This is a genomic window from Variovorax ureilyticus (assembly GCF_050632185.1).
Lineage (GTDB): Bacteria > Pseudomonadota > Gammaproteobacteria > Burkholderiales > Burkholderiaceae_C > Variovorax > Variovorax ureilyticus_A.
In genome coordinates this window covers 3,332,715-3,447,384 of sequence record NZ_CP192579.1, presented here as the reverse complement: position 1 = coordinate 3,447,384, position 114,670 = coordinate 3,332,715, and the positions used below count along the sequence as shown (strand labels likewise).

Here is a 114,670-nt window from a genome sequence, read left to right as displayed (position 1 = left end):
CGGATCGGCATAGCTGGCTTCGAGCAGCAATTCGCGCGGCGTGAAGCGCGCGGTCGGGATCTTGTCGATCGCGAGCTTGCCTGCGCCGTTGCGGTCGAGCGTCAGCGGCAGCTTGTCGGCGACCACGTGCGCGTCGTCGGCGGGCGATTCGCTGTCTTCGGCGTTGCTGGTCGTTGCGCTCTCCCTGCGCGGTGCCGCGAAACTGAAGGTCTCGAAGTCGGGGAACGACAGCGACTTGCCACGCACCAGGGCCGACACACGCACCGGCAGGCTGCCCGCGCCGCCGCCCGACACGTAGTTGATCTGGACTTCGACCGGCACGGACGTTGCCGCGACCAGCGGGTTCTTGTCGCTCGGCGCGATGCGGCCTTCGAACACCGGCAGGCGGAATTCCTCGACGCGGAACTGGCCGGTGCTGTAGCTGCGTTCCGACTCACCCGAACCGGCGCGCAATTCGACCTGGTAGAGGCCGAGCTTGGCAGCGGGCGGAATCTCGAAGGTGCTGTCGGCGCTCTCGCCGCCCGTCGCGGTCTTGCGCCATTGGATCGGCTGGGTGAACTGCTGGCCGCTGCCGACGTGCGTGACGACCATCGTGCCGGGCCAGTTGGAAGGCAGGCCCAGGCCGGCGCGCGTCTGCGTGCGGATCAGGTGCTTCATCGATACCGTCTCGCCGGCGCGCAGCAGCGTGCGGTCGAAGATGGTGTGGGCGACGCGGTCGGGCTCGGCCTCCTGGCTCGTGGGCACGTTGAAACGCCACGGTTCGATGCCGCGCTGCCAGTCGGTCCAGGTGAAGGCGAGGTCCTCGACGCCGTCCGCGTCCTTGGCACGCGCGCTGACGAAGTAGGCGTCGGCGCTGTATTCCTCGTCGGTGGAACAACTCGGCGGATTGGGCGGGATGCCGGCGAAGCGCGCGATGCCGTCCGCATCGGTGGTGCCGGTCGCGATCTCCCTGCCGTCGCAGCCCGACACGCGTACGCTGGCGTTAGGCACCACCTTGCCCTTGTCGAGCGTGGTGACCCAGGCCAGCGCGTTCTCGCGGCCCAGCTTGAAGTGCACCGCGAGATGGGTCGCGAGTGCCGTGGTGCGGACGTACATCGTGCGGCCGCCGCCGTAGCGCTCGTCGAGCAGGGCGTCGCCCAGCTTCTGCGATGCGATCTCGAGCACGTGGAAGCCCGGCGTGAGCGGGATGCCGATCACTTCGAACGGCCGCGGATCGCCGTTTTCGCTCTTGGGCATGTCCAGCGTGCGCACGCCGCCCTGGCCACCGAGCAGCGACAGCATGCGGGTCTGCACGTTGTCGCGCTCGTCCTTGTCGATCACCTTGGGCAACGCGCCCTTCACGTCGCGCGCGGCCGACTTGCGGGAGACCGTGTAGTTCTCGTAGCGGCGCACCTTGCGGAACCACGCAATGATCTCGGCGTCGCTGCGCGGATTGAGGTCGCTCACCTTGCCCGGCGTGAGCGCCTGCACCTGCAGCGCGGGTTCGACGCGGCGCACCGTCACCGGCATCAAGGCCACGCCGCCGGGCTCGGCGAGCCGCTCGACCACGCCGAAGGGTGAGGCCGCGAACTTGGCGAGCGGCGGCATCGCGCCGGTCGCGACCTTCATCGGAAAACTGCCGGGCGAGGCCAGCGCGCGGCCCGAAGAATCCTCGAACTTCGCAGGCAGCTCGATGGTGAACTGTGTCTGCTCGGGGAAGGGCGGGGCGAAGCTCACCCCATCGACGACCGCATCGGCGTCGTTCGCCGTGTTGTCGTCGAGCTTCGGCTTGAACGCCTTGCCGCTGCCCTTGAGCGTGATCTGCGCGGCCAGTTGGCGGGAGACCGGGGCGTTGAAGCGCAGCGCCATAGGCCGCAGCGGCAGGCAGGCCGACTGCGCGTTCTCGCGCTCACAGGTGAAGGAGACGGCGAAGGGCTCGCGCACCTCGAAGGCGAGGCGGCGCTCGACGTTGTTGGCCACGCCCGAAGGCGTCGCAACGCCCTTGCCGTAGACGATCTGCACGCGGCCGCCCGGTGGCAGGGTGCGGTTGCATTGCAGCGTGACGAAGCGGCCGGGCTCCTTCGCGGCGTCGCGGTCGCGGCCCAGGGCCTTGAGCAATGCGTTGCGTTGCTCGCCTTCGACGAGCCTGACGGGAATGCGCTCGCCGATGCCGTCGGCGGCGCACCAGACGTTGTCCTGCAGGCTCTGCGGCGTGGCAGCGCCATTGAGTTCGAGCAGGAAGAGCTGCTCTTCGTCGATCTTTCCGTAGCTCGGCCGCCAGCTGCGGATGAACGGCCCGCCGCTGCTGAACTGGTAGCGTTCCGGCCCGGTCAGCTCCGAGCCACCCGGGGTCCTGAAGCCGGCCACCCGCGTGACGGTGCAGCGCACGCCGGGCGGCAGGTCGCTCTGGAAATCGAAGACCCACTGCTTCTCGCCGGTCCAGCGCCCGGTGCCCTTGCCGGCCTCCGCATCGGTGCAGCTCACCGTGAGCGGCGCCGGCGCCCTCGGGTCGCCGAAGTTCACGGTGGCCTGGTCGAAGCGGGCGACGACCTGCCGGATGCGTGCGACCTCGCCTTGCGGCGTGAGGCTGGTGATCTGCAGGGCGTGCGCGCTCAGCGCGCCCAAGGCCAGCGCAAGGGCGGCGAAACAGCGTGATGTCGTTCTTGTGGTCAACGAGCTTCTCCTTCGGCCGGAAGGGTAGCGCATGGCTGTGTTGCGTCACTGGCACGCGATGTGCCTCCACTATCATCGATCGATATGAAACTGCTGTTGAGCCACCCTGCCGGCAACCAGAACGTTCGTGCCATGCTCGATGGTCTGCAGCGGGCAGACATGCTGGCGCGCTTCGCCACCACCTTCGCCGCACGGGAAGGCAGTCTGCTGCTCAAGCTGACGCCGGAAAAGCTCGGCAAGGATCTGCTGCGGCGGCGTTTCGATGTTCCCGGCGAGAAGATCCTGCAGCATCCCTGGCGCGAGCTCGCGCGCATGATCTGCGGCAAGCTCGGCTGGACCCACTGGGTGCGCCACGAGGAGGGCTTCGCGTCGATCGACGGCGTGTTGCAGGACTTCGACCGCTTCGTGGCTCGCAAGCTGCCGGGTGTTCGGCGCGAGCAAGGCGCGAAGGCCGTCTACAGCTACGAGGATTCCGCGCTCGACACGTTCAGGGAGGCGAAGTCGCTCGGCATGCGTTGCGTCTACGACCTGCCGATCTCCTACTGGGAAGTGGGCCGCCGCCTGATGGAGGAAGAGGCGCAGCGCCTCCCCGAGTGGGTTGGCGCACTCGGCGGTGGCATGAGCGACACGGACGCGAAGCTGGAGCGCAAGGTGCACGAGCTCGAGCTCGCGGATCTCGTCGTCGTCCCGAGCAAGTTCGTCGCCGATTCGCTGCCGGATTGGGCCTCGGGCAAGGCCCGGGTGCTGTCGCCCTTCGGCTCGCCGAGTTCTTCGGGCACCTGGTCGCGTACGGCGGAAGACCCGTCGCGGCCGCTGCGCGTGCTGTTCGCGGGCTCCATGGGGCAGCGCAAGGGCCTGGCCGATCTGCTGCGGGCGATGCACCTGCTGGGCGGCGAGAACATCGAGCTGGTGGTGATGGGCGGGCCGCTCGAATCGCTCGACTTCTACCGCCGCCAGTACGCCGGCTTCACCTACGAGCCGGGCAGGCCGCATGCCGAGGTGCTCAAGCTCATGAACAGTTGCGACGTCTTCTGCCTGCCGTCGCTGTACGAGGGCCGTGCGCTCGTGATGCAGGAGGCCATGAGCCAGGGCCTGCCGCTGGTGATCACGCCGAATACCGGCGGGGAGGACCTCGTGATCGAGGACAGGACCGGGTTCCTTGTGCCGATCCGCTCGCCCGAGAAGATCGCCGAGAAGCTCGCCTGGTTCAACCAGAACCGGCAGGCGCTCATGGCGATGAAGGAGCAGGCGATCCGGCATGCCGCCAGCTACACATGGAGCAACTACAGCGCCACCGTGATCGACGCGATCCGCGAACTGGCCTAGCTGGGCGCAAGGACCTGACCATGCGGCCCCCGCGGCTGGCATGCCGACGATGAAACGCTACTGGGAAATCGATGCGCTGCGGGGGCTGATGCTCCTGCTGATGACCCTCACGCATCTGCCGACGCGCCTCACCGACCCGCTCGGGCAGCCCTTCGGCTTCGTTTCGGCGGCCGAAGGCTTCGTGCTGCTGTCGGCCTTCGTGTCCGGGCTGGTCTACAGCCGCATCAGCTACAACCAGGGCGTGGATTCGATGCGGCGGGCCTTCTGGCGGCGGGCGCTCAAGGTCTACCTGAGCCAGGCCGCGACGCTGCTGTTCCTGTTCACGATCATCTCGGCGGTGGGCCTGCGCATCGACCAGCCGGCGGTGAAGAACCTGCTGTCGTTCTATCTCGCCAACCCGCGCGAGGGATTCCTGTATTCGCTGTTGCTGATCTACGAGCCGGCGCTGCTCGACATCCTGCCGATGTACATCTTCTTCATGCTGATCAGCCCCTGGGTGCTGGCGTTCGCGCTGCGCCACGGCTGGGCCGGCCTGATGATGGCCAGCGCGGTGCTGTGGGGGCTCGCGCAATTCGGGTTGAGCGAATGGCTGTACGGGCTGGTGGTGCGCTTCACCGGGCTCGACGTCCCGTTCCACGAGATGGGCGCCTTCAACGCCTTCGCCTGGCAGCTCCTGTGGTTTGCAGGGCTATGGATGGGGGCCAGTCGCAACTCGCCCGATGTGCGGCCTTTCACGTTCCCGAAATGGGTGCTTGCGATCGCGGCGGGGTTGGCGCTCTACGGCCTTTATTGGCGGCACCACGGCATCCATGGCCAGGCGCCCTTCGGCGGCGACGTGGAGCTGAACCTTCTGTTCGACAAGTGGCAGCTCGGTCCGCTGCGCCTGGTGAATCTCGTGGTGCTCGGCATCGTCGCGATCCAGTGGGGGCCGGCGTTCATGCGGCGCATTCCGCGCCTGCACTGGCTCGAAGCGATGGGACGCGCCTCGCTGCCGGTGTTCTGTGCGCACCTCGTCGCGGTGCTGCTGGTCCTCGCGATCTACGGCGACAGCCAGACCGCCAGGCCCTGGTGGGGCGATGGGCTGTTGCTCTCGGTGGTGTTCTCGGGGCTTTATGCGGTTGCGCGCGTCAGCCAGTGGCTGGACGCGCGCAAGAAGAAGCCGCCGAGACCGTCAGTGCAGCCCCTGCGTGACTGAGGCGTCCACGCGCGTCGCCGGTTCCGCGAGGTGCGATGCGATCACCGACTGCCAGAGGCGATAGCCCTCGTCGGTCATGTGGAGCTGGTCCGCGCGGAACAGTTCGGGGCGCGGGCGTCCGTCGTTGCCCAGCATTGGCGTGTAGACGTCGATGAATTCGGTGTTGGGCATGCGGCGCAGGTAGGCGGCGATCGCGTTGTTGGCCTCGCGCATCTGCGCCGTCAGCTTCTCGCGCGACGGGCTGGGCTTGATCGAGATGTAGGCGATGCGCGTGTCCGGCAGCTCGCCGCGCACCGTGTTGGCAAAGCGCGCGAAGCTTTCGAGCACCTGCATCGGCGTGCGGTTTTCGGCGAGATCGTTGTCGCCCGCATACACCAGTACGAGCCGTGGCTTGTAGCGCACGACGAGGTCCCGCGCGAAAAGGCTCGCGTCTTCCATCGTCGAGCCGCCGAAGCCGCGGTTGATGACCACCGGTTGCTGCGGGAAGTCCTGCGCGATATGGGGCCACATCCGGATCGTGGAGCTGCCGACGAACAGCACGCCGCCGGCGGCTGGCAGCCGCTCCCTGTCGGCCGCGTCGAAGGCGTTGAGTTCCTTCTGCCACTTGGCCCTGGCTGCAACGTAGGCCGGCGTCTGCTGCTGCGTCGCGGCATCGGTTGACGCACTCTGGGCGTGCGACGCCAGCGCGGTCGCCAGCGCGAGCGAGCAAAGAACGAGGCGGACGGCGCTCATCAGCGGCTGTTGCGCCCGATGCCCTGGTAGACGATGCCGGCTTCGCGCATCGCGGCGGGCTCGTAGAGATTGCGGCCGTCGAAGATCACCGGCGACTTCATCAACGCCTTGAGCCTCGTCAGGTTCGGGCTGCGATAGGCCTTCCACTCGGTGACGATGACCAGCGCGTCCGCGCCGTCCAGGGCGCTCATCGGGTCCTTGGGCGCGCAGTAGCTGATCCGCTCGAGCAGTTCGGGCGCATCGGCGAAATCCAGAGTCAATACGCGGCGCGTCTCCTCGACCGCGATCGGGTCGTGCGCCACCACGCGCGCGCCGGCGCGCACCAGGGTGTCGATCACCACGCGGCTGGGCGCCTCGCGCATGTCGTCGGTGTTCGGCTTGAAGGCCAGCCCCCAGAGCGCGAACGTGCGCCCTTTCAGATCGGAGCCGAAGTGGGCCAGCACCTTGTTGCTCAGCGCGTGCTTCTGGTCGTTGTTGACGTCCTCGACCGCTTCGAGCACGCGGAGTTGCTGGCCGTACTCCTGCGCGATGCGGTTCAGCGCCTTGATGTCCTTGGGGAAGCAGCTCCCGCCATAGCCCGTGCCCGCGTACAGGAAGCTGTAGCCGATGCGCGGGTCGGAGCCGATGCCCTGGCGTACCGCCTCGATGTCCGCGCCCACGCGGTCGGCGAGGTTCGCCAGCTCGTTCATGAAGCTGATGCGCGTCGCGAGCATCGCGTTGGCCGCGTACTTGGTGAACTCGGCCGAGCGCACGTCCATCACGCGCGTGCGCTCGTGGTTGCGGTTGAAGGGTGCGTAGAGCTTGCGCATCTGCGCCAGCGCCTCCTGGCCGTCCTCGTCGTCGGAACAGCCGATGACGATGCGGTCCGGCCGCATGAAGTCTTCGACCGCGGCGCCTTCCTTGAGGAACTCGGGATTGCTCACCACCGAGAAGCGCAGGTCCGAGCGCCCGCGCTTGTCGAGCTCTTCCTGGATCGCCGCCCGGACGCGGTCGGCCGTGCCCACCGGCACCGTGGACTTGTCGACCACGACCTTGAAGCCGTTCATGTACCGGCCGATGTTGCGGGCCGCGGCCAGCACGTACTGCATGTCGGCGCTGCCGTCCTCGTCGGGCGGGGTGCCGACGGCGATGAACTGGATGTCGCCGTGCGCGACCGAGGCTTCGACGTCCGTCGAGAAGTCGAGCCGCCCGGCATCGACGTTCGAGGCCACGAGGTCTTCGAGACCCGGCTCGTAGATGGGAATGCCGCCCGCGTTGAGCGTGGCGATCTTGCGTTCGTCCACGTCCAGACAGAAGACGTGGTTGCCGAGGTCCGCGAGGCAGGTGCCGGTGACGAGGCCGACGTAGCCGGTGCCGATGATCGTGATATTCATGAATTCAGGTTGCGCTGGGTTCCGACAGGAGTTTGTCGAAGTATGCAATGGTCTTCTTCAGCCCTTCGTCGAGCTGCGTGCGCGGCGCCCAGCCGCCGAGCTCCTTCTGCGCCACCGTGATGTCGGGGCGGCGCTGTTTCGGGTCGTCGGCCGGAAGCGGCATGCGCACGAGTTTGCTCCTGGAGCCGGTCAGTTCGATGACCTTGTTGGCCAGATCCAGCATCGAGAACTCGCCCGGGTTGCCGATGTTGATCGGCCCGGGCACTTCGTCGCCGGTGGCCATCATGCGCAGCATCGCTTCCACGAGATCGTCCACGTAACAGAAGCTGCGGGTCTGCTGGCCATCGCCGTAGAGGGTGATGTCCTGGCCCCGCAGGGCCTGCACGATGAAGTTCGACACCACGCGGCCGTCGTTCATGTGCATGCGCGGACCGTAGGTGTTGAAGATGCGCACCACCTTGATGCGCAGCTTGTGCTGGCGGTGGTAGTCGAAGAACAGCGTCTCGGCACATCGCTTGCCTTCGTCGTAGCAGCTTCGGATGCCGATCGGGTTCACGCGGCCCCAGTATTCCTCGACCTGCGGGTGGATCTCGGGGTCGCCGTAGACCTCGCTGGTCGAGGCCTGCAGGATCTTGGCGCGCACCCGCTTGGCCGAGGCCGAGCATGTTGATCGCGCCATGCACGCTGGTCTTGGTGGTCTGCACCGGATCGTGCTGGTAGTGGATCGGCGAGGCGGGGCAGGCGAGGTTGAAGATCTCGTCGACCTCCACATAGAGCGGAAAGGTCACGTCGTGGCGCATCAGCTCGAAGCGCGGATGGCCGTGCAGGTGCTCGACGTTGCGCTTGGTGCCGGTGAAGAAGTTGTCCACGCACAGCACGTCGTGTCCCTGCTCCAGCAGGCGGTCGCACAGGTGGCTGCCGAGGAAACCGGCGCCGCCGGTGACGAGGATTCGCTTCGAGGCGTTGTATTGCCGCATGGCCTGGGTCACTCCGTAGATCAATTCTGGGGTTGCTGGAGGCGCTTCTCGTACATCTTCGCGTCCACCAGCATGCGGAACCACAGGGCCTGGAAGAAAGCGAAGTAGAAGCCGGTCTTCCCATCGAGGAAGCCGAGCCGGAACACGTACCGGTAGACGAAATAGCCGAGCGAGCGCAGGCCCGTCGGCAGCTTGTAGTAGATCTCCTTGATGAAGCGCGTGCGCTCGCGCGCGTCGCCCATCAGCTTCGGCTGAAGCACGCCGTCGGATGCGGACCGGGGGCCGAGCTTTTCCTTGGCCTCGGCGTCGCTCCAGCGGTTGTGGCTGGCGATCCAGTCGGTGAGCTTGGCCGAGTTCTTGTCGTGCATGAGGCCGCGCAGCCGGCCGGCCTTGGCGGTGCTGATGAAATGCTGGTCGTAGAGCCGTGCCTCGCAGCGCCCGACGCCCGAGCGGAACAGCCGCAGATGCCACGGGTTCACGCCGCTGAAGCGCAGCCGCTTGCCCATGAAGTAGTCGCAGCGGCGGATCAGGTAGGCATCGAACCCGGGCTTTCCCGAAAGCAGTGCGCCGATCTCGGCTACCGCCCGATCGTCGAGGACTTCGTCGGCATCGAGGTGCAGCTGCCAGTCGTAGTCCCGTTCGATCTGCGAGATCGCCCAGTTGCGCTGGTCGCTGTAATTGGAGAACGGGCGCTGCACGACAGTGCAGCCCAGCTCTTCGAGGATGGTGGGTGTTCCGTCCGAGGAGTGAGAGTCCACCACGTACACGTGAGGGCTCACCTTCTTCGCCTGTGCAACCGTTTCGCGAATGATCGAAGCGGAGTTGAAGGTCAGGATGACAACGACGCAGCGGGGCTTTTCCATAGGCTTGGCTTGTTTGCAGCTTCGAAGGAAGCGCAAATCGTGCCAAACTTTAGCACTACATTTTTACATTTGGGAACACCTCCGACGGATGGTGTTCCCCCGCCCTATGGCGTATTGCTCACTTGAGGCGGGCGCGATGCCGGGCGATCTGCTGGTGGACCTGTGCGGGCGCGGTGCCGCCCAGGATGTTGCGCGCCGTGAGCGAGCCGCGCAGCGACAGGACATCGTAGACATCCTTGTCGATCGTCGGGTTGAAGCCCTTGAGCACGGTCAGCGGCAGTTCCGACAGGTCGACCTTGTGCGAGATCGCAGCCTTAACCGCGTGCGCCACGGTTTCGTGCGCGTCGCGGAAGGGCAGGCCCTTCTTGACCAGGTAGTCGGCCAGGTCGGTCGCCGTCGCGTAGCCGCGCAGGGCGGCGGCTTCCATGGCCTCGGGCTTGACCGTGATGCCGCCGACCATCTCCGAGAAGATGCGCAGGGTGTCCTTGAGCGTGTCGACGGTGTCGAACAAGGGCTCCTTGTCTTCCTGGTTGTCCTTGTTGTAGGCGAGCGGCTGGCCCTTCATGAGGGTGATCAGCGCCATCAGGTGGCCGACCACGCGGCCGGTCTTGCCGCGCGCGAGTTCGGGAACGTCAGGGTTCTTCTTCTGCGGCATGATCGAACTGCCGGTGCAGAAGCGGTCCGCGATGTCGATGAAGCCGAAGGACTGGCTCATCCAGAGCACCAGCTCTTCGCTCAGGCGGCTGATGTGCACCATCGCCAGCGAGGCGGCCGAGGCGAATTCGATCGCAAAGTCGCGGTCGCTCACCGCGTCGAGGCTGTTCTGGCAGACGCCTTCCATGCCCAGCGCCTTGGCCACGGCTTCGCGGTCCAGCGGGTAGCTGGTGCCGGCCAGGGCGGCGGCGCCCAGCGGCAGGCGGTTGACGCGCCGGCGCACGTCGGCCATGCGTTCTGCGTCGCGCGCGAACATCTCCACGTAGGCCAGCATGTGGTGGCCGAAGCTCACCGGCTGCGCCACCTGCAGGTGCGTGAAGCCGGGGAGGATCACCTCGACGTTCTTCTCGGCGAGGTCGAGCAGCGATTTCTGCAGGTCCACGAGCAGGCCGCCGATCAGGTCGATCTCGCCGCGCAGCCAGAGGCGCACGTCGGTCGCGACCTGGTCGTTTCGGCTGCGGCCGGTGTGCAGGCGTTTGCCGGCATCGCCCACGAGCTGCGTGAGGCGAGCCTCGATGTTGAGGTGCACGTCCTCCAGGTCCAGCTTCCACTCGAAGCGCCCGGATTCGATTTCCTCGCGAATCTGCTTCATCCCGCTTTCGATCGCGGCGTGGTCCTGCGCGCTGATGACCCCCTGCGCTGTCAACATGCCTGCATGCGCCAGCGAGCCCTCGATGTCGGCCTGCCACAACCGCTTGTCGAAGAACACGCTGGCGGTGTAGCGCTTGACCAGGTCGCTCATGGGTTCGGAGAACAGGGCGGACCAGGCTTCGGATTTCTTGTCGAGTTGGTTTTGGGTCATTGGAGGCGGCCGGGAGGCAATAATGGGTTGGTCACCCAGTGTTTCATTGATGCGCAACCCGTCGATTTTATCGGCCACCCCTTCGCCATCGTCCAGGACGAAGCCGGCTTCGGTCCCGGCCGCCACGGCACCCGCGCCTGGGGGCTCGGTGGTGTTCGACGCCTGCCAGATCGGCGTGGTGCTGCGCGCGGTGCTCTTTGTCGAGGTGGTGGTGGCGGTCGCCACGCTGTTTCTGGCGGCCTCGCCGTCCGAATGGCTGCTGCTGGCCGCCACCGTGACCGGCGGCGCGCTGCCGGCGACCCTGCTCTGGCTGCTGGTCGGATGCGCCCTGAAGAAGCCTCTGGGCCGACTGCCGCTGCGGGCCCAGTACGCAGCCGGTGCGCTGCTCGGCGCGGTGGCAGGGCTCTATGGGTGCGGCCTCCTGCGCCTGACCGGCGTGATCGCGGCCTCGGCATGGGTTGCGAGCGCCCTGGCGGGCGCGCTGTTCGCGAGCCTCATCGTCGCGGCGCTCGTGCTGCGCGCGCGGGGGCGAACACCGGCGGCGACCACCGCGAGGCTGGAAGAGCTGCAGTCGCGCATCCGACCGCACTTCCTCTTCAACACGCTCAACAGTGCGATTGCGCTGGTGCGCCACGAGCCGGCCAGGGCCGAAGCGCTGCTGGAGGACCTGAGCGAGCTGTTCCGGCAGGCGCTGGCGGACCCCGGCGAATCGGTCACGCTGGCCGACGAGATCGCGCTCGCGCAGCGCTACCTCGCCATCGAGCAGGTGCGCTTCGGCGACCGGATTCGCGTGCGCTGGGACATCGACCCGGAAGCCAACAGCGCACGGCTGCCGCCGCTGCTGCTGCAGCCGCTGGTGGAAAACGCAGTCAAGCATGGCGTAGAGCCGAGCCCCGAGGGCGCCAGGCTGCGCATCCGCACCGAACGCCGCGGCAGCATGGTGCTGATCGAGGTCATCAACAGCCTGCCGCCGCTGCGCTGGGCCGACGAGCCCCTGCCGCGCGGCCATGGCATCGCGCTCGGCAACGTGCGCGACCGCCTGCATCTCCTGCACGACATGCGGGCGCAGTTCAGCGCCGGCATGGACCAGAAGCACTACCGCGTACGCATTGCCATTCCCGGTGAACCATGACCCCTCTTCGCACCTTGATCGTCGATGACGAACCCCTGGCGCGCTCCCGGATGCGCACCCTTCTGGCGGACTGCCAATCGCCGGCCGTCGATCTCGTGGCGGAGGCCGCGAACGGCGAGGCTGCGCTGGAGCAACTGGCGACGCAGCCGCTCGACCTCGTGCTTCTGGACATCCACATGCCCGGCGTCGACGGGCTCGAACTCGCACGCACGCTGCGCAGCCGGCCGGACGCGCCGGCGGTGATCTTCGTCACGGCCTACGCCGCGCATGCGGTGACGGCCTTCGAGCTCGAGGCGGTCGACTACCTCACGAAGCCGGTGCGCGTCGAGCGGCTCCAGCAGGCGCTGCAGAAGGTCGTGCGGCATCTGCACGAGCGCCGTCCGACGGCCGCGCAGCAGCCGCAGGACGTGCTGCTGATCCTCGATCGCGGCCGCACCGAGCGCGTGCCGCTGTCGGAGGTGCTCTACCTCAAGTCCGAGTTCAAATACCTCACCGTGCGGACGGCGCAGCGCAGCCACATCTTCGATGGCTCGCTCTCCGATCTGGAAGAGCGCTATCCGAAGCGCTTCGTGCGCGTGCATCGCAACGCGCTGGTCGCGCGGTCCGCGATCCGCGCCCTCGAGAAATACGACGACGGAGAGGATGCGGAGGGCTGGGCCCTGCGGATCGACGGCATTCCCGAGCCGATCGTGGTGTCGCGCCGGCAGCTTCCAGCCGTTCGCGAGGTGCTGAAGGAGCCACGATGAGCGACAGCGCCGACACGAAGAGCGAGGCGCCCGATGAATCCGCCCCACCCGAGCGCGTGCTGCTGCACATGCCGGTGGACGTGCGCAGCGCGTCGCTGCTGGTGCTCGCGGTGCTCGCAAGCGTGTTCGCGCTGCACTGGGCGGCGGCGGTGTTCGTCCCGCTGATGGTGAGCCTGATGCTGACCTACGCCCTGTCGCCGCTGGTCGACCTGCTCGAACGCTGGAAGGTCTCGCGCTGGATCGGTTCGGCGGTGATCCTGCTCGCCCTCGGCGGTGCGATGGGCTGGACCGGCTATTCGCTGTCCGGCAGCGCGCAGGATCTCGTCGATGCGCTGCCCCTCGCCGCGCAGAAGCTGCGGCTCGCGGTCCGCGGCGACGGCCGGGTCAAGGACCCGAGCACCCTCGACACCGTGCAGAAGGCCGCGACGCAGATCGAGCAGGCGGCCGAGGAGAACTCGGCCAAGGTCGCAGCGCGCAAGGGCGTCTCGCGCGTGGTCATCGAGCGGCCGGCCTTCAATGTCAGGGACTACCTCTGGAGCGGCACCGTCGGTCTGATCGCGGCGGCGGCGCAGCTCACGCTGATCGCCTTCCTGACCTTCTTCGCGCTCGGGTCGGGCGACACCTTCCGCCGCAAGCTGGTCAAGATCACGGGCACCAGCCTGCAGAAGAAAAAGATCACGTTGTACGTGCTGGACGACATCACGAAGCACATCGAGCGCTACCTGCTGGTGCAGATCCTGACCAGTGCACTCGTCGGCGTCGCGACCGGGTTGGCGTTCTGGGCGATCGGCCTGGAAAGCGCCGCCGTCTGGGGCATCGTGGCCGGCGTGACGAACCTGATTCCCTACATCGGCTCGGTCATCGTGATGGCGACGGCGGCGCTGGTGGCTTTCCTGCAGTTCAACAGCGTTCAGATGGCGCTGCTGGTGGGCGGCAGTTCGCTCCTGATCCACACGCTGGTCGGCAACCTGCTGCTGCCGTTCCTCACCAGCCGGACGAGCCGCATGAACCCGGTGGCGGTCTTCGTCGGCGTGATCTTCTGGGGCTGGCTCTGGGGCATCTGGGGGCTGCTGCTGGGCATCCCGATCATGATGGTCGCCAAGGCCATCTGTGATCACGTGGAAGACCTGCAGCCCATCGGCGAGCTGTTGGGCGAGTAGTAGAGACCACCCCCAGCCTTGCCCACTTCGTGTGGCTCTGCACCCCCTCGAGGGGGCGCACCCAGCGGCCCGGCGGAGCCGGTTTCCGCGGGTGCCCTGGCACGGTTCTTCAGCCCGTATTCCTCAATCCGGCGGCCACGCCGTTGATCGACATGTGGATGCCGCTCCGGAGTCGTTCGTCGATCTGGCCCGCGCGATAGCGCCGCATCAGCTCCACCTGCAGGTGGTGCAGCGGATCGATGTACGGGAAGCGGTGGCGGATCGAGCGCTGCATCTCCGCGTTGCCCTCGAGGCGTTGCTTCTCGCCCGTGATGAGCGTCAGCGCCTCCGAGGTGCGATGCCATTCGGCGTCGATCATCGAGAACACCTTCTGCCGCAGCTTGCGGTCGGCGACCAGTTCGGAATAGCGCGAGGCCAGCGCGAGGTCGCTCTTGGCGAGCACCATGTCCATGTTCGACAGCAGGGTACGGAAGAAGGGCCACTGCGCGTACATGCGCTGCAGCAGCGCCTGCCGCTCCTTGCGCGCGGCGGGGCTGCCGGCGCTGGCCAAGAACTTCTCGATCGCCGAGCCGAAGCCGTACCAGCCCGGCAGCGTCAGCCGGCACTGGCCCCAGCTGAAGCTCCACGGCACCGCGCGCAGGTCCTCGATGCTTCGGCTCGGGTTGCGCGATGCGGGCCGGGAGCCGATGTTGAGTTCGGCGATCTCGCGGATCGGCGTCGCGCTGAAGAAGTAGTCGCCGAAATTGGGGGTCTCGTACACCAGCGCGCGGTAGGCCGCCATGCTCGCCGCCGACAGTTCCGCGGCGGCGGCCATGAAGGTGCCCGGAGCGGCCTTCGCGCTCGGCAGCAGGGTCGCCTCCAGCGTGGCCGCGACCAGCGTTTCGAGATTGCGCCGGCCGATCTCGGGATTGGCGTACTTCGAGCCGATCACCTCGCCCTGTTCGGTCAGCCGGATCTGTCCGCGCACCGTGCCCGGCGGCTGCGCGAGGATCGCCTGGTAGCTCGGTCCGCCGCCCCGGCCCACCGTGCCGCCGCGGCCATGGAACATGCGCAGGCGGATGGGGGCCCCCGCGCTCGGCGCTGACGCGTCCTCGCTGCCCCCCGAGGGGTGCTCGCCCGCTTGGGGCGGCCCTGCGCGGGACTCGGCACGCGGCTCTCGGCATTGAGCTCGTCGAACAGCGCCACCAGCGCGAGGCCTGCGCGATAGAGCTCCCAGTTGCTGGTGAAGATGCCGCCGTCCTTGTTGCTGTCGCTGTAGCCGAGCATCACGTCCTGCTCGGCACCCGAGCGTTGGATGAGCGCGTGGATGCCCGGCAGTGCGTAGAAGGCGCGCACGATCGGCGCGGCATTGCGCAAGTCCTCGATGGTTTCGAACAGCGGCACGACGATCAGGTCGCAGGTCGCGTTCTCGGCGAGCGTACCGCGCAGCAGGCCGACTTCCTTCTGCAGCAGCAGCGCTTCGAGCAGATCGCTCACCGTTTTGGTGTGGCTGATGATGTAGTGCCGGATCGCGGCCGCGCCGAAGCGCGCACGCGCGCTGCGTGCGGCGGCGAAGATGGCGAGTTCGCTCTTCGCCAATGGAGAGTAGTCCGCATCGGGCACGCGCAGCGGGCGCGCGTCGTCGAGAAGGCGCAGCAGCAGCGTCTGCTTGGCCTCTTCGGCGAGCGAGGCGTAGTCGGGCTCGATGCGCGCGGTCGCGAGCAGCTCCGCCACCACGGCTTCGTGCTTGTCGGAGCTCTGGCGCAGGTCCACCGTCGCGAGATGGAAGCCGAACACTTCCACTGCGCGGATCAGCGGATGCAGCCGCTGCGCCGCGAGCACCGCCCCGTGCTGGTCGACCAGCGATTCCTCGATGGTGTGCAGATCGGCGAGGAATTCCTCGGCGTGCAGATAGGGGTTCTGCGGCGGTACCGCATGGCGCGCGGCCTGGCCGCCGGTGAGATCGCGCAGCGTGGCCGCGAGTCGCGAATACATGCCCGTGAGTGCGAGGCGATAGGGTTCGTCCGCGCGATGCTCGTTCTTGTCGGGCGAACGTTCGGCCAGCGCCTGCATTTCCACCGACACGTCGACCAGCGTGGCCGAAAGCGAGAGCTCGCCGCCGAGGTAGTGCACTTCGGTCAGGTAGTGGCGCAGCGCCAGTTCGGCCTGGCGGCGCAGCGCGTATTCGAGCGTCTCGGCGGTGACGTTGGGATTGCCGTCGCGATCGCCGCCGATCCACTGGCCCATGCGCAGGAATGGCGCCACCGCGGGGACGTTGCCGCCCTCGGCAAGGGACTTTTCCAGTGCCGCATAGACCCGCGGAATCTCGCGCAGGAAAGTGGCTTCGTAGTAGCTCAGCGCGTTTTCGATCTCGTCGGCGACGGTGAGCTTGGAGAAGCGCAGCAGCCGCGTCTGCCAGAGCTGCGTGACGCGGGTGCGCAGTTGCTTTTCGTTCTCCTCGTATTCGACCGGCGTCAGCGCGTCCTTCCTGCCCGCGAAGGCGAGCTGGTGCAGCGCGATCTCGTCGCGCGCCGCGAGCAGCTGGGCGATCGCGCGCTCCGCATCGAGGATGCTCTTGCGCTGCACTTCGGTCGGATGCGCGGTGAGTACCGGCGAGAGATAGCTGTGCGCGAGCGATTCCACGACGGCCTCCGGCTTGATGCCCGCCTTGCGGATGCGCGCGAGCGCGGTCTCCAGGCTGCCTTCGGCGCTGACGCCGGCGCGCTCGGCCTCTGTGTGGCGGCGGATCTGGTGCCGGTCCTCGGCCAGGTTGGCCAGATGGCTGAAGTAGGTGAAGGCGCGGATCACGCTCACCGTCTCGGCCGCGCTCAGGCCCTTGAGCAGGTTCTTGAGCGCGCGGTCGGCGGCATGGTCGGCATCGCGGCGGAATGACACCGAGAGCGTGCGGATCTTTTCCACCAGCGCGTACGCTGCCTCGCCCTCCTGTTCTCGGATCACGTCGCCGAGGATGCGCCCGAGCAGGCGGATGTCGGCAATCAGTGGCAGGTCTTCGTCGTTGGCTTTGCGCCTGGGGGCGGCCGGGGCGGGGCTCGTCTTCATCTCGAATCTTCTCCTCGTCGAATAGGCCTGCGGCGAACGTTGCTGCGGCGCAACATGCTAGCATTCTGGCGGTACTTCATTCTCAATGGAACGGTCTTGAGCAACATCGTGATCGCCACTCGCGAAAGCCGTCTTGCGATGTGGCAAGCGGAGCACGTGCAGGCCCTGCTGCAAAAGCGGGGCCATGCGGTCCGCCTTCTGGGCATGACGACGCGCGGCGACCAGATTCTGGACCGCTCCCTCAGCAAGGTCGGCGGCAAGGGGCTCTTTGTCAAGGAGCTCGAACTCGCGCTCGAGGAGGGCCGCGCCGACATCGCGGTGCATTCGCTCAAGGATGTTCCGATGGATCTGCCCGAGGGCTTCGCGCTGGCTTGTGTGCTGGAGCGCGAAGACCCGCGCGATGCGCTCGTCTCGGCGCGCTTCCACTCGCTCGACGCCTTGCCGCAGGGCGCGGTGGTCGGCACCTCCAGCCTGCGGCGCGTGGTACTGCTGCGCTCGCTGCGGCCCGACCTGCGCATCGAACCGCTGCGCGGCAATCTCGACACCCGTCTGCGCAAGCTCGACGAAGGCCAATACGACGCCATCGTGCTGGCCGCGGCGGGCCTCAAGCGGCTCGGCCTGGGAGACCGCATCCGCCAGGTCTTCGAACCCGATGCGATGCTGCCCGCGGCCGGGCAGGGCGCGTTGGGCATCGAGGTGCGCGCGGACCGCACGGACCTGCTCGAACTCCTCGCGCCATTGACGAACCGATCCGACTGGCTCGCCACGGCCGCCGAGCGCGCGGTGAGCCGCGCCATGGGCGGCAGTTGCTCGATGCCGCTGGCCGCGCACGCGCGGTGGCGACCGGAAGGTGGTCTGCGCATCGATGCCGCATGGGGCGACCCGGAAGGCGCCTCGCCGCTGGTGCGGGTGCATGTGCAGATGAGCGTGGCGGACTTCGCGCAGGCCGGTGCATTGGGTGACAGCGCCGCCGGCCTGTTGCGCGCGGGCGGTGCGCGCTGAGATGGCGCCACGGCGCGTGATCGTCACTCGTCCCGCGCGCGAGGCCTCACGGTGGGTGGACGATCTGCGTCACGCGGGACTCGATGCGATCGCATTGCCGTTGATCGAGATCGCACCGCTCGAGGACCGGAAGCCCATCGAAGCAGCGTGGCAGCGGATCTCCGACTACGACGCCCTGATGTTCGTGAGCGCGGCGGCGGCTGCGCATTTCTTCTTTCCTGGCGCGAACGTCGAAGCCGCCGCGCATGGCCGCTTCTGGGCGACCGGCCCTGGCACCGTGCGGGGGCTGCGCGAGGCCGGTGTGCCCGCATCGTCGATCGACGCGCCCGCGGCCGATGCGGCCCGGTTCGACTCCGAGGCGCTCTGGGCGCTGGTCCGCACGCAGGTGCGTCCCGGCGTTCGAGTCCTGATCGTTCGGGGCGGCGATGCATGCGGTCGGGCCACGGGGCGCGAGTGGCTGGCGCGCGAGATCGCCGACGCAGGGGAGCTTGCGATGCGGTGGCGGTCTACCGGCGCCTCGTGCCCACCTTCGGCAATGAAGAGCGGCGCATGATTTCCAAAGCCGCCGACGGCTCTGCCGTCTGGCTGTTCAGCAGCTCGGAAGCCGTCGCGAATCTGCGCGCGCTGGCGCCCGCGATCGATTGGCATGCCGCAGCCGCGGTCGCCACGCACGAGCGCATCGCGCAAGCCGCCCGCACAGCGGGTTTCGGCCGCGTGCGTGTGTCGCCACCGTCCCTGTCGTCGTTGGTGGCGTCGATAGAATCCTTCGCATGAGCGACGCTTCCGTCTTGATCGAGCCTGCGCCGGATTCCGCGGGGCGCGCTGCAGCGCCTGCCGCCGCGATGGCCGGCCCTGCCGCCGCGGCCGCCTTGCTGTCCAGGTTGCTGATCGGGGTCCTGGCGATCGTCGCGCTCGTTGCGCTCGTGATCTCGATCGCGCTGTGGCAGAAGGTCAGCGGCATGCAGGAGCAACTCGCGCGGCAGAGCGCGGATGCCCTCGCGCAATCGCTCGAAGCCCGCACCCTCGCGCGCCAGGCGCAGGAAGTCGTGCGCAACACCGACGCCCGGCTTGCGCTGGCCGAAACGCGCGTCAACGAAGTCGTGCTCCAGCGGTCGCAGCTCGAAGAACTCATGCAAAGCCTCTCGCGATCGCGCGACGAGAACCTCGTGGTCGACATCGAAGCCGCCGTGCGCACCGCGTTGCAGCAGGCACAGGTGACGGGCAATGTCCAGCCGCTTCTGGCGACGCTGAAGGCCGGCGAGCAGCGTATCGCGCGCGCCTCGCAGCCGAGGCTGGCGCCCTTGCAGCGCGCCATGCTGCACGACGCCGACCGGCTGCGCGCGTCCGCCAGTGCAGATGTGGGCGAGGCGCTGCAGAAGATCGACGAACTGATTCGCGGCCTCGATGAGCTGCCCGTGGTCAACGCGGTCGCGATGCGTGGAAGCGGCAATTCGCTCCAGGCCGAGCCCGTGCCGCCCGGTGCGCCGTGGTGGGAGCGCTTCCTGCTGATGGTGCGTGGCGAGGCGCGCTCGCTGCTGCGCGTGGGCCGCATCGATCGGCCCGAGGCGGTGCTGCTCACGCCGGACCAGACCTTCTTCCTGCGCGAGAACCTGAAGCTCAAGCTGCTCAACGCGCGCCTGTCGATCCTCTCGCGCCAGGTCGAAACCGCGCGCGGCGAACTCGCGTCGGTGTCGGCATCGCTCAATCGCTACTTCGACCCGGCCTCGCGCCGCGTGCAGGCCGCGGCCACGCTGCTCCAGCAGATCCAGGCGCAGGTGAAGTCCACCGAGCCGCCGCGGATCGACGAAACCCTCGCGGCCCTGGCGACGGCCGCGGCCGGGCGCTAGCGACCATGCGCGCGGCCCTCTGGTTACTCGCACTGTTCGGCATCGCGGCCGCCGTTGCGCTGTTCGCGGGCAACAACCAGGGGACGATCACCGTCTTCTGGCCGCCGTGGCGGGTCGATCTGTCGCTGAATCTCGCGCTGCTCCTGCTGTTCGCGGCGTTCGTATTCCTGCACCTGGCGCTGCGTGGCCTGTCGGCCCTGTTCTCGCTGCCGAAGCAGGCGCGGCAATGGCGGCTCCAGCAGAAGGAGCGCGCCCTGCATGCGTCGCTCCTCGATGCCGCGGTGCAATTGCTCGCGGGACGTTTCTCGCGTGCCCGCAAGGCGGCGCTCGCTGCGCTGGTGCAGGAGAGAGCGCTGGCCGCGCTCGATGCCCGTCTCCCGGCGGCGCCGCAGGTCCGCGTGATGGCGCATCTGCTGGCGGCGGAGAGCGCGCAAGCGCTGCAGGACAAGCCCGCGCGCGATGCACATCTGCAGCAGGCGCTCAATGAGAGCGCGGAGCGCGGCGCCATGGCGACGCCTGAAACCCGCGAGGGCGTGCAGTTGCGAGCTGCGCGCTGGGCGCTTGACGATCGCGATGCGCCGGGCGCGCTCGCCCGTCTCGAGGAATTGCCGCAGGGCGCGCAGCGGCGCACGTTGGCCCTGCGCATCCGCCTGAAGGCTGCCCGGCAGGACCATCGGACGCTGGAGGCGCTGGAAACCGCGCGTCTTCTCGCGAAGCACCGTGCATTCTCGGAATCGGGCGCGCGGAGCATCGTGCGCGGCCTCGCGACCGACTTGCTGTCGGGAGCGCACGACCCGGCACAGCTTCTGAGGGCGTGGAACGAGTTCGAGGCGTCGGAACGCGAAATTCCGGAGGTCGCGATTCATGCTGCCCAACGCATGGTCACGCTGCGCGGCGATCTGTCGGTCGCACGTGCGTGGTTGCTGCCGGTCTGGGAGCGGATGATCCAGCAGCCCCAAAGTCTCGGCGAGTCGCTGCGCGTCAAGCTGGTGCGCGCACTCGAAGCAGGGCTCGATTCGGTGGATGCGGACTGGCTTTCCCGCATCGAGTCCGCTCAACGCAACAACCCGCGCGACGCCAATCTGCAGTACCTCGCAGGCATGGCCTGCATGAAGCGCCAGTTGTGGGGCAAGGCGCAACAGTTGCTCACACAGGCAGGGCTTGGCTTACAGGACGCCGACTTGCACCGGCGGGCACTGGCAGGCGCTCGCCCAACTCGCCGAAGCGCGCGATGATGCCGATCAGGCGTCCGCCGCGTGGAAGCGCGCCGCGCAGACCGAGAGTCCCTGAATCGCCCATGTTGGGCACGACCTGGATGCTCCTGAATTTGTAGCATCGGATCGAAGGGCAGGCTTCGGGCAACGGTTGGGTGTTGGCAAATTCCTCCTTTTTGTGAAGTCTTTGGGCGTAGTGTCTCGTAGGTCTTGATCCACCTTACGCTCTAAGCCAAGAAAGGGTTTGAGTCGCTACGTTTCCTGAGGTACAGTCGTAACTGTTTGCAAAAGTATTCATTTCGGGGTCACGATGCGGGGTCGGTTTTGAAACGTTATCTCCTTCATGCCACTTGCCTGGCGGCGGCCGCTTTGCTGGTCCAAGGCTGCGCGCCGCTCGGGCCGGGCTTCACCTCGGCGAGCGGTGACGCCGCCAAGGCTGTTTCGCCCTCGGGTTTCTCCACGAGCGAGATCGATCCGCCGCCGGCGGGCGCGATCACCGAGATCACGCCCGAACTGATTCACGCACAGCGCGCCGCGACGGCGCAATCGACCGTCGGCCCCGAGGTGAGAAAGTTGATCGGCGAGATCGGCCCGTACCGGATCGGCCCGGGTGACGTGCTGGGCATCCTGGTGCTGGAACACCCTGAAATCGTTTACAGCACGCCGCCCTCCACCGGAGGCGGCGATATCGGCAGCGTGTCCGCGGCGCCCGGCTACATCGTGTCTTCGACCGGGCAGTTGAGTTTTCCGTATGCGGGCACGCTGAACGTGAGCGGCCTGACGATCGACGAAGTGGAGCAGGCGCTCATCAAGCGTCTTTCGCGTGTCTTCCGTGATCCGCAGCTCAGCGTGCGCGTCAACTCGTTCCGCAGCAAGCGCGCGTATCTGGAAGGCGAAGTGCGTACGCCCGGCGTGATCGTGTTCAGCGACATCCCGATGACGCTGGCGGAGGCGATCAACAGGGCCGGGGGCTTGACCACCAACGGCGATCGGTCCGCCATCGACCTCACGCGAGACGGCAAGACGATGCAACTGAACCTGATCGCGATGGCAGATGCGGGCATCGATCCCAGTCGGGTCCCTCTCAAGCCGGGCGACCTGCTGTATTTCCGGGGTCGCGACGAGAACAAGGTCGCCGTCTTCGGCGAAGTGAATCAGCAGCTCGGCGTGCCGATGCGCAACGGCCGTCTCAGCCTGAGCGATGCGCTGGTGGAGGCGGGCGGTGTGAACCTCAACACCGCCAATCCGCTGCAGATCTTCGTGATCCGCAACGAGCCGACGGGCGGCCAATCGATCTTCCATCTCGATGCGAAGACGCCAACGGCCATTGCGATGGCGGATGGATTTGCGCTGCGTGCCAAGGACGTGGTCTACGTCGATCCGGTGCAACTGGTTCGTTGGAACCGCGTGCTCAACCTGATCCTGCCGACCGCGACGACCTGGACCTCCTACCGCGGGGTCGTCAGGCCGGGTACCAACCAATAACCGTCTGATCGTGACCATCCGCAACGTCCTCGTCGTCTGTCTGGGGAACATCTGCCGAAGCCCGATGGCGGCAGGGCTGTTCGGTGCCGCGCTGCCTCATGCGCAAGTCACTTCCGCCGGGCTCGAGGCCCTCGTCGGCAAGCCGGCCGACCCCATTGCCCGTGAGCTGATGGAAGAGCGCGGCATCGACATCGCCGATCACCAGGCGCGGCAACTCGACGCGGAGATGTGCCAGCACGCGGATCTGATCCTGGTCATGGACCGTGAGCAGCGCCGCGCGGTCGAGCAGCGCTATCAGTTCGCGATCGGCAAGGTCTTCCGTCTCGGCGAGTTCGGCGATCACGACGTGTTTGATCCATACCGCGCCGGCCGGGACTCGTTCAAGCGGTCGCTGGCCCTCATCGAGGAGGGCGCCCAGCAGTGGGCCAAACGCATTTCCAGAGTATCCAGTTAATGAACTCCACGCTCACCCCCAAGCCCAGTTCCAGCGCATTCGAAACGCCGGAGGAAGAGGAATTCGACATCGGTCGATACCTCGAGGTGCTGCAGGCCAACAAATGGTTGATCGCCGGGATCACGCTGATGGTCTTCGTGGCCGGGTTCATCTATGCGTTACTCGAAAGGCCCGTGTACGAGGCTGGCATGGTCATCCAGGTCGAGAGCCCGGAGGGCGGCGCCGGCAAGGGCGCCCTGGCCGAAGCGAGCGGGCTGGTCGACGTGAAAGCGCCCGCCAGCGCGGAAATCGAAATTCTCCGCTCGCGGATGATCGCGGCGCAGGCGGCCGAGGCGGCCAACCTTTTCGTCACCGCCACGCCCCGGTACATCCCCTATATCGGCGGCTGGCTCGCGCGGCGCTCGACCGGTCTTTCGGATCCGGGCTTCCTCGGCCAAGGCGGCTACGTGTCCGGCCAGGAACGCATCGAGGTCACGAAGTTCAACGTGCCGGAGTCGCTCGAGGGCGCGGGATTCATCATCACCGCGAAGGACGGCGGGCGCTATGCGCTGTCAGGGCCTGGCCTGACCGAACCGCTGACCGGGACGGTCGGCACGACGCTGAAAGCCACCAGCACCCGGGGTCCCATCGAGCTGATGGTCTCCGAGCTCGCGGGCAAGTCCGGTGCTGAATTCAATCTTCAGGCGCAGCCCAAGCTGCCAGCCATCATCGGGCTCCAGAACAGCCTGAACGTGTACGAGCGCGGCAAGGCGTCGGGGATCATCAACGTGTCGCGGCAGGACACCGACCCGCACAAGCTCGTGCGCGTGCTGAATGCGGTGGGCGCGGAGTACGTGCAGCAGAACATCGAACGCAAGGCGGCGGAAGCGCAGAAGACGCTCGCGTTCCTCGACGTGCAGTTGCCGCAGTTCAAGAAGCAGCTCGAAGCCTCCGAAGATGCCTACAACCGCTACCGCAACCAGAAAGGCACGGTGGACTTCAGCCAGGCCGCCACGATCGCGCTGGCGCAATCGGTGGATCGCCAGACCAAGCTGCTCGACGCCCAGCAGCGCCGGCGCGAGCTCGAGGCGCGCTTCACCTCCAACCACCCGCTGGTCCAAACGTTGGATGCGCAGATCGCCGCGCTCAAGAGCGATCTGGCCGAAACCCAGCAGCGCATCAAGCAGCTGCCCGAGGTGCAGCAGGAAGCGGTGCGCATGGAGCGCGACGTGAAGGTGAACACCGAGCTGTACCAGTCGCTGCTCAACAACGCGCTGCAGCTGCGGCTGGTGAAGGAGGGCAAGGTGGGCAACGTCCGCGTGCTCGACGAGGCCGTCTTGCCGCTCTATCCGATCAAGCCGAACCGGAAGGTCATCATCGGCGCCGCGTTGGCGCTGGGTCTGTTCCTCGGCGTGGTCGCGGCTTTCCTGCGCAATGCGTTCGTCGAACGCCGCATCCGCGATCCGCACGAGGTCGAGGTCAACAGCGGCCTCCCGGTGTTCTCGTCCATTCCGGTGAGCTCGAACCAGGATGCGATCGCCAAGCGGCGTCTGAGCGGCGCCACCGGCGTGCGCCTGCTGGCGATCGAGAACCCCGACGATCCCTCGGTGGAAAGCCTGCGAAGTCTTCGTACGGCGATGCAGTTCGCGATGCTCGAGTCGCCCAACAACCGCGTGCTGATCACCGGCCCCACGCCGGGTGTCGGCAAGAGCTTCGTGTCGGCGAACTTCGCCGCGCTGATGGCGGCGGCCGGGCGCCGTACGCTGCTGATCGATGCGGACCTGCGCCGCGGGCACACGCACCAGTACCTGGGGCTGCAGCGGCACGGCGGTCTTTCCGAACTGATCGCGGGCAGCCTGACCATCCAGCAGACCGTGCACCGCCAGGTGGTCCAGAACCTGGACTTCCTCGCGACCGGCCAGTTGCCGCCGAACCCGGCCGAACTGCTGGTGTCGGATTCGTTCAAGACCGCGCTCGAGCGCCTGTCGGAGCAGTACGACCTCGTGGTGATCGATACGCCGCCGGTGCTCGTCGCTGCGGACACGAGCACCGTGGCTGCGCATGCGGGCACGGTGCTGCTCGTGGCGCGGGCCGACCTGACGACCATGGGCGAGATCAAGGAAAGCACGCGCCGTCTCGCGATGAGCGGCAAGTCAGCGACCGGCGTGCTGCTGAATGCGATGAATCTCGGCCGCCGGTCGTTGGCAGCGACGAAGTACGGCCGCTATCGCTACACCCACTACAACTACGAAAGCATCCTGCCCGAAGAGCAGTGATCCCAGTGATCGGGTGGCGGCGCGGCCGCCGTCGCTCGCGCCCCGAGCTGGTTCAGCGGCGCGTTTCTGCCACGCAGGCCTGCAGATCGCGCTCGAATTGCCTGAGCACCGCGTCGCGGTCGAAGTTCTCTTCCGCATAGGTACGCGCGTGGATGCCGAGTTCGCGCCGGCGTTCCGGTTGCGAGGCAAGCAAGCGCACCGCGTCGGCAAAGGCCTTCGGGTCGTCCGGCGGCACCGCGATGCCGCATTTCGCCGTGACCTGGCCCAGTTCGGTCTCGGGCCCGGCACCCGCCACCACGGGCCTGCCGCTGCTCAGCATGCCGGTGAGCTTGGATGGCATCACGAGGTCGGCCGCGTCGGCGCGCTGCGGCAGCAGATGGATGTCCGCGAGGCCCAGAAGATCGCCCAGCCGCTCCATCGGCTGCAAGTCGAGGAAGCACACGTTGGGGAGCTTTTCGCAGCGCTTCATGAGGTCGGCGCGACCGGCGCCGTTGCCGCAGAACACGAACCGGAGATCGGGGTGGTCGGCGAGCAGCGATGCCGTTTCGGCCAGAAGCTCGAGCCCCTGCTTGGCGCCCATGTTGCCCGAATAGAGCGCGACGACCGCATCGGAAGGGATGCCCAGCTCGGCGCGATAGGGGCTTTCGCCGGAGAGCGGCCGGATGCCCGATACGTCGGCCCAGTTGGGCAGCGAGACCAGCCGTGCGCTGTCGGTCCCCTTGCCGCTCGCGCGCTCCATCATCCGCATCGAGATGGTTGAGATGCGGTCGAAGCCGCGCATGAGCCGGCGCTCCATCGATGCGACGATCGATCGCACGCGCTCGCCCTTGAGCAGACCGAGTTCGAAGGCGGCATCCACTTCGTAGTCCTGGATGTGCAGCCACGCCTTGGCCGAACGCAGCCGCGCGAAGGCCAGCGCCGCCGGCGAGCAGAAGAGCGGCGGTTCCGTGACCCACACCACATCGGGCTTCCAGTGCCATTGCGCGAGCAGCGCGGGAATGCTGGAGAGCGCGAAGCTCGCGAGATGCAGAAGGCGGCGCGTGCCCGTGACCTTGCGCGGTACCCACAGCGGCGTGCGGACGACCGTCGCGCCGTTCCAGTTCTCCGTGACGTAGCGTGCCGCGTTGTAGCCGGGCCAGACCGCCCAGTCGGGGTAGTACGGCGGCGCGGTCACGACGCGTACGTCATGCCCCTGGGCCGCAAGCCAGGCGACCATTTCGCCTGTGTACTTGCCGATGCCGGTCAGTTCGGGTGCGAAGTTGATGCCGTAGACGAGAAGCTTCATTGACTCTCAGGCGGCGTTTCGAGGTTGATTCGAGGCGTGTTCGAGAGGGCCGAAATGCGACGCGCCGGGCGAGTGGTCGCTGATGATGCGCGCCAGCGTCTCCGCGACCTGCCCGATCTGGAAGCGTTCCTGGAAGCACCGCAGCGCGGCGATGCGCATGGTCGCGACGTCCGTGCGCGACAGCGAGAGCCACCGGCGCAAGGTCTGGGCGGTGCCGGCCAGCGTGTCGGGGCCGACCAGCCCTGCGCTGTCCTGCTCGATCTCGCGCCAGATGTTCACCTTGTCGCTGATGAGCACCGGCTTGCCGCAGGCGAGCGCCTCCACCACCGCGATGCCGAAGTTCTCCTGGTGCGAGGGCAGGCAGAACACGTCGGATGCGTAGAACGCGCCCCACTTGAGGTCGCCCGACAGCATGCCGGTCCAGGTGATGTTGGGCGCGATGCCGAGCTCTTCGGCGCGGCGCTTCAGCGGGTTCACGATGTCGTCGTCGCCGGGCCCGGCCATCACGAGGTGCAGGTCCGGCGTGTCGCCGAGCACCTGCGCGAAGGCTTCGATGAGCAGGTCGCCGCCTTTTTTCTCGTGGATGCGGCCGAGGTAGAGCAGCGACCGCTTGCCCTGGACTTCAGGGAATGAGGCGGTGAATGCGGCGGTCAGTTCGCGCGCGTTCGTCGGCGGCGGCGAGGTGCCGTAGGAGCCGACCACCTCGCGGGCGCGATAGAGCCAGAAAGACTGGCGCGCAAGAAGGCGTTCCTCTTCGCAGGTGAAGATCACCGCGGCCGCGTCGCGCAGCACTCGGTACTCCGCCCAGGGCCAGTACAGCCATTTCTTCAGGTGCTTGAGCGGATAGCGCCGCTTGAACCACGGGTCCAGCATGCCGTGCGTGTAGACGAAGTAGGGCGTTGCCGAACGGCCGAGTGCCCGCCAGGTCGCGAAGCCGGTGTATTGCCAGAGCCCGTTGACGATCACCGCGTCGTAGTCCGCCGCGTGCGCTTCCAGCCAAGGAACCGCCCGGTCGTTGTAGAAGTAGCCGCGCGAGGACGGACCCAGCGCGGTCACCTGTCCGGGGAAGCCGGTCACGAAGTCGGCGTCGGGGCTGTCCAGGCACAGGATGTCGCCTGGATGCCCGATGGCCGCCAGAGCGTCCCGAAGTCGCCTGACGCCTTCGATGGGGCCGCCGCCTTGTGGATCAACCGATGGAACGAAGTGGAGCAGTCTCACGTTTTCGAGGCACGTCCAGGAAAGATCTCAAGCCTCGGAAACCGGAACAGCAAGAGGGCGAACGCAAAAATGATCCCGAGCAGCCCGTGGGCGGTCAACTGGCCGCTGGAGGGCCAGGTGATGATCGCCAGCGCGGCAGTGAGCCACACGAGCACCGGGAAGGGCGAATGGGTCTTCATTGATAGCCTGAAGCTCTTGAAGAGGCCGATGGCGATCACGATGAGCTTGAGACCCACGTAGAGGAATCCGAGCAGTCCGCCTTCCAGCAGAATGCGGCCGCCTTCGGATTCGGCGAGCGCGAAATAGCCGGACGAACCGGTGCGCACGAAGTTGGCGAGGTTGGAACCGAAGCCGATACCCCCGCCCAGCCAGTTGACGGTCTCGAACACATGCGGTTCGCCCACCAGGATGACCTGCACGCGGCTCCAGAAATCTTCCGCCTCCGACGCCTGCTCGAAGCGTGTCTGCGTCACGTCGATCGCATCGCGGAAAAAGACGGCGAAGATGCCGACCAGCACCAGCGCCATGACGACCCCGACAGCGGCCGCCGGCTTCTGCTGCATCCTGGAGAACAGCAGACGGCCGAGCAGGTACGCCATGAACATGAGCCCCGACGAGATCACGGCTGTTCTGGACCCGCTCACCAGCGCGCCGGTCAGGAAGGCGATGAAGACCATGGTTGCGAACAGGTAGTGCCTGCTGCGTGGCTTTCGCGCCGACAGCAGGCCGAAGACAGCGGGTGCCACCAGCGCCATGAACGTGGCGTAGCCGGAAGTGAAGCTGAAGGTGCCGGTGGTGCGGACCACGCCGACCACCGCGACGAAGATGCCTTCCTCGTCGTCACTGTCGAGCTGCGCGTTGATCCGCGCCCCGGGCGGCGAGTAGTGCTGCAGCACTGCGAGCGGCGCCATGATGATCATCATCCACGCCGCTGTGAGAAGAGCGGCTCGGTAGTCCGCTTCGTTCATCGATGCCGCCGCCGCGATGGCGAACCAGGTGTAGAGCAGCCAGAAGCGCAGCCCGATGATGAAGATGAGGGGTGAACTCTCGCCCGCGGCGAGCTGCAGCAGCCCCCAACCGAACACCAGCAGTGACCAGGCGAACATGGCGGCCGTGATTCTTATGTGCTGTCGCAGGTAGCCGCGCCTCCAGGCGTAGAAGACCAGCCCGGCGGCGCAGAGATCGCGCAGGCCGACCAGCGGCAGCGATGCCGCGGAGGTCAGCCATTTGCGCACGGCTCCTTCGTAAACGACGATGACGAACACCGCCAGAAAGAGCTGCCCGGCGCGGCTCAGCGTTTGAGGCCTGCTCGCGGCGCGTGGCGGAGCGGATGACAGGACAGCGCTCATTGCGTGGGCTTCTCGTGGCCCATCGGCGTCGTGTCGCGCGATGGCATGGCGTCAGCCGACGTGACGAGGGCGCCCTTGCTGCGGCCCACCCAGGCTTCGAATGGCGCAAGAAAGATGACCGGGTCGTAGTCGAGGTCGCGAGGGCGGACGTCGAGGCGCACGGTCGCGGGATTGCCGGTCGCGACCGCCAGCGGCGGAACGTCTTTGGTCACGACCGCACCGGCGCCGACCACCGCCCCGTAGCCGATCGTGACGCCCGGCAGGATCGTGGCACCGACGGCGATCCACGCATAGTCCTCGATGCGCACGGGCTTCCTGAACTGGCGCCATGTCGGATCGCCGACGTGGTGGCTGCCCGTGAGGACGGTCACCCGGTCGTTGATGACCACGCGCGAGCCGATGGTGATCTTCTCGAGCGCGACAAGCTCGGCGTTGTGCGCGATGAAAGTCCGCTCGCCGATGCTGAAGTTGGAGCCGGGGCCTTTCAGATCGTCCGAATCGATCACCGACAGCGTCCCGATTTCCATGCCGCGCGCGCGCAGCTTCCGCCGGTGCAGCGTGAGACTCATCAGTGGCCGGAACTGAAGCGCCCGCTTGGCCCACACCACCAACCAGCGCTTCGATCCGAACGGCGGACGTTCGCGCGAATTCCAGAGGAACCGGAGGTCGCTGTTCATTTTTGCACCTCAGCGGCCATGGCCTGCAGCGCCGCGACATGCGCGTCGACACGATGCGGCTCGTACCACTTGCGCGCTTCACGCCCAATGGCCCGAACGCTGGATACCGATGCATCCAGCGCCTCGAAGCCCGGGACGTAGTGCACATGCGGCAAAAGGCCGTCGTGCGAACCGTATTCCTTGGCCAGCAGCACGGGGCAGATGCCGTGCGCGCAATAGGCCGCGAACACGCCACTCTTCGAGACGTAATCGGTCGGGTAGGCCAGGGCGCCGCATGCCGCGGCGGACAGCTGCGCGCTCACCTCTTCGACGGAGAGCTTTCCGTGCGTCACGACGCCTTCCTGCTCAAAGCGCTGGAGCAGCGACGGATCCTGTTGCGGCGGACCGATGTCGTGGATCTCGAGCCCTGCCTTTCGCGCCCGGCGGAAGATATCGCCGTCGGCCCATTGATAGACATTGGCCCGCACGCCCGAACTGCCGAACACGACCATGCGCGGCAAGCGCTCGGTCTCGATGCTGTCGGGTTCGCCCACGTTCGAGAACACCGGCAGCACGCGATGCGGCGTATCGTGGCGCTGGTCGAGCAGCCAGCGAGCGGATTCCTCCCGGTTCGTGAGCCAGAAGTCGGAGAGCGCGAGGAGCTCCCGTGCAATCTGCTTCTGAATCCCGTTGAGCCAGAACGCCGAGCCCCATGGCGGTCCGAAAGCGAAGAGCTCGTGAAAGACCACGCCGAAGGATCTGAATTGCTTGCGCAGGCTGCCGACCTTCTTGACGAGCCACAGCGGCACCCCACGCTTCTGGAAGCCGTACCCGCTGAAATGCAGCAGCAGCAAGTCGCCGGACCACGATGAGGAATCGGTGGTTGGGCGAAGTTCCATCGGCGGCGCATGAAGTGGCCCTCCGACGACGACCGCGTAATCCTTGACGCCACCGCTGCCCGGAGGGATGAGCGAGATCGAGGGGCCTTGCATCACTCGAATCGTATCGGGAGATCCCCGCTCAGGCGACCAGTTCTTCGCTGCGGAAATCTTCGTACGCCTTGGCAATGCCTTCGCGCAGAGGCACTCTGGGCATCCAGCCGAGCTGGCGGATGCGGGAGATGTCGAGCAGCTTGCGCGGCGTGCCGTCGGGCTTGCTCGTGTCGTATTGGATCGCGCCGCGATAACCCACGACCTCGCTCACCAGTTCGGCGAGCTCGGCGATCGACTGGTCCTCGCCCGAGCCGATGTTGATGTGGCTGCTCATGACCTCGGTGTGCGCGGCGTAGACCTCGCGCGGGAGGTCCATGATGTGCACGCATGCGCTGGCCAGGTCGTCGACGTAGAGAAACTCCCGCTTGGGCGTGCCGGTGCCCCAGATCACGACCGAAGGCGCATCCGCCATCTTGGCCTCGTGGAAACGGCGGATCATCGCGGGCAGCACATGGCTGTTCTGCGGGTGGTAGTTGTCGCCGGGGCCGTAGAGGTTGGTTGGCATCACGCTGCGGTAGTCGCAGCCGTACTGGCGGTTGTAGCTCTCGCAAAGCTTGATGCCTGCGATCTTCGCGATCGCATACGGCTCGTTGGTCGGTTCGAGCTTGCCGGTCAGCAGCACGTCTTCCGACATGGGCTGGGGCGCGAGGCGCGGATAGATGCAGCTCGATCCGAGGAAGAGCAGCTTGGTAACGCCGGTGCGCCACGATTCGTGCACCACGTTCGCCTCGACCATCAGGTTCGAATAGATGAACTCGGCCGGGTAGGTGTTGTTGGCGTGGATGCCGCCGACCAAGGCCGCCGCCACGTACACCTCCTGCGGCCTCTCCTTGGCGAAGAAGGCTCTGACCTGAGCCTGGTCGGTCAGGTCGAGCTCCGCGCGGCTGCGGGTGACGATGTTCGTGTAGCCCCTGCTTGCAAGGCCGCGCACGATCGCGCTCCCGACCATGCCACGATGACCCGCCACGAAAATCGGTTTCTGGAACTCGTTCATTCAGTATCGCCTTGAGGTTCAAGGATCAGTTCACGCAAGCTTGCGTTGACTGGTGTCGGAGCCCATACCGTCTTCGTCGTCGAAACGAACGATGTCGTCATCGCCCAGGTAGCCGCCCGTTTGAACTTCGATCACTTCGAGCGTGGTCTTTCCGGCGTTCTCCAGGCGGTAAACCGCGCCCACGGGGATGTAGATCGACTCGTTTTCCTTCACGAGCTTGGCATTGCCGTCGCAGATCACCCGGGCCGCGCCCTTGACGACGACCCAGTGCTCGGCCCGGTGATGGTGCATCCTGAGCGCGAGTCGGGCACCCGGCTTCACGGTGAGGCGCTTGACTGCGAATCGGTCGCCGTCGTCGATGCTGTCGTAGGCACCCCAGGGCCTCGGGATGCGGCGATGGCGAACCGCCTGGCTCTGACCCTTTGCTGTCAGCAGGGCGACGACGTCCTTGACCTGTTCGACGCAGTCGTTGTGCACCACCAGCAATGCGTCCGGCGTGTCGACCACCAGCAGATCCTTGGTGCCCAGCGCCACGACGGGACGAATGGGCGCATGGATGAAGGTGTTGGCAGAACTCATCGCAAAGCCATTGCCGCTGATGCGGTTGCCGTTCGCGTCCAGATCGTGCAATTCGGCCACCGCATTCCAGCTGCCGACGTCGGTCCAGCGTCCGCGGAAGGGGATGACCGCGACCCGATCGGATTTTTCGAGAACCGCGTAATCGATGCTCTGGCTGCGGCAGCGCTCGAACGCCGACCGGTCCATGCGCAGGAAGTCGCCGTCGACTTCGACCGCCGCAGTGGCAGCCCTGCAAGATTCGAGAATGTCCGGCGCATGCGCTTCCAGCGCCTTGACAAGCACCTTGGCCTGCACGAGCAGAATCCCGGCGTTCCAGAAGTTCCCGCCCTCGAGCAGCAACTGCTCGGCGCGGGCGGCCGCGGGTTTTTCGATGAACGACGCCACCGTATGGCCTGCTTCTTCGGCCAACGGTCCGTCGAGCTTCGCGCCCTGGCGGATGTAGCCGTAAGCGGTGCTGGGGAAGGTGGGCTCGACGCCGAAAGTCACCAGATGGCCGTGCAGCGCGGCCGGGATGCCTTTCCGTATCGTCTCGGCAAAGCCGTCGACATCGGGAATGTGATGGTCCGCAGGCGCGAAGAGCAGCAACTGGTCCGGCTTGCTCAGCAGTGCCACCGCGGCCATCGCGGCGGCAGTGCTCCGGGCAACCGGTTCGAGCAGTTGACGCCCCGTCACCTGGGCCGCGTCCACGCATTCCTGGACGAGAAAACGATGCTCTTCCGAGGCCACGCACGTCACCTCGGTGTTGAGCTTTCGAAGGCGCTCGAGCGTGAGCACCAGCAGGCTCTTGTCGCCGACGAGCGGAACGAACTGCTTCGGGAGCGTCTTGCGCGAGAGCGGCCACAGCCGCGTGCCGCTACCCCCGCAAAGCACGACGGGGTGGATGGCTGTCACCGCGAGCCCTCCCCGCTGACGACGGCGCGGACCGTCTTCAGCAGGATCTTGATGTCCAGCCAGAGCGACCAGTTGCTCACGTATTCGACGTCGAGTTCCACCCGGCGTGCATAGGAAAGCCTGTTGCGGCCGCTCACCTGCCACAGGCCGGTGATGCCCGGGCGCACTGCGCAGTAGTGCTCCCACCCCTTGCCGTAGAGGCTGCGTTGGCGCTCCATGCAGGGGCGGGGGCCGACGAGGCTCATGTCACCCTTCAGGACGTTCCAGAACTGGGGAAGCTCGTCCAGGCTGAGCTTGCGGATGATCATGCCGATCGGCGTAATCCGTGGATCCTTCTCCAGCTTCTGGAAGGTGTCCCATTCGGTGCGCGCCATGTCGTTGCGGCTCAGGAACTCATCCAGCACGTCCTCCGAATTCCGCACCATCGAACGGAACTTGTAGAAGCGGAAGCGTTGTCCGTTCTCGCCGAGTCGGTTCTGCCAGAAGTGGACCGGGCGGCCCATGCTGATGGCGACGCTCAAGGCGACGATCAGATAGAGCGGGCCGAACAGCACGAAAAACGTGAGCGCGCCCACGATATCGATGGTCCGCTTGGCGATGCGCTCAAAGTAAGTCAGTCGGCGCGGCTGTGCATACGTCGCCGGTGCCGAGGACCCCCCGTCGGGAGAAAAGCGTCGGACCACGTTGCCGTTTGCGGTCGAGTCAGAACGAAACATTTGAAATTCTCCCGTCACGGGTGCTGCTTCAATCAGAGGGCGTTCGAGTGTAACGCTTTACTACTATTCGCAAGAATTTGAACATATGCTGCTGCCGCTGTCGTGTCAACAAAAGCAGTACATCTTCCGCCAAACGGTCTAGGCTTTACCTCTGTACGGCGCATGGGCATGGCGATTGGTGCGTTGCAACATGTGTTGGCTAAGTGTAGTCCTTTTGTTTAACAAGATGTTAATGCCGATCGATCTCGATCTGTTGTTTACATACGCCGTTTGGCGAAACGTGACTTTGTGCAGTCTTTGCTTGTTGTGCGGCGCAGCATCACAAGTCGCATCGACCGCGAAATCTCGATACAGAAGCTGAGGCGCAGCGATCGGCGTGGCGGCCCGGCAGCGGGCGCTCACCCATGAAAAAGCCCGGTGCACAGGCACCGGGCTCTTATTGGGAATCGGGAAGAGGGGGCTGAAGAGCCCCTTCGACCTCAGGGCTGGGGGCTCGCGTCCTGCGCCGCCTGTTCGAAGGGCAGCACGATGCCCGCGAGATCCCGGCGGGTTTCGACCAGCACCAGCGGACCGTCGTCGAGCACGATGGCGGGCGGCCGTTCGCGAGGAACGTGGACCGGTCTGGGCTCCGCCTCGATCGTGGCGCGGACCTGTGCCACCCGATCGGAATCGGAATTCACCCACTGCAGCCCCGAGCCTTCGGCGATCTGGGCAAGTTCGTCCAGTGGTAGCACGAAGGGCTGGATCTTGGGCATCGTGCGCTTGGACGCGGCGCTCGGCGGAACCACGATCTGTTCTGCCTGAGGCGCGGCGATCGCTTCTGCCACGGTCGGTGCCGCAGGCAGCCGTGCTGTGCGCTCCTCGCCAACCGGGCCCTCTGCGGGCGTCGATGCGGCCATGGCGACATCGCCTTCTTCACGCGGCGCCCGCTCGCGACGATCACGGCCATAGCGGTCGCGCGAACGGCCTCGTCGCTCTTCGCCTTCGCGGCGCGGGGCGGTCTCGGCGCCTTGTTCTTCGACCGGCGCTCCGCCGGCTTCTACCGCGGCTTGCTCCGTCGGAGAGACTTCGGGCCGCGCAGCGCCATCGTTGCGGCGCTCGCGGCGGCCTTCGCCTCGTTCACCGCGCGGTGTGCGTTCCTCTCGGCCGCTGCGGCCGCGCTCGCCGGATGCGCCGCCTTGGGGGCCTCTGTGCCGGCCTCGCGCGCAGCGTCGCCGCTGCGGTCGCGTGCCGTCTCGGCGCCGCGTTCGCCACGATCGCGACGTTCGCCGCGGCCGCGCGGCGCGCGCTCGGCCTGTACGGCCGAGTCATTGGCTGCACCGGTGGCGGCAAGTGTCTGGGCTTCGAGCTGGGTGTCCACCGCTTCCATGGGTTGCTGGCGGACCTCGCCTTCGCGCCGTTCGCCACGACCGCGCCGCTCGCCTTCGCGGCCCTGGCGGGCTTCGCGGGGCTGGCTCTCCGCGCGGGCTTCGTTGCGACCCTCGCCGCGACGTTCGCCCTCGCGGCGCTCGCCGTTGCGACCGCCACGACGTTCGCCGTCGCGGCCCGTGCGGCCTTCGGTACGTCCACGGCGCTGATCACCATCGCGCGGGGCGCGTTGCGCTTCGCCGTCGCGGCCGCCTGCGCGGCCGTCGCGGCGCGGCTTTGGTGGTTCGACGGGAATAGGCGCAGGCTCAGGTGCGGCGACGGGGGCAGCGCCGAAGACCCGCTTGATCCAGCCGAAGAAGCCCGTCTCGGTTGCCTTGGCCTGCGCGGCGGAGGCGGCGGCAGTCGTCGTCGCAGCCGGTGCGGCGACAGGCGCCTGCGCGGTTTCGGGCTTCGGTGCCACCACGGGCGCGGGTGCGTCCGGCAGCACGCCCTTGATCACCGGCGTCTGCTTGTTCGTCGGCTCTTGCGAGCGGCGCGTCACCGAAGTCGGGTCCTCGAACTCATCGGCCATCTTGTAGCTGGCGTCGATGTGGTCGAGGCGCGGATCGTCGTGCTTCAGGCGTTCGAGCCTGTAATTGGGCGTCTCGAGCGTCTTGTTCGGCACCATCAGCACGCTGACGCGCTGCTTGAGCTCGATCTTTGCGATCTCGGTGCGCTTTTCATTGAGAAGGAAGGAGGCCACCTCGACCGGCACTTGCACGTGCACGGCGGCGGTGTTGTCCTTCATGGACTCTTCCTGAATGATGCGCAGGATCTGCAGCGCGCTCGATTCGGTGTCGCGGATGTGGCCCGAGCCGCCGCAGCGCGGGCAGGGGATCGATGAGCCTTCGGACAGCGCCGGCTTCAGGCGCTGGCGGCTCATTTCCATCAGGCCGAACTTGCTGATCGAACCGAACTGCACGCGGGCGCGGTCCTGGCGAAGCGCTTCGCGCAGCCGGCTTTCGACTTCGCGGCGGTTCTTCGACTCGTCCATGTCGATGAAGTCGATCACGATCAGGCCGCCCAGGTCGCGCAGGCGCATCTGGCGGGCCACTTCGTCGGCCGCTTCGAGGTTGGTGCGGGTGGCGGTTTCCTCGATGTCGCCGCCCTTGATGGCGCGCGCCGAGTTGACGTCGACCGAGACCAGCGCCTCGGTGTGGTCGATCACGATGGCGCCGCCGCTCGGCAGCTGCACCGTGCGGGCGTAGGCTGATTCGATCTGGTGCTCGATCTGGAAGCGGCTGAACAGCGCCGCGTCGTCGCGGTAACGCTTCACACGCGCCGCATGCTCCGGCATCACGTGCGCCATGAACTGCTGCGCCTGGTCGTAAATGTCGTCGGTGTCGATCAGGATGTCGCCGATGTCGTGATTGAAATAGTCACGGATCGCGCGGATGACCAGCGATGACTCCTGGTAGATCAGGAAGGCGCCCTTGCCGCCCTTGGCGGCGCCGTCGATGGCGGCCCAGAGCTTGAGCAGGTAGTTGAGGTCCCATTGCAGCTCGGGGGCCGAGCGGCCGATGCCGGCGGTGCGCGCGATGATGCTCATGCCCTTCGGGTATTCGAGCTGGTCCATCGCTTCCTTGAGCTCGGCCCGGTCGTCGCCTTCGATGCGCCGGCTCACGCCGCCGCCGCGCGGGTTGTTGGGCATCAGCACGACGTAGCGGCCGGCCAGCGAGATGAAGGTCGTCAGCGCCGCCCCCTTGTTGCCGCGCTCTTCCTTCTCGACCTGGACGACCAGCTCCTGGCCTTCCTTGATGACGTCCTGGATGCGGGCCTGGCTGGCCGAAACGCCCTCGGCGAAGTATTGCTTGGAGATTTCCTTGAACGGCAGGAAGCCGTGGCGGTCTTCGCCGTAGTCGACGAAGCAGGCTTCCAGCGAGGGCTCGACGCGCGTTACCACGGCCTTGTAAATGTTGCCCTTGCGCTGCTCGCGGCCCTCGATCTCGATCTCGTAATCGAGGAGCTTTTGCCCGTCGACGATGGCCAGGCGCCGTTCTTCGGCCTGCGTGGCATTGATCAGCATCCGTTTCATGATGCGTTGTCCTTCTCTATGTTTCGTCTCGTCTGACCGGTCCATGACGGACCTAACGATGCACGGACGACGCGCCGCGAAACGAAGGAATTGCCGCTGGGCCTTGGCCTGGACTGCCGCGCGGATGCCGGCAGCCGCATGGAGCATCAGCTCAATGCGGGCCAGGGCGGGGGCGCGTGGATGGGTGCGAGCCCGATCGGGTGCTGACTTGCCGTCTTTTCGACAGCGACTGGCGCAATGGTGATGCGCACGGCTGGCGGCTCCATGCCCGTGCTCGCCGGCATCAGCCAGCGCAGGACAAGTTGAACCAGTAGCATCAGCACGAGGTACTCGCTTCGATCCGCCGACAGCCTGAAGCTGCCGACTGGGTATTCCGTATGGTGTTTCGTGGGCGTCGGCTTGACTCGGATGAAGCACCTGCCGCCTTGCGCATTTGCGCGTGGCCTGCGGGTTCGACATCAAAGCGGCATCGACCTCACAGCGCCTCTTGCAGTGCTCTAAACTTCTGATTAATCAAGCACTTACATGACCGCGCTGGTGAAAAATATTATAGGTGCGAAGCCAGGCCCCGGGGCGGCGGAAGTTCGCTTTCTCAGGGTTGACGAGGATTCGGCCGGGCAGCGACTGGACAATTTCCTGTTCCGTCAACTGAAGGGCGTGCCGAAAACGCATGTGTACCGGATCATCCGTTCGGGCGAGGTTCGTATCAATAAAGGCAGAGCGCAGGCGGAGACCCGCCTGTGCGAAGGCGACGTGCTGCGCGTGCCCCCGGTGAGGGTCGCGGCGCGTGCGGAAGAGGGGCATCGTCGCCCGCGCCACCTCGGGAATTCCCCGTGTTGCACGAAGACGACGCACTGATCGCTCTCAACAAGCCGGCCGGCGTCGCGGTGCACGGCGGCAGCGGCGTGAGCTTCGGCGTGATCGAGCAGCTGCGGCGGGCGCGGCCCGCTGCCCGTTTTCTCGAGCTGGTGCACCGGCTCGACCGGGAAACGTCCGGCATCCTCCTGGTCGCGAAGAAGCGTTCGGCACTGACAGCATTGCAGGACCAGTTCCGCGACCGCGAGACCGGCAAGACCTATCTCGCGCTGGTCGACGGCAGTTGGCCCGCGAACAAGAAGGTGCTCGACGCACCGCTCGCGAAATACCTGCTGCCGGGTGCAGCGGGCGGGGCCGAGGCCGGCGAGCGGCGCGTGCGCGTGGTGGCCAAGGATCACCCGGACGCCATGCGCGCCGTGACGCTGGTCAAGGTGCTCGCCCGGTTCAATCTGCCGGGGGACGCTGCACCGGTGTCGCTGCTCGCCGTCACCATCAAGACCGGCAGGACGCATCAGATCCGCGTTCACCTCGCTTCGGCCGGCCACGCCATCGCCGGCGACGACAAGTACGGCGACTTCGAGCGCAACCGGGTGCTGCAGAAGATCGGCCTCAAGCGCATGTTCCTGCACGCCTGGCGCCTGCAGTTCACCCATCCCGCGAGCCACGAGCGCATGGCGCTCCAGGCCGACCTGCCGCCGGAGCTGAATGCCCTGATGCCGCCGGAGGCGCTCGATGTGCTCGCTGCCCATTCATCGACAGCCCCTCATGACTGACACACGCTCCCGCCGCTTCGACCTGATCGCCTTCGATTGGGACGGAACGCTCTACGACTCGACCCGGTTGATCGTCCGCTGCATCCAGGCCGCGGTGGTCGACGTCGGCGGTGCCAGTGCCCAGCGAGAGCGACGCTGCCTGGGTGATCGGCCTGGGCCTGGCCGAAGCGCTTGCCAAGGCGGCTCCGGACGTTCCGCGGGAAAAGTATCCGGAGCTCGGCGCGCGTTACCGCTACCACTACCTTCAGCACCAGGACGACGTCGTGCTGTTCGACGGCGTGCTGCCGATGCTGGATGCGCTGCGCGCGCGCGGCCATCTGCTGGCCGTCGCCACCGGCAAGTCGCGCCGGGGGCTGAACGAGGCGCTCGCCACGGTCGCGCTGCGCGACCGCTTCGATGCCTCCCGCACGGCCGACGAGACCTTCGGCAAGCCGCATCCGCGCATGCTGCTGGAGCTCATGGAAGAGCTCGACGTGCCGCCGGAACGCACCTTGATGATCGGGGACACCACGCACGATCTCCAGCTCGCCATCAACGCCGGCTGCGCCAGCGTCGGCGTGAGTTACGGGGCGCACGAGCCCGATGGCTTCGAGCCGCTTTCGCCGCTGCACGTCGCGCATTCGGTGTCCAGCCTCATGGAATGGCTGCTCGGGAACGCATGACAATCCGGGCATGAGCGAGTGCGTTCCTCTTTGCAATGGCGCTGATCTGGTCGAGGGAGGCCGTGCCGTCCCGTTCGACGTGGTGCATGCGGGGCAGGCCTGCCGCGCGTTCGCAGTCAGGTTCGAGGGCGTAGCGCACGCCTACCTGAATCGATGCAGCCACGTCGCGATGGAGTTGGACTTCCAGCCCGACCGCTTCTTCGACGACAGCGGCCAGTGGCTCCTCTGCGCGACGCACGGCGCGGTCTACAAACCCGACACCGGCGAATGCGTCGGCGGCCCGTGCCGCGGAGGGTTGGTGAAGATCGCTCTCAGCGAGCGTGACGGCGTCGTGCACTGGCATACTGCCTGGAACCTCCAACCTCTCGCTTTCTGACATGACAGATTCAAACCGCACGGAGCCCGAAGGTTTCGAACCCTTCGACCGCACCGCGCCTTCACCAACCGTCCAGGGGGTTCGAGAAACATGTCGAAAAACGACCCGACCCAGCAGTCCGGCTGGGAGCGCGCGACGCTGGAGAAGCTCGCCTTTGCCGCGCTGAAGGAACAAAGGGCCGCGCGCCGGTGGAGGAACTTCACCCGTCTGGCCTGGCTGGCCTTTTTCGTCGCGCTGGCGTGGTTCGTGATCTCGCGCGGCTCGCAGACGGCAGCAAAGACGACGGCGCACACTGCCGTGATCGAGATCAAGGGCGAAATCGCGGACGGCGCCGAGGCGAGCGCGGAGTTCGTCGTCGCGGCAATGAAGACCGCGTTCGAGGACGAGGGCGCCAAGGGCGTGATCCTGCTCATCAACTCGCCGGGCGGCAGCCCGGTGCAGGCCGGGATCATCAACGACGAGATCAAGCGCATGCGGGCCAAGTACGACAAGCCGATCTATGCGGTGGTCGAGGAGACTTGCGCGTCGGCTGCCTACTACATCGCGGCCGCGACCGACAAGATCTTCGTCGACAAGGCCAGCATCGTCGGCAGCATCGGCGTGCTGATGGACGGCTTCGGGTTCACGGGAATCATGGAGAAGGTCGGCGTGGAGCGCAGGCTGCTGACGGCCGGGGAGAACAAGGGATTTCTCGATCCGTTCAGCCCCATGAGCGACTCCCAGCGTGCGCATGCGCAGCAGATGCTCGACCAGATCCACACGCAGTTCATCGATGTGGTGAAGAGCGGCCGTGGCGATCGGCTCAAGGTCAATTCGCCGGGCCTCTTCAGCGGCCTCTTCTGGAGTGGTCAGCAGGCCATCGAGCTCGGCCTGGCGGATCAACTCGGCAATGTCGACTACGTTGCGCGCGAAGTCGTCAAGGCCGAAGAGCTCATCGACTACACCCGCCGCGACAACGTGGCCGAGAGGCTCGCCAAGAGGTTCGGCGCGGCGCTGGGCGATGCATCGGTGCGCGCGCTGCGTGCCGCGCCGGCGCTGCGTTGAATCAGGCCGGGCCCGTGTAGCGCGCCGAAGCCGCAAGCGCCGCGGCAAAGGCAACCACCACGTACAGAGCGGCGGTCAGCGAGCTGATCTGCGCCAGGAAGCCGATCACTGGCGGCCCGGCCATGAAGCCGAGGTAGGCCGCCGCCGAGACCGCTGCGATGCCCTGCGCGGGCTCGACGCCCGGCGCACGCGCCGATGCTGCGAAGAGAACCGGCACCACGTTGGCGAACCCGACCCCGACACCGGCGAATCCGGCCAGCGCGACCCAGGGGTTGCTCGTGATCAGTACGACCGTCATCGAGGCGGCACCCAGCAGCGCGCTCCCCCGCAGCAACTCGGCGGGCGCGAATCGGGCCCGCATCGCGTCGCCGCCGAATCGCGCCAATGCCATGGCCGCAGAGAAGCTTCCGTAGGCCAGCGCCGCCTGCTGTTGGGCGCTGCCGAGCTCCTGCTGGAGGTACAGCACGCTCCAGTCGTAGATCGCGCCTTCGGCGATCAGTCCGAGCGCGGCCAGCAGCCCGAGCACGGCCAGGGTGCCGCGCGGCAAGCGAAAGCCTTCGTCGGAACGCGGAAACGCCGTGGCTTCCTTCGGCAGCATCCATTGCGAGGACAGAGCGATCGTGAGCGCCATCGCGGCCGCGACGAGCGTCAGGTGATGCTGAGCGGCCATGCCTGCAGCGATCGCCGCGCCGCCGCTCGTTGCGCCGACCATCCCGCCGAGGCTGAACATGCCGTGCATGCCGCTCATCAGCGGCGCCCCGTTGCGCAGTTCGAGCTGCGCCGCTTCGGTGTTGATCGCCACGTCGAACACGCTCGTCGCGACGCCGAACGCGGCGAGGAGCGCGAGCACGGCGACGAAGCCGGGTGTGAGCAGCAGGCAGGAAAGAAGGAGCGCGTAGGTGCAACCGCAGACCGCCGCCATGCGGCGGGCGCCGTGCCGACCGATCCAGCGGCTTGCCTGGGTCAGGCCCAGCAATGCGCCGAAGCCCGCGACTAGCATCGCAAAACCGAGCTCCGCCTCATTGACGTGGTAGTGCGCCTTCACCGTGGGAATGTGCACGCCCCAAGTGGCAAAGACGAAACCGGAGCAGAAGAATTGCGCGCGCGAGGCCCAGCGCATCCGTGTGGAAGTGAGCGTCATCGTCGGAAGCGGGCCTAGCGGCCGATCGCGAACACCGCCGGCATGCGCTCGTCCTGCAGGCCCGGCATCGCGCGCCATGTCTTCACGGTATGACTTCGAATCTGGGATGACGAGAGCGTCAGGCCGCTGGCGACCGCCAGCCGGGTGTTGTGCTGCAGTGTCTGCGTCAGCGCCTGCAGCAGCGCGGCGTTCCGGTACGGTGTCTCGATGAAGAGCTGGGTCTGGCCTGTCTTGAGTGCCAGCGCCTCGAGTTCCCGGATGCGGCGGATTCGCGCTTCCGCGTCCTGCGGGAGGTAGCCCACGAAGGCGAAATTCTGCCCGTTGAGTCCGCTGGCGGCGAGCGTCAGCAGCAGCGACACGGGGCCGACGAGCGGCACGACCACAATGCCGAGGTCATGCGCGGCTTTTGCCACCGATGAGCCGGGGTCGGCGATGGCCGGCATGCCGGCTTCGCTGAGCAATCCGACGTCATGGCCCTCGAGCGCCGCGGCAAGGAGCGGCCGGGCGTCGAACTGTCCGCCGTGATCGCCTTTCTTGTGAACTTCGCGTGGAAGCTCGCGGATCTGCAACTCCTGCAGCGGCGCGGCAAGCGGCGCAACCGCATCGACGCGCTTCAGGTAGGCGCGCGCCGACTTGGCGTTCTCGCAGATCCAATGGGTGATCCGTGCTGCCGCCCGGAGCGTGCCGAGCGGCAGGGCGTCCTGGATGTCCGGCTGCTCGTCGCACCCGAAGTCCAGCGGAGCGGGCACGAGATACAGCTTGCCGCGGGCACTGGCTGTTCACAGCAGGTCGACTCCGGCGGCACGGAGCATCCGGGCCGTGCGAATCAGTGGCAGGCCGACGAGCGCTGTCGGATCGTCGCTGTCGATGGCGTCGAGCAGCGCAATGCCCAATCCCTCGCTCTTGGCGCTTCCCGCGCAGTCGTAGGGTTGCTCGGCTTGGAGATAGTGCTCGATTGCCGCGTCGCTGAGGTCGCGGAAGACCACGCGCACCGGCGCGAGGTCGGCTTGCTCGAACGCGGTGGCCTGGCAGACGACGGCGACGGCGGTCTGGAAGATCAGCGTCTGGCCGCGCATGCGGCGCAACTGGGCCGTGGCGCGCGCATGGTCCCCCGGCTTGCCCAGGGCCTCGCCGGCCAGATCGGCGACCTGGTCCGAGCCGATCACCACGGCCTCCGGAAAGCGGCGCGCGACCGCGCGGGCCTTCTCGAGCGCCAGCCGCTCGGCCAGCGCGCGCGGCGCTTCGCCCTCCTGCGGCGTTTCGTCCACATCCGGCGCATGCACCTCGAAGGGCACGCGAAGTCGGCGCATGAGTTCCCGGCGGTATCGCGAGGTCGAGGCAAGGATCACTTGACGTTGCATGGCCGCGATTGTGCGCGAGCGGTTTAGACTGAATGAATGACGAGAGAATTTGTCCCCGGCCGACTCGACGTGAATGGCTTTACCGAAGCAGGTGCCGCCATTTCAGGAGACGAGCCCGTGCGGGAAGTATCAGCGCCTGCACGCCGAGTTGGTCGACCCGTCCGACGATCTCATGGTGCAGTGGAAGGCCGAGGGGCAGCGTAGAAGCGGCGCGGATGGTGCGCCGGTGCCGTGGCTGAATCTGACTGCACACACGCGGGTCCCCATGGTTTGTCAGCGCTGCCTTTCGCCAGTCGACGTGGCGCTCGATGTCGATCGCTGGTTTCGCTTCGTCGCAGACGAGACGACCGCCGCCTCGGAAGATGAAGAAGCCGAGGAGGACGTGCTGGTGGCGAGCAGGGACTTCGATCTGCATGCGCTCATCGAGGACGAACTGCTGATGGAAATCCCGGTCACGCCGCGGCACGAGGTGTGCCCCGCGCCTGCGCGGTTTTCTGCGGTCGACCCCGATTTCGACGCTTCGGAAAATGCCAAGCCGAATCCGTTCGCGGTGCTCAAGCAATTGAAGCCGAATGAGGACAAGTAGCCGTGCGAGCAGCCGGACTGGCGCTCCTTGGCCTCTTTGGGCTATAATTTTTGGCTTCGCGCGCGTCGCCGCTGGTGCTTGGTAAGAAGTGTCTTATTGAGCGTTATCGCCGCCTCGCATGCCCACCCACCCACCCGAATACATCCAGGAGCCATCATGGCCGTCCAGCAAAACAAGAAGTCGCCGTCGAAGCGCGGCATGCACCGCTCGCACAATGCGCTCGGCGTGCCCGGTATCGCCGTCGAGCCCACGACCGGTGAAACCCACCTGCGTCACCACATCAGCCCGAACGGTTTCTACCGCGGTCGCAAGGTTCTCAAGACCAAGTCCGAAGCCTGAACCCGTTTCAAGGTCGAGGCCCGAGGCTACTTCTGCCGTAGCGTCGGGCCTTTGTTTTGATGGCTACGCCGTCTGCATCTGCACCCGCGCCGTCCGTGATCACGCTTGCCGTTGATTGCATGGGCGGAGACCATGGCCCGCGCGTCACGCTCGCGGCCTGCCGTGCCTTTCTTGAGCGTCACCCCCAGGCGTCGCTTCTTCTCGTCGGTATCCCCGACGCGCTTTCCGGTTTTGCTCATCCGAGGGCCACGCTCGTCGCGGCGACCGAGGTCGTCGGCATGGACGATCCCATCGAGATCGCACTTCGCAAGAAGAAGGACTCGTCCATGCGGATTGCGATTCAGCAAGTGAAGGATGGGGCTGCCCAGGCTGCGGTCTCCGCCGGCAACACCGGCGCGCTGATGGCGATTGCACGGTATCTCCTCAAGACCCTGGATGGCATCGATCGGCCGGCGATTGCGCCTCAGCTGCCCAACAGCAAGGGCGGTGCGACGACGGTCCTGGATCTCGGCGCGAACGTGGATTGCGACGCCGAAGACCTCTTGCAGTTCGCGGTGCTCGGTTCGGCGCTGGTCTCGGCGCTGACGGGCAACGAGTCCCCCAGCGTCGGCCTGCTGAACGTCGGGGAAGAAGCGATCAAAGGCAGTGAAACGATCAAAAGAGCGAGCCAACTGCTGCGAAAAGCGGCGGATTCGCAAGATCTCAACTTCTACGGCAACGTCGAGGGCAACGATATCTTCAAGGGAACGACGGATATCGTCGTGTGCGACGGCTTCGTCGGCAATGTGACGCTGAAGGCCACGGAAGGTGTCGCCTCGATGATCGTCGACTTCCTGCGAATCGAGTATTCGAGAGGTTTTTTCAGCAAGCTTGCGGCTATCGTCTCTTATCCGGTTCTAAAAGCGCTTAAAAAGAGGCTTGATCACCGGAGATACAACGGCGCCGCCTTGCTTGGCCTGCGCGGACTGGTGTTCAAGAGCCATGGCTCCGCGGACGAAGTGGCCTTCGGCCATGCTCTGGATCGCGCTTATGATGCCGCTCGCAACAACCTGCTCGATCGCGTGCGGGCCCGCATCGCCCATGCCGCACCTTTGCTTGCGCGGCAAGACCCGGCGGCGGCCGACGCGGCGGCGCTTCACGTTTGATGACATCTTTCTCTCGCATTACCGGCACCGGCAGCTACCTGCCGCCTCGCCGCGTGACCAACGACGATCTGGCCCGGGATCTTGCTGCACGTGGCATCGAGACCTCTGATCAATGGATCATCGAGCGCACCGGCATCAGGGCCAGGCATTTCGCCGACCCCGATGTGACGAGCAGCGATCTGGCGCTCGAGGCTGCCGGGCACGCACTTGAAGCTTCCGGCCGAAGCGCGGACGACGTCGATCTCATCATCGTCGCGACCTCGACGCCGGACATGGTGTTTCCGTCCGCGGCGACCATTCTCCAGAACAAGCTCGGCATTGCCGGTTGTCCTGCGTTCGACGTGCAGGCCGTCTGCAGCGGCTTCGTGTACGCGTTGACGGTGGCCGACGCGATGATCCGCACGGGCAGCGCCAAGTGCGCCCTCGTGGTCGGGGCCGAAGTGTTCTCGCGGATCCTGGATTTCAACGATCGCACCACTTGCGTGCTTTTCGGCGACGGCGCCGGCGCGGTCGTCCTTGAGGCCAGCAACGAGCCCGGAATCCTGGCGAGCGATCTGCATGCCGATGGCAAGCACGTCGGCATCCTTTGCGTGCCGGGCCACGTGTCGGGCGGCTCCGTGAGCGGGACTCCCCTCCTGCATATGGACGGACAGGCGGTGTTCAAGCTCGCCGTTCGCGTGCTCGAAGACGCTGCGCGCGCCACGCTGGCAAAGGCCGGCAAGACCGATCAGGACATCGACTGGCTGATTCCGCATCAGGCCAACATCCGGATCATGGAAGGCACGGCCAAGAAGCTGAAGCTCCCGCGCGAAAAACTGATCGTGACCGTCGACGAACACGGCAACACCTCGGCTGCCTCGATCCCTCTGGCGCTCGACCACGCGGTGCGATCCGGCAAGGTCAAGAAGGGCGACACCCTGATGCTCGAAGGCGTCGGCGGCGGGTTCACCTGGGGCGCGGTGCTGTTGAACTATTGAAGAGAAGAGCGCAGCGTCCAGGCGGCGGCTGCGCATATGGAGCCAAGAACAATGAAGTCTTTCGCGTTTGTCTTTCCGGGACAAGGCTCGCAGGCGGTCGGGATGCTCGATGCCTGGGGCGATCATCCCGCCGTTGCCGAGACGCTCCGCGAGGCGTCGGATGCGCTCGACGAGGACGTTGCCCGCCTGATCCACGAGGGGCCGAAGGACGTTCTCTCCCTGACCACCAATACCCAGCCCGTGATGCTCGTCGCCGGTGTCGCTGCGTGGCGCGCGTGGTTGGCTGAGGGCGGCGATCGCCCGTCCGTTGTGGCCGGGCATTCACTGGGCGAGTATTCCGCGCTGGTCGCTTCCGGCGTGCTGACGCTCGCTCAGGCCGCTCCGTTGGTGCGCTTCCGCGCTCAGGCCATGCAGCAGGCCGTGCCTGTGGGCGCGGGTGCGATGGCGGCCATCCTGGGCATGGATGCGGAGAAGGTGAAGGCCGGCTGCGGCGAGGCAATGGCCAGCTTTGGCCCGGGCAGTGCCGAGGTCGTCGAGGCTGTCAATTTCAACGACCCGATGCAGACGGTGATTGCCGGCAGCAAGGCTGCCGTCGAGAAGGCCTGCGAGGTCCTGAAGGCGAATGGCGCCAAGCGCGCGCTGCCGCTGCCGGTTTCCGCGCCATTCCATTCCAGCCTGATGAAGCCTGCGGCGGAAGCGCTGCGTGAGCGCCTCGCTTCGGTGACTTTCCTGGCGCCGCAGATTCCGGTAATCAACAACATCGATGTGGCGGTCGTGACCGATCCGGCGTCGATCCGCGACGCGCTCGTGCGCCGGGCTGCGGGCCCTGTGCGCTGGGTCGAAACCGTTCAGGCATTGAAGGCGCGCGGCGTCGAAGCCGTGATCGAATGCGGCCCTGGAAAGGTTCTGGCCGGCATGGCGAAGCGGATCATCCCCGAACTGGTCGCGGCGTCGGTCTATGACCCGGCAACGCTGGCCGAGACCCGACAACTGCTCGCTGCCTGAGCGTCGACCTCCAGGGTTAATTCATGAGCACTCTCAAATTTGAAGGACAGGTCGCCTTGGTGACCGGGGCGTCTCGCGGCATCGGCTCCGCGATCGCGCTCGAGTTGGCCCAGCGTGGCCTCAAGGTCATCGGAACCGGCACGACCGACGAAGGTGCAGCAAAGATCACCGCGGCCCTGAGTGCCTACGGTGGCCGTGGCTGCACGCTGGATGTCAATGACGGCGCCGCGGTCGAAGCGCTGGTTGACGAGATCGTGAAGGTCTATGGCGCCATCCATGTGCTCGTCAACAATGCGGGCATCACGCGCGACACCCTGGCGATGCGCCTCAAGGATTCCGATTGGGACGCCGTTCTCGACACCAACCTGAAGGCGGTCTTCCGACTGTCGCGCGCGGTGATCCGGCCCATGATGAAGCAGCGCTACGGGCGCATCATCAACATCACCAGCGTGGTCGGCGCGTCTGGCAATGCGGGTCAGGCCAACTACGCCGCCGCCAAGGCCGGCGTGGCCGGCATGACGCGCGCGTTGGCGCGCGAACTCGGCAGTCGCAGCATCACCGTCAATTGCGTGGCGCCGGGATTCATCGAGACCGACATGACGGCCAGCCTGCCCGAGGCGCAGCAGCAGGCACTGCTGGCCCAGATCCCTCTGGGCCATCTGGGCAAGCCTGCCGACATCGCCCATGCCGTTGCGTTCCTTGCTTCTCCCCAGGCGGCTTACGTCACCGGGCAGGAACTGCACGTCAATGGCGGCATGCACATGTAGCGCGCGGACGCAATACCTTCACCCACGGCCGAGCGGCAAATGCCACAATCCGGCCGGCTAAAATCCACCGGTTACTTACAACCCTCAGAGGGAACCAAATGAGCGATATCGAAGCACGTGTCAAGAAAATCATTGCCGAACAACTCGGCGTTGAAGAGTCCCAGGTCACCAACGAAAAGGCTTTCGTCGCCGACCTCGGTGCAGACTCGCTCGACACGGTCGAACTCGTGATGGCGCTCGAAGACGAGTTCGGCATCGAGATTCCGGACGAAGACGCCGAGAAGATCACCACGGTGCAAAACGCCGTCGACTACGCCACCAAGAATCAAAAGGCCTGATCGGCCACGCTGAGACACCGTTTCCCCGGCCCGCGGTCCTGACGTCTGCGAGCGCCGTACAACGGTCTCAGTGCTTCCAGAAAGGTTTGCCGGCATGACCAAACGCCGCGTCGTCGTGACCGGACTCGGTTGCCTCGCTCCTGTCGGAAACACGGTAGCCGAATCCTGGGCCAATTTGCTGGCCGGGAAATCGGGTATCGACACCATCACCAAGTTCGACGCGAGCGGTTTCGCCTGCAAGTTTGCGGGCGAAGTGAAGGATTTCGACATCAAGCAATACATCCCCGAGAAGGAAGCGCGCCACATGGATCGCTTCATTCATCTCGGGCTTGCCGCCGCGATCCAGGCGGTGCAGGACAGTGGTCTTCCCACGGGCGACGCACTGTCGGAAGAAGAAGCCGTGCGTATCGGATGCAACATCGGCTCCGGTATCGGTGGTCTTCCTCTCATCGAGGACACGCATTCCGAACTGGTGAATCGCGGTCCACGCCGTGTGTCGCCGTTCTTCGTGCCGGCTTCGATCATCAACATGATCTCGGGCCATGTCTCGATCCGGTTCGGCTTCAAGGGCCCCAACATTGCGGTGGTGACCGCGTGCACCACCGGGTTGCACGCGATCGGCACGTCCGCGCGCATGATCGAATATGGCGACGCAGACGTCATGATCGCCGGCGGTGCGGAATCCACGGTTTCTCCGCTCGGGTTGGGCGGATTTGCCGCGGCGCGGGCCTTGTCCACGCGCAATGACGATCCGAAGACCGCGTCCCGGCCATGGGACAAGGATCGCGACGGCTTCGTCCTGGGCGAGGGTGCAGGCGTGCTGGTGCTCGAGGAATACGAACGCGCGAAGGCGCGCGGCGCCAAGATCTATGCCGAGGTCGTCGGATTCGGGATGAGCGGAGACGCCTATCACATGACCGCGCCAAACGTGGATGGGCCTCGCCGGTCCATGCAGATGGCGCTGGCCAATGCGGGCGTCAACCCCGACCAGATCCAGTACATCAACGCGCACGGGACGTCGACGCCGCTGGGCGATCTGAACGAGACCAATGCGATCAAGAACGCGTTCGGCGACCATGCCGGAAAGCTCGTGGTCAACTCGACCAAGTCGATGACGGGGCACCTGCTGGGTGGGGCCGGGGGCATCGAGTCGGTGTTTACCGTTCTGGCCATTCACCATCAGAAGAGCCCGCCGACGATCAACATCTTCAATCAAGACCCGGAGTGCGATCTCGACTATTGCGCCAATGAGGCGCGCGATCTGAAGATCGACGTCGCGGTCAAGAACAACTTCGGGTTTGGCGGCACCAACGGAACGCTGGTGTTCAAGCGCGTTTGATCCTCCCTTCCTCAAATGCATAGCGCCCCATCGGTGAGTTATCCGGTGGGGCGCTCGCGCTATGCGGAGCGTCTTTTGCTCGCGCTGTGGGCGCTTGGCGTCTGCGCCGTCACGCTTGCCTGCGTTCAATCGGCAAGAATCGATTGGCGGGACGGCGTACTGCTGCTCTGCGCGGTTGTGGCGAGCGTGGCCGCGTGGACGGGCGTGCTCCGCGCTTCGGGCCCCGCGAACCTGGTCTTCGATGGTCAATACTGGTCGATGTCGGGTGGCGTCAGCCTGCGGACCGCCCAGGCCGCGGTGATGCTGGACTTGCAGTGGCTGTTGCTCGTGCGGATCAAGGCTCCGTTCGGCGCTGCGCGGTGGATCTGGGTCGACCGAACGGCCGTGCCCCACCGGTGGGGAGACTTGCGCCGTGCGCTATATTCGCGCGCCACTCCGACGGAAGCGGCGGTCAGATCGCCGGAGTCGGGCTCGGCCAACGTGCATCATTCCTCGCCATGACAGTCTCGCCACCTCCCGTTCCACCGGATGCCGGGCCGGCAGGTGCGCCTGCCGAGGCGACCAAGCCGGGCGAGGTCGATTTCCAGCTGGTCCAGCGGACCGTGGCGGGCGACCAGAAGGCGTTCGAGCTGCTCGTCATCAAGTACCAGCGCCGGATCGAGAGGTTGATCGGCCGCATGGTGCGGGATGTGAACCTGATCGAGGACATCGCCCAGGAAACCTTCATCCGAGCCTACCGGGCACTGCATCAGTTCCGCGGCGAGGCCCAGTTCTACACCTGGCTCTATCGGATCGCCGTGAATACCGCCAAGAAGGCGCTGGTCGACATGAAGCGGGATCCGACCGTCACCGAGAGTGCCCTGCGTTCGTCTTCGGAAGACGAGGATGAAACTTACAGGCCCGGAAACGAACCAATCAGCGACGAGACCCCCGAGTCGGTGATGGCCGCCAATGAGATTGCAGCGGCTGTCGAGGCGGCCATGGAAGCGTTGCCGGCCGAACTGCGGCAAGCGGTGACGCTGCGGGAAATCGAGGGGATGAGTTACGAAGAAATCGCCGAGGTCATGAACTGTCCGATCGGCACGGTGCGGTCACGGATTTTCCGGGCCCGCGAGGCGATTTCTGCCAGGGTCAAGCCCTTGCTGGACAACCAATCCGGCAAGCGATGGTAAGCAGGTGAATGAAATGAAGCACACAAACACAGTTCGTGAGCAGGTGTCCGCGCTTGCTGATGGTCATTTGCGAGGCGAAGAGTTTGCCAGCGTGATCGGCCGCATCGGCTTCGACGAGGAGCTGCGGACCACCTGGCAGACCTATCACTTGGTCGGCGATGTTCTGCGTTCGGGCGTTCACGCGCCGTGCAGCGACACGACGACTTTCCTTTCGCGATTCCAGGATCGCCTCGCTTCAGAGCCCCCGCTGCAAACCGTGGTGGCGCTGCCTGAGTCGCAGCCGGTCCGGCGCTCGCGGGCGGAGGCGGCCAACGAGCCCGTCTTCCGCTGGAAGCTCGTCGCAGGGGCGGCATCGCTGGCAGCGGCCGCAGCCATCGGCTGGAACTGGGTCGGCACCGAAGGCCCCCGTGCTTCCGGTGCGCAACTGGCCCAGCAACAGGCGGCCCCGGCTGCGGTGGTGGCGACGGCCAATATTGCCCCTCCGCCGCGCCAGACCCTCACCCCCACGCGCGTTCTGGTCGGAAACGGCAATCCACAGGTCATGTTGCGTGATCCGCGACTCGACCAACTGCTCGAGGCCCACCAGCAGGTCAGTGGGGCGTCGCAGCTTCCGTCCGGCTTCCTGCGCAACGCCACATTCGAAAGGCCTTCGCGCTGAGCGCTTGCATCTGCGATGACTGTTTCGATCCCCATCCCCGAACGTAGATACGTGCTCCTCACGGCTGCACTGTGCGTGGCGCAGGTGGCCACGGCACAGACGCGGGTCAGCCCGCCGCCGGCAAAAGTGAGCCCTGGCGAAACGCCAACCCTCGGGGTGGTCGAATGGCTGCAGCGCATGCACGCCGCGTCGAAGCAGCGCAGCTACGCTGGCACCTTTGTCGTATCGGCGGAGACGGGCGATCTCTCCAGCGCGCGCATCTGGCACGTTTGCGAAGGCGATCTCCAGATGGAACGCATCGAGGCGCTCTCGGGGCCACCCCGTTCGACGTTTCGGCGCAATGACCGCGTCGTCACCTTCCTGCCTGAGTCGAAGGTGGTCAAGAGCGAGAAGCGGGAAAACCTCGAGCTGTTTCCGAACCTCCTCGGTGCGCCGGATTCGTCCATCGCCGATTTCTACGGTGTGCGGGTCGTGGGCAAGGGGCGCGTCGCCGGCTTCGATGCCGATGTGATTGTCCTGGAGCCGCGTGACGATTTCCGGTTCGGCTATCGGGTGTGGAGCGAGCGACGCTCCGGCCTGGTCGTGAAGCTGCAGACGCTCGATCACGACAACAAGGTCATCGAGCAATCCGCTTTCTCCGAGCTGCAACTCGATGCGCCGATCAAGGTTCACGCCTTGAACCAGATGATGACCAGCACCTCGGGCTATCGAGTCGAGAAATCGGAGCTTGAACGCACGACCGCCGAGCGCGAGGGCTGGATGCTGAGGAAGCCCGTCGCCGGGTTCAAACCGGTGAATTGCTATCGGCGTCCGGCCGGCGGCGAGTCGCCAGGACACACGATGCAGTGGACCTTCTCGGATGGCCTCGCTTCGGTGTCGCTTTTCCTGGAGCCTTACGATTCCCAGCGTCAAGCCAAGGAAGTCCTTCTCGCGCTCGGCGCCACCTATACGATGACGCGCCGACTGACCGACAAGGACGGCGATTGGTGGCTGACGGCGGTGGGCGAAGTGCCGCCGCAGACGTTGGACGCATTTGCCCAAAGCCTTGCGCGTGCACGCTGAGTCGTGGGCTTGCGGATATCGTTGGGTCCAAGCTGTTAGACGAAAGAAATTGATGATGCTCAACTTCGAGAGGAACAAGCTCCGCGCATGCGTGCTGGCTTGCGCGCTGGCCGTCGTGTCGACCACGGCGCTGTTGCCGCCGTCGCCGGCATTCGCGCAGACGCGTGTCCTTCCCGATTTCACCGACCTGGTCGACCAGGTCGGGCCGGCCGTGGTGAACATCCGCACTGTCGAGAAGGTCGCCCAGGGCGGCGGCAACCCGGAGATGGATGAAGACATGCAGGAGTTCTTCCGGCGCTTCTTCGGCCAGCCGATGCCGGGCATTCCGCGCCAGGGGCGTCCCAACCGCCCGGCCCCTCAGGAGGAAGAACGTCCGCGCGGCGTCGGTTCCGGTTTCATCCTTTCCTCGGACGGCTTCGTGATGACCAACGCGCATGTGGTCGATGGCGCCTCCGAAGTCCTGGTGACTCTGCCGGACAAGCGCGAGTTCAAGGCGAGGATCGTCGGCGCGGACAAGCGCACCGACGTCGCCGTGGTGAAGATCGATGCAACCGGCCTTCCTGCCGTCAAGGTCGGCGATGTCTCGAAGCTGCGCGTCGGCGAATGGGTGATGGCGATCGGCTCGCCCTTCGGCCTCGAGAACACCGTGACCGCCGGCATCGTGAGCGCGAAGCAGCGCGACACCGGCGACTACCTGCCGTTCATCCAGACCGACGTTGCCATCAATCCCGGCAACTCCGGCGGCCCGCTGATCAACATGCGTGGCGAGGTGGTCGGTATCAACAGCCAGATCTATTCGCGCTCCGGCGGCTTCATGGGGATCTCGTTCTCGATCCCGATCGATGAGGCGATCCGTGTGAGCGACCAACTGCGCGCGTTCGGCCGCGTGTCGCGTGGGCGGATCGGCGTGCAGATCGATCAAGTCACGAAGGATGTGGCCGAATCGATCGGCCTGGGCAAGGCGCAGGGCGCGCTCGTTCGAGGCGTCGAAGCCGGTTCGCCGGGCGAGAAGGCGGGGATCGAGCCCGGCGACATCATTACCAGGTTCGATGGCAAGTCGATCGAGAAGCCGAGCGATCTGCCGCGTCTCGTGGGGAACACCAAGCCAGGGACCAAGAGTTCGGTGACTGTGTTCCGTCGCGGTAGCCTGCGCGATCTGAACGTGACCATCGCGGAGATCGAGCCCGACAAACCCGCCAAGCGTGCGTCGGATCGGGACGAGTCTTCGGGCAAGGCGCCCGCGTCGGCGGCCGCAAGATCGATGGGCCTCGCGCTGAGCGATCTCCCCGACGCGCAAAGGAGAGAGCTGAAACTCAAGGGCGGCGTGAAGGTCGATGCCGCCACCGACGCGGCCGCGCGGGCAGGCCTGCGCGAAGGAGATGTCATCCTGGCCGTCAGCAACACGGAAGTGTCGAGCGTCAAGGAGTTCGAAGCTGCGCTGGCGAAGGCGGACCGGAGCAAGCCCATCAGCCTGCTTTTCCGTCGAGGCGACTGGGCGCAGTACGCGCTGGTTCGCCCCGCGCGCTGATCAGATCCAAGGCGTCAAGTGGCCCCACCCCGCAGTCGGGTTTGGGGCCGTTTTTTCGACGTTGTCGCGCCACGGCCGCACCGCGGCGAAAAATTTTTGAGACTGGAAGGGCCCCTTGTTTTGTTAGTAATTGCTAACTTCATGGGGTTCTAATGATGGTTTTCGGTAGAATAGGGTCCCCGCAGCCCGGGGTCATCGCATAAGCGGGGGCAGGTTCTTCACGATGCGAGATGCCTGCCGTCCGTCCACCGACGGTCCACAGTTCGCCCACAAGTTGTTAAGGAATTGCTCCACCGATACTGTTGATAAGTTGTTTATAAGTGGGCTGTTGCTGACCTGCAACGACCGCCCGAGGGCCTTGGCCCGACTGTACGCGCCCCCTTTTTGCCTACAATGAAGTTCCAACTACTGCAGTTGCCATTGCTTGTTGGTTCAGGGCGCGTCTCTTGTGGACGCGCCCTTTTTTCTTGTCCGTTGCCTGCTGCGCCCGAGCCAATTCAAGTACTTAAGCGTTCCCGTTGATGAATCACATCAGAAATTTTTCGATCATTGCGCACATCGATCACGGCAAGTCGACGCTTGCGGATCGCTTGATCCAACGTTGCGGTGGTCTCGCTGAACGCGAGATGGAAGCGCAGGTGCTCGACTCGATGGACATCGAGAAGGAGCGTGGGATAACCATCAAGGCACAGACCGCTGCGTTGCACTACAAGGCGAACGACGGACAGATCTACAACCTCAATCTGATCGACACGCCGGGCCATGTCGACTTCTCTTACGAAGTGAGTCGCTCGCTCTCCGCATGCGAAGGTGCGTTGCTCGTCGTCGATGCGAGCCAGGGTGTTGAAGCGCAGACGGTGGCGAACTGCTACACCGCACTCGACCTCGGCGTTGAAGTGGTGCCTGTGCTCAACAAGATGGATCTGCCGCAGGCGGACCCCGAGAACGCGAAGGCCGAGATCGAAGACGTGATCGGCATCGATGCATCCGAAGCCATTCCGTGCTCGGCGAAGACGGGCATGGGGATCGACGAGATTCTCGAGGCGATCGTTGCGAAGGTGCCGCCGCCGCGAGGGAATCCCGACGGACCTCTGCGCGCCATGATCATCGACAGCTGGTTCGATGCCTACGTGGGCGTCGTGATGCTGGTGCGCGTGGTGGATGGCCGTCTCGCGAAGGGCGATCGCATCAAGATGATGGCTTCGGGCGCCAGCTACAACGCCGACAACCTCGGCGTGTTCACGCCCGCCAACGAGGCGCGCCAGTCGCTCGAGGCGGGCGAGGTCGGATACATCATCGCCGGCATCAAGGAGCTGCAGGCCGCCAAGGTGGGTGACACGGTCACGCAGATCAAGACCGGCACCGGCGGCGCGGCGGCCACTGCGACCGAGCCGCTCCCTGGCTTCAAGGAAATCCAGCCGCAGGTCTTCGCCGGCCTCTATCCGACCGAGGCGAGCGAGTACGACTCGCTTCGCGATGCGCTCGAGAAGCTCAAGCTCAATGATTCCTCGCTGCATTACGAGCCCGAGGTCTCGCAGGCGCTCGGCTTCGGATTCCGCTGCGGCTTCCTGGGGCTCCTGCATATGGAGATCGTGCAGGAACGCCTGGAGCGCGAATTCGACCAGGACCTGATCACGACCGCCCCGAGCGTGGTCTACCAGGTCTTGAAGAGTGACGGCGAAGTCATCATGGTCGAGAACCCGTCCAAGATGCCCGACGTCGGCCGCATGGCGGAGATCCGCGAGCCGATCGTCACGGTTCACATCTACATGCCGCAAGAGTATGTGGGCGCGGTCATGACGCTCGCCAACCAGAAGCGCGGTATCCAGATGAACATGGCCTATCACGGCCGGCAGGTCATGTTGACCTACGAGATGCCGCTCGGCGAGATCGTGCTCGATTTCTTCGACAAGCTGAAATCGGTCAGTCGCGGCTATGCATCGATGGACTACGAGTTCAAGGAATACCGCGCGTCGGACGTTGTCAAGGTCGACATCCTGCTCAACGGCGACAAGGTCGACGCGCTGTCGATCATCGTTCACCGCAGCCAGAGCCAGTACCGCGCGCGTGCGGTCGTGAGCAAGATGCGCGAGATCATTTCCCGCCAGATGTTCGACGTCGCCATCCAGGCGGCCATCGGGGCCAACATCATTGCGCGTGAGACAATCAAGGCGCTGCGCAAGAACGTGCTCGCCAAATGCTACGGCGGCGATATCACCCGCAAGCGCAAGCTGCTCGAAAAGCAAAAGGCGGGCAAGAAAAGAATGAAGCAGATCGGCTCGGTCGAGGTCCCTCAAGAGGCCTTTCTCGCCATCCTGCAAGTCGAAGACTAAAAGATGGCATTTATCACCTCATTGATTCTGGCGGCCTTTGTCGGCTATATCGGCACCTGGTATTTCGGTGCGGTCGAAGGCAACTTTGCCCTGCTGCTGTTCCTCGCCACCGTCGTCACCGGCATTTACTGGCTGGCCGAGCGCTTCTATTTCCTTCCCAGGCGCCGGCGCGCTGCGGCTGCGCTCGAGTCATCGCTCGCGAACCGGCGCGAGGAGCTCGCCCGCCAGGGCATCACCCAGGTCGACACCGTCGACGCCAAGGCGAGCGAACGGCTGCTCATGCAGCCCTGGTGGCTGGACTGGACCGCGGGGCTGTTCCCCGTGATCCTGGTGGTGTTCCTGCTGCGCTCGTTCGTGGCCGAGCCCTTCAAGATCCCCTCCGGCTCGATGATGCCGACACTGCTCGTCGGCGACCTCATCCTGGTCAACAAGTTCGTCTACGGTCTGCGCCTGCCGGTCATCAACACCAAGATCACCGAGGGCCGGCCGCCGGCCCGCGGGGAAGTGATGGTGTTCCGCTATCCGCCCAAGCCGAGCATGGACTACATCAAGCGAGTCGTCGGCGTGCCGGGCGACGAGGTGGCCTACCTGAACAAGAAACTGACGATCAACGGCCAGCCGGTCAGCAAGGACGCCATTCCGGACTATTTCGACGAGGAGACGATGCGCTACCTCAAGCAGTACGCCGAGAACCTCAATGGCACGCAGCACGACATCCTCAATGACGACGCCCGCCGTGCCGGCCTCTCCGAAGCGGAAATCATGCCGTTCCCTTTCCAGGAGAATTGCCGCTACAGTGTTGAAGGCGTGGTGTGCAAGGTGCCTCCGGGGTATTACTTCATGATGGGCGACAACCGCGACAATTCTCTGGATTCGCGCTATTGGGGATTTGTCCCGGACCAGAACATCGTCGGCAGGGCGTTCCTGATCTGGATGAATTTCAGCGACTGGCGGCGCATCGGCACGTTCCAATAATTAATCGGTGACTACATAGGGAAGAGGGCATGAAGTCTTTAGTGGCAAGTCAGAAGCAGCGCGGGATTTCGTTCATCGGGCTGCTGTTCGTGGCGATCGTGCTGGCCTGTTTCGGGGTGGTGGTGGCGCAGGTGATCCCGACGCTGATCGAGTACCAGGCCATCACGAAGGCCGCCAACAAGGCAAAGGAAGGCACGACCGTGCCCGAAGTCCGCGCCATCTTCGATCGCGCCCAGGCGATCGACGACTTCACCTCCGTCACCGGCAAGGATCTCGAAGTGCGCAAGGACGGCGACAAGGTCGTCGTCTCCTTCGCCTATGACCGCGAGATCCATCTCTTCGGTCCCGCCTACCTCTTGCTGAAGTACCGCGGCCGTTCGAGCTGATGGCCTCCACTTCCAGGCCGGCCGTACGGTGAACGAAGGCGGCCTCGCCGCGCTCCAGGCGCGGCTCCAATATTCGTTTGCAGACCTCCGGCTCCTGCAGCGCGCGCTGACGCATCGCAGTTTCTCGGCCGATCACAACGAGCGCCTCGAGTTCCTGGGGGATTCGGTGCTCAGCCTCGCCGTTTCGCACCTGCTGTACACGCGGCTGAGCGCGATGCCGGAGGGCGACCTTTCCCGTGTCCGCGCCAATCTGGTCAAGCAGGACACGCTGCACCAGCTCGCGCTCCGGCTCGCCCTCTCTCCGCTTTTGCGACTTGGCGAAGGCGAAGCGCGCTCGGGTGGCCAGAACCGGCCGTCCATCCTCGCCGACGCACTCGAGGCGGTCATTGGCGCCGTCTATCTCGATGCCGGGTTCGGTGCCGCGCAGGCGCTGGTCCAGCGCCTCTACGAATCCGTGGAAATCAATCCGCGCATGGAAGCGGCCGCCAAGGACCCGAAGACCGAATTGCAGGAATGGCTTCAGGGCCACAAAATGAAGCTGCCGGTCTATCGCGTGGTCGGAACGCTCGGCGCTGCGCACAAGCAGACCTTCGAAGTCGAATGCGAGGCGTCCGAGCTGGGACTGCATGAGCACGGCATCGGCGGCTCGCGCCGCGCCGCCGAGCAGGCCGCCGCGGCAGCGATGCTGATCCGGCTCAAGGCGCGCGGCGCGAAGGCATCCCCATGAACGAACCCATCGACTCCGCCACCACCACCACTTCTCCCGAATCGCAGCGCTGCGGGCTGGTGGCCATCGTCGGCAAGCCCAACGTCGGCAAGTCGACGCTGCTCAATGCGCTGGTCGGCCAGAAGATCAGCATCACCTCGCGCAAGGCGCAGACCACGCGGCACCGCATCACCGGCATGCGCACGCTGGGCGCGACCCAGTTCGTGTTCGTCGACACGCCGGGTTTCCAGACGCTGCACGCCAACGCACTGAACCGATCGCTCAACAAGACGGTGGTCGGTGCCGTATCCGACGTCGACCTGATCCTGTTCGTGGTCGAGGCCGGCAGCTTCACCGCCGCGGACGAACGGGTACTGAGGCTGCTCGGTACCGGCATTCCCACGGTGCTGATCGCCAACAAGCTGGACCACGTGCATCGCCGCGCCGACATCGCGCCCTGGCTGCAGGACATGCAGAAAAAGCACGCCTTCGCCGAGTTCGTGCCGATGTCCGCCAAGAATCCGAAGGATGTCGAGCGCCTGTTCGGCATCTGCGAGAAGTACCTGCCGGAGCAGGCGTGGTGGTATGACGAAGACGAACTCACCGACCGCAGCGAGCAGTTCCTGGCCAGCGAGATGGTGCGCGAGAAGTTGTTCCGCCTGACCGGCGACGAGCTGCCCTACACCTCGACCGTGGTCATCGACAAGTTCACCGAGGAGCCCCCGGCGCGCAAGGGCCAGAAGCGACTGGTCAAGATCGCCGCCACGATCGTCGTGGAGCGCGAAGGCCACAAGGCGATGGTCATCGGCGACAAGGGCGAGCGCATCAAGCGCATCGGCACCGAGACACGGCAGGAGCTCGAAAAGCTCATGGATGCCAAGGTCTTCATCGAACTCTGGGTCAAAGTGCGATCGGGCTGGGCCGACGACGAGGCCCGCGTACGTTCGTTCGGGTATGAGTGAGTGGCGGTCAAGCGCGTCTCGCACGAGCCGGCCTATGTGCTCCACCACTACGACTGGAGCGAGTCCAGCCTGATCCTGGAGATCTTCGCTCGCCACCACGGCCGCATCGCGCTCGTGGCCAAGGGGGCGAAACGGCCGAGCTCCAATTTCCGGCCGGTGCTGCTGCCGCTGCAGCCGCTTCAGCTCGGCTTTTCGGGCGATGCCGAGATCCGCACGCTCAAGAGTGCCGAATGGATGGGCGGCCACGTGATGCCGACCGGCGAGGCGCTGCTCTCGGGCTACTACGTCAACGAATTGCTGCTGCGCCTGCTGGCGCGCGACGATCCGCACGAAGCGCTTTTCGATGCCTATGCCGGCGTGGTGCAGGTGCTCGCCGGCGACCATGCGGCCGCGCAGGCCGCGACGCAGTCCGCCGCCTTGCGCGCCTTCGAGCTGCTGTTGCTGCGGGAGATCGGTTTGCTGCCGGCGCTCGATGCGCAGACACTCACGCTCGCGCCGCTCGATGCCGCGACCCGCTACACCCTCGTGCCGGAAGCAGGCCTTCGCGAGGCCTTCGAAGGCGAGCCTTCGCTGCGGGGCGCCGACTGGCAGGCGCTGCAGGCCGCGCTCGACGATCACGCACCGTTCATCGCCACGCTCCGCGCATGCGCCGGGGTCAATGGCGCCCTGCGCACCCAATTGCGTACTTTGCTCAACTACCATTGCGGCGTTGCAACGCTGCGTACGCGGCAGATGATGCGGGACCTGCAAGCCCTATGAGCTCCTCCAATTCCACCGCCCTGTCGGTCAATCTCAACAAGGTCGCGCTGGTGCGCAACACGCGCCAGCTCGGCATTCCGAGCGTGTTGTTCGCAGCGTCGATGTGCCTCGACGCCGGTGCGCACGGCATCACCGTGCATCCGCGGCCCGACCAGCGGCACATCCGACCGCAGGACGTGCGCGACCTCTCGGCGCTGCTTCGCACGGAGTGGCCGAAAGCCGAGTTCAACATCGAAGGCAATCCCTTCCACAACCTGATGGAGTTCGTGCGCGAGTTGCGTCCGCAGCAGGCGACCTTCGTGCCGGACAGCGAGACGCAGTCGACCAGCGATCACGGATGGAGCTTTCCGGAAGATGCCGAGCGCCTGCGTCCGGTCATCGCGGAGGCCAGGGCCCTGGGCGTGCGCGTGAGTCTGTTCATGGACCCGAATCCCGACATGATGGCGGGGGCCAAGGCGGTCGGAGCCGACCGCGTCGAGCTCTACACCGAGGGCTATGCGGCGTCGCGTGACACGTCGAACGCGGATTCTGTACTGCGGCTCTACGCCGAGGCGGCGCGTGCCGCGCAGGCGGCCGGTCTCGAAGTCAATGCCGGCCACGACCTGAGCCGCGACAACCTGACCGAATTTCTGCGCGCGGTGCCCGGCGTGCGCGAAGTGTCGATCGGCCACGCCTTCGTCTCCGATGCGCTGGAGTTGGGCTACGCCGCCGCCACGCGCGAATACCTGCAGCGCATCGAAGACGCCCGCGAGCAGGCCCTGAGGTGATCTACGGCATCGGCACGGACATCTGCGATGTCCGGCGCATCTCGGCGACCCTGGAACGCCAGGGCGAGCGCTTCGCGCGCAAGGTCCTGGGCGACGCCGAGTTCGCGGTCTGGCAGGCGCGCAGTGCCCGATGGCCGAAGCGCGGCTTGCGTTATCTCGCCACGCGCTTTTCCGCCAAGGAAGCTTTCAGCAAGGCCATCGGCCTTGGCATGCGGATTCCGATGAGCTGGCGCCTGTGCGAGATCGTCAACCAGAAGAGCGGCAAGCCGGTGATCGTGTTGCACGGCGAACTCAAGAGCTGGTTCGAAGCGCAGGGCCTGACGGCCCACGTTACCGTGACCGATGAAACCGACTATGCGGCGAGCTTCGTCGTGGTCGAACGCATCACAGACCCCCACGCTCGGCACGCCGTGTCCTCGCTGCCCCCCGAGGGGGCGCATTTCGTCTTGGGGCGGCCCGGCGACAAAACATGACCGACACTGCCCTGCATGCCCCGCTGATTATCGATGTCGCGGGAACCGAACTGGATGCGGCTGACCGCCGAAGGCTGGCCGATCCGCTGGTGGGCGGCGTGATTCATTTCGCCCGCAACTGGCGGGACCGCGCGCAGATGGTCGCCCTCAACGCCGAGATCAAGGCGATCCGTCCCGACATCCTGATCTGCGTCGACCATGAGGGCGGCCGCGTGCAGCGATTCCGTACCGACGGGTTCACGCGGCTGCCGTCGATGCGCACGCTGGGCGAGCTGTGGATGAAGGACGCGTTGCGGGCGACGCAGGCGGCGGTCGCCTGCGGTCACGTGCTGGCGGCCGAGCTGCGCGCATGCGGGGTCGACTTCAGCTTCGCGCCGGTGCTCGATCTCGACTACGGCGAAAGCAGCGTGATCGGCGATCGCAGCTTTCATCGCGATCCGCGCGTTGTCGCAGTGCTCGCGCGCAGCCTGATGCATGGCCTGCTGCAGGCCGGAATGGCCAATTGCGGCAAGCACTTTCCGGGGCACGGCTTCGTCAAGGCCGATTCGCACGTGGCGATCCCGGTCGACCGCCGCAGCCTCAGGGCGATCCTGGCGGACGATGCGCGGCCCTATGACTGGCTCGTCGGCTCGCTGGCCGCGGTGATGCCGGCGCACGTGATCTATCCCAAGGTCGATGCGCGCCCCGCAGGCTTCTCCGCGAAATGGCTGCAGGAGATCCTGCGGGGCAGGCTCGGCTTCGATGGCGCAGTGTTCAGCGACGACCTCAGCATGGAGGCGGCACGGCGGATCGATGGCGAGTCCCTCAGCTACGTCGATGCCGCGCTGGCCGCCTTGCATGCGGGCTGCGATCTGGCGCTGCTGTGCAACCAGAGCATCGGCGACGGCGCAGTGCTGGATGCGCTGCTGGACGGCTTCGCCGCCGCGGCCCGCGACGGCCGGTGGAGGCCGGACCCGACGAGCGAAGCGCGCCGCAGAAGCCTCCTGCCCGCCACGCCGGCCGTGGGCTGGGATGCCCTGATGCAATCCGCCGCGTATTGCAGCGCCGCCCGGATGCTGCCCAAGCCTTGACTACGGGCTTCCGGGCGCGGCGGTCGCGGACCAGAGCCGCTCGCCGCCGCCATCGAGGTGCGTCAGGTACAGCCGCAGATCGAACTCGTACTGGTGGTAGCCCGGTTCCATGTGCGCGCAGAGCTGGTAGAAGGCCTTGTCATGCTCCCGCACCTTGATGTGCGCCAGTTCGTGCACGACGATCATGCGTAGCCATTCGAGCGGGACTTCCTTGAACAGGCTCGCGACGCGGATCTCGCGCTTGGACTTCAGCCGGCTCCCCTGCACGCGCGAGACGGTCGTGTGCGTGCCGAGCGCGTTGCGGATCACATGGAGCTTGCTGTCGAAGGCCACCTTCGACAGCGGCTCGGCGTTGCGCAGGAATTCGTTCTTGAGTTCGCCCACGTAGTCATAGAGCGCGCGATCCGTGCGGATGTCGTGCGCGTCGCCGTAGCGTCCGCGCAGCAGATCGGCGAGCCGGCCTTGCGCGATGACCTGCTCGACCTGGGTCCGCAGCGCCGCAGGGTACGCGGCGAGGTACTTCATGCCGGCTGGGCCGCCCGCGTGCCGGCGGCCGTGTAGGCGAGGCCGGCTGCCACGCCGCAGAAGAAATCGCCCTCGATGATCTTCGCGCCGGGGAATGCAGAGCCCAGCGCCTGCTGGAACGGGCGCAGCGCCGACGAGCCGCCGGTCAGGTAGATCGCATCCAGCGCATCGTTGCCGAGCGCGGCCAGACGCACGCACTCGCGGGCAGAGGCGATCACGCGCGCCAGCAGCGGGCCGAGGTGCCGTGCCATGCCTTCGGCAGTGAGGGCGACGGCAAGATCGCGCTCGCCGCACGAGAGATCGATCGAGACATCGGCATTCGTCGTCGAGGCACGGATCTTCGCGGCTTCGACTTCGCTGGCCACCCGATGCCCTTCGCGGTTCAGGAGCACATTCATCAGCCGATCGTGCAGTCGGGTGTCCGCGTAGCTGGTGCGCAGCTCCTGCACCTGCCGGACCGCCTTGGGCGCGTACAGCCAGTTGATCAGGTGCCACGACGAGAGGTCGAAGAAGGTCCGGCTCGGCACCTCGCGCCCCTCTCGGCCGATATGGCGGAATCCGAACTCGGGCATCGCGCATTCGAGGCTGAGGCGCTGGTCGTAGTCAGTGCCGCCGATGTGCACGCCGGTCGTGGCCAGGACTTGAGCGGCACGATCGGCGTTCGACATGCGTGCCGGGTCGAGCCGCACCACCGTGAAGTCCGAGGTGCCGCCGCCGATGTCGACGATGAGTACGAGCGACTCCTTCTCGACGCGCCGCTCGTAGTCGAACGCAGCGGCAAGAGGTTCGTACTGGAAGCTGACTTCGCCAAAGCCCGCGCTCCTGGCGGCACTGCGCAGCGTGTCTTCGGCCTGCCGGTCGCGCGCTTCGTCATCGTCGACGAAGTGGACCGGTCGGCCGATCACGACACGGCCCGGCTGGGCCCCGAGCTGTGCGCGCGCACGGCGGCCGAGTTCGGCCAGGAAGAGGGTGATGATGTCCTCGAAGCCGATCCGTCCTCCGAAAACCTCCGTCTGTTCCTGCATCAACGAGCTGCCGAGCAGGCTCTTGAGCGAGCGCATCAGCCGGCCCTCGACGCCGGCCAGATAGAGCGCGACCGCCTCGCGACCGAAGTGGGTGGTGCGGTCTTCGGCGTTGAAGAAGATCGCCGTCGGAATGGTGGTCGCGGCGCCTTCGAGCGGCAGGGCCCGTGCGAGCCCGTCGTCGGCCACGAAGGCGACGGCGGAATTCGAGGTGCCGAAGTCGATGCCGATCGCCGGCGCGCTCGCGCTCAAGATTCGCGCCGCAGGGCCGGGAAGAGGATCACGTCGCGGATGCTCGGCGAGTCGGTCAAGAGCATCATGAGCCGGTCGATGCCGATCCCGCAGCCGCCGGTGGGCGGCATGCCGTATTCGAGCGCGCGCACGAAGTCGTGGTCGAAGAACATGGCTTCGTCGTCGCCGCTGTCCTTGGCGGCGACCTGCGCGTTGAATCGGGCGGCCTGGTCCTCGGCGTCGTTGAGCTCGCTGAAGCCGTTGCCGAATTCGCGGCCGGTGATGTAGAGCTCGAAGCGTTCCGTGACCTCGGGGCGCTCGTCGTTGGCGCGCGCCAGCGGCGAGATCTCGGTGGGGTGCTCCATGATGAAGGTCGGCTGCCAGAGCTTCTCTTCGACGGTCTCTTCGAAATACATCACCTGCAGCGAGGCGAGGCTGCGCTGCGAGAGCTTGTCCTTCTCTTCGCTCAGGCCCAGCTTGCGCAGCGCATTGGTGAGCCAGGTGGCGTCGTCGACATTCGAGCCCGCGTCGGTGTACTTGAGGATCGCTTCGCGGATCGTGAGCCGCTCGAAAGGCTGGCTCAGGTCGACCGGCTTGCCCTGGTAGCTGAGCTGCTGGGTGCCCACGGCCTTGTCGGCGATCGTGCGGATCAGCGTCTCGGTGAAGTCCATCAGGTCGCGGTAGTTCCAGTACGCCGCGTAGAACTCCATCATCGTGAACTCGGGGTTGTGCCGCACGGAGATGCCTTCGTTGCGGTAGCTCCGGTTGATTTCGAACACGCGCTCGAAGCCGCCGACGATCAGGCGCTTGAGGTACAGCTCGGGCGCGATGCGCAGGAACATCTCCTGGTCCAGCGCGTTGTGGTGCGTCTTGAAGGGCTTCGCGTTGGCGCCGCCCGGGATCGGGTGGAGCATCGGCGTCTCGACCTCGAGGAAACCGTTGCCCACCATGAAGTCGCGCAGGGCGCTCACCGCGCGGCTGCGGGCCGCGAAGCGTTCGCGCGCGGCCTGGTCGGTGATGAGGTCCACGTACCGCTGGCGGTACTTCTGTTCCTGGTCGGCCATGCCATGGAACTTGTCCGGCAGCGGACGCAGGCTCTTGGTCAGCAGGCGCAGGGAGGTCACCTTCACGGAGAGCTCACCGGTCTTGGTCTTCATCAGCGTGCCTTCGGCGCCGACGATGTCGCCGAGGTCCCAGTGCTTGAATTCGGCATAGGCGTCCTCGCCGATCGCGTCGCGCGTGACATAGAGCTGGATGCGGCCGGTGGCATCCTGCACGGTCGCGAAGCTGGCCTTGCCCATGACCCGCTTGAGCATCATGCGACCGGCGACGCTGGCTGCGATCGGCGTCGCGTCGAGCACGTCGGCCGGCGTTTCGCCGTGCGCGGCGATCAGCGCTGCCGCGCGGTCGGCGGGCTTGAAGTCGTTGGGGAACGCGACCCCCTTGCCCTCGGCCTGCGCTTGACGCAGTGCCTTCAGTTTTTCGCGCCGTTCGGCGATGAGCTGGTTGTCGTCGATGGCGGCGGCCGACGCGGCAGGCGCCGCCGCAGGGGTGGGGACGGAGGGAATCAGGTGGTCGGACATGGCTGGATGTGGGTGCGGTCGGAGGCGAGCGCAACCGGCCATTTTAACCGTGCTGGCCTTTGGAAAGGCCCGCTTGCCCAGCCCGCCAGCGCTTGGTGTGCTGCTATCGAATTCGTAGCGCTCTACTTGGCGATCCCGGTGCGTGCCAGCAGATCGCCGACGAGTTCGAGACGCATGAGCGGGCTGTCGAGCTCCATCAGGCGCTGCTTGAGCTCAGGCTGCGCCGGCAGCAGTTCGCACCAGCGGTTGGCCACCCAGCCGCAATCCTCGAACTCATAGGGCTCGAGCATGGGCAGGCGAAGGCCCGGCGTACCCTGCTGGCTGCGACGCTCTTCCAGTGTGTCGACCACGCGACGCAATGCCTCGGCCACGTGCCGCAGGTCCGTGGGGATCTCCAGCCGCACATCGTTGGCGATGGTGTTGACTTCGGCCGTCCACAGGCCGTTTTTCTGCAATTCGCTCGACTGAATGCGAAAGCGCTGCGTGCCGACGCATTCGATCTGCATCAATCCGGCCTGGGGCGATTCGAGCTCGCGAATGACCGCGAGCGTGCCGATGGTCGCGAAGGCTTCGGCTTCAGCGCCCGCCTTGCGCACCTCCGAACCCTGGGTGAGGCCGACGACACCGAAGGGTTCGCCGGTCTTGTGGCGCCTGCCGATCATGTCGAGATAGCGCACCTCGAAGATCCGCAGCGGCAGAAAGCCGCCGGGAAACAGCACCGTCCCGAGCGGGAACAAGGGGATCGGCCTCAGAGGGGTTTGTGTCGTCATCGTTGAACCTCGGCGTGGCTATCATCGCATTCCGCTCACGACCTCGCGCCCATGTTCTATCAGATCCCATCGTTCCTGCTCGACGTGATCGTCGGCCTTCTGGGTGGCGCCTGCCTGTTGCGCCTCTACATGCAGTACCACCGGGTGCCGTTCGGCAATCCGCTCGGGCGCTTCGTGTTCGCGGTCACCGACTGGATCGTGTTGCCTCTGCGCCGGATCGTGCCCTCGGTCAAACGGTGGGACCTTGCAAGCGGTGTGGCGGCTTGGCTGCTCGTGCTCGCCAAGTTCGTGCTGCTGGCGCTGCTCCTGGGCGGGCTCGGCCGCTGGACGATCCTGCCGCTCGTCTCGCTGATCGGGCTGCTCCAGCTCGCGGTGTCGGGGCTCACCGCGCTCTTGATCGTCTATGCAATTCTTTCCTGGGTGCCGAGCGCATCGTCGATGCTGCACGACCTGATCGCGCGCTTGGCGGAGCCGCTGGTGCGGCCGCTGCGCCGCGTCATCCCGCCGGTGGGCGGCGTCGACCTGTCGGCACTCGTCGCGATCGTGCTGCTTCAGGTCGGCGCCATCGTCCTCGGCAGCGTGATGGGCTCCGTCTTCACGCTCGGCCGTTAGACGCCGTCAGAGCACCGCATCCGCGGGCTGGCGCAGCAGCATCGCGAGCGTGTTCGCGATGGTCTTGCGCAGCTCGCGTCGATCGCAGATGAAATCGACCCCGCCTTTCGTCTGCAGGAACTCGGCGCGCTGGAAGCCCTCCGGCAGCGTCACACGCACCGTCGATTCGATCACGCGCGGACCCGCAAAGCCGATGAGCGCCTTGGGCTCGGCGATCACCACGTCGCCCACGAACGCGAAGCCCGCGCTCACACCACCCATGGTCGGGTCGGTCAGCACGCTGATGTAGGGCAGGCCCTTCTTCGCCAGATGCGTGAGCGCCGCGTTGGTCTTCGCCATCTGCATCAGCGACAGCAGGCCTTCCTGCATGCGCGCACCGCCGGTGGCGGTGAAGCAGATGAAAGGCACCTTCTGTTCGATCGCGGTTTCGACGCCGCGCACGAAGCGCTCGCCGACCACGCTGCCCATGCTGCCGCCCATGAAGTCGAACTCGAAGCAGGCGACCACCGCGTTGATGCTGTGGACCGAACCGCCCATCACCACGAGCGCGTCGGTCTCGCCGGTGTTCTCGAGCGCTTCCTTCAGACGCTCGGGGTACTTGCGACTGTCCTTGAACTTGAGGGCATCGACGGGAAGGACTTCCTGGCCGATTTCGTAACGGCCTTCCGGGTCGAGGAAAGCGTCCAGGCGCGCACGTGCGCTGATGCGGTGATGGTGACCGCAGCTCGGGCAGACGTTCTGGTTGTGCTCGAGGTCGGTCTTGTAGAGCACCGTGTCGCAGCTCGGGCACTTGATCCAGAGGCCTTCGGGCATCTGGCGGCGTTCGCTCGGGTCGGTGGGTGCAATCTTGGGAGGAAGAAGTTTTTCAAGCCAGCTCATGGGGGCTCCTAGTCGTGGCGGCGATTATCGGCCAGCCGGGCGTCCGGCGGTCGCGCCGGGCAGGGCGTCGAGCGCCTGCCGGATGCCGGCCAGGAATTCGCGTACCGCGGGCACGACCTTGTCGCGGGGTTGCTCTTCGATCAGCTGGATGATGCGGGTGCCGATCACGACCGCGTCCGCTGAGGCGCCGATCGCCTGGGCGGTCTGCGCATCGCGGATGCCGAAGCCGACACCAACGGGCAGCTGCATATGCTCGCGGATGCGCGGAATCATCCGGCTGACCGCTTCGGTATCGAGATGCCCGGCACCGGTCACGCCCTTCAGCGAGACGTAGTAGACGTAGCCGGTGGCGATGCGGCCGACCTGTGCCATGCGCTCGCTGGTGCTGGTCGGCGCCAGCAGGAAGATGAGGTCGATGCCGTTGGACTTGAGCTCAGCCGCGAACGCTTCGCATTCTTCCGGCGGGTAGTCGACGACGAGCAGGCCGTCCACGCCCGCTGCAGCCGCATCGCGGATGAAGCTGCCAGCGCCATGGACGAGGTCGTAGCGTTCGACGGGATTCGCATAGCCCATCAGGACCACCGGCGTGCGCTGGTCCCGCTGGCGGAATGCGGCCACGATGGCCAGCACCTGCTTCATGCCGATGCCCAGCGCCAGCGCCGCCTCGCCGGCGCGCTGGATCACCGGGCCGTCGGCCATCGGATCGGAGAAGGGCACTCCGAGCTCGATCACGTCGGCACCGGCTTCGACCATGCCGTGCATCAGCTCGGGCGTGATATCGGCGTAAGGGAAGCCGGCGGTGACGTAGGGAATCAGCGCCTTGCGGCCGGCTTTCTGCAGCGCTTCGAAGGTGGCGGCGATGCGGCTCATTCCTTGCCTCCCTTCACCTTGAGGCCGCGCATCGACGGCCGGTCGTAGAAGTCGACGCCGGAGAGGTCGGCGACCGTGCCGATGTCCTTGTCGCCGCGGCCCGAGAGGTTCACGAGGATGGATTGGTCCGGTCGCATGGTCTTGGCGAGCTTCATGGCATAGGCCACCGCGTGGCTGGATTCGAGCGCAGGGATGATGCCTTCGGTGCGGCAAAGGTAGTGGAAGGCTTCGAGTGCTTCCGAGTCGGTGATGCCGACGTACTCGGCGCGGCCGATGTCGGCAAGGTACGCATGCTCGGGCCCGACGCCCGGATAGTCCAGGCCCGCGCTGATGCTGTGCGTTTCGGTCACCTGGCCGTCTTCGTTCTGGAGCAGATAGGTGCGATTGCCGTGCAGCACGCCAGGGCTGCCGCGAAGGATCGAGGCCGAGTGCCTGCCGCTGTCGAGCCCCTCGCCGGCCGCTTCCACGCCGATCAGGCGCGTGCCGGCGAACGGGATGTACGGATGGAAGATGCCCATGGCGTTGCTGCCGCCGCCCACGCAGGCGACGACGACGTCGGGTTGCCTGCCGGTGATGCCCTGTGCGGCGAGCATGGAGGGCATCTGCTCGATGCACTCGTTGCCGATCACGCTCTGGAAGTCGCGCACCATGGTCGGGTAGGGATGCGGCCCCGCGACCGTGCCGATGATGTAGAAGGTGTTCTCGACGTTCGTGACCCAGTCGCGCATGGCCTCGTTGAGCGCGTCCTTGAGCGTCTTGCTGCCCGATTCGACCGGGACGACCGTCGCTCCGAGCAGATTCATGCGGTACACGTTGGGGCTCTGGCGCTTGACGTCCTCGCTGCCCATGTAGACCACGCATTCGAGGCCGTAGCGCGCGCAGATGGTGGCGGTCGCCACGCCGTGCTGGCCGGCGCCGGTTTCGGCGATCACGCGGGGCTTGCCCATGCGCCCGGCAAGCATCGCCTGCCCGATGGTGTTGTTCACCTTGTGGGCGCCGGTGTGGTTGAGGTCCTCGCGCTTGAGGTAGATCTGCGCGCCGCCCATTTCGCGGCTGGTGCGTGCGGCGTGGTAGACCGGCGAGGGACGGCCCACGAAGTGCGCAAGTTCATAGCGGAATTCGGCGAGGAACTCCGGGTCGTCCTTGTACTTCGCGTAGGCGTCGCGCAGCTCGGCGATCGCATGCGTGAGCGTCTCGCTGGCGAAGGTGCCGCCGTAGATGCCGAAATGGCCGCTGGCGTCGGGTTGCTGGTAGGTGTTCATGGTCTCGATCGGTAGGCCGGCGCCCGGTCGATCGAGGCGGGCTGCCGGCTGCAAACTAGGAGGAGGCATCGGCCGCTCGCACAGCGGCCACGAAGTCGCGAATCCTGGCGGCGTCCTTGATGCCCTTGGCGGCCTCGACGCCCGAACTCACGTCAACGGACAGCGACTTGCATCGCGTCCGGAGCTGACGAATGCCATCGTCCACGTTTGCAGGTGTGAGCCCACCACTCAAGACGAGGTGAGCGTCGACGGCGGGTGGTAGGAGTGACCAATCGAATGCCTTGCCGCCACCGCCATACGCTTCGACATGGGCGTCGAGCAGGATGGCCTGGGCGCGGGAGTAATCGGAAGCGTATTTTACGAGGTCGAAGCCCGCGCCGGCTGCGCCGAGCGGAATCCGCGCCGCGCGCATGAAGCGGAACGTGCCTTTGCCAGCGCCTGCCCAGCACTGCTGCGGCGACTCATCGCCGTGGAACTGGGCCATTGACCCCGCCACGGAAGAGAGCGCCGCCATGCTGCCGACAGCATCCTCGTTGACGAACAGCAGCACCGGTGTGACGAAGGGTGGAAGGCGCGAGGCGAGCTCGGCCGCGCGGTCCACGGTGACCGCGCGCGGGCTGGCCGGGTACAGGACGAAGCCGATCGCGTCCGCGCCGGCGTCGACCGCGGCATCAACGTCCTGTTCGCGCGTGAGCCCGCAGATCTTGATCCGGGTCCGGGCTGCGAGCGGTGCGGTGGCATTCATGGCGGGCCATCATACGCAGCGCCCCTGCCTTCGATGGTGGCCTCGGGCGGTAGACCCCACCCGGCGGCGTACAACGGCCCGAGGAAGTACAGGCCGTTCGGCGAAAAGGTCGGCGCGGCTGCCAGCCGGCTGCGTGCTTCGAGGACTTCGCGCATCCATTCCGGCCGTTCCTTGCCCTGTCCGACGCGGACGAGGCAACCCATGATGTTGCGGATCATGTGATGCAGGAAGGCATCCGCTTCGAATTCGACGTGCCAGCGGCAACGGTCGGTGTCGTCGTGGCGGTTGATCGCGATGCGCCGCATCTCCTTGACCGGCGAGAGTGCACGGCAGGCCGAGGCGCGGAAGGAGCTGAAGTCATGCCGGCCGAGCAGCATGGCCGCGGCGGCACGCATGGCGTCGCCGTCGAGCACATGCATCGACCAGCCCACCCGGCCTGCTTCGAGGCTTGGGCGGACTGGTGACTGCGAAAGAACGTAGACGTAGCGGCGGGTGAGCGCGCTCGCGCGGCAATGGAACTGATCGGGCACCGGATGCGCCCATTGCACCGCGATATCGTCGGGAAGGAAGCTGTTGGTGCCGCGCACCCAGGAGAACGGCGCGCGGACCGCGGTGGTGTCGAAGTGCACCACCTGCATCAGCGCATGGACGCGGGCATCGGTGCGGCCGGCACAGAGCGTGGAAATCGGCTGGTCGGCGAACTGCGACAAGGCCGCTTCGAGCTTGTCCTGGACAGTCCGGCCGGAGGGCTGGCTTTGCCAGCCGTCGTAAGCCTGACCGTTGTAGCGGATGCCGAGGGCCAGCCTCACGACAGCATGGCAGCCCGACGACTGCTCAGCGCAGCTGGCCGAGCATCTGCTTTGCTTCGGCCTTCACGTCGCCGGAGCTTTCGGCGGCAACTTCCTCGACCAGCGAGCGGGCGCCTTCGACGTCGCCCAGCGCCTTGAGTTCGCGGGCCAGGGACAGCTTGATGACGTGCGGGTTGTCGCCGCCTTCATCCACAGGCTCGAGGCGTCCGCGCTCGGTGTCGGCGGGGGAGCGGTTCGACAGACCGGCCAGCGAGCTCATGTCGAACTCGATGAAACCCGAATCCGTCGGCAGGCCCGCGCGCAGAGGTGCCGGTTGCGTGCGCTCCTCGTCGCGAACCGACGCGTTGCTCGTCGTCGGTTCGAGCGCGCCGGGGGCGGTATCGAAGTCGTTTTCGAGCTCGATCCTGGGCGCCTGGGCTGATGCAGCGCTGCCGTTGAGGCCGCCGGGAACCGCGATGGGGCGGGGAATGTCGCGGACGGGCACCTGAATCGGGGCAGCCGCGGTCGGCAAGGCGACGCTGATGGGGGCGGGGGCCGTCGCAGCCGTTGCAGGCGGACTGGCGAGATCGAGATCGAAATCCAGCGGGGCGACGGACGGCACGAAGGCCGGGGGAGCTTCTGCCTCGGGCTGCACAACCGGGCTCGGCGCCGGGGGCGCGGCCGAGCCCGCTGCCGTAGCGGCCGCCAGCGTGCCTGCGAATGCCGCGGCCTCCGCGGCCGAGACGCCCTTGCCATCGGCTTCGTACAGCGGATTGCCCGGATCGAGATCCTTGCCGAGCTCGACGACGCGGTTCCATTCGGCGCCCGTGCCGCCAGTCAGCTTGTGGACCTCGGAAGCCAGTGCTTCGTAGGCGCGCAGATCGCGGCGCTTGGCGTGGATTTCGAGCAGTTTGAGGTGGATGGCGGTGCGCTCGGGATTGACGCGTAGTGCTTCACGCAGGATTTCCTCGGCCTGAAGGTCGCGGCCGTAGGCCAAGTACACGTCGGCTTCTGCCACCGGATCGACGTCGCCGGCATCGAGCTGGCTCGGCGAATACGAGAGCGACGAAACCACGGAATTGCCGCGATTCTTGGTGTCCACGGATTCACCGCCGCTGGCGCCGAAGAAGGAGTCCTTGGGGATGCGGCTTTCGATGAACACGCTGTCGCCGGCATCGCGGCGCTTGCGGCCGAGCACGCGATACAGCAGGAAGCTGATCAGCACGGCGACCAAGGCGGCGGCGGCGACCATCAGCGGGTTTTCCATCAGCTCCGAGAAGAAGCTCTGCTCCTGCGGCGCAGGCGCCGGTGCGACGGCCTTGACCGGGGGCTTCGCGGCAGGCGCGGGTGCGGCGGCGGGTGCGGGCGCCGGAGACGGGGCAGAGGGCGCAGCAGCGGTATCCGACGATGCCTTGGGCGTGGGCGATGCGCCTGCAGTGACGGCTGCGGGCGCGGTCGGCGCTGCCGGGGCCGCCGCCGGAGCTTGCGCTGATCCGGGAGCGGCTGCTGCGGCCGGTGCGGTCGATGTCGGTGCAGGCGGGGGCTCGCCGCCGTGGCAGCCGAGCCACCTGCGGCGGCCTTGAGCTGGTTGAGCTCCTGGAGGTTCTTGGTCAGCTCCTTCTCGCGTTCCTGGCGCGCCTTGGTTTCGGCGGCCTGCGCGAGTTGCTCGTCGGTCGGACGGCCAGGGGCGATGCCTTGGGAGATCTTGAGTTTGTCGGTCGACGTGTTCGCAGCGTTGCGATCCTCGACATTGGTCTGCACCTTGCCGGAGGCCTGGCGGCCAGCGTCGGCCACCGGCGTTTCGGGCGCGTTCTCGGCCAGGCGGCGGCGATACTGGCTGAAATCCTGGCTCTGCGCGGTGACCGTGCGCTTCGCTTCGGCTGCCGGAACGGCCTCGGCTTGCGACGAGCCCGGAATGTCGAGCACGGCACCGGCCTTCATCCGGTTGACGTTGCCGCCGACAAACGCATTCGGATTGGCGCGCAGGAGCGCCACCAGCATCTGATCGAGCGACACATCGGCCGGTTTGTACGCCGACGCGATCTTGCCGGCCGTATCGCCGGCCTTCACGGTGACCTGCTGGTCCCCGGTACCCGCGCCCGTGCCGGTACGGACGGTACTCGATTCACCCGATACCGCCGGCGCGGCAGCGGCACGCTGGCGACGTGTCTGGGGCGCCTCGACCGCCGCCGGTGCGGCAGCAGCGCGGGGCGCGGCGGCAGCGATCTGCGGTGCGGCCGGCGCGACCGGTGCGGCCGCCTGCCGGCTGGTCGGCGGGTCGAGCAACACCGTGTAGTCGCGAACGACGCGGCCCGAGTTCCAGTTGGCCTCGAGGAGCAGATCGATGAAGGGCTCGCTCACCAGGCGATTGCTCGAGAGCCGCACCACGTAGCGTCCGTCGGCCCGCCGCTGAACGCCCACACGGACGTCGGCCAGCGCCGGGTTGTAGGGCACGCCCGCCGCCTTGAAGGCGTCGACCGAGGCGATGCTGACCTTCAGACCATCCGCCTCGGCGGGCGTGATCTCGGCCACTTCGATTTCTGCGCGCAGCGGCTCACCGAGTGCCGACTGAACATTGAGCCGTCCGAGCGCGAGCGCACCGGCATCGGCGCTGAAGGCACCGAGCGCCACGGCGACTGCAGCACCGATTACGGATAGCTGACCCCGACCCATGGATGCGGGGGCAGGGCTGATGGCCGAGAGACGGGCCGCGGGCGATGATGGTCGTGTCATGCTGGAGGGGGCAGCGCGGCCCAGAAATGTAAGAGGACGTTAACATCATCACCCTGGACTGACAAGGCGACAGGCCTTATCTACCCAGTGCGTGCAAACTTCGTCATGCATGTGCCGTTGCGGTACAACAACGGCGCGCGCCCCAAAGGACGCGCGTGTAACGCTTCAGACCTCGAGCAGGATGCGCAGCATGCGGCGCAGCGGCTCGGCCGCGCCCCACAGCAGCTGATCGCCGATCGTGAAGGCGCCGACGTACTCGGGGCCCATGGCCAGCTTGCGGATGCGGCCGACCGGGATCGACATCGTGCCGGTCACCGCGACGGGCGTGAGGTCCTTGACCGTGGCTTCGCGCGTGTTCGGCACGACCTTGGCCCACTCGTTGTCCGCCGCGATCAATGCCTCGATATCGGCAAGCGGAACGTCCTTCTTGAGCTTGAAGGTGAGTGCCTGGCTGTGGCAGCGCATCGCGCCGATCCGAACGCAGAAGCCGTCGACCGGCGTCGCGGCCGTGCCGAACCCGGCGCCCTGGCCGAGGATCTTGTTGGTTTCGGCGCCGCCCTTCCCACTCTTCCCGGCTCATGCCGTCGCCCAGATCCTTGTCGATCCAGGGGATCAGGCTGCCGCCCAGCGGAACGCCGAAATTGGCGGTTTCGAGCGCGGTCAGCGATTGCTGCTTGGCGAGAACCTTGCGGTCGATTTCGAGGATGGCGGACTTCGGGTCGTCGAGCAGAGCCCGCACTTCGGCGTTCAGCGTGCCGAACTGGGTCAGCAGTTCGCGCATGTGCTGGGCGCCGCCGCCCGATGCGGCCTGGTAGGTCATGCTGGTCATCCATTCGACCAGACCGGCCTTGTACAGGGCGCCGACGCCCATCAGCATGCAGCTGACGGTGCAGTTGCCGCCGATCCAGTTCTTGCCGCCCTTGGCGAGCGCGTTCTGGATCACGGGCAGGTTGACCGGGTCGAGCACGATGATCGCGTCATCGTTCATGCGCAGGGTGGAGGCCGCGTCGATCCAGTGGCCCTTCCAGCCGGCTGCGCGAAGCTTGGGGAACACCTCCGTGGTGTAGTCGCCGCCCTGGGCCGTGACGATGATGTCGCACTTCTTCAGTGCGTCGATGTCGTGCGCGTCCTTGAGCGTGGTCTCGTTCTTGGCCATGGCGGGGGCCTTGCCACCCGCATTGGAGGTCGAGAAGAAGACCGGCTCGATCAGTCCGAAGTCACCTTCGGCCTGCATGCGGTCCATGAGGACCGAGCCGACCATGCCGCGCCAGCCTACGAGGCCGACCAGAGGTTGATTTGCGTTCGCCATTTCAGTTTGCCCTTGTGAAAAAAGAAATCAGTCTTTTGGGACTTACGCAAAGAAGGATGCGCAACGTGTGTGCCGTGGGGGCGTACGTCTTGCTCTAGCCCATTTTGCGTAAGTCGCTCTCTCTTTTTCGCCCGGCTCGTCAGAGCCGGTCGAGGGCGCGTGACGAATCGGGCTGCGGTTAGCCGGTAATCGTCTTTTTGGTGATGGCAGCCACCACGGCATCGCCCATCTCGCGGGTTCCGACCTTGGTGGTACCAGCGGACCAGATATCTGCCGTGCGCAGACCCTGAGCGAGCACGTGCTTGACCGCCGACTCGATCCGGTCGGCGGCTTCGGGCTGGTTCAGGGAGAAACGGAGCATCATGGCAGCAGACAGGATTGTAGCCAAAGGGTTGGCAACCCCTTTGCCCGCAATGTCCGGCGCGCTGCCGTGGCTGGGCTCGTAGAGGCCCTGGTTGCTCGAATTGAGCGACGCCGAGGGCAGCATGCCGATCGAGCCGGTGAGCATGGCCGCCTCGTCGGAGAGGATGTCGCCGAACATGTTGCCGGTGACCACCACGTCGAACTTCTTCGGCGCCTTGACCAGTTGCATCGCCGCGTTGTCGACGTACATGTGGTCGAGTTCCACGTCGGGGTATTCCTTGCCGACCTCGGTGACGATGTCCTTCCAGAACTGGAAGGTCTCGAGCACGTTCGCCTTGTCGACGCTGGTCACGCGCTTGCTGCGCTTGCGCGCGGCCTGGAAGGCCACGTGGGCGATGCGTTCGACCTCCGGGCGCGAGTAGCGCATGGTGTCGAAGGCCTCGTCGGCACCCGGGAAGTGGCCGTCGACCGCGGTGCGGCGTCCGCGCGGCTGGCCAAAGTAGATGTCGCCGGTCAGCTCGCGGATGATCAGGATGTCGAGGCCGGCGATCAGTTCGGGCTTCAGGCTCGATGCGTCGACGAGCTGCTCGTAGCAGATCGCCGGGCGGAAGTTGGCGAACAGGCCCAGGTTTTTGCGCAGGCCGAGGATGGCCTGCTCGGGCCGCAGCGAGCGCTCGAGCTTGTCGTATTTCCAGTCGCCGACGGCACCGAACAGCACCGCGTCCGCTTCCTTCGCAAGCTTGAGCGTCGATTCGGGCAGCGGATGGCCGTGAGCCTCGTAGGCCGCGCCGCCGACCAGCGCGGATTCGGTTTCGAAGGAGAGGTCGAGCGCCTCGAGGACGCGCAAGGCCTCGGCCACGATTTCCGTGCCGATGCCGTCACCGGGCAGTACTGCGATCTTCATGAGTGTCTTTTCGAAAGTTGAAAGAAGGAACGATCAGCCAACGAGCTGGTGCGCGAGCCAGGGCTTCTTCGCCAGCCGCTCGGCTTCGAAGGCCTGGATTTTGTCCTTGTGGCGCAAGGTCAGGCCGATGTCGTCAAACCCGTTGAGCAGGCAGTACTTGCGGAACGGCTGGATGTCGAAGGCGATCTCGCCGCCGTCCGGTTTGATGATGACCTGCCGATCGAGATCGACCGTCAGGCTGTAACCCGGGAAGGCGAAGGTTTCGTCGAACAGCTGCGCGACCTTCGATTCGGCAAGCACGATCGGCAGCAGGCCGTTCTTGAAGCAGTTGTTGAAGAAGATGTCGGCGAAGCTCGGCGCGATGATCGCGCGGAAGCCGTACTGGTCAAGCGCCCACGGCGCATGCTCGCGCGACGAGCCGCAGCCGAAGTTCTTGCGCGCGAGCAGGACCGACGCACCGGCGTAGCGCGGCTGGTTCAGCACGAAGTCCGGGTTGGGCTTGCGCGACTTCGGGTCCTGCCCCGGCTGGCCCGGGTCGAGGTAGCGCCATTCGTCGAAGAGGTTCGGGCCGAAGCCGGTCTTCTTGATCGACTTCAGGAACTGCTTGGGGATGATCGCGTCGGTGTCGACGTTCTCCCGGTCCATCGGCGCCACGAGGCCCTTGTGCACGGTGAATTTCTGCATGGTGTGTGGCTCCTCTGTTCAGGCGAATTGGCGGACGTCGACGAAGTGGCCGTTGATGGCTGCAGCGGCGGCCATCGCGGGGCTCACGAGGTGGGTGCGGCCGCCGGCGCCCTGGCGTCCTTCGAAGTTGCGGTTGCTGGTGGATGCACAGCGCTCGCCGGGCTCCAGCCGGTCGGCGTTCATCGCGAGGCACATCGAGCAGCCGGGCTCGCGCCATTCGAAGCCCGCGGCCTTGAAGATCTGGTCCAGGCCTTCGCGTTCGGCCTGCTCCTTCACCACGCCGGAGCCGGGCACGACCATCGCGAGCTTGACGTTCTTCGCGACCTTCTGGCCCAGCTTCTTGACCATGGCCGCGGCTTCGCGCATGTCCTCGATGCGGCTGTTGGTGCACGAGCCGATGAACACCTTGTCGATGAAGATGTCGTTCATCGGCTTGTTCGGCTCAAGGCCCATGTAGGTGAGCGCGCGTTCGATCGCGTCACGCTTGTTGGCGTCCTTTTCCTTGTCGGGATCGGGCACGCGGCCGTCGATCGGCACGACCATCTCGGGCGATGTGCCCCAGGTGACCTGCGGATGGATCTGCGACGCGTCGAGTTCGACCACGGCATCGAAATGCGCACCCGGGTCGGAATGCAGCGTCTTCCAGTATTCGACCGCCTGGTCCCACTCGACCCCGGTCGGCGAAAGCGGGCGCCCCTTCACGTAGGCGAGCGTCTTCTCGTCGACCGCGACGAGGCCGGCACGCGCGCCGGCCTCGATCGCCATGTTGCAGACAGTCATGCGGCCTTCCATGCTGAGGTCGCGGATCGCTGAACCTGCGAATTCGATCGTGTAGCCCGTGCCGCCTGCGGTGCCGATCCTGCCGATGATCGCAAGCACGATGTCCTTCGCGGTGCAGCCCGCGGGCAGCTTGCCCTCGACCTTCACGAGCATGTTCTTCGCCTTCTTGGCGAGCAGCGTCTGCGTGGCCATCACGTGTTCGACCTCGCTGGTGCCGATGCCGTGCGCGAGCGCGCCGAAGGCACCGTGCGTCGAGGTGTGCGAATCGCCGCAGACCACCGTCATGCCGGGCAGCGTGGCGCCGGATTCGGGGCCGATGACGTGCACGATCCCCTGCCGCTTGCTCAGGAACGGGAAGAAGGCCGCCGCGCCGAATTCCTTGATGTTGGCGTCGAGCGTGGTGATCTGCTCCCTGCTGATCGGATCTTCGATGCCGTCGTAGCCGCGCTCCCAGTGGGTGGTCGGCGTGTTGTGGTCGGCCGTGGCGACCACCGAGCTGATGCGCCACAGCTTGCGGCCCGCTTCGCGCAGGCCTTCGAAGGCTTGCGGACTGGTGACTTCGTGGACCAGGTGCCGGTCGATGTAGAGGATCGCGGTGCCGTCCTCCTCGGTGTGGACGACGTGATCGTCCCAGAGCTTGTCGTAGAGCGTGCGTGCCATGGTGGTTTCTTTCGTGGGGAAAACTTGAGCGCCTTACGCAGCGAGCTGTTCGTCTGTCGCGGAAGGGGTGTGCAGGTGCTTCACCAGCAGCCGGGCGGCAACCGGAAGCGAAGAAAAATCGCGCGCGACGAGGCGGATCTCGCGATCGGCCCATGCGTCCTTGATGGCGATGCTCTTGAGCCCGCGGCCGATACCGCCTTGCATGAGTTCGAAGGCGCGCAGCGGCATCACGCCGATGCCCAGGCCGTTGTCGATCATGCGGCACATCGCGTCGAGGCCGGTGACGTGGATGCGCAGCTTGATCGAGCGGTTCTGGGCCAGCGCGGCCTGGTGCATGGCCACGTAGATCGAGCTGTTGGTGTGCAGGCCCACGTGGTCGAATTCGAGCGACTCGGAGAAGTCGATGGCCTGGCGCTTCGCAAGCACATGCCGCACCGGGACGACCAGGACCAGCGCGTCGTGGCGATAGGGCAGGCTTTGCAGTTCCGCCGTGCCCTCGGGCACGTGGCAGACACCGAGGTCGGCCGCGCCTTCGTGCACGGCGCGCACGATTTCGCTGCTGAGGTGCTCTTCGAGGTCGATCTTGATCGCGTCGTGCTCGCGGGTGAAGGCGCCGAGATCCTCGGGCAGGAATTGCACGATCGCCGAAATATTGGCGTGGACGCGGACGTGCCCGCGAACCCCGTCGGCGTACTCGCTGAGTTCGCCCTGCATCTTCTCGAGGCTGTAGAGCACGGACCGGGCGTGATGCAGCAGGCTCTCGCCCGCCGGAGTCAGATCGACCCCTCTTGCGTGGCGATAGAGAAGCGGCGTGCCGAGCGTCGCTTCCAGATCCGACAAGCGCTTGCTGATGGCCGATGCCGCGATGAACTCGCGCTCGGCGGCCCGTCCGATGCTGCCCAGCTCGCAGACAGCCACGAACAACTGCAACGACGTCAGGTCGATGCGGCGGGCAAAACTGCGTTCAGAGGCGATCATGGGAGTTTGTCATCTCGTTCGGAGATGGAGTCCGCTATTTTCCCCTCGTTTTCCCCTTCAGTCATCGTGATCCACGATGGACTTGCTGCTTTGGCACGATGGGCGCCGGGCCTCGAAACGCAAGAAAGCCGCCCGAAGGCGGCTTTCCTGGGCGATCGCAAAGCGGAAATCAGCGCTGCGAGATGGGCTTGACGTCGCGCTTGGCCGAGCCTTCGAACAGCTGGCGCGGGCGGCCGATCTTGTAGTCGGGGTCGCCGATCATTTCGTTCAGCTGGGCGATCCAGCCGACGGTGCGGGCCAGCGCGAAGATGGCCGTGAAGAGCGGCACCGGGATGCCGATCGCGCGCTGCACGATGCCCGAGTAGAAGTCCACGTTCGGGTAGAGCTTGCGGGAGACGAAGTATTCGTCTTCCAGAGCGATCTTCTCGAGCGCCATGGCGAGCTTGAACAGCGGGTCGTTCTCGAGGCCGAGCTCGCCGAGCACTTCACGGCAGGTTTCCTGCATGAGCTTGGCGCGCGGGTCGTAGTTCTTGTACACGCGGTGGCCGAAGCCCATCAGCTTGACGTTGGAGTTCTTGTCCTTGACCTGCTTGATGAACTCGCCGATCTTCTCCACGCCACCGGCTTTCTGGATGTCGTAGAGCATGTTCAGCGCCGCTTCGTTGGCGCCGCCGTGCGCGGGGCCCCAGAGGCAGGCGACACCGGCCGCGATCGCCGCGAACGGGTTGGTGCCCGACGAGCCGCACAGGCGTACGGTCGAGGTCGACGCGTTCTGCTCGTGGTCGGCGTGCAGGATGAAGATGCGGTCGAGCGCGCGCTCGAGCACCGGGCTCACCTTGTACTCCTCGCAAGGCGTCGCGAACATCATGTGCAGGAAGTTGCCTGCGTAGCTGAGTTCGTTCTTCGGGTACATGTAGGGCTGGCCCACGGTGTACTTGTAGGCCATGGCGACCAGCGTCGGCATCTTGGCGATCAGGCGGATCGCGGCGATCTCGCGGTGCTTCGGATTGTTGATGTCCGTGCTGTCGTGATAGAAGGCCGACATCGCGCCGACCAGGCCGGTCATGATCGCCATCGGGTGGGCGTCACGGCGGAAGCCGCGCAGGAAGAACTGCATCTGCTCGTTGACCATCGTGTGGTTGGTCACGAGCTTGGTGAAGTTCTTCTTCTGGTCCCCGTTGGGCAGTTCCCCGTAGAGCAGCAGGTGGCAGGTCTCGAGGAAGTCGCAGTTCGTCGCGAGCTGCTCGATCGGATAGCCGCGGTACAGCAGCTCACCCTTGTCGCCGTCGATGTAGGTGATGGCCGATTCGCACGACGCGGTGGACATGAAGCCCGGGTCGTAGGTGAACATGCCCGTCTGAGCGTAGAGCTTGCGGATGTCGATCACGTCCGGGCCCATGGTGCCCTTGTAGATCGGTAGTTCGACGTTCTGCCCGCCGTTGCTGAAGGACAGTGTGGCCTTGGTCTCGGATGCTTTCATTTCGGGGTCTTTCAATGGATTTCAGGAAGATAGGGATCGCGCACCATCGGTGCGCATCAGCTGCAGCAGTTCGATCACCCCGGCCCCGGCCCATGCGGGCTCGGGCTCCTTTCGCGCAAGCAGAAGGTCGAGCAGATCGTTGTCCGACAGGTCCATCAATGTCTCCAGTGCCTGTGCCTGCCTCACGGTCAGGTTTTCTTCGTGCCGTTCGAAAAAACGGGCAATGAACAGGTCGTTTTCGAGCAGGCCCCGACGACAGCGCCATTTCAGCTTGCTCAGCGCGCGGGCGCCGATCGGCTGGTCGAGGTCGTCTGGGGCTTGCATGGGGTCCAAAACCGCTCAGATGGCGCGACGCACCATCAATTCCTTGATCTTGCCGATCGCCTTGGTGGGGTTCAGGCCCTTCGGGCACACGTCCACGCAGTTCATGATCGTGTGGCAGCGGAACAGGCGGTACGGGTCTTCGAGGTTGTCCAGGCGCTCGCCGGTGGCTTCGTCGCGGCTGTCGGCGATGAATCGGTAGGCCTGCAGCAGGCCGGCCGGGCCGACGAACTTGTCGGGGTTCCACCAGAAGCTCGGGCAGCTGGTCGAGCAGCTCGCACACAGGATGCACTCGTAGAGGCCGTTGAGCTCATCGCGCTCTTCGGGCGACTGCAGGCGCTCCTTCTCGGGCGGCACCGTGTCGTTCTGCAAATACGGCTTGATCGAGTTGTACTGCTTGAAGAACTGCGTCATGTCCACGATCAGGTCGCGGATCACCGGCAGGCCGGGCAGCGGCTTGAGCACGATCGTGCCCTTCAGCGTGCGCATGTTGGTCAGGCAGGCAAGGCCGTTCTTGCCGTTGATGTTCATCGCGTCCGAGCCGCAGACGCCTTCGCGGCAGGAGCGGCGGAACGAGATCGTGGGATCCTGCGCCTTGAGCTTGATCAGGGCGTCGAGCAGCATGCGCTCGTGGCCGTCGAGCTCGACCTCGACGGTCTGCATGTACGGCTTGGCGTCCTTGTCGGGGTCGTAGCGGTAGATCTGGAAAGTGCGCTTCATCGTGAAAACCTTGTTGTGTACTCAGAACGTGCGGACCTTGGGCGGCACGGTGTCGACCGTCAGCGGCTTCAGGCGGACGGGCTTGTACGAAAGGCGGTTGCCTTCGCTGTACCAGAGCGTGTGCTTCATCCAGTTGGCGTCGTCGCGGCCGAGCGGTGCGACCGGATCGTCCGCCGGGCGCTCGTAGTCCTCGACCGTGTGGGCGCCGCGGCATTCCTTGCGCGCCGCCGCCGAGACCATCGTGGCCTGCGCGACTTCGATCAGGTTGTCGACTTCCAGCGCTTCGATGCGCGCGGTGTTGAACACGCGCGACTTGTCCTTGAGCGTGACCTTCGCGACGCGCTCGCGCACCGCGGCGATCTTCTTGACGCCCTCGTCCATCGTGGCCTGCTTGCGGAACACGGCGGCGTGCCCCTGCATCACCGAGCGGATCTCGTTGGCCACGTCCTGCGCGTATTCGCCGCCCGTCGACTTCTCGAGCGCGTTGAGGCGCTCCAGCGTGCGGTCGGCGGCATCGGCCGGCAGCGGCTTGTGCTCCTTCTGCTTGTCGTTGAACGCGACGATGTGGTTGCCGGCCGCACGGCCGAACACCAGAAGGTCGAGCAGGGAGTTGGTGCCGAGGCGGTTGGCGCCGTGCACGCTCACGCACGAGCATTCGCCGACGGCGTAGAGGCCGTTCACGACCGAGTTGTGCTCGTCGCCCTGCTGCACCACGACCTGCCCGTTGATGTTGGTCGGGATGCCGCCCATCTGGTAGTGGATGGTCGGCACGACGGGGATGGGTTCCTTGGTGATGTCGACGTTCGCGAAGTTGATGCCGATCTCGTACACCGAGGGGAGGCGCTTGTGGATGGTGTCGGCGCCGAGGTGGTCGAGCTTGAGCAGCACGTAATCCTTGTTCGGACCGCAGCCGCGGCCTTCCTTGATCTCCTGATCCATCGAGCGCGAGACGAAGTCGCGCGGTGCCGAGTCCTTCAGCGTCGGTGCGTAGCGCTCCATGAAGCGCTCGCCGTTGCTGTTCAAGAGGATCGCGCCTTCGCCGCGGCAGCCTTCGGTCAGCAGCACGCCGGCACCAGCCACGCCGGTCGGGTGGAACTGCCAGAACTCCATGTCCTGCAGCGGGATGCCGGCGCGCGCGGCCATGCCGAGGCCGTCACCGGTATTGATGAAGGCATTGGTCGACGCCGCGAAGATGCGGCCCGCGCCGCCGGTGGCCAGCAGCACGGTCTTGGCCTGCAGGATGTGCAGGTCGCCGGTTTCCATTTCGAGGGCGGTCACGCCGACCACGTCGCCGTCGGCGTCGCGGATCAGGTCGAGCGCCATCCACTCGACGAAGAACTGGGTGCGAGCCTCGACGTTCTTCTGATAGAGCGTGTGCAGCATCGCGTGGCCGGTGCGGTCAGCTGCGGCGCATGCGCGTTGAACAGGCTTCTCGCCGTAGTTGGCGGTGTGGCCGCCGAACGGGCGCTGGTAGATGGTGCCGTCCGGGTTGCGGTCGAAGGGCATGCCGAAGTGCTCGAGCTCGTACACGACCTTGGGCGCTTCACGGCACATGAACTCGATCGCGTCCTGGTCGCCGAGCCAGTCGGAGCCCTTGACGGTGTCGTAGAAGTGATAGTGCCAGTTGTCCTCGCTCATGTTGCCCAGCGATGCACCCACGCCGCCTTGCGCCGCGACCGTGTGCGAGCGGGTCGGGAACACCTTGGACAGCACGGCCACGTTGAGGCCGGCCCGCGAGAGTTGCAGCGATGCGCGCATGCCGGAGCCGCCGGCGCCGATGATGACGACGTCGAACTTGCGCTTGGTGATTTGTTCTTTGGTGTAGGTCATTGTTCAAACTCTCCAGAGCACTTGAATGGCCCAACCTGCGCACGCGAGTAGCCAGACGATGGTGAAAACCTGCAGTACGAGGCGGATGCCGACAGGCTGGACGTAGTCCATCCACACGTCGCGCATGCCCACCCAGACGTGATAGAGCAGCGAAGCGATGACGACGAAGGTCAGCACCTTCATCCACTGCGCGGCGAAGATGCCGGCCCAGAGGTCGTAGCCGATCGGGCCGCGGGTGAAGATGACCTGCACCAGCAGGACCACCGTGAAGAGCGCCATGAGGGCGCCCGTGATGCGCTGGCTGAGCCAATCGCGAAGACCATAGTGCGCGCCGACGACGGTACGCTTGGAGCCGTAGTTCACAGACATCGATTGCTCCTTATCAGTACAGGCCGAACAGCTTGGCGCCGAGGATCAGCGTCAGCAGGATGCTGATGGCGAGCGTTGCGATCGCCGAGCTCTTGCCGAACTCCTTGCTCACGGCGGCATGGCTCACATCCATCCACAGATGGCGCAGACCGGCGGTGATGTGATGCAGGTAGGCCCAGATCAATGCGAGCGCCACGAGCTTGATCAACCAGCCCGGAACGAAACCAAGGCCGCTGTTGAAGGCGGCCTTGAAACGCGCAAACGAAATTTCGGAGGAGACCGACGTGTCGAACATCCAGATGATGAACGGCAGCAGCAGGAACATCAGCACGCCGCTCACGCGGTGGAGGATCGACACGATGCCCGCCGGAGGAAGCCGGTAGGTTCTCAGGTCGGTGATTGCGTTGATGTTGCGGAACTCGCGCCGCGGCGGTCGGGGTGGGGTGGCCAGCTCTGTCATGTGGGCTTTCAGTATTTTTTGATGGGCGGCTTGATCTGTAGCAGAAATGCAAACAACTCAAAATTCTATTGCAACGCAGCAACCTGTTGCTCGCCCCCAGGCTTGCTCACTGCGTGTAGCCCCCACCCCCGGCCGGGGGCGCTGCCGGTGGCTCGGCAAAGCCGGTTCCACGGCAGCCCCCGAGCGGGCGCGCTGCGCGCTGCCGTTGAAGACCCCGGCTCGCTTCTTGGCCGGCGCAGCCGGGCCCGTTGGTGGAACACCGTGGAACCGGCTTTGCCGGGCCGCTGGTGTTGCCCCCTGGAAGGGGGTGTCAGAGCCACACGAAGTGGGCGAGGCTGGGGGGTCATCCCAATTCATTTCTGTAGTGGTGGGTGTCGGTGCGATAGAGGCCGCGGCGCAGCTCCATCGGGGTGTCGTGGTAGGTGTGGGCCACGCGCTCGACGCTCAGGAGTGGGGTTGCGGTGGTGACGCCGAGCAGGGCAGCCTGCGCAGCGTCAGGCAGGACGGCGCGGATCTTTTCTTCGGCGCGCACCATGCGCACGCCGAATTCGGTTTCGAACATTTCATACATCGGACCGTGCCACTCGGCGAGGCGCTCGGCGGTCAGGCCCTTGAACGGCACACCCGGCAGCCAGAGGTCCTCGAGGATGGTGGGCGTGCCGCGGTAGGAGAGCACGCGCCGCACCTGTAGCACGGCGTCGCCGGTGCGCAACGCCAGTGCGCGCGAGACGTCGGCCGTTGCGCGCAGGCGGCGGCAGTCCACGATCCGGCGTTCGGCGGGACCCTCGCTGTCGATGTCGCCGGTGTCCGGCACCAGTTTGAGAAAGCGGTACTGGACATGCTGCTCCGCATGCGTTGCGACGAAGGTGCCCTTGCCCTGCCGCCGCACCACGAGGTTCTCGGCGGCGAGTTCGTCGATCGCCTTGCGCACCGTTCCCTGGCTTACGCGGAACCGCGCGGCGAGGTCGATCTCGCTCGGGATCGGCTCGCCCGGTTTCCATTCGCCGGCATGCAGGCTCTGCAGGATCAGCGACTTGATCTGCTGATAGAGCGGGCTGAACGACGGCGTCGGCAGTTCGGCGGCGGGCGTGGGGATGGTGCTCATGGGTTCGTTCGGCGCTCCGTTCGGATGCCTGCGGGCGATATCTTATATAAGACATAAGACTTGCGCCATTGAAAAACCAAATCGGCATAGAATTGCAGACGGCCTGAAGTCGCAGCGACGCGCTTCCGCCGACCCTCGCGGCCGCACCCGGCGGCCTTGCACCGTTTACATCTTTTCCTGGAGTTTTCCCATGAGCAAAAAGCCCGTTCGCGTTGCCGTCACCGGCGCCGCTGGCCAAATCGGTTACGCCCTGCTGTTCCGAATCGCCTCAGGCGAAATGCTCGGCAAGGACCAGCCGGTCATCCTGCAACTGCTCGAGATCCCCGACGAGAAGGCCCAGAAGGCGCTCAAGGGCGTGATCATGGAACTCGAAGACTGCGCGTTTCCGTTGCTCGCCGGCGTGATCCCAACCGGCGACCCGCTTGTGGCTTTCAAGGACGCCGACTACGCGCTGCTGGTCGGTGCCCGTCCGCGCGGCCCCGGCATGGAGCGTGCCGACCTGCTGGCCGCCAACGCCCAGATCTTCACCGCGCAGGGCAAGGCCCTCGACAAGGTCGCGAGCCGCAACGTCAAGGTGCTGGTCGTCGGCAACCCTGCCAACACCAACGCCTACATCGCGATGAAGAGCGCCCCGAGCCTGCCGCGCAAGAACTTCACGGCCATGCTGCGCCTCGACCACAACCGCGCCGCCAGCCAGATCGCCGCCAAGACCGGCACCGCCGTGGGCGACATCGAGAAGCTCACCGTCTGGGGCAACCACTCGCCCACGATGTACGCCGACTACCGCTTCGCCACCGTCGGCGGCAAGAGCGTCAAGGACCTGATCAACGACCAGGTCTGGAACGCCGACGTGTTCCTGCCGACCGTCGGCAAGCGCGGCGCCGCGATCATCGACGCGCGTGGCCTGTCGTCGGCCGCTTCGGCCGCCAACGCCGCCATCGACCACATGCGCGACTGGGCCCTCGGCTCAAACGGCAAGTGGGTCACGATGGGTATCCCCTCGGACGGCCAGTACGGTATTCCGAAGGACGTGATCTTCGGCTTCCCGGTCACTACCGAGAACGGCGAGTACAAGCTCGTCGAGGGCCTCGAGATCGACGCCTTCAGCCAGGAGCGCATCAACAAGACGCTCAAGGAACTGCAGGACGAGCAAGCAGGCGTGGCCCACCTGCTCTGATCCTTCATCGCCAGACATGCTCGACTGGAATCCCGCGCTCTATCGTCGCTATGAAGACGAGCGCACGCGCCCTGCGCAGGAGTTGCTGGCCCGGGTCTCGCTCACCGAGGCGGCCCGTGTCTTCGATCTCGGTTGCGGGCCGGGCAATTCCACCGAGCTGCTGGTTCACCGGTTCCCCGGCGCGCAAGTCGTCGGGACCGACAACTCCGAAGCGATGCTGGTCAGTGCGCGCGAGCGCCTGCCCGAGGCCCGCTTCGAGTTCAGCGACATTTCCATCTGGCGACCCGAGACGCCGCCGGACCTCATCTACGCCAATGCCGCCCTTCAGTGGGTGCCTGACCACGAGGCCTTGATCCCCAGGCTCTTCGCGGCCCTCGCGCCCGGCGGCGTGCTGGCGATCCAGATGCCGGACAACCGGCAGGAACCCACCCACCGCCTCATGCGCGAGGTCGCGTCCGAGGCGCCGTGGGCCAACGCCATCGGCGATGCCGACAAGATCCGCACCGAGTTGCTTGGCATCGAGGACTACTACGACCTGCTCGCAGCCGATGCGGCCCAGGTCGATGTCTGGCGCACCGCCTATCAGCACCCCATGGCCTCCGCCGCCGCGATCGTCGAATGGGTTCGCGGCACGGGCCTGAAGCCCTTCGTCGACCGCCTGACGCCGGAACTGCAGTCCAGCTATCTCGCCGAGTACGAGCGCCGCATCGATGGCGCCTATCCGCCTCGCGCCGACGGACGCCGCTTGCTGGCTTTCCCGCGCATGTTCATCGTCGCGCAGCGAAAGGCATGAGGCGCACATGCTGAGCACAGCACCTTCTTCCTCAGTTCATCCGCGCGCCGTGCTGCTGGGTGCGCAAGCGGGCGCCGTGGTGTTGCCCGTCTGCGACCACTACAGCGGCGTGGAAGCACGCATGCGCAAGAGCCTCGCGCTGCAGGCCGAGATGGCCGACGAGTTCGGCGCCTGCGTGTTCGACGTCACGCTCGATTGCGAAGACGGTGCGCCCGTCGGCGGCGAGGCCGAACATGCGGCGCTGGTCACCGAGCTCGCATTGGCTGCCGCGCCCGACATGCGGGTCGGCGTGCGGGTGCATCCGGTCGACCATCCGTCGTTCGCAGGCGACGTGATCACGATCGCGGGTCGTGCGGGCCATCGCCTGAGCCATCTGATGGTTCCCAAGGTGGAATCCGCCCTGGACGTGCAGGTGGCCGTCGAGGCCCTCGAGGCGGCCGGTGCCGAGGCATTGCCGCTGCACGTGCTGATCGAGTCGCCGCTCGCGGTCCACCATGCATTCGAGATCGCGGCGCATCCGCGCGTGCAGTCCCTGAGCTTCGGGCTGATGGACTTCGTTTCGGCGCACGGCGGCGCGATCCCGGCCGACGGCATGGGCGCGAAAGGGCAGTTCACGCACCCGCTCGTGGTGCGTGCGAAGCTGGAGATCGCCTCCGCGGCCCATGCGCACGGCAAGGTGCCGTCGCACTGCGTGGTCACCGAATTCAGCGACGTCGACGCGATGCGCGCCGCCGCGAAGCGGGCCGCGAGCGAGTTCGGCTACACGCGGATGTGGAGCATCCATCCCAGCCAGATCCGCCCGATTCTCGAAGCCTTCGCGCCCGACGAGGCCCAGATTCAAATCGCAACAAAAATAATCGCTGCCGCGGCCACCGCCGCGTGGGCGCCGGTCAGTATCGATGGCACATTGCATGACCGCGCCAGTTACCGCCATTTCTGGCAGGTCCTGGAAAGGGCGTACACCACCGGCCGTTCCCTGCCCTCCGAGGCGCAGGCCTGGTTTGCCTCTTCTTCATCCTGAAACCTTATCCGCGAGAGAGAGAACCTACTCATGAAGACTATTGCGTTGATCGCCGCTGCCGCGTTGGCGTTGCCGTTGGCATCGATGGCCCAGAGCAACTCGGCGAGCTCTACTGCGAAGCCTGCCGCAAATACGACCACCAAGAAGGTCGTGCAGAAGGTGGTGCCCAAGCGCATCATCAAGAAGCTCGAAGAGGCAAAGCCCATCACCGAAGAGACCGATGTCACCTTGTCCGAGCAGGATCTGAAGGTGGCCGACACCGTGCTCACCGGCAAGATCAAGTGTGAGCTCGGCGCCAGCGTGGACATCGAAGCCGATTCCAAGAAGCCGGGCTTCTTCACGCTGACGCATGCCGGCGTGCGCTATCGCCTGCATCCGGTCGAAAGTCGCACCGGAGCGGTCCGCCTCGAAGATCCCAGCCGAGGCGCGATGTGGCTGCAGCTCGGCAACAAGTCGATGCTGATGAGCCAGAAGCAGGGTCTGCGTCTGGCCGACGAATGCCAGGCCGCCAAGCAAGTCGAAGTGGCCGAGGAAATGAAGAAGAACCCGCCCAAGAGCCTGTTCGAAGGCGCGGACGCACCCAAACAGTAAGTCCCCCGAGGCGCGGCTCTTGCTAGATCGCGGGAGCCGCCGCCAATTTGTGTTTCCGGAGAAAAGAAGATGTTGCAAGCCTACGCTGACCACGTTGCCGAGCGCGCCGCGCTCGGTATCCCGCCCCTGCCGCTGACCGCGAAGCAGACCGCCGAGCTGATCGAGCTCATGAAGGCGCCGGCCCCGGCCAACGCCGAACAACTGCTCGACCTGCTGACGAACCGCGTGCCCGCCGGCGTGGACGACGCGGCCAAGGTGAAGGCGAGCTACCTCGGCCGCCGTGGCGCATGGCACCGAGAAGAGCGCGCTGCTGTCGCGTGCCCGTGCGACCGAGCTGCTCGGCACCATGCTCGGCGGCTACAACATCGGACCGCTGGTCGATCTGTTGGACGACGCCGAAGTCGGTGCCGTCGCTGCGGACGGCCTGAAGAAGACGCTCCTGATGTTCGACCAGTTCCATGACGTCAAGGAAAAGGCCGACAAGGGCAACGCCAACGCCAAGGCCGTGCTGCAAAGCTGGGCTGATGCCGAGTGGTTCACCAGCCGCCCCGAAGTGCCGAAGAGCCTGACGATCACCGTCTTCAAGGTGCCCGGCGAAACCAATACCGACGACCTGTCGCCCGCTCCCGATGCGACGACCCGTCCCGACATCCCGATGCATGCGCTCGCGATGCTCAAGAACAAGCGCGACGGCGCACCGTTCCAGCCCGAGGAAGACGGCAAGCGCGGCCCGGTCAAGTTCATCGAATCGCTGAAGGCCAAGGGCCATCAGGTGGCCTACGTCGGCGACGTGGTCGGCACCGGCTCCAGCCGCAAGTCGGCCACCAACTCGGTGCTGTGGTTCACCGGTGAAGACATCCCCTTCATTCCCAACAAGCGCTTCGGCGGCGTGTGCCTGGGCAACAAGATCGCGCCGATCTTCTACAACACGATGGAAGACGCGGGCGCGCTGCCGATCGAGCTCGACGTGAGCCAGATGGACATGGGCGACGTGGTCGAGCTGCGCCCCTACGAAGGCAAGGCGCTCAAGGACGGCAAGGTCATCGCCGAATTCAAGGTCAAGAGCGAGGTGCTCTTCGACGAAGTGCGCGCCGGCGGCCGCATTCCCCTCATCATCGGCCGCGGTCTGACCACCAAGGCGCGCGAAGCGCTGGGGCTGCCGGTGTCGACGCTGTTCCGCCTGCCCGTGAGCCCGGTCGACACGAAGAAGGGCTTCTCGCTCGCGCAGAAGATGGTCGGCCGCGCCTGCGGCCTGCCGGAAGGCCAGGGCGTTCGCCCCGGCACCTACTGCGAGCCGAAGATGACCTCGGTCGGCAGCCAGGACACCACCGGCCCGATGACCCGCGACGAGCTCAAGGACCTCGCCTGCCTCGGCTTCAGCGCCGACCTCGTGATGCAGTCGTTCTGCCACACCGCGGCCTATCCGAAGAAGGTCGACGTGAAGATGCACCACGAGCTGCCGGACTTCATCTCCACGCGCGGCGGCGTCTCGCTGCGCCCGGGCGACGGCGTGATCCACAGCTGGCTCAACCGCCTGCTGACACCCGACACCGTGGGCACCGGCGGCGACAGCCACACCCGCTTCCCCATCGGCATCAGCTTTCCGGCCGGCTCGGGTCTCGTGGCCTTCGCGGCCGCGACCGGCGTGATGCCGCTGGACATGCCTGAATCGGTGCTCGTGCGCTTCAAGGGCAAGATGCAGCCGGGCGTGACCCTGCGCGACCTCGTCAACGCGATCCCGCTGTACGCGATCAAGCAAGGCCTGCTGACGGTCGAGAAGAAGGGCAAGAAGAACATCTTCTCGGGCCGCATCCTCGAGATCGAAGGCCTGCCGGATCTGAAGGTCGAACAGGCTTTCGAACTCAGCGACGCTTCGGCCGAGCGCTCCGCCGCCGGCTGCACGGTTCATCTGAACAAGGAACCGATCATCGAGTACATCAACAGCAACATCACGCTGATGAAGTGGATGATCGCCGAGGGCTATGCCGACGCTCGCACGCTGTCTCGCCGCATCGCCGCTCAGGAAGCCTGGCTCAAGAACCCGCAGCTGCTCAAGGGCGACGACGACGCGGAATACGCCGCCGTGATCGAGATCGACCTGGCCGACATCCACGAGCCGATCGTGGCCTGCCCGAACGATCCGGACGACGTGAAGACGCTGTCCGATGTCGCCGGCGCGAAGATCGACGAAGTGTTCATCGGTTCGTGCATGACCAACATCGGTCACTTCCGCGCGGCTTCCAAGCTGCTCGAAGGAAAGCGCGACATCCCGGTCAAGCTGTGGATCGCACCGCCGACCAAGATGGATGCCCACCAGCTCACCGAAGAAGGCCACTACGGCGTCTTCGGCAACGCGGGCGCGCGTACCGAAATGCCGGGCTGCTCGCTGTGCATGGGCAACCAGGCGCAGGTGCGCGAAGGCGCGACGGTGATGTCGACCAGCACGCGGAACTTCCCGAATCGCCTCGGCAAGAACACCAACGTGTATCTGGGCAGCGCCGAACTGGCCGCGATCTGCTCGCGCCTCGGCCGCATCCCGACGAAGGAAGAGTACATGGCCAGCGCCGGTGTGCTCGACGCCGCAAGCGGCCAGATCTACCAGTACCTGAACTTCGACCGCCTCGAGGAATACAAGGAAGTGGCGGCCGGCGTCACGGCCTGATCGCTTCGATCTGTCTCTTCGAGGAACCCCGCTTCGGCGGGGTTTTTGTGGCTGCGGCGTCAGGTGCCTGGGGAGCCGGCCCATGCCGCGAGTGCCCTTGCCGTCTCCGCGTCGGCCGGGAAGAACGATTCCACGGCGAGTTCCTGCAAGGTCACGTCAACCGGTGTGCCGAAGATCGTGGTCGTGCTGATGAAGCTCAGGATGCCGCCGGCCGTCACGAGCTGGAAGGGCACGACCACATTGGCGAGCTCGCCGCCGGCCGTGGGGGCGTCGTGGCCGACGTTCGGCAACGGATAGCCCGCAAGCTCGTCGTGCAGCGCCGACAGTGCAACGTCGCCGGTGGCCGCGATCTGCTGCTGGAGCCGCTCCAGCAGGTGCGCGCGCCATTGCTGCAGATTGGCGATGCGCGGCGCGAGGCCGTCGGGATGCAGGCTCAGCCGCAGCACGTTGACCGGCGGCTCGAGCAGTCCAGGCGCTGCATCGGCCATCAGCAGCGGAACGAGCGCGTTGTGAGCCACCAGATTCCAGTGGCGATCGATCGCCAGCGCCGGAAAAGGCTCGTGACCCTTCAGCACCAGGTCGACCGCTCGCCGTGCCGAGGCCAGCGCCGGATCGTCGAGCGAGCGCTGCCGGTACATCGGCGCGTAGCCGGCCGCGACGAGCAGCGCATTGCGCTCGCGCAGCGGCACCTCCAGCCGCTCGGCGAGGCGCAGCACCATCTCGCGGCTGGGCTCGGCGCGGCCGGTCTCGACATAGCTCAGGTGCCGCGTCGAGACCTGCGCCTCGTTCGCCAGGTCCAGCTGGCTCAGCCGGCGGTGGCGCCGCCAATGCCTCAGGTGCATGCCGAAGGGGTCGGCGGCGGTCGGCGGTGTGCTGTGAGGGGCCATGGACGCCATCGTAGTGATCCCGTGCGCGATCGCCATGACCCCGGAGGTCATGGCGCGCTTGCGTCGCGGGACTGCTGCCGACGTCATCGAAGCCTGCTATCTTTGCGAGGCTTCCACGAATCACAGGAGTTTCCCAATGGCCAAAGAACCGGCGCACGCCTTTGCCCCCATGTTGAAAACCTTCAAGACCGCATCGGGGAAGGCCGGGAAATACTGGTCGCTCAAGGAGCTCGCCAAACAGTACCCGAACGTCGACAAGCTGCCGGTTTCGATCCGCATCGTTCTCGAATCCGTGCTTCGCAACTGCGACGGGCAGAAGGTCACGGCGGAACACGTCGAGCAGCTCGCCAACTGGGCACCCAATGCCGAACGCACCGAGGAAATCCCCTTCGTCGTGACGCGCGTGGTGCTGCAGGACTTCACCGGCGTGCCGCTCCTGGCGGACCTGGCCGCGATGCGCAGCGTGGCCTCATCGCTCGGCAAGTCGCCCAAGACCATCGAGCCGCTGGTGCCGGTGGATCTGGTGGTCGATCACTCGGTGATGGTGGACTACTACGGCACGCCGAAGGCGCTCGACCTCAACATGAAGCTGGAATTCCAGCGCAACAACGAGCGCTACCAGTTCATGAAGTGGGGCATGCAGGCCTTCGATACCTTCGGCGTCGTGCCGCCGGGCTTCGGCATCGTGCATCAGGTCAACCTCGAGTACTTCGCGCGCGGCGTCTACAAGAGCGCGAACGACCGGGGCGACCCGCCGGTCTACTACCCCGATTCATTGGTCGGCACCGACAGCCACACGACCATGATCAACGGCATCGGCGTGGTCGGCTGGGGTGTCGGCGGCATCGAGGCCGAGGCGGCGATGCTGGGACAGCCGGTGTATTTCCTCACGCCCGACGTGGTGGGTTTCGAGCTCACCGGCCAGCTGCGTGAAGGCGTGACGGCCACCGACCTCGTGCTGTATGTGACCTCGATCCTGCGCAGCGAGAAGGTGGTGGGCAAGTTCGTCGAGTTCTTCGGCCCCGGCGCAGCCTCGATCGCGGTGCCGGACCGCGCCACCATCGGCAACATGGCGCCCGAGTACGGCGCGACCATGGGCTTCTTCCCGGTCGACGAGATGACGGTGGACTACTTCAAGGGCACCGGCCGTACCGACGCGGAAGTGGAGCGCTTCGAGGCGTATTACAAGGCGCAGGGTCTCTTCGGCATGCCGGCGCCTGGCGAGCTCAATTACACCAAGGTCGTCAGGCTCGACCTCGGCACGGTCACGCCGAGCCTTGCCGGCCCGAAGCGCCCGCAGGACCGCATCAATCTCGGCGATCTCGCAACGAAGTTCTCCGAGCTCTACAGCAAGCCGATCGAAGCGAATGGCTTCAACCTTCCGGGCGACACGCTGAGGCAGCGCCACGCGCTGCCCGGTTCGGACGACGTGGCCATCGGCAATGGCGACGTGCTGATTGCCGCGATCACCTCGTGCACCAACACCTCGAATCCGAGCGTGCTGCTCGCTGCCGGCCTTCTTGCCAAGAAAGCGGTGAAGGCGGGGCTCTCGGTCAAGCCGCACGTCAAGACCTCGCTGGCGCCTGGTTCGCGCATCGTGACCGAGTACCTCGAGAAAGCGGGCCTGTTGCCGTATCTGGAAAAGCTCGGCTTCTACCTGGCCGGCTATGGCTGCACCACCTGCATCGGCAACGCCGGCGATCTCGCACCCGAGATCAACGAGGTGATCACGAAGAACAACCTCGTCGGTGCTGCGGTGCTCTCCGGCAACCGCAATTTCGAGGCGCGGATTCATCCGAACCTCAAGGCCAACTTCCTGGCATCGCCGCCGCTGGTGGTGGCCTATGCGATCGCCGGCAACGTGATGGTCGACCTCATGACCCAGCCGATCGGCAAGGGCAAGAAGGGGCAGGACGTCTACCTCGGCGACATCTGGCCGAGCGCGAAGGAGATCGACGAGAACCTGCGCTACGCGATGAATGCCAAGGCCTTCCGCAAGAACTACGAGCAGATCAAGGACAAGCCCGGCAAGCTCTGGAGCAGCATCAAGGGGACGGCCGGGCAGGTGTACGACTGGCCCGAATCCACCTACATCGCCAAGCCGCCGTTCTTCGAGGGCTTCAAGATGGAGCCGCATGCGGCCGACGCGGGCTTCACCGGCGCACGGATCATGGCGCTGTTCGGCGATTCGATCACCACCGACCACATCTCGCCGGCTGGCTCCATCAAGGAGAGCTCGCCCGCAGGCCTCTGGCTGAAGGCGAACGGCGTTCAGAAGGCCGATTTCAACAGCTATGGCTCGCGCCGCGGCAACCATGAAGTGATGATGCGCGGCACCTTTGCCAACGTGCGCATCAAGAACCTCATGATCCCGGCCGCGGCAGATGGCTCGCGCGAGGAGGGCGGCGTGACGCTCTTCCAGCCGGGCGGCGAAAAGATGCCGATCTACGACGCGGCGATGAAGTACATCCAGCAGGGCGTGCCGACCATCGTCTTCGGCGGCGAGGAATACGGCACCGGCTCATCGCGCGACTGGGCGGCCAAGGGCACGCAGTTGCTCGGCATCAAGGCCGTGGTCGCGCGCAGCTTCGAGCGCATCCACCGTGCGAACCTCGTCGGCATGGGCGTGCTGCCGCTGCAGTTCCGCGGCGCCGACTCATGGGAGAGCCTGGGCCTTGCCGGCGACGAGAAGATCGACGTCGTGATCGGCGGCGAACTCAGGCCGCAGATGGACGTCAAGCTGGTCGTCCATCGTGCCGACGGCAGCCACCAGGAAGTGACGGTTCGGCTGCGTATCGACACGCCGATCGAGGTCGACTACTACAAGCACGGTGGCATCCTGCCGTTCGTGCTGCGGCAGTTGTTGGCGGCTTGACCTCCGCCTGATGTTCGCCTGACTTGCCGCCGGTTTCACTGTTCCCCGGAAGGATTCTTCAGCGCCGCGCCCCAAGTGCGCCGTTTTCGAGAATAATTCTCATTTTGAAGACTCCTGGAATCTGCGGGTGACGAATTCGACCGGTGCGGCCCTGGCCGCCATCAGCCTCCACCAACTTCCCAACCGTCAGTGGGCGACGGTGCTCGACGTCGCGCGGCCGGATTCGCCCGAGGACCGCGATCTGGCACTGCGCCTCACCGAGATCGGATTCGTTCCCGGCGAGGCGGTCTGCATCGTCGCCAACGGGGTGCCGGGACGCGAGCCGCTGGCAGTGCGAGTGGGCCATACGACGTTTGCACTGCGCCGTCATGAGGCAGCGCTGATCCGCGTCACCCCGGGAGCGGCCGGCCATGGTTGAGGCAGCGCTCACGTTCAAGCCCGGCGCCGCGTCATCGTCGAGTCCGCCGGAGCGCATCGCGCTGCTGGGCAACCCCAACTGCGGCAAGACGGCGCTGTTCAACCTGCTCACCGGCAGCCGGCAGAAGGTCGCGAACTACGCGGGCGTGACCGTCGAGCGCAAGGAAGGCCTGCTCCGCACCGCATCCGGCCGGCGCGTCTTCGTGCTCGACCTGCCCGGCGCCTACAGTCTCAACGCGCTGTCGGCCGACGAGGCGGTCACGCGCGACGTGGTCACCGGCAAGAGCAGCGAGGCGCCGCCCGACCTGCTGGTGTGCGTCACCGATGCCACCAACCTGCGCCTCAATCTGCGGCTCGTGCTCGACGCCAAGCGCCTCGGACTGCCGATGGTGGTGGCGCTGAACATGACCGACATGGCGAGGAAGCAGGGCATCCAGGTCGACACGGCTGCGCTGTCGCGCGAACTCGGCGTGCCGGTGATCGAGACCGTCGGCGTCCAGAGCGACGGCGCGCGCGCCTTGATCGAAACCCTGGACCTCCCGGTTGCCGCTGCCGCGCCGCGCGCGTGGCACGCACCGGGCTTCGACGAGGTGCTCGACACCCAGCGCGAAGTGCGACGCATCCTCGCCGCGACCGTGAAGGAGCCCGTCGGCAGCCTGGCGACCAGCGACCGCATCGATCGCGTCGTGATGCATCCGGTGTGGGGCATGCTGGTGCTGGCGATCACGATGTTCCTGATGTTCCAGGCGGTCTTCAGCTGGGCCGCCGTGCCGATGGAGGCCATCAAGGAAGCGACCGCTGCCTTCGGTGGATTCGTGAAGCACGTGCTGCCCGAAGGCATGCTGCAAAGCCTGCTGGTCGACGGTATCGTCGCCGGGGCGGGCGGCGTGATCGTGTTCCTGCCGCAGATCCTGATCCTGTTCCTGTTCATCCTGGCGCTGGAGGATTCGGGCTACCTGCCGCGTGCGGCCTTCCTGCTCGACCGCGTCATGGGCACGGTGGGGTTGTCGGGCCGCTCCTTCATTCCGCTGCTGTCGAGCTTCGCCTGCGCCATTCCCGGCGTGATGGCGACGCGCACCATCACCAACTGGCGCGACCGGATCACGACGATCATGATCGCGCCGCTCATGACCTGCTCGGCGCGCTTGCCGGTCTATGCGCTGCTGATCGCCGCCTTCATTCCGTCGCGCACTTTGGGTGGCGTGTTCAATCTCCAGGGCGCGGTGCTGTTCGCGCTGTACGCCTTCGGCATCGTCTCGGCGATGGCGGTGGCGTGGGTCATGAAGCGCTTCCGCGACAGCAAGGCGCATTCGCCGCTGATGATGGAGCTGCCGGCCTATCGCTGGCCCAATCTGCGCAATCTCGCGCTCGGGCTCTACGAGCGCGCCTGGATCTTCCTGCAGCGCGTGGGCACGATCATCCTGACGCTCACGATCCTGCTGTGGTTTCTCTCGACCTTCCCCTCGCCGCCGGAAGGCGCGACCGGGCCGGCGATCCAGTACAGCCTGGCCGGCATCATCGGCCGCGGGCTCGAGCACATCTTCGCGCCCATCGGCTTCAACTGGCAGATTTCGATCGCGCTCGTGCCCGGCATGGCCGCGCGCGAGGTGGCGGTGGGCGCGCTCGGTACCGTCTATGCGCTCTCGGCCACCGGTGACGACGTCGCGGGCCAACTGGCACCGCTGCTCGCGGGGAGCTGGTCGCTGGCGACGGCACTCTCGCTGCTGGTGTGGTACGTTTTCGCGCCGCAGTGCATCTCGACGCTCGCCACGGTCAAGCGCGAGACCGGCTCGTGGCGCTACGTGTCGATCATGGCTGGCTATTTGTTCGGACTCGCCTACATTGCGTGCTGGATCACTTATCGGGTGGCCCTGGCTCTCACAGGAGGATGAGATGGCACAACAAATCGTCGTCGCGCTGATCGTCGCGCTGGCCGCGGTCTATGCGGTCTGGCGCTGGATGCCTGGCAACTGGCGCCGGACCATGGCCGCCAAGGTGGCGGCCGGCTCGCATCGCGCCGGGCTGGTCGATGAAGAACGCGCCGGCCGGCTTGCCGAATCGCTGGGCAAGACCTCGGGCTGCGGTTCGTGCGACAGCTGCGGCAGCTGTTCGACCCCGCCGGCCGGACGGCCGAAGCAGGCAAGACATCCGTGCGGCGCTCCCACTGAGCGCGCGGTCGATGGCGGCACACGTCCTGATCGCGGGAGGTGGCATCGCGGGTCTCGCGAGTGCGCTGGCGCTCGCGCGCCGACGCCACCGCATCGACCTGCTGGAGCAGGCGGTGGCTTTCGGCGAAGTCGGCGCCGGCATCCAGCTCGGGCCGAACGTCACGCGGCGGCTGCAGGCGCTCGGCCTTTCCGAGGGCCTCATGCGCGTTGCTGCACGGCCGGAGGCGCTGGTGGTCCGCAGCGCGACGGTGGGCAAGGAGATCGCGCGGCTGCCGCTCGGCAACGCGATGCTGCACAGTTACGCAGCGCCCTACCTTTGCGTTCACCGCGCGGATCTCCACGCACTGTTGCTTGCGGCGGTTCGCGGCACTGGCGCGGCCACGCTCACCACGGGCGCGCGGGTGACGCAGGTCACTGCGCGCGGCGACTCCGTCTGCGCGGCGAGCGCCGATTCGCGCGTCTGGGAAGCCGATGCGCTGATCGGCGCCGACGGCCTCTGGAGCACGGTGCGCCCCAGCGTCATCGAGGATGCGTCGCCGCCGCGCGCCACGGGGCATACCGCGTGGCGCGCGATGGTCGACCAGTCGGCCCTGCCGGCGGCGCTGCGCAGCACGCGCGTCGACGTCTGGCTCGGGCCGCGGCTGCATGCGGTGTCCTATCCGGTGCGCCGGGGCGATGCGCTCAATGTGGTGGTGCTGGCCGAGGCCGCGCCCGAAGGCGATGCGCGCGACTGGGACCGTCGGACGAGCCTCGCCGCGTTGCAGCAGGCCACCGGCCGCACCTGCGGTGAACTCAAGGCCTTGCTTGAAGCCGTGCCTTCATGGCGCGCGTGGACGCTCAATGACCGGCCGCCGCTCACGGGCCCGCACCAGATGGCGGGCGAGCGCATCGCGTTGGTCGGCGATGCGGCGCATCCCATGCTGCCGTATCTCGCGCAGGGTGCGGGCATGGCGATCGAGGATGCGGTCGCGCTCGCGGATGCCCTCGATGGCGGTTCGGCCGCGCAGGTGCCGGCGGCCTTCGCGCGCTATGCCGACGAGCGCTGGGAGCGCAACGCCAACGTGCAGGCGCGCGCGCGGCGCAACGGCGAGATCTTTCATGCGACCGGCCTCGTGCGCATGGGCCGCGATGCGGCGCTGCGCTTGCTCGGCGCGAAGTTGCTCGACGTGCCCTGGCTCTACGACGCCTGAATCAGAGGCTGAAGCTGCGCAGGTGATCCGCGCGCCGGGTCAGGCCGGCCAGTCCCAGGTAGTGCGTCAGGCGGCCCTCGCGAACTTCGACCAGCGAGGACTCGAGCTCGGCGAGCATCTCGTCCCGCGCGGCCGCGTAGGCGGTCGCGAGGTCATCGTGCGACTGCGCGTAGGCGCCGGCGATGACCCGCGCCGCAGCGGGTGCGCCGCAGGCCACGCATTCGGCGATGGCGGTGGGGCTGGGTTGCGCGCCGTGGGTGAGCAGCAGGTCGGCGAGCTCGGGGGAGATCGGGTTGTCGATCTCGTCCAGCGCGTCGGGCGCGACCGGCGCACCCGCGCGCACCAGCGCGGCGGCGGCGGCATGCGCGCCATGGCTGATCGCGAGATCGGTCGCGATCGCGCTACCGCTCAAGGGGCCTTCGAGCGAAACGCCCGCGACGTGCAGCTTCGCCACCAGCTCGGCGTCGTCGGTGGCGACCGCATGGCGCAGCGCGATGCGCGACAGCGGCCCGTTGTCGCCCAGCGTGCCGTCTGCGAGCGCTGCGCGCCAGTCCACCATGGCCTGGCGGTAGAAGGCGATGACCTTGTCCATCAGCTCGATCGGCAATCCGTCTTCCTGATGACGATCATCGAGGTATTCGAGCAACGCCTGCCCGGTGAAGTACTCGCCTGCGGGCTCGAGCGGGTCTTCGTCGAGGCGTAGCGCCTCGAAGGCGGCATAGAGGTCGTGTGCGACGGTCGTCATGCCGTCTTCGTGCATCTCGTGCGCCCAGGCTTGGGGCAGGCCCTGCTTCCATGCGAGGACGTGCCCGTAGTCGGCGCCGGACTCCACCACTGCGTAGACGCGATCGCAATACTCGAAGCCGCCGAAAGGCAGCAGCGTGAGCTTGCCGTCCCAGGCCTCGGCGCTCTCGGCGGCGGCGTCCTTTGCGCCCTGGAGCTCGTTCTCGATCCATCCCTGCAGGTCGTGGTAGGCATCGCTGCCGTTCCAGAAGAGCTCGTTCCAGCTGAACGACTCCTCGTTGCCGTTCATGCGAAGGTGCAGGTCATAGTCCAGCCGCCCGCCGGCGGTGACGCGCCAGAGAGAAAGAAGATCCGGCGGAATAGGCCCTGCGCAGACGGCCTGCACGGCCGCGATCTGCTCGGCGGACATCGGTGGCTGCGCGTCGAAGATCACGCGCTTGGCGAAGAGCACGACGCCATGCGTGCGCAACTGGGCGAGTTCGTCGTCACTGAACATCGGTCATCTCCGTTTCCTGCCTTCGATGGTGGGTATCTGCGCGAATAGCTTACGCCCCCGATCCCGGTCGCGCCAGTTCGCGCAGCACTGCGCGCACCGGCGACGCATCCGCGTCCACAAGCTTCAGCGGCAGCGCGATGAGCTCGTAGTCACCTTCGGGTACGTCGTCGAGCACGAGGTTCTCGAGCACCCGCAACCCGAGTCTGCGGATGGTCTGGTGGCTGTCGAGCGTCTTGCTGTCGGCCGGATCGATGCTGGCGGTGTCGATGCCGATCAGGCTCACGCCGAGGGCCGCCGAGGCGTTCGATCGTGGCGGGCGCGAAGGCCGCAAGCTCGGCATCCCACCGATCGATGGGTGCGCGTTCGTAGGTGCGAACCAGGACGCGTGGAGGCAGTGCATCGATCGCGTGCGCGATGTGCGCCCATTCGATCAGCGGGCCGCAGGCGATCGCATGAATCACACGGCAAGGACCGAGGTACGGCGAGAGATCGACCCTGCCGATGGTCGCGCCGTCGGGATCGTAGTGAATCGGCGCATCGGCATGCGCCCCGATGTGCGGCGACAGCGCGATCTCGCTGACGTTGACGGGGCAGTCCGGGGCGATGGTCGTGACCCAGCGCTGCCGGTACGGCGAGTCGCCGGGGAACACCGGTGCACCTTCATGCACCGGGGGAGAGATGTCCCAGAGTCTTGCGTTCATGGCGCGAAGTTAGCGCGACGAACGGGACCGCGGTGTCGGTACTTTCCAATGATGCCGGCTCAGGCCAGCCGGCCCAGCAGGAGGTACTCCATGAGCGCCTTCTGCACGTGCATCCGGTTCTCGGCCTCGTCCCAGACCACCGATTGCGGCCCGTCGATGACCTCGGCCTCGACTTCCTCGCCGCGGTGCGCGGGCAGGCAGTGCATGAAGAGGGCGTCCGGTTGCGCCACGCGCATCATGTCGGTGTCGACGCACCACTCGGCGAAGGCGGTGCGGCGGGTCTCGTTCTCGGCCTCGTAGCCCATGCTGGTCCACACGTCGGTGGTGACCAGGTCGGCGCCGCGGCAGGCTTCCATCGGGTCCTTGAACACCTTGTAGCTGTCGCTGGAGCGGATGCCGGCGATCGACTGGTCGACCTCGTAGCCGCTCGGCGTACTGACATGCACCGTGAAGCCCAGGATTTCGCTCGCCTGCAGCCAGGTGTTGGCCATGTTGTTGCCGTCGCCGACCCACGCGACCGTCTTGCCGGCGATCGAGCCGCGGTGCTCGATGTAGGTGAAGATGTCCGCGAGGATCTGGCAAGGGTGGAACTCGTTGGTCAGCCCGTTGATCACCGGCACGCGCGAGTGCGCGGCGAAGGCTTCGATCTTGGTCTGCTCGAAGGTCCGGATCATCACGAGGTCCACCATGCGGCTGATGACCTTGGCGCTGTCCTCGATCGGCTCGGCACGTCCGAGCTGGCTGTCGCCGGTGGTGAGGTGCACCACGCTGCCCCCGAGCTGGTACATGCCCGCCTCGAAGCTCACCCGCGTACGGGTCGAGGCCTTCTCGAAGATCATCGCCAGCGTCCGGTCGACCAGCGGCTGGTGCTTTTCGTAGGCCTTGAACCTTTTCTTGATCAGTGCGGCGCGCGTGAGCAGGTACGCATAGTCGTCCGCGGTGAGATCCGAAAACTGCAGGTAATGCTTGATGGCAGGCGTCTGGCTCATGGCTGAGGTTCCGCGAGGAAGGCTTTCACGATCGGGGCGAGGATCGCCACGATTTCATCCGCTTCGGCGATGCTCAGGATCAATGGTGGCACGAGTCGGATCACGCTGTCGGCGGTCACGCTCAGCAACAGGCCGGCTTCGCAGGCGCGGTTGAGGATCACGCCGCACGGCCGGTCGAGCTCGATGCCGAGCATCAGCCCTTGGCCGCGGACTTCCTTCACGCCGGCGACGCCGCCGAGTTCGCGCTCCAGCGCGGCCTTCAGGTGGGCACCGACGTTCGCGGCGTTTTCGAGCAGCTTCTGCTCTTCCATGATCCGGATCGTCTCGATGCCGGCGCGCATGGCGAGCGGGTTGCCGCCGAAGGTCGTGCCGTGGTTGCCCGGCCCGAAGATGTTGGCAGCGCGCGGGCCCGCCACCACCGCGCCGACCGGCACGCCCGAACCGAGGCCCTTGGCCAGCGGCATCACGTCCGGCGTGATGCCGGCCCACTGGTGCGCAAACCACTTGCCGGTGCGACCCATGCCGCACTGCACCTCGTCGATCATCATGAGCCAGTCGCGCTCGTCGCAGAGCTGGCGCACCTGGCGCAGGTATTCCCAGCGCATCGGGTGGATGCCGCCTTCGCCCTGGATGGTCTCGAACATCACGGCGACCACGTTCGGATTGCCTTCGGTGGCCTTCTTGAGCGCGTCGAAGTCGTTGAGCGGCACCCGGATGAAGCCTTCGACCAGCGGCTCGAAGCCCTTCTGGATCTTCGGGTTGCCGGTGGCCGACAGCGTGGCGATGCTGCGGCCGTGGAAGGCGGCCTCGTAGACCACGATCTCGGGCCGCTGGATGCCCTTGTCGTGGCCGAACTTGCGCGCGAGCTTGAGTGCCGCCTCGTTGGCTTCCAGTCCGGTGGAGCAGAAGAAGACGTTGGTCATGCCGGCGAGCTCGGTCAGCTTGGCCGCGAGCTTCTCCTGGCCGGGGACGTGGTAGTAGTTGGAGCTGTGGATCAGCTTGGAAATCTGGTCCTGCAGCGCCGGCACCAGCTCCGGGTGGTTGTGGCCGAGCGTGTTGACGGCGATGCCGCCCAGGCCGTCCACGTACGCACGGCCTTCGGTGTCCCAGACTCGGCAGCCCTGGCCGTGCGACAGCGCGATCGGCAGGCGGCCGTAAGTGTTCATGACATGGGGCGAAGAGGGGGCGGCAGTGGCGCTCATGCGTATCTCCGGAAAAGGGAAGGCGGATTCTAGGCGTCCGCTTTGAAGCCTTCATTGAGGATTGCGCATCACACCAATGCCCCTGCGCATGTCGCGCGCGGGACCCCCGGATAGAATCGGTTGTGCGGCGCAGCACGAGCCCGTGCATTCATCCCGCCAACCGACCGATGGTCTCTCCCAACGCCAAAGAAATCTTCATTCAGGGCATCACCAACGATGGCCGGACCTTTCGCCCGAGCGACTGGGCCGAGCGGCTGGCCGGCGTGATGTGCTCATTCCGTCCGGGCGGACCCCGGCCGGGGAGCCACCTGAGCTATTCGCCGTGGTGCGTCCCGACGGTCATCAACGGCGTCAAGTGCGTGGTCGTCAACCGCCAACTGCGCGACGCGGAGCCGATGGCCTGGGATTTCTGCGTCAACTTCGCCAAGGACAACAACCTGCAGGTGGCGGAAGCCTGCCTGGTTCCGGACGCGCCGGAAGCCCCGGCCAAGGCGCCCGCCAAGCCGCCGGTCGTGACGGAAAAGTAATCGGGGGAGAGCGTCCCCGGAGTTCCGCCAACGGAGCGCCCATGAAAAAACCGCCCGAAGGCGGTTTTTTCTTTGCTGCAGCGCACCCGGATCAAACGGCGGACCAGCGAACCGGTCCGGGCTGTTTGCCTGAAAGTGTCAGGCGGCCAGGGCCAGGGTCTTGACCTTGGCGGCGAGGCGGCTCTTGTCGCGAGCAGCCTTGTTCTTGTGGAAGATGCCCTTGTCGGCGACGGTGTCGAGGACGCTCTGGGCCTTCGCGAAGTTTTCAGCCGCCTTGGTCTTGTCGCCGGCCAGGACGGCCTTCTCGACGTTCTTCACGGCGGTGCGGTATTTGGAGCGCAGCGAGGTGTTCGCAGCGTTGAGCTTGACGTCCTGGCGGGCGCGCTTGCGGCCCGACGCGAGGCGCGGGTTCTTTTTCTTGGGCTTGGTAGATGCCACGGTGAGTGTTCCTTGAGTGTCTGTGGATGTTGCAGCAAAGCCGACCATTATATCGCCCCCAGGCTTCGCGCACTTCGTGTCGCTTCGCCACCCCCTGTCCGGGGGCACACCCGGCGGCCCGGCGGAGCCGGTTCCGCGGGTGTCCTGGCCAGTACCCATACACTCGCGGGCCGTGTCGCTTTTCAAATCCGCTTCCACCGTTTCGTTGCTGACGCTCGCTTCCCGGGTCACCGGGCTTGTCCGCGACGTGCTCATGACCTCCGTGTTCGGGGTCAGCGCGATGACCGACGCCTTCTATGTGGCATTTCGCATCCCGAATTTGTTTCGCCGTGTGTTCGGCGAAGGCGCTTTCAGCCAGGCCTTCGTGCCGGTGCTTGCGGCGACGAAGACAGAAGAGGGCAACCAGGGCGCGAAGAAACTGGTCGACCACGTCTCGACGCTCCTGACCTGGACCCTGGTGTTGATTTGCGTGCTTGGCGTGATCGGTGCGCCGCTCATGGTCTGGGCCATGGCGAGCGGGCTGAAGCCGGGCGGCTTCGAGGCCGCCGTCGTCATGACGCGCTGGATGTTTCCCTACATCGGCTTCATGTCGCTCGTGGCGCTGGCCGGCGGCGTGCTCAACACCTGGCGCAAGTTCGCGGTGCCCGCCGCCTCGCCGGTGCTGCTCAACGTGGCGCTGATCCTCTCGATCGTGGTGGGCGCACCCTGGTTTCGCCGCCTGGGGATCGAGCCGATCTACGCCCAGTGCGTGGGCGTGATGGTCGGCGGCGTGCTGCAGCTCGCGATCCAGATCCCCGCCTTGCGGGGGCTCGGGATGCTGCCGAGGATCGGTGCGAGCGCCGCCGCGATCCGCGCGGCCTGGGCCGACCCGACGACACGCAAGATCGTCGGCCTGATGCTTCCCGCGCTGATCGGTGTCAGCGTGGCGCAGATTTCGCTGCTCATCAACACGCAGATCGCATCGCATCTCGCCACCGGCAGCGTGACCTGGATCACCAACGCCGACCGCCTCATGGAATTCCCGACGGCGCTGCTGGGCGTGGCACTGGGCGTGGTGCTGATGCCGCAGCTGGCCAGCGCCCGCGCGGCGAAGGATGACGCGCGCTATTCGTCGATGCTGGACTGGGGCTTGCGCCTCGTGGTCCTCCTGTCCGTGCCCTGCGCCCTGGCATTGCTGGTCTTTTCGCAGCCGCTGGTGGCGGTGCTGTTCCACAACGGTGCGTTCGGCGAGGCGGACGTGCGGCGCACCACCGCCGCGCTCATGGGCTACGGCGTGGGGCTCGTCGGCCTCGTGGCGATCAAGGTTCTCGCGCCCGGCTACTACGCCAAGCACGACATGCGCACGCCCATGCTGATCGCGGTCGGCGTTCTGGTGCTCACGCAGGCGCTCAACTTCCTCCTGGTGCCGTTGCTGCAGCATGCGGCACTCACGCTCACGATCGGGATCGGCGCGATGGTCAACGCCGTCTGGTTGCTGGTCGGGCTGATCCGGCGCGGCAGTTACAGGCCCGAACCGGGATGGGGCAAGTTCCTGCTCCAGGTGGCGATCGGCACGCTGGTCCTGGCGGTGCTTCTCTTGTGGGGCGCGCGGCATTTCGACTGGATCGCCCTTCGCGAAGCGCGCCTCCTTCGCATCGGCCTGCTCGCGGCGCTGATCGCCGGCGCCGCGGCGCTCTACTTCGCGGTGCTGGCGGCGGTCGGCGTGAAGCTGCGCAGTTTCGTGCGCCGCTGATCGCCGGCCTCGCGACCTCGGTGTCGGCAACCTTGACGCTCCCCCTTTGCTCCTCTACAAAGCCACATGACGTTCAGCTTTCATGCGCCCACTGCGCTCGAGTATTTCGAATCGCTCGTCAAGAGCGATGAGCAGTTCCCATTGCTCGAGGCAGCGGCGAGCATCGCGCAGGACGAATACCCTGAACTCGATGTCCAGCAGGTGCTCGGAGACGTCGATCAGTTGCTTGCGCGCCTCAAGCGCCGCCTGCCCGCCGATGCGGCGCCGCTGCAACGCCTGCGGGCGCTCAACCAGTTCTTCTTCCACGACCTGAGCTTCGGCGGCAACGTCAACGACTACTACGACCCGGACAACAGCTACCTCAACGCCGTGTTGCGCACGCGCCGCGGTATTCCGATCTCGCTTGCCGTGTTGTGGATGGAGCTGGCGCATGGTCTCGGCCTGCAGGCGCGCGGTGTGGGTTTCCCGGGGCATTTCATGCTCAAGGTCACGCTGCCGAAGGGACAGGTGGTCATCGATCCTTTCACCGGCAAGTCGTTGTCGCGCGAAGAGCTCAGCGAGCGGCTCGAACCCTACAAGCGCAGCAACGGCCTCGTGGGCGACTTCGACGTGCCGTTGGGCCTGTATCTCCAGCCGGCCACGCCGCGCGAAATCATCGGGCGCATGCTGCGCAACCTGAAAGAGATCCACCACGCGCAGGAGGACTGGCAGCGCGCGATCGCGGTTCAGGACCGACTGGTCGCGCTGCTTCCCGAGGCATGGGGCGAGTACCGCGATCGCGGCCTGGCGCATGCCGAGCAGGGTAATTCCGCGCTCGCGGTCCGTGATCTTGAAACCTATCTCGCGCACGCCGAGGAAGCGCTGGACATCGACACCATCGCGGAGCGCGTCGCAGCTCTGCGCCGCGCGGAGAGCTGATGGGATCGTCGCCGGGAGCCGGCCCGGATCGGGGTGCCACGGCAGCCCCGGCGACCGACCTCGGCACGCTGCACGAGTTCCATGGCATCCAGCCGGTGCTTCCGGTGACGGATGCTGCGCGGGCCGCGCGCTATTTCCGCGACGTGCTCGGTTTCGAGATCGACTTCATCGCCGGCGAGCCGCCGAGCTATGCCCGGGTGAAGAAGGGCGATCGCACTTATGGCGATCCGGTCTACATCCGACTGTGGCAATGCGGGCAGCGAGACGCCCAACCGTGGCGCGGCGAGATCGTGATCCATGTCGGGCGCGATGTGGATGGACTGCACGCCGCATACGTGAAGCGCGGCGTCAACGTCATCGAGCCGCCGACTTCCCAACCCTGGGGCCTGCGCGAATTCGTGATTCGCGAGCCGGATGGTCACATCCTGCGGTTCTGCGGATATCTTTAGTTCGACCCCAGCCTCGCCCACTTCGTGTGGCTCTGCACCCCTTCCAGGGGCAACGCCGGCGGGCCGGCGGAGCCGGTTCCGCGGCGTTTCACGAAAGGGCCTCGCTGCGCGGGCCTCTATCCGAGGGGCACGGCAGTCGAGGGGGAGCCGGCCAGGCCGAACTGCCGCCATGCCCGGCGCAGTTGCGTGTCGGACCCGAAGCCCGAGATTTCCGCCGCGCGCGTGACGTTGACGCCGGATTGCAGCGCGGCCTGCGCCGTTGCAAGCCGAAGGCGCCGCAGGTAGGCGAGCGGCGCGACACCCGCATGCTCGACGAAGAGTCGCGTCAAGTGGCGCGGCGATGTGTGCGCGACCTCGGCCATCCGGGGCACGGTCCAATCGGCCTGCGGCTTTTCGCTGACGGCGTCCTGAACTCTGTGCAGCGCGGGATGCAGGTGATTGCGATAGGCGAGGAAGGGCGACAGTTCGGGGTCTTGCGGGCCGCGCCGCATCGCCACCACCATCGTCTGCGCCACGCGCGCGGCGAGCGATTCGCCGCAGGTCTCGCCGATTCGGTGCAGCAGCAGATCGATGCCGGTCGTCACGCCGGCGCTGCTGAAGAGCGGCGGGTCGAGCACGAAAACGCGATTGGAGACCACGTCGCACCGCGCTTCGACCTCCCGCAACTCATCGAGGTGATGGTGGTGCGTGGTGGCCCGCCGTCCTGCGAGAAGACCGGCGTGCGCCGCGAGCAGTGTGCCGGCGCAGATGGTCATGAGTTCGAGTCGGCCCTCTTCGAGCCGCAGGCCGCGCAGCCAATGAAGCAGCGCCTGCGCGGGCGGGTTGTCCACGGAAATGAGCCGGCCCGGCATGCCGACCAGAACGACCCACGATGGCGACGCCCACTCCGATGGCAGCGCCTTCAGCCCCGAGAGCGTGACGCCGACCGAGCTGGCCGAGGTCGGCTCGGGGCTTGCGAACACGAGTTCGAATCGCGCGGGCCGGCCGCTGGCGATCAGCAACTGGTTCGCGATGCGAAGCGCCTCCGCCGGCCCCGCCCAGTCGAGCACGAGGCTCTGCGGCAGCAGCGCGAAGACGACGCGGATCGGCGTGTCGTCCAGGCGCTGGGGCGCGTTCATGCCGCGATCTTCTCGCCCCGCCGGGCGAGCGCCTCGTCGACGGAGCAGAGCGTCGCGAAGCGGCCCTGCAGCACCGTCGCCGTGCGCATCTTGATGTCGGCTGCCGAAAGGCGCTCACCGTCGGGCTGGGTCATGTCGAAGGTCAGGGTGGCGTCGGTCACGTAGTCCACCTCCCAGCCCAGGTCCGACGCATGGCGCGCGGTGGTCTCGCAGCATTGCTCGGTGCGGATGCCGCTGATGACGATGCGGTCGATGTGATTGCGTGTGAGCCAGACGTCGAGCCCCGTGCCGACGAGCGCGCTGTGGCGGTTCTTCGTGAAGGTCGCCGCGGCCTGGAAGTCCGCGAGACCTTCGAGCGGGCGGACGTGGCCCGATTCGATGGCGAACGGGTTCTCCGCCGCCTTGGGACCGTCGCTGTGGAAGACCCGGACGATCGGTGCGCCGGCCTTGGCGAAACCGGCGATCAGGGCATTCTGGGCCGACAGGTACGGCGCGAGATCGCGATCGGTGAAGAACGGGCGATGGCGGAACGACTCCTGGACGTCGATCACAATGAGACAGGTCTTCATGGGCGGAAACTCCGGAAATCAGGTGGATGATGCACCTGATTCTCGGATGGCGGGAGCCCATTCGTCCGCACCCGCCAGGACCTGAATCGATCAATTCAGGACATCGAACGCCTCAGACCAGCTCGGCCGCCTTCAGCTCTTTCTTGAGGTAGGCGTAGAAGAGCGGCGCTGCCACCAGCCCGGCCGGGCCGTACACCGCCTCGGCCACGAACATGACCGCGAGCAGTTCCCACACGGTCATCTGTGTGCGGCTGCCGACCACCTTGGCGTTGATCAGGTATTCGGCCTTGTGGATCAGGACCAGGAACGCGAGGCACGCCAACGCGACGAACGGCGAGACCGACAGGCCCACCAGCGTCATGACGGTGTTGCAGACCAGGTTGCCGACGATCGGCACGAGCCCGGCCACGAAGGTCAGCGTGATCAGCGCCGGCGTGTAGGGCAGTTCCATATTCCACATCGGAAGCAGGAACAGCAGGAAGATGGCGGTCAGCAGGGTGTTGAAGGCTGCGATCCAGAACTGGGCGGCGACGATCTGTCCGAAGGCCTCGCCGAAAAGAAGGATGCGTTCACGCAGTTGCCGGGCCAGCGGCCGACGCGAAGGCGCCTGGTTGGCCACCGCGGCGAGCGCGCCGACGATCAGGCCGACATAGGCGAAGAGCAGGCCGCCGAGCCACGCCCGGCCGGTCAGCGCCAGCGATCCCGCCTGGGCGCGCAGATAGGTGGCGACGGTGCGTTGCACTTCGGCAGCGCCTTCCGGCAGGTAGGCCGCGATGTCGGACGGCAGCTTGAGGCGCAGCTCCAGCACGGTGCGGGCCACGAAGTCGAGCAGTTCCTTGTATTGCTCGGGCGCATCGAGCACGAAGTCGCGCGCTTCCGCAAAGCCCAGCATCAGCAGGCCGATCGGTGCGAGCATGACCACCGTGGCCGCCGCCACGCGCGCGATGGGCCGGGTCATGGTCCAGGCCGGGTCGTTGGCGCTGAGCTTGCCGGAACCCCGGAAGGTGGCATCCAGCATGCGGGCGATCCACCGCGTGCCGAGGAAACCGATGCAGACGCAGAGCAGGCCCGGCAGCAGCCCCTGCCACATGACCAGGATCAGGCCGCCGGCGATGAGCAGGTAGCTGGCCGCGACCACGGACCGTGGCGCGGCGGCGAAGGGCTCGCTCACGCGGGCGGGCGGCTCAGGCGACGACGACGGCGGCGCCGGTGCCGCGCTCGGCGATGGCGCCGATTTCATACACAGTCTCTCCGGCGGCGCGCAGCGATTCCGCGCAGGCGGCCGCTTCGGCGGCGTCGATCACGACCACCATGCCGATGCCATTGTTGAAGGTGCGGTTCATCTCGATGTCGTCGATGCCGGCCACCTTCTGGAGCCAGGCAAAGAGTTCGGTCTGCGGCCAGCTGCCCTTGCGCAGATGGGCAGCGGTGCCGTCGGGCAGCACGCGCGGGATGTTCTCGAGCAGCCCGCCGCCGGTGATGTGCGCCAGCGCCTTGATCGGGTGCTTCTCGAGCGCCGCGAGGACGGGCTTCACGTAGAGGCGGGTCGGGGCCATCACGGCTTCGCGGAAGGGCTTGCCGTCGAGCGTGGCCGGAAGCGCGGCGCCCGCACGGTCGATCACCTTGCGCACGAGACTGAAGCCGTTCGAATGCACGCCGGCGGAGGCGAGGCCGAGGACCACATCGCCCGGTTTCACGTTCTGGCCGGTCAGGATCTTCGATTTCTCGACGGCGCCGACCGCGAAGCCGGCAAGGTCGTATTCGCCGGCCGGGTACATGCCGGGCATCTCGGCGGTTTCGCCACCGATCAGGGCGCAGCCGCTCAGTTCGCAGCCGCGTGCAATGCCGCCGACGACTGCGGCGGCAATTTCGACGTCGAGCTTGCCGCAGGCGAAGTAGTCGAGGAAGAACAGGGGCTCGGCGCCCTGGACGAGCACGTCGTTCACGCTCATCGCGACGAGGTCGATGCCGACGGTGTCGTGCACGTTCCATTCGAAGGCGAGCTTGAGCTTGGTGCCGACGCCGTCGGTGCCGGACACCAGCACGGGTTCCTTGTAGCGCTTGGGCACCTCGAAGAGCGCGCCGAATCCGCCGATGCCGGCCAGCACGCCTTCGCGCATCGTCTTCCTGGCGAGCGGCTTGATGCGATCGACCAGCGCATCGCCGGCATCGATGTCGACGCCCGCGTCCTTGTAGCTGAGCGGAGTGGTGGAATTGGAGTTCATGGGCTGACCGGGGCTGGAAAAGGGGGCGGAGGGACGAGGACAATGATGCCGGCAACCAAGACGGTCGGGCCGATAGAATTCCACACGATTTTAAGGGCGCTCGCCGACCCATCGACTGTCTCCGGGCGGGTCGTGCCGTGAACTTGCGCCATGCCCTCCCGGAAAGGGGCGAGCGCCTTCCGGCAGCCGCGCGGCGTTCTGCACTGTCCTATGAACCTTTATTTCGCGTCATCCGCGTCACCTCAGCCGCCCCGGGCGGGTCGGGCATGAAGCAGCTCGCGCTCGACATTGGCCTCGCGAGCGGTCCGACGCTGGCGGGCTTCTTCGCCGGGCCGAACGAGCCTGCGCTGCGGCACCTGACACTGTGGGTCGGCGACGGGCGTGCGCCCACGGTCCATTCGCCGGTGCCGACCTACCTCTGGGGCGAGAGCGGGAGCGGCAAGACGCATCTGCTCGAAGGGGTGCGGGCCGCGCTGAAGGAGCAGGGGGCGAGCGCCGGCTGGCTGCACCCGGGGATCGCCGACCCGCCCGAATTCGACGAGCGCTGGGGCGCGATCCTGCTCGATGACGTCCATCTCTACACGGCGGTCCAGCAGCACGCGGCCTTCAACTGGTTCGTCAATGCGCAGAGCCTGCAGCGGGGCGTCGTCGCGGCCGGCGCGGTACCTCCGGCCGACCTGCCGCTGCGCGAGGACCTGCGTACCCGGCTCGGCTGGGGCCATGTCTTTCACCTGCAGGTTCTCAGCGAGACCGAGCGTCGCGCGGTGCTGCGCCAGGCGGCCGACAGCCGCGGCGTGATGCTGTCGGACGAAGTGCTCGACTACATGCTGCATCGATTCAGCCGTGACCTCGGGAGCCTCATGGAACTGCTCACGCAGCTCGATGGTTACGCCTTGCAGACACAGCGCGCGATCACGATCCCCCTGATCCGGTCGATGCTCGAAAATGAATGAGGCGCCCCGGCGCCCAACCCCTTCCCATCCAATGATCAAGCAATTCATCGACAAGCTCCTTGGCAAGTCCGGCGGCGCCGCGACGCGCGGCAAGGCCCGTTTCGGCAAGCGCCAGGAGGTGCCGGCATCGGTGCACGGTATCAATCCGGCACTGGTGGATGAGCGGGCTCGTAACGTCGTGACCACCCTCCAGGACGCCGGTTTCGAGGCCTACGTGGTGGGCGGCGCGGTGCGCGACCTGCTGCTCGGCCTTCGCCCCAAGGATTTCGACGTGGCGACCAACGCAACGCCGGAGCAGGTCAAGGGCCTGTTCCGGCGTGCCTTCATCATCGGCCGGCGCTTTCGCATCGTGCACGTGGTGTACGGCCGGGGGCGCGAGCATGAGGTGATCGAGGTCTCGACCTTCCGCGCCTACATGGACAGCAACGGCGCGGAGCAGGTCCTGGGCAACGAACGCACCAGCAAGGGCGAGCTGGCCGGCATGAAGCACGCGGTGGATGCGAGCGGCCGCGTGCTGCGCGACAACGTCTGGGGCCCCCAGGAGGAAGACGCCGCCCGGCGCGACTTCACGGTCAACGCGATGTACTACGACCCGGCCAGCCAGATCGTGGTCGACTATCACAACGGCATCCGGGACGCGAAGAAGCTCACCCTGCGCATGATCGGCGACCCGGCCACGCGCTATCGCGAGGACCCGGTCCGCATCATTCGCGCCATCCGCTTCTCGGCCAAGCTGGCCGCGCTCGGCTTCAAGCTGGAACCCAAGACGGCCGCACCGTTGCTGGCGTCGAGCAAGCTGCTCGCCGATGTGCCGCAAAGCCGGCTGTTCGACGAAATGCTCAAGCTGCTGCAGACCGGCCACGCGGTCGCGACCGTCGAGCAGCTCCGTGCGCTCGGCATGTCGACCGGGATCTATCCCTTGCTCGACATCGTGGTCGAGCGGGCCGATCAGCCTTTCGTCCGCGCCGCCCTGCAGGACACCGATCGCCGCGTGGGCGAGGGAAAGCCCGTGGCACCGAGCTTCCTGCTCGCGTGCGTGCTGTGGGCCGACGTCCGCGACGGCTGGGCGCAGCGCATGCAGCCGCGCGGCGGCGAACGTCCGATGGCGCCGTTCCCGGCGCTGCAGGATGCGATCGACGATGTGTTCAATGCTCGCATCGGCGATGTCTCCGGCCGCGGCAAGCTTGGTGCCGACATGCGCGAGATCTGGATGATGCAGCCGCGCTTCGACAAGC

98 protein-coding genes and 11 pseudogenes (2 of these 109 only partly in view) are annotated in these 114,670 nt (G+C 66.2%); 56 read left to right on the top strand and 53 right to left on the bottom strand.

Going from position 1 to position 114,670, the window contains the following annotated elements:
• A pseudogene (locus tag ACQ858_RS16955) lies at positions 1-2,685 on the bottom strand (alpha-2-macroglobulin family protein); it reaches 3,296 nt to the left of the window's first position.
• A 51-nt stretch (positions 2,686-2,736) separates the two neighbouring features.
• Here ACQ858_RS16955 and ACQ858_RS16950 point away from each other — a divergent pair.
• Both ACQ858_RS16950 and opgC read left to right on the top strand, forming a co-directional pair.
• Positions 2,737-3,978, top strand: coding sequence for a glycosyltransferase family 4 protein (locus ACQ858_RS16950; RefSeq protein ID WP_431273813.1), 1,242 nt, complete (start codon positions 2,737-2,739; stop codon positions 3,976-3,978).
• 49 nt (positions 3,979-4,027) lie between these two features.
• Complete coding sequence (gene opgC, locus ACQ858_RS16945) at positions 4,028-5,173, top strand: OpgC domain-containing protein (RefSeq protein ID WP_431273812.1); 1,146 nt, start codon at positions 4,028-4,030, stop codon at positions 5,171-5,173.
• Here opgC and ACQ858_RS16940 read toward each other — a convergent pair.
• The 5 genes and pseudogenes from ACQ858_RS16940 to argH all read right to left on the bottom strand — a co-directional run bounded on the left by ACQ858_RS16940 (position 5,150) and on the right by argH (position 10,634).
• Positions 5,150-5,905 (bottom strand): SGNH/GDSL hydrolase family protein, encoded by a 756-nt coding sequence (locus ACQ858_RS16940; protein WP_431273811.1) that lies wholly within the window; start codon positions 5,903-5,905, stop codon positions 5,150-5,152. The two genes, opgC and ACQ858_RS16940, sit on opposite strands and share 24 nt — an antisense overlap.
• Positions 5,905-7,278 carry a UDP-glucose dehydrogenase family protein gene (locus tag ACQ858_RS16935; protein WP_431273810.1) on the bottom strand — a complete coding sequence of 458 codons (1,374 nt, stop codon included), beginning with the start codon at positions 7,276-7,278 and terminating at the stop codon, positions 5,905-5,907. The genes ACQ858_RS16940 and ACQ858_RS16935 overlap by 1 nt, the downstream gene beginning before the upstream one ends.
• 4 nt (positions 7,279-7,282) lie before the next feature.
• Positions 7,283-8,255: pseudogene (locus ACQ858_RS16930) on the bottom strand (UDP-glucuronic acid decarboxylase family protein).
• 20 nt (positions 8,256-8,275) lie between these two features.
• Positions 8,276-9,118, bottom strand: coding sequence for a glycosyltransferase family 2 protein (locus tag ACQ858_RS16925; protein ID WP_431273809.1), 843 nt, complete (start codon positions 9,116-9,118; stop codon positions 8,276-8,278).
• Positions 9,119-9,236: 118 nt separating this feature from the next.
• Entirely contained in the window at positions 9,237-10,634 is a 1,398-nt protein-coding gene (gene argH, locus ACQ858_RS16920) for an argininosuccinate lyase (RefSeq protein WP_431273808.1), read from the bottom strand.
• Positions 10,635-10,683: 49 nt separating this feature from the next.
• On the opposite strand from argH, the gene ACQ858_RS16915 reads away from it, so the two are divergent.
• The 3 genes from ACQ858_RS16915 to ACQ858_RS16905 are packed head-to-tail and all read left to right on the top strand — an operon-like array spanning position 10,684 to position 13,672.
• Entirely contained in the window at positions 10,684-11,766 is a 1,083-nt protein-coding gene (locus ACQ858_RS16915) for a sensor histidine kinase (protein WP_431273807.1), read from the top strand.
• Positions 11,763-12,512, top strand: a complete 750-nt coding sequence (locus ACQ858_RS16910; RefSeq protein WP_431273806.1) for a LytR/AlgR family response regulator transcription factor — start codon at positions 11,763-11,765, stop codon at positions 12,510-12,512. Before ACQ858_RS16915 ends, ACQ858_RS16910 begins: the two co-directional genes overlap by 4 nt.
• Positions 12,509-13,672, top strand: a complete 1,164-nt coding sequence (locus tag ACQ858_RS16905; RefSeq protein ID WP_431273805.1) for an AI-2E family transporter — start codon at positions 12,509-12,511, stop codon at positions 13,670-13,672. Before ACQ858_RS16910 ends, ACQ858_RS16905 begins: the two co-directional genes overlap by 4 nt.
• 109 nt (positions 13,673-13,781) lie before the next feature.
• On the opposite strand, the pseudogene ACQ858_RS16900 reads toward ACQ858_RS16905, so the two are convergent.
• Positions 13,782-16,711 (bottom strand): annotated as a pseudogene (locus ACQ858_RS16900) (phosphoenolpyruvate carboxylase).
• Between the two features lie 54 nt (positions 16,712-16,765).
• Here ACQ858_RS16900 and hemC point away from each other — a divergent pair.
• The 8 genes and pseudogenes from hemC to ACQ858_RS16860 all read left to right on the top strand — a co-directional run bounded on the left by hemC (position 16,766) and on the right by ACQ858_RS16860 (position 24,968).
• The gene (gene hemC, locus ACQ858_RS16895) at positions 16,766-17,713 is read left to right on the top strand and encodes a hydroxymethylbilane synthase (protein WP_431273804.1); all 948 of its coding nucleotides are present in this window, start codon (positions 16,766-16,768) and stop codon (positions 17,711-17,713) included.
• Between the two features lie 16 nt (positions 17,714-17,729).
• On the top strand, positions 17,730-18,266 hold the full coding sequence (locus ACQ858_RS16890; RefSeq protein WP_431273803.1) for a uroporphyrinogen-III synthase: 537 nt from the start codon (positions 17,730-17,732) through the stop codon (positions 18,264-18,266).
• Positions 18,233-18,487, top strand: coding sequence for a hypothetical protein (locus tag ACQ858_RS16885; RefSeq protein ID WP_431273802.1), 255 nt, complete (start codon positions 18,233-18,235; stop codon positions 18,485-18,487). The genes ACQ858_RS16890 and ACQ858_RS16885 overlap by 34 nt, the downstream gene beginning before the upstream one ends.
• Entirely contained in the window at positions 18,484-19,560 is a 1,077-nt protein-coding gene (locus ACQ858_RS16880) for a uroporphyrinogen-III C-methyltransferase (RefSeq protein WP_431273801.1), read from the top strand. The genes ACQ858_RS16885 and ACQ858_RS16880 overlap by 4 nt, the downstream gene beginning before the upstream one ends.
• A 5-nt stretch (positions 19,561-19,565) precedes the next feature.
• Positions 19,566-20,850, top strand: a pseudogene (locus tag ACQ858_RS16875) (heme biosynthesis protein HemY).
• A gap of 293 nt (positions 20,851-21,143) precedes the next feature.
• Entirely contained in the window at positions 21,144-22,259 is a 1,116-nt protein-coding gene (locus ACQ858_RS16870) for a polysaccharide biosynthesis/export family protein (protein ID WP_431273800.1), read from the top strand.
• A 64-nt stretch (positions 22,260-22,323) separates the two neighbouring features.
• The gene (locus ACQ858_RS16865; RefSeq protein ID WP_431276885.1) at positions 22,324-22,713 is read left to right on the top strand and encodes a low molecular weight protein-tyrosine-phosphatase; all 390 of its coding nucleotides are present in this window, start codon (positions 22,324-22,326) and stop codon (positions 22,711-22,713) included.
• Positions 22,680-24,968: a polysaccharide biosynthesis tyrosine autokinase gene (locus ACQ858_RS16860; RefSeq protein WP_431273799.1), complete on the top strand. Its 2,289-nt coding sequence runs from the start codon at positions 22,680-22,682 to the stop codon at positions 24,966-24,968. Before ACQ858_RS16865 ends, ACQ858_RS16860 begins: the two co-directional genes overlap by 34 nt.
• Before the next feature lie 52 nt (positions 24,969-25,020).
• On the opposite strand, the gene ACQ858_RS16855 is transcribed toward ACQ858_RS16860, so the two are convergent.
• From ACQ858_RS16855 to ACQ858_RS16810, 10 genes and pseudogenes are all read right to left on the bottom strand, one after another.
• A complete protein-coding gene (locus ACQ858_RS16855; RefSeq protein WP_431273798.1) occupies positions 25,021-26,253 on the bottom strand; it encodes a glycosyltransferase WbuB in 1,233 nt (410 codons plus the stop codon).
• Positions 26,254-26,259: 6 nt separating this feature from the next.
• A complete protein-coding gene (locus tag ACQ858_RS16850; protein ID WP_431273797.1) occupies positions 26,260-27,471 on the bottom strand; it encodes a glycosyltransferase in 1,212 nt (403 codons plus the stop codon).
• Positions 27,468-28,820 (bottom strand): hypothetical protein, encoded by a 1,353-nt coding sequence (locus tag ACQ858_RS16845; protein WP_431273796.1) that lies wholly within the window; start codon positions 28,818-28,820, stop codon positions 27,468-27,470. Before ACQ858_RS16845 ends, ACQ858_RS16850 begins: the two co-directional genes overlap by 4 nt.
• Entirely contained in the window at positions 28,817-29,497 is a 681-nt protein-coding gene (locus ACQ858_RS16840) for an acyltransferase (RefSeq protein WP_431273795.1), read from the bottom strand. The genes ACQ858_RS16845 and ACQ858_RS16840 overlap by 4 nt, the downstream gene beginning before the upstream one ends.
• Positions 29,494-30,375 (bottom strand): hypothetical protein, encoded by an 882-nt coding sequence (locus ACQ858_RS16835; RefSeq protein WP_431273794.1) that lies wholly within the window; start codon positions 30,373-30,375, stop codon positions 29,494-29,496. Before ACQ858_RS16835 ends, ACQ858_RS16840 begins: the two co-directional genes overlap by 4 nt.
• 121 nt (positions 30,376-30,496) lie before the next feature.
• Positions 30,497-31,462, bottom strand: a complete 966-nt coding sequence (gene fcl / locus ACQ858_RS16830; RefSeq protein ID WP_431273793.1) for a GDP-L-fucose synthase — start codon at positions 31,460-31,462, stop codon at positions 30,497-30,499.
• A 30-nt stretch (positions 31,463-31,492) separates the two neighbouring features.
• The gene (locus tag ACQ858_RS16825) at positions 31,493-32,932 is read right to left on the bottom strand and encodes a mannose-1-phosphate guanylyltransferase/mannose-6-phosphate isomerase (protein ID WP_431273792.1); all 1,440 of its coding nucleotides are present in this window, start codon (positions 32,930-32,932) and stop codon (positions 31,493-31,495) included.
• Positions 32,929-33,648 (bottom strand): sugar transferase, encoded by a 720-nt coding sequence (locus tag ACQ858_RS16820; protein WP_431273791.1) that lies wholly within the window; start codon positions 33,646-33,648, stop codon positions 32,929-32,931. Before ACQ858_RS16820 ends, ACQ858_RS16825 begins: the two co-directional genes overlap by 4 nt.
• 479 nt (positions 33,649-34,127) lie before the next feature.
• Positions 34,128-37,090, bottom strand: a pseudogene (locus tag ACQ858_RS16815) (Rne/Rng family ribonuclease).
• Between the two features lie 146 nt (positions 37,091-37,236).
• Positions 37,237-37,413, bottom strand: coding sequence for a hypothetical protein (locus ACQ858_RS16810; RefSeq protein WP_431273790.1), 177 nt, complete (start codon positions 37,411-37,413; stop codon positions 37,237-37,239).
• Between the two features lie 214 nt (positions 37,414-37,627).
• Here ACQ858_RS16810 and ACQ858_RS16805 point away from each other — a divergent pair.
• The 4 genes and pseudogenes from ACQ858_RS16805 (at position 37,628) to ACQ858_RS16790 (ending at position 40,761) form a co-directional block, all read left to right on the top strand.
• A pseudogene (locus ACQ858_RS16805) lies at positions 37,628-38,679 on the top strand (RluA family pseudouridine synthase).
• A pseudogene (locus ACQ858_RS16800) lies at positions 38,672-39,341 on the top strand (HAD-IA family hydrolase). The pseudogenes ACQ858_RS16805 and ACQ858_RS16800 overlap by 8 nt, the downstream one beginning before the upstream one ends.
• Positions 39,342-39,351: 10 nt before the next feature.
• Positions 39,352-39,717: a Rieske (2Fe-2S) protein gene (locus ACQ858_RS16795; protein WP_431273789.1), complete on the top strand. Its 366-nt coding sequence runs from the start codon at positions 39,352-39,354 to the stop codon at positions 39,715-39,717.
• 90 nt (positions 39,718-39,807) lie between these two features.
• Positions 39,808-40,761: a S49 family peptidase gene (locus tag ACQ858_RS16790; RefSeq protein ID WP_431273788.1), complete on the top strand. Its 954-nt coding sequence runs from the start codon at positions 39,808-39,810 to the stop codon at positions 40,759-40,761.
• Position 40,762: 1 nt separating this feature from the next.
• Here ACQ858_RS16790 and ACQ858_RS16785 read toward each other — a convergent pair whose 3' ends face one another.
• From ACQ858_RS16785 to ACQ858_RS16775, 3 genes are read right to left on the bottom strand one after another with little or no spacing between them, the layout of a single operon-like run.
• Positions 40,763-41,902 (bottom strand): MFS transporter, encoded by a 1,140-nt coding sequence (locus ACQ858_RS16785; RefSeq protein ID WP_431273787.1) that lies wholly within the window; start codon positions 41,900-41,902, stop codon positions 40,763-40,765.
• Positions 41,903-41,916: 14 nt separating this feature from the next.
• Positions 41,917-42,651: an SAM-dependent methyltransferase gene (locus ACQ858_RS16780; RefSeq protein WP_431273786.1), complete on the bottom strand. Its 735-nt coding sequence runs from the start codon at positions 42,649-42,651 to the stop codon at positions 41,917-41,919.
• Positions 42,652-42,681: 30 nt separating this feature from the next.
• A complete protein-coding gene (locus ACQ858_RS16775; protein WP_431273785.1) occupies positions 42,682-43,263 on the bottom strand; it encodes a Maf family protein in 582 nt (193 codons plus the stop codon).
• Positions 43,264-43,336: 73 nt separating this feature from the next.
• On the opposite strand from ACQ858_RS16775, the gene ACQ858_RS16770 reads away from it, so the two are divergent.
• From ACQ858_RS16770 to nagZ, 22 genes are all read left to right on the top strand, one after another.
• Positions 43,337-43,849, top strand: a complete 513-nt coding sequence (locus ACQ858_RS16770) for a YceD family protein (RefSeq protein ID WP_431273784.1) — start codon at positions 43,337-43,339, stop codon at positions 43,847-43,849.
• A gap of 156 nt (positions 43,850-44,005) precedes the next feature.
• Positions 44,006-44,188, top strand: coding sequence for a 50S ribosomal protein L32 (gene rpmF / locus ACQ858_RS16765; RefSeq protein WP_028248601.1), 183 nt, complete (start codon positions 44,006-44,008; stop codon positions 44,186-44,188).
• A gap of 95 nt (positions 44,189-44,283) precedes the next feature.
• A complete protein-coding gene (gene plsX / locus ACQ858_RS16760; protein WP_431273783.1) occupies positions 44,284-45,333 on the top strand; it encodes a phosphate acyltransferase PlsX in 1,050 nt (349 codons plus the stop codon).
• Positions 45,333-46,310, top strand: a complete 978-nt coding sequence (locus tag ACQ858_RS16755; protein ID WP_431273782.1) for a beta-ketoacyl-ACP synthase III — start codon at positions 45,333-45,335, stop codon at positions 46,308-46,310. The genes plsX and ACQ858_RS16755 overlap by 1 nt, the downstream gene beginning before the upstream one ends.
• A 51-nt stretch (positions 46,311-46,361) precedes the next feature.
• Positions 46,362-47,315 carry an ACP S-malonyltransferase gene (gene fabD / locus ACQ858_RS16750; protein WP_431273781.1) on the top strand — a complete coding sequence of 318 codons (954 nt, stop codon included), beginning with the start codon at positions 46,362-46,364 and terminating at the stop codon, positions 47,313-47,315.
• 23 nt (positions 47,316-47,338) lie between these two features.
• Positions 47,339-48,082, top strand: coding sequence for a 3-oxoacyl-ACP reductase FabG (gene fabG, locus ACQ858_RS16745; protein WP_431273780.1), 744 nt, complete (start codon positions 47,339-47,341; stop codon positions 48,080-48,082).
• Positions 48,083-48,180: 98 nt separating this feature from the next.
• On the top strand, positions 48,181-48,420 hold the full coding sequence (gene acpP / locus ACQ858_RS16740; RefSeq protein ID WP_007830471.1) for an acyl carrier protein: 240 nt from the start codon (positions 48,181-48,183) through the stop codon (positions 48,418-48,420).
• 94 nt (positions 48,421-48,514) lie between these two features.
• The gene (gene fabF, locus ACQ858_RS16735) at positions 48,515-49,759 is read left to right on the top strand and encodes a beta-ketoacyl-ACP synthase II (RefSeq protein ID WP_431273779.1); all 1,245 of its coding nucleotides are present in this window, start codon (positions 48,515-48,517) and stop codon (positions 49,757-49,759) included.
• 33 nt (positions 49,760-49,792) lie between these two features.
• Complete coding sequence (locus tag ACQ858_RS16730) at positions 49,793-50,260, top strand: hypothetical protein (RefSeq protein WP_431273778.1); 468 nt, start codon at positions 49,793-49,795, stop codon at positions 50,258-50,260.
• A complete protein-coding gene (gene rpoE / locus ACQ858_RS16725) occupies positions 50,257-50,931 on the top strand; it encodes an RNA polymerase sigma factor RpoE (protein ID WP_431273777.1) in 675 nt (224 codons plus the stop codon). The genes ACQ858_RS16730 and rpoE overlap by 4 nt, the downstream gene beginning before the upstream one ends.
• A gap of 13 nt (positions 50,932-50,944) precedes the next feature.
• Positions 50,945-51,589 carry a sigma-E factor negative regulatory protein gene (locus tag ACQ858_RS16720; protein WP_431273776.1) on the top strand — a complete coding sequence of 215 codons (645 nt, stop codon included), beginning with the start codon at positions 50,945-50,947 and terminating at the stop codon, positions 51,587-51,589.
• A gap of 15 nt (positions 51,590-51,604) precedes the next feature.
• Positions 51,605-52,651 carry a MucB/RseB C-terminal domain-containing protein gene (locus tag ACQ858_RS16715; RefSeq protein ID WP_431273775.1) on the top strand — a complete coding sequence of 349 codons (1,047 nt, stop codon included), beginning with the start codon at positions 51,605-51,607 and terminating at the stop codon, positions 52,649-52,651.
• A gap of 55 nt (positions 52,652-52,706) precedes the next feature.
• Positions 52,707-54,179, top strand: a complete 1,473-nt coding sequence (locus ACQ858_RS16710; RefSeq protein ID WP_431276884.1) for a DegQ family serine endoprotease — start codon at positions 52,707-52,709, stop codon at positions 54,177-54,179.
• A 521-nt stretch (positions 54,180-54,700) separates the two neighbouring features.
• The gene (gene lepA, locus ACQ858_RS16705; protein ID WP_431273774.1) at positions 54,701-56,512 is read left to right on the top strand and encodes a translation elongation factor 4; all 1,812 of its coding nucleotides are present in this window, start codon (positions 54,701-54,703) and stop codon (positions 56,510-56,512) included.
• A gap of 3 nt (positions 56,513-56,515) precedes the next feature.
• Positions 56,516-57,487, top strand: a complete 972-nt coding sequence (gene lepB / locus ACQ858_RS16700) for a signal peptidase I (RefSeq protein WP_431273773.1) — start codon at positions 56,516-56,518, stop codon at positions 57,485-57,487.
• 29 nt (positions 57,488-57,516) lie between these two features.
• Positions 57,517-57,873: a DUF4845 domain-containing protein gene (locus ACQ858_RS16695; protein WP_431273772.1), complete on the top strand. Its 357-nt coding sequence runs from the start codon at positions 57,517-57,519 to the stop codon at positions 57,871-57,873.
• Positions 57,874-57,901: 28 nt separating this feature from the next.
• A complete protein-coding gene (rnc, locus tag ACQ858_RS16690) occupies positions 57,902-58,600 on the top strand; it encodes a ribonuclease III (protein WP_431273771.1) in 699 nt (232 codons plus the stop codon).
• Positions 58,597-59,541, top strand: coding sequence for a GTPase Era (gene era / locus ACQ858_RS16685; RefSeq protein WP_431273770.1), 945 nt, complete (start codon positions 58,597-58,599; stop codon positions 59,539-59,541). The genes rnc and era overlap by 4 nt, the downstream gene beginning before the upstream one ends.
• Entirely contained in the window at positions 59,542-60,300 is a 759-nt protein-coding gene (gene recO, locus ACQ858_RS16680; RefSeq protein ID WP_431273769.1) for a DNA repair protein RecO, read from the top strand.
• Entirely contained in the window at positions 60,297-61,067 is a 771-nt protein-coding gene (locus tag ACQ858_RS16675) for a pyridoxine 5'-phosphate synthase (protein ID WP_431273768.1), read from the top strand. Before recO ends, ACQ858_RS16675 begins: the two co-directional genes overlap by 4 nt.
• Positions 61,064-61,540: a holo-ACP synthase gene (acpS, locus tag ACQ858_RS16670; protein WP_431273767.1), complete on the top strand. Its 477-nt coding sequence runs from the start codon at positions 61,064-61,066 to the stop codon at positions 61,538-61,540. Before ACQ858_RS16675 ends, acpS begins: the two co-directional genes overlap by 4 nt.
• Positions 61,537-62,610 carry a beta-N-acetylhexosaminidase gene (gene nagZ, locus ACQ858_RS16665; protein WP_431273766.1) on the top strand — a complete coding sequence of 358 codons (1,074 nt, stop codon included), beginning with the start codon at positions 61,537-61,539 and terminating at the stop codon, positions 62,608-62,610. Before acpS ends, nagZ begins: the two co-directional genes overlap by 4 nt.
• On the opposite strand, the gene ACQ858_RS16660 is transcribed toward nagZ, so the two are convergent.
• From ACQ858_RS16660 to ACQ858_RS16645, 4 genes are all read right to left on the bottom strand, one after another.
• A complete protein-coding gene (locus tag ACQ858_RS16660; RefSeq protein WP_431273765.1) occupies positions 62,611-63,135 on the bottom strand; it encodes a YgjP-like metallopeptidase domain-containing protein in 525 nt (174 codons plus the stop codon).
• Positions 63,132-64,409 carry an Hsp70 family protein gene (locus ACQ858_RS16655; RefSeq protein WP_431273764.1) on the bottom strand — a complete coding sequence of 426 codons (1,278 nt, stop codon included), beginning with the start codon at positions 64,407-64,409 and terminating at the stop codon, positions 63,132-63,134. The genes ACQ858_RS16660 and ACQ858_RS16655 overlap by 4 nt, the downstream gene beginning before the upstream one ends.
• On the bottom strand, positions 64,406-65,971 hold the full coding sequence (lysS, locus tag ACQ858_RS16650; RefSeq protein WP_431273763.1) for a lysine--tRNA ligase: 1,566 nt from the start codon (positions 65,969-65,971) through the stop codon (positions 64,406-64,408). The genes ACQ858_RS16655 and lysS overlap by 4 nt, the downstream gene beginning before the upstream one ends.
• Before the next feature lie 122 nt (positions 65,972-66,093).
• Positions 66,094-66,741: an LON peptidase substrate-binding domain-containing protein gene (locus ACQ858_RS16645; RefSeq protein WP_431273762.1), complete on the bottom strand. Its 648-nt coding sequence runs from the start codon at positions 66,739-66,741 to the stop codon at positions 66,094-66,096.
• Between the two features lie 51 nt (positions 66,742-66,792).
• Here ACQ858_RS16645 and ACQ858_RS16640 point away from each other — a divergent pair, with 51 nt between their 5' ends.
• The gene (locus tag ACQ858_RS16640) at positions 66,793-67,353 is read left to right on the top strand and encodes a YggT family protein (protein ID WP_431273761.1); all 561 of its coding nucleotides are present in this window, start codon (positions 66,793-66,795) and stop codon (positions 67,351-67,353) included.
• Positions 67,354-67,359: 6 nt separating this feature from the next.
• Here the strand turns inward: ACQ858_RS16640 and accD are convergent, their stop codons facing one another.
• From accD to ACQ858_RS16545, 19 genes and pseudogenes are all read right to left on the bottom strand, one after another.
• Complete coding sequence (gene accD, locus ACQ858_RS16635; RefSeq protein WP_431273760.1) at positions 67,360-68,232, bottom strand: acetyl-CoA carboxylase, carboxyltransferase subunit beta; 873 nt, start codon at positions 68,230-68,232, stop codon at positions 67,360-67,362.
• A 24-nt stretch (positions 68,233-68,256) separates the two neighbouring features.
• Positions 68,257-69,102, bottom strand: coding sequence for a tryptophan synthase subunit alpha (gene trpA, locus ACQ858_RS16630; RefSeq protein WP_431273759.1), 846 nt, complete (start codon positions 69,100-69,102; stop codon positions 68,257-68,259).
• On the bottom strand, positions 69,099-70,364 hold the full coding sequence (gene trpB, locus ACQ858_RS16625; protein WP_431273758.1) for a tryptophan synthase subunit beta: 1,266 nt from the start codon (positions 70,362-70,364) through the stop codon (positions 69,099-69,101). Before trpB ends, trpA begins: the two co-directional genes overlap by 4 nt.
• A 55-nt stretch (positions 70,365-70,419) precedes the next feature.
• Entirely contained in the window at positions 70,420-71,109 is a 690-nt protein-coding gene (locus ACQ858_RS16620; RefSeq protein ID WP_431273757.1) for a phosphoribosylanthranilate isomerase, read from the bottom strand.
• Positions 71,106-71,918, bottom strand: a complete 813-nt coding sequence (truA, locus tag ACQ858_RS16615) for a tRNA pseudouridine(38-40) synthase TruA (protein WP_431273756.1) — start codon at positions 71,916-71,918, stop codon at positions 71,106-71,108. The genes ACQ858_RS16620 and truA overlap by 4 nt, the downstream gene beginning before the upstream one ends.
• 25 nt (positions 71,919-71,943) lie before the next feature.
• Positions 71,944-73,149 carry a FimV/HubP family polar landmark protein gene (locus tag ACQ858_RS16610; RefSeq protein WP_431273755.1) on the bottom strand — a complete coding sequence of 402 codons (1,206 nt, stop codon included), beginning with the start codon at positions 73,147-73,149 and terminating at the stop codon, positions 71,944-71,946.
• 14 nt (positions 73,150-73,163) lie between these two features.
• Positions 73,164-74,528 carry a type IV pilus assembly protein FimV gene (locus tag ACQ858_RS16605; protein ID WP_431273754.1) on the bottom strand — a complete coding sequence of 455 codons (1,365 nt, stop codon included), beginning with the start codon at positions 74,526-74,528 and terminating at the stop codon, positions 73,164-73,166.
• 267 nt (positions 74,529-74,795) lie between these two features.
• Positions 74,796-75,939: pseudogene (asd, locus tag ACQ858_RS16600) on the bottom strand (aspartate-semialdehyde dehydrogenase).
• 178 nt (positions 75,940-76,117) lie between these two features.
• Positions 76,118-77,206 carry a 3-isopropylmalate dehydrogenase gene (gene leuB / locus ACQ858_RS16595; protein WP_431273753.1) on the bottom strand — a complete coding sequence of 363 codons (1,089 nt, stop codon included), beginning with the start codon at positions 77,204-77,206 and terminating at the stop codon, positions 76,118-76,120.
• Positions 77,207-77,239: 33 nt separating this feature from the next.
• Entirely contained in the window at positions 77,240-77,890 is a 651-nt protein-coding gene (gene leuD, locus ACQ858_RS16590) for a 3-isopropylmalate dehydratase small subunit (protein WP_431273752.1), read from the bottom strand.
• Between the two features lie 18 nt (positions 77,891-77,908).
• Positions 77,909-79,330, bottom strand: coding sequence for a 3-isopropylmalate dehydratase large subunit (gene leuC / locus ACQ858_RS16585; protein WP_431273751.1), 1,422 nt, complete (start codon positions 79,328-79,330; stop codon positions 77,909-77,911).
• A gap of 33 nt (positions 79,331-79,363) precedes the next feature.
• Complete coding sequence (locus ACQ858_RS16580) at positions 79,364-80,308, bottom strand: LysR substrate-binding domain-containing protein (protein WP_431273750.1); 945 nt, start codon at positions 80,306-80,308, stop codon at positions 79,364-79,366.
• Positions 80,309-80,477: 169 nt separating this feature from the next.
• Positions 80,478-81,788 (bottom strand): citrate synthase, encoded by a 1,311-nt coding sequence (gene gltA / locus ACQ858_RS16575; protein WP_431273749.1) that lies wholly within the window; start codon positions 81,786-81,788, stop codon positions 80,478-80,480.
• Between the two features lie 21 nt (positions 81,789-81,809).
• Entirely contained in the window at positions 81,810-82,112 is a 303-nt protein-coding gene (locus ACQ858_RS16570) for a succinate dehydrogenase assembly factor 2 (RefSeq protein WP_431276883.1), read from the bottom strand.
• Positions 82,113-82,127: 15 nt separating this feature from the next.
• The gene (locus tag ACQ858_RS16565) at positions 82,128-82,829 is read right to left on the bottom strand and encodes a succinate dehydrogenase iron-sulfur subunit (protein ID WP_093160728.1); all 702 of its coding nucleotides are present in this window, start codon (positions 82,827-82,829) and stop codon (positions 82,128-82,130) included.
• 21 nt (positions 82,830-82,850) lie between these two features.
• The gene (gene sdhA, locus ACQ858_RS16560; RefSeq protein ID WP_431273748.1) at positions 82,851-84,659 is read right to left on the bottom strand and encodes a succinate dehydrogenase flavoprotein subunit; all 1,809 of its coding nucleotides are present in this window, start codon (positions 84,657-84,659) and stop codon (positions 82,851-82,853) included.
• A gap of 3 nt (positions 84,660-84,662) precedes the next feature.
• A complete protein-coding gene (gene sdhD / locus ACQ858_RS16555; protein ID WP_431273747.1) occupies positions 84,663-85,028 on the bottom strand; it encodes a succinate dehydrogenase, hydrophobic membrane anchor protein in 366 nt (121 codons plus the stop codon).
• Positions 85,029-85,041: 13 nt separating this feature from the next.
• Positions 85,042-85,488, bottom strand: a complete 447-nt coding sequence (gene sdhC / locus ACQ858_RS16550; protein ID WP_431273746.1) for a succinate dehydrogenase, cytochrome b556 subunit — start codon at positions 85,486-85,488, stop codon at positions 85,042-85,044.
• Positions 85,489-85,831: 343 nt separating this feature from the next.
• Positions 85,832-86,593 carry a GntR family transcriptional regulator gene (locus ACQ858_RS16545; RefSeq protein WP_431273745.1) on the bottom strand — a complete coding sequence of 254 codons (762 nt, stop codon included), beginning with the start codon at positions 86,591-86,593 and terminating at the stop codon, positions 85,832-85,834.
• Between the two features lie 190 nt (positions 86,594-86,783).
• On the opposite strand from ACQ858_RS16545, the gene ACQ858_RS16540 reads away from it, so the two are divergent.
• The 5 genes and pseudogenes from ACQ858_RS16540 to acnB all read left to right on the top strand — a co-directional run bounded on the left by ACQ858_RS16540 (position 86,784) and on the right by acnB (position 92,837).
• Positions 86,784-87,770, top strand: a complete 987-nt coding sequence (locus tag ACQ858_RS16540; RefSeq protein WP_088958002.1) for a malate dehydrogenase — start codon at positions 86,784-86,786, stop codon at positions 87,768-87,770.
• Positions 87,771-87,786: 16 nt separating this feature from the next.
• A complete protein-coding gene (gene tam / locus ACQ858_RS16535) occupies positions 87,787-88,563 on the top strand; it encodes a trans-aconitate 2-methyltransferase (protein WP_431273744.1) in 777 nt (258 codons plus the stop codon).
• Between the two features lie 7 nt (positions 88,564-88,570).
• Entirely contained in the window at positions 88,571-89,584 is a 1,014-nt protein-coding gene (locus ACQ858_RS16530; RefSeq protein WP_431273743.1) for an HpcH/HpaI aldolase/citrate lyase family protein, read from the top strand.
• A gap of 30 nt (positions 89,585-89,614) precedes the next feature.
• On the top strand, positions 89,615-90,175 hold the full coding sequence (locus ACQ858_RS16525) for a hypothetical protein (RefSeq protein ID WP_431273742.1): 561 nt from the start codon (positions 89,615-89,617) through the stop codon (positions 90,173-90,175).
• 69 nt (positions 90,176-90,244) lie between these two features.
• Positions 90,245-92,837, top strand: a pseudogene (gene acnB / locus ACQ858_RS16520) (bifunctional aconitate hydratase 2/2-methylisocitrate dehydratase).
• 59 nt (positions 92,838-92,896) lie between these two features.
• Here acnB and ACQ858_RS16515 read toward each other — a convergent pair.
• Positions 92,897-93,724, bottom strand: a complete 828-nt coding sequence (locus ACQ858_RS16515) for a helix-turn-helix domain-containing protein (protein WP_431273741.1) — start codon at positions 93,722-93,724, stop codon at positions 92,897-92,899.
• A gap of 136 nt (positions 93,725-93,860) precedes the next feature.
• Between ACQ858_RS16515 and acnA the strand changes: the two genes are divergently transcribed.
• The 5 genes and pseudogenes from acnA (at position 93,861) to ACQ858_RS16490 (ending at position 100,374) form a co-directional block, all read left to right on the top strand.
• Positions 93,861-96,599 carry an aconitate hydratase AcnA gene (acnA, locus tag ACQ858_RS16510; protein ID WP_431273740.1) on the top strand — a complete coding sequence of 913 codons (2,739 nt, stop codon included), beginning with the start codon at positions 93,861-93,863 and terminating at the stop codon, positions 96,597-96,599.
• Positions 96,600-96,726: 127 nt separating this feature from the next.
• Positions 96,727-97,017, top strand: a complete 291-nt coding sequence (locus tag ACQ858_RS16505) for a FeoA family protein (protein ID WP_431273739.1) — start codon at positions 96,727-96,729, stop codon at positions 97,015-97,017.
• Positions 97,010-98,908 (top strand): ferrous iron transporter B, encoded by a 1,899-nt coding sequence (gene feoB, locus ACQ858_RS16500; RefSeq protein ID WP_431273738.1) that lies wholly within the window; start codon positions 97,010-97,012, stop codon positions 98,906-98,908. Before ACQ858_RS16505 ends, feoB begins: the two co-directional genes overlap by 8 nt.
• 1 nt (position 98,909) lies before the next feature.
• Positions 98,910-99,062 (top strand): annotated as a pseudogene (locus ACQ858_RS16495) (DUF6587 family protein); the annotation flags it as partial.
• A gap of 133 nt (positions 99,063-99,195) precedes the next feature.
• On the top strand, positions 99,196-100,374 hold the full coding sequence (locus ACQ858_RS16490; protein WP_431273737.1) for an FAD-dependent monooxygenase: 1,179 nt from the start codon (positions 99,196-99,198) through the stop codon (positions 100,372-100,374).
• A 1-nt stretch (position 100,375) separates the two neighbouring features.
• Here ACQ858_RS16490 and ACQ858_RS16485 read toward each other — a convergent pair whose 3' ends face one another.
• The 4 genes and pseudogenes from ACQ858_RS16485 to ACQ858_RS16470 all read right to left on the bottom strand — a co-directional run bounded on the left by ACQ858_RS16485 (position 100,376) and on the right by ACQ858_RS16470 (position 104,506).
• On the bottom strand, positions 100,376-101,614 hold the full coding sequence (locus ACQ858_RS16485) for an SMI1/KNR4 family protein (protein WP_431273736.1): 1,239 nt from the start codon (positions 101,612-101,614) through the stop codon (positions 100,376-100,378).
• Positions 101,615-101,663: 49 nt separating this feature from the next.
• Positions 101,664-102,315, bottom strand: a pseudogene (kynB, locus tag ACQ858_RS16480) (arylformamidase).
• A 59-nt stretch (positions 102,316-102,374) separates the two neighbouring features.
• Positions 102,375-103,304 carry an ornithine carbamoyltransferase gene (gene argF / locus ACQ858_RS16475; protein ID WP_431273735.1) on the bottom strand — a complete coding sequence of 310 codons (930 nt, stop codon included), beginning with the start codon at positions 103,302-103,304 and terminating at the stop codon, positions 102,375-102,377.
• Positions 103,301-104,506 carry an aspartate aminotransferase family protein gene (locus ACQ858_RS16470; RefSeq protein WP_431273734.1) on the bottom strand — a complete coding sequence of 402 codons (1,206 nt, stop codon included), beginning with the start codon at positions 104,504-104,506 and terminating at the stop codon, positions 103,301-103,303. The genes argF and ACQ858_RS16470 overlap by 4 nt, the downstream gene beginning before the upstream one ends.
• A 167-nt stretch (positions 104,507-104,673) precedes the next feature.
• Between ACQ858_RS16470 and ACQ858_RS16465 the strand changes: the two genes are divergently transcribed.
• Positions 104,674-105,033 (top strand): DUF3579 domain-containing protein, encoded by a 360-nt coding sequence (locus tag ACQ858_RS16465; protein ID WP_431273733.1) that lies wholly within the window; start codon positions 104,674-104,676, stop codon positions 105,031-105,033.
• A 138-nt stretch (positions 105,034-105,171) separates the two neighbouring features.
• On the opposite strand, the gene rpsT is transcribed toward ACQ858_RS16465, so the two are convergent.
• On the bottom strand, positions 105,172-105,471 hold the full coding sequence (gene rpsT / locus ACQ858_RS16460) for a 30S ribosomal protein S20 (protein WP_093160785.1): 300 nt from the start codon (positions 105,469-105,471) through the stop codon (positions 105,172-105,174).
• Positions 105,472-105,643: 172 nt separating this feature from the next.
• On the opposite strand from rpsT, the gene murJ reads away from it, so the two are divergent.
• The 3 genes from murJ (at position 105,644) to ACQ858_RS16445 (ending at position 108,570) form a co-directional block, all read left to right on the top strand.
• On the top strand, positions 105,644-107,203 hold the full coding sequence (gene murJ / locus ACQ858_RS16455) for a murein biosynthesis integral membrane protein MurJ (protein ID WP_431273732.1): 1,560 nt from the start codon (positions 105,644-105,646) through the stop codon (positions 107,201-107,203).
• A gap of 66 nt (positions 107,204-107,269) precedes the next feature.
• Positions 107,270-108,121, top strand: a complete 852-nt coding sequence (locus tag ACQ858_RS16450) for a SirB1 family protein (RefSeq protein ID WP_431273731.1) — start codon at positions 107,270-107,272, stop codon at positions 108,119-108,121.
• Positions 108,121-108,570, top strand: a complete 450-nt coding sequence (locus ACQ858_RS16445; protein WP_431273730.1) for a bleomycin resistance protein — start codon at positions 108,121-108,123, stop codon at positions 108,568-108,570. Before ACQ858_RS16450 ends, ACQ858_RS16445 begins: the two co-directional genes overlap by 1 nt.
• 116 nt (positions 108,571-108,686) lie before the next feature.
• On the opposite strand, the gene ACQ858_RS16440 is transcribed toward ACQ858_RS16445, so the two are convergent.
• The 4 genes from ACQ858_RS16440 to purM form a co-directional block, all read right to left on the bottom strand.
• The gene (locus ACQ858_RS16440) at positions 108,687-109,688 is read right to left on the bottom strand and encodes a GlxA family transcriptional regulator (RefSeq protein WP_431273729.1); all 1,002 of its coding nucleotides are present in this window, start codon (positions 109,686-109,688) and stop codon (positions 108,687-108,689) included.
• Complete coding sequence (locus tag ACQ858_RS16435) at positions 109,685-110,257, bottom strand: isochorismatase family protein (RefSeq protein WP_431273728.1); 573 nt, start codon at positions 110,255-110,257, stop codon at positions 109,685-109,687. The genes ACQ858_RS16440 and ACQ858_RS16435 overlap by 4 nt, the downstream gene beginning before the upstream one ends.
• A 112-nt stretch (positions 110,258-110,369) precedes the next feature.
• The gene (locus ACQ858_RS16430) at positions 110,370-111,497 is read right to left on the bottom strand and encodes an AI-2E family transporter (RefSeq protein WP_431273727.1); all 1,128 of its coding nucleotides are present in this window, start codon (positions 111,495-111,497) and stop codon (positions 110,370-110,372) included.
• Positions 111,442-112,482 carry a phosphoribosylformylglycinamidine cyclo-ligase gene (purM, locus tag ACQ858_RS16425; protein WP_431273726.1) on the bottom strand — a complete coding sequence of 347 codons (1,041 nt, stop codon included), beginning with the start codon at positions 112,480-112,482 and terminating at the stop codon, positions 111,442-111,444. Before purM ends, ACQ858_RS16430 begins: the two co-directional genes overlap by 56 nt.
• A 266-nt stretch (positions 112,483-112,748) precedes the next feature.
• Between purM and hda the strand changes: the two genes are divergently transcribed.
• Together hda and pcnB are read left to right on the top strand one after the other, a co-directional pair.
• Positions 112,749-113,435, top strand: a complete 687-nt coding sequence (hda, locus tag ACQ858_RS16420; RefSeq protein WP_431273725.1) for a DnaA regulatory inactivator Hda — start codon at positions 112,749-112,751, stop codon at positions 113,433-113,435.
• Positions 113,436-113,466: 31 nt separating this feature from the next.
• Positions 113,467-114,670: the 5' portion of a polynucleotide adenylyltransferase PcnB gene (gene pcnB / locus ACQ858_RS16415; protein ID WP_431273724.1), read on the top strand. 395 nt of this gene lie beyond the right edge of the window; 1,204 of the gene's 1,599 nt are visible here — the first part of the coding sequence; its start codon is at positions 113,467-113,469; its stop codon lies off the right edge, out of view.

Coding starts and splice junctions, on each gene's coding strand:
- leuB (WP_431273753.1), bottom strand. CDS start 77,206: ATGAAGATCGCAGTACTGCCCGGTGACGGCATCGGCACGGAAATCGTG.
- ACQ858_RS16795 (WP_431273789.1), top strand. CDS start 39,352: ATGAGCGAGTGCGTTCCTCTTTGCAATGGCGCTGATCTGGTCGAGGGA.
- ACQ858_RS16855 (WP_431273798.1), bottom strand. CDS start 26,253: ATGAAGCTTCTCGTCTACGGCATCAACTTCGCACCCGAACTGACCGGC.
- accD (WP_431273760.1), bottom strand. CDS start 68,232: ATGAGCTGGCTTGAAAAACTTCTTCCTCCCAAGATTGCACCCACCGAC.
- sdhC (WP_431273746.1), bottom strand. CDS start 85,488: ATGACAGAGCTGGCCACCCCACCCCGACCGCCGCGGCGCGAGTTCCGC.
- era (WP_431273770.1), top strand. CDS start 58,597: ATGAACGAACCCATCGACTCCGCCACCACCACCACTTCTCCCGAATCG.
- ACQ858_RS16935 (WP_431273810.1), bottom strand. CDS start 7,278: ATGAATATCACGATCATCGGCACCGGCTACGTCGGCCTCGTCACCGGC.
- rpmF (WP_028248601.1), top strand. CDS start 44,006: ATGGCCGTCCAGCAAAACAAGAAGTCGCCGTCGAAGCGCGGCATGCAC.
- ACQ858_RS16840 (WP_431273795.1), bottom strand. CDS start 29,497: ATGAACAGCGACCTCCGGTTCCTCTGGAATTCGCGCGAACGTCCGCCG.
- leuD (WP_431273752.1), bottom strand. CDS start 77,890: ATGCAGAAATTCACCGTGCACAAGGGCCTCGTGGCGCCGATGGACCGG.
- tam (WP_431273744.1), top strand. CDS start 87,787: ATGCTCGACTGGAATCCCGCGCTCTATCGTCGCTATGAAGACGAGCGC.
- fabF (WP_431273779.1), top strand. CDS start 48,515: ATGACCAAACGCCGCGTCGTCGTGACCGGACTCGGTTGCCTCGCTCCT.
- feoB (WP_431273738.1), top strand. CDS start 97,010: ATGGTTGAGGCAGCGCTCACGTTCAAGCCCGGCGCCGCGTCATCGTCG.
- leuC (WP_431273751.1), bottom strand. CDS start 79,330: ATGGCACGCACGCTCTACGACAAGCTCTGGGACGATCACGTCGTCCAC.
- ACQ858_RS16610 (WP_431273755.1), bottom strand. CDS start 73,149: ATGGTCGCCGCCGCCGCCTTGGTCGCCGTGCTGATCAGCTTCCTGCTG.
- ACQ858_RS16695 (WP_431273772.1), top strand. CDS start 57,517: ATGAAGTCTTTAGTGGCAAGTCAGAAGCAGCGCGGGATTTCGTTCATC.
- fabG (WP_431273780.1), top strand. CDS start 47,339: ATGAGCACTCTCAAATTTGAAGGACAGGTCGCCTTGGTGACCGGGGCG.
- lepA (WP_431273774.1), top strand. CDS start 54,701: ATGAATCACATCAGAAATTTTTCGATCATTGCGCACATCGATCACGGC.
- nagZ (WP_431273766.1), top strand. CDS start 61,537: ATGACCGACACTGCCCTGCATGCCCCGCTGATTATCGATGTCGCGGGA.
- fabD (WP_431273781.1), top strand. CDS start 46,362: ATGAAGTCTTTCGCGTTTGTCTTTCCGGGACAAGGCTCGCAGGCGGTC.
- ACQ858_RS16465 (WP_431273733.1), top strand. CDS start 104,674: ATGGTCTCTCCCAACGCCAAAGAAATCTTCATTCAGGGCATCACCAAC.
- acpP (WP_007830471.1), top strand. CDS start 48,181: ATGAGCGATATCGAAGCACGTGTCAAGAAAATCATTGCCGAACAACTC.
- lysS (WP_431273763.1), bottom strand. CDS start 65,971: ATGTCCGACCACCTGATTCCCTCCGTCCCCACCCCTGCGGCGGCGCCT.
- ACQ858_RS16910 (WP_431273806.1), top strand. CDS start 11,763: ATGACCCCTCTTCGCACCTTGATCGTCGATGACGAACCCCTGGCGCGC.
- argF (WP_431273735.1), bottom strand. CDS start 103,304: ATGAGCCAGACGCCTGCCATCAAGCATTACCTGCAGTTTTCGGATCTC.
- ACQ858_RS16470 (WP_431273734.1), bottom strand. CDS start 104,506: ATGAGCGCCACTGCCGCCCCCTCTTCGCCCCATGTCATGAACACTTAC.
- ACQ858_RS16485 (WP_431273736.1), bottom strand. CDS start 101,614: ATGTTCAGTGACGACGAACTCGCCCAGTTGCGCACGCATGGCGTCGTG.
- sdhD (WP_431273747.1), bottom strand. CDS start 85,028: ATGTCTGTGAACTACGGCTCCAAGCGTACCGTCGTCGGCGCGCACTAT.
- ACQ858_RS16720 (WP_431273776.1), top strand. CDS start 50,945: ATGAAGCACACAAACACAGTTCGTGAGCAGGTGTCCGCGCTTGCTGAT.
- hda (WP_431273725.1), top strand. CDS start 112,749: ATGAAGCAGCTCGCGCTCGACATTGGCCTCGCGAGCGGTCCGACGCTG.
- ACQ858_RS16905 (WP_431273805.1), top strand. CDS start 12,509: ATGAGCGACAGCGCCGACACGAAGAGCGAGGCGCCCGATGAATCCGCC.
- ACQ858_RS16835 (WP_431273794.1), bottom strand. CDS start 30,375: ATGGAACTTCGCCCAACCACCGATTCCTCATCGTGGTCCGGCGACTTG.
- ACQ858_RS16950 (WP_431273813.1), top strand. CDS start 2,737: ATGAAACTGCTGTTGAGCCACCCTGCCGGCAACCAGAACGTTCGTGCC.
- ACQ858_RS16820 (WP_431273791.1), bottom strand. CDS start 33,648: ATGTTTCGTTCTGACTCGACCGCAAACGGCAACGTGGTCCGACGCTTT.
- ACQ858_RS16490 (WP_431273737.1), top strand. CDS start 99,196: ATGGCGGCACACGTCCTGATCGCGGGAGGTGGCATCGCGGGTCTCGCG.
- ACQ858_RS16565 (WP_093160728.1), bottom strand. CDS start 82,829: ATGAAGCGCACTTTCCAGATCTACCGCTACGACCCCGACAAGGACGCC.
- ACQ858_RS16775 (WP_431273785.1), bottom strand. CDS start 43,263: ATGCAACGTCAAGTGATCCTTGCCTCGACCTCGCGATACCGCCGGGAA.
- ACQ858_RS16770 (WP_431273784.1), top strand. CDS start 43,337: ATGGCTTTACCGAAGCAGGTGCCGCCATTTCAGGAGACGAGCCCGTGC.
- purM (WP_431273726.1), bottom strand. CDS start 112,482: ATGAACTCCAATTCCACCACTCCGCTCAGCTACAAGGACGCGGGCGTC.
- ACQ858_RS16435 (WP_431273728.1), bottom strand. CDS start 110,257: ATGAAGACCTGTCTCATTGTGATCGACGTCCAGGAGTCGTTCCGCCAT.
- ACQ858_RS16540 (WP_088958002.1), top strand. CDS start 86,784: ATGAGCAAAAAGCCCGTTCGCGTTGCCGTCACCGGCGCCGCTGGCCAA.
- ACQ858_RS16710 (WP_431276884.1), top strand. CDS start 52,707: ATGCTCAACTTCGAGAGGAACAAGCTCCGCGCATGCGTGCTGGCTTGC.
- ACQ858_RS16445 (WP_431273730.1), top strand. CDS start 108,121: ATGGGATCGTCGCCGGGAGCCGGCCCGGATCGGGGTGCCACGGCAGCC.
- ACQ858_RS16940 (WP_431273811.1), bottom strand. CDS start 5,905: ATGAGCGCCGTCCGCCTCGTTCTTTGCTCGCTCGCGCTGGCGACCGCG.
- ACQ858_RS16640 (WP_431273761.1), top strand. CDS start 66,793: ATGTTCTATCAGATCCCATCGTTCCTGCTCGACGTGATCGTCGGCCTT.
- ACQ858_RS16515 (WP_431273741.1), bottom strand. CDS start 93,724: ATGGCCCCTCACAGCACACCGCCGACCGCCGCCGACCCCTTCGGCATG.
- ACQ858_RS16715 (WP_431273775.1), top strand. CDS start 51,605: ATGACTGTTTCGATCCCCATCCCCGAACGTAGATACGTGCTCCTCACG.
- fcl (WP_431273793.1), bottom strand. CDS start 31,462: ATGAACGAGTTCCAGAAACCGATTTTCGTGGCGGGTCATCGTGGCATG.
- trpB (WP_431273758.1), bottom strand. CDS start 70,364: ATGAACACCTACCAGCAACCCGACGCCAGCGGCCATTTCGGCATCTAC.
- lepB (WP_431273773.1), top strand. CDS start 56,516: ATGGCATTTATCACCTCATTGATTCTGGCGGCCTTTGTCGGCTATATC.
- argH (WP_431273808.1), bottom strand. CDS start 10,634: ATGACCCAAAACCAACTCGACAAGAAATCCGAAGCCTGGTCCGCCCTG.
- ACQ858_RS16660 (WP_431273765.1), bottom strand. CDS start 63,135: ATGAAGTACCTCGCCGCGTACCCTGCGGCGCTGCGGACCCAGGTCGAG.
- sdhA (WP_431273748.1), bottom strand. CDS start 84,659: ATGACCTACACCAAAGAACAAATCACCAAGCGCAAGTTCGACGTCGTC.
- acnA (WP_431273740.1), top strand. CDS start 93,861: ATGGCCAAAGAACCGGCGCACGCCTTTGCCCCCATGTTGAAAACCTTC.
- ACQ858_RS16790 (WP_431273788.1), top strand. CDS start 39,808: ATGTCGAAAAACGACCCGACCCAGCAGTCCGGCTGGGAGCGCGCGACG.
- ACQ858_RS16580 (WP_431273750.1), bottom strand. CDS start 80,308: ATGATCGCCTCTGAACGCAGTTTTGCCCGCCGCATCGACCTGACGTCG.
- ACQ858_RS16915 (WP_431273807.1), top strand. CDS start 10,684: ATGCGCAACCCGTCGATTTTATCGGCCACCCCTTCGCCATCGTCCAGG.
- opgC (WP_431273812.1), top strand. CDS start 4,028: ATGAAACGCTACTGGGAAATCGATGCGCTGCGGGGGCTGATGCTCCTG.
- ACQ858_RS16450 (WP_431273731.1), top strand. CDS start 107,270: ATGACGTTCAGCTTTCATGCGCCCACTGCGCTCGAGTATTTCGAATCG.
- ACQ858_RS16440 (WP_431273729.1), bottom strand. CDS start 109,688: ATGAACGCGCCCCAGCGCCTGGACGACACGCCGATCCGCGTCGTCTTC.
- ACQ858_RS16545 (WP_431273745.1), bottom strand. CDS start 86,593: ATGAGCACCATCCCCACGCCCGCCGCCGAACTGCCGACGCCGTCGTTC.
- hemC (WP_431273804.1), top strand. CDS start 16,766: ATGCTAGCATTCTGGCGGTACTTCATTCTCAATGGAACGGTCTTGAGC.
- ACQ858_RS16880 (WP_431273801.1), top strand. CDS start 18,484: ATGAGCGACGCTTCCGTCTTGATCGAGCCTGCGCCGGATTCCGCGGGG.
- ACQ858_RS16570 (WP_431276883.1), bottom strand. CDS start 82,112: ATGCAAGCCCCAGACGACCTCGACCAGCCGATCGGCGCCCGCGCGCTG.
- ACQ858_RS16645 (WP_431273762.1), bottom strand. CDS start 66,741: ATGACGACACAAACCCCTCTGAGGCCGATCCCCTTGTTCCCGCTCGGG.
- gltA (WP_431273749.1), bottom strand. CDS start 81,788: ATGAAAGCATCCGAGACCAAGGCCACACTGTCCTTCAGCAACGGCGGG.
- ACQ858_RS16430 (WP_431273727.1), bottom strand. CDS start 111,497: ATGAAATCGGCGCCATCGCCGAGCGCGGCACCGGCGCCGCCGTCGTCG.
- ACQ858_RS16865 (WP_431276885.1), top strand. CDS start 22,324: ATGGCGGCAGGGCTGTTCGGTGCCGCGCTGCCTCATGCGCAAGTCACT.
- ACQ858_RS16785 (WP_431273787.1), bottom strand. CDS start 41,902: ATGACGCTCACTTCCACACGGATGCGCTGGGCCTCGCGCGCGCAATTC.
- trpA (WP_431273759.1), bottom strand. CDS start 69,102: ATGAGCCGCATCGCCGCCACCTTCGAAGCGCTGCAGAAAGCCGGCCGC.
- ACQ858_RS16925 (WP_431273809.1), bottom strand. CDS start 9,118: ATGGAAAAGCCCCGCTGCGTCGTTGTCATCCTGACCTTCAACTCCGCT.
- ACQ858_RS16525 (WP_431273742.1), top strand. CDS start 89,615: ATGAAGACTATTGCGTTGATCGCCGCTGCCGCGTTGGCGTTGCCGTTG.
- ACQ858_RS16845 (WP_431273796.1), bottom strand. CDS start 28,820: ATGAGCGCTGTCCTGTCATCCGCTCCGCCACGCGCCGCGAGCAGGCCT.
- ACQ858_RS16530 (WP_431273743.1), top strand. CDS start 88,571: ATGCTGAGCACAGCACCTTCTTCCTCAGTTCATCCGCGCGCCGTGCTG.
- ACQ858_RS16620 (WP_431273757.1), bottom strand. CDS start 71,109: ATGAATGCCACCGCACCGCTCGCAGCCCGGACCCGGATCAAGATCTGC.
- rpoE (WP_431273777.1), top strand. CDS start 50,257: ATGACAGTCTCGCCACCTCCCGTTCCACCGGATGCCGGGCCGGCAGGT.
- ACQ858_RS16675 (WP_431273768.1), top strand. CDS start 60,297: ATGAGCTCCTCCAATTCCACCGCCCTGTCGGTCAATCTCAACAAGGTC.
- ACQ858_RS16755 (WP_431273782.1), top strand. CDS start 45,333: ATGACATCTTTCTCTCGCATTACCGGCACCGGCAGCTACCTGCCGCCT.